Source organism: Burkholderia sp. BDU5 (assembly GCF_001522845.1).
Taxonomy (GTDB): Bacteria; Pseudomonadota; Gammaproteobacteria; order Burkholderiales; family Burkholderiaceae; genus Burkholderia; species Burkholderia mayonis.
The window spans coordinates 1-112,378 of record NZ_LOWC01000009.1; the positions used below are offsets into that span (position 1 = coordinate 1).

At 67.5% G+C, this 112,378-nt stretch carries 99 protein-coding genes, 1 tRNA gene, 1 other RNA gene, 9 pseudogenes and 1 riboswitch (1 of these 111 cut by a window edge); of the genes and pseudogenes, 61 read left to right on the forward strand and 49 right to left on the reverse strand.

Annotated features, from left to right (window positions below):
* Positions 1 to 162: 162 nt before the first annotated feature.
* A pseudogene (locus WS69_RS01920) lies at positions 163 to 357 on the forward strand (tyrosine-type recombinase/integrase); the annotation flags it as partial.
* Between the two features lie 104 nt (positions 358 to 461).
* Here WS69_RS01920 and WS69_RS01925 read toward each other — a convergent pair.
* Positions 462 to 752, reverse strand: a complete 291-nt coding sequence (locus WS69_RS01925; RefSeq protein ID WP_059469145.1) for a BrnA antitoxin family protein — start codon at positions 750 to 752, stop codon at positions 462 to 464.
* Entirely contained in the window at positions 730 to 1,005 is a 276-nt protein-coding gene (locus tag WS69_RS01930) for a BrnT family toxin (protein ID WP_059469288.1), read from the reverse strand. Before WS69_RS01930 ends, WS69_RS01925 begins: the two co-directional genes overlap by 23 nt.
* Positions 1,006 to 1,167: 162 nt before the next feature.
* Here WS69_RS01930 and WS69_RS01940 point away from each other — a divergent pair.
* The 4 genes and pseudogenes from WS69_RS01940 to rpsU all read left to right on the forward strand — a co-directional run bounded on the left by WS69_RS01940 (position 1,168) and on the right by rpsU (position 4,334).
* Positions 1,168 to 2,335, forward strand: a pseudogene (locus WS69_RS01940) (IS3 family transposase).
* 725 nt (positions 2,336 to 3,060) lie between these two features.
* Positions 3,061 to 3,231: pseudogene (locus WS69_RS01945) on the forward strand (IS110 family transposase); the annotation flags it as partial.
* 338 nt (positions 3,232 to 3,569) lie between these two features.
* Entirely contained in the window at positions 3,570 to 3,854 is a 285-nt protein-coding gene (locus tag WS69_RS01950) for a hypothetical protein (RefSeq protein WP_059469147.1), read from the forward strand.
* A 267-nt stretch (positions 3,855 to 4,121) separates the two neighbouring features.
* Positions 4,122 to 4,334 carry a 30S ribosomal protein S21 gene (rpsU, locus tag WS69_RS01955; protein ID WP_059469148.1) on the forward strand — a complete coding sequence of 71 codons (213 nt, stop codon included), beginning with the start codon at positions 4,122 to 4,124 and terminating at the stop codon, positions 4,332 to 4,334.
* 420 nt (positions 4,335 to 4,754) lie between these two features.
* On the opposite strand, the gene WS69_RS01965 is transcribed toward rpsU, so the two are convergent.
* Positions 4,755 to 5,231, reverse strand: coding sequence for an inhibitor of vertebrate lysozyme family protein (locus WS69_RS01965; protein ID WP_059469149.1), 477 nt, complete (start codon positions 5,229 to 5,231; stop codon positions 4,755 to 4,757).
* A gap of 304 nt (positions 5,232 to 5,535) precedes the next feature.
* On the opposite strand from WS69_RS01965, the gene WS69_RS32845 reads away from it, so the two are divergent.
* The 3 genes from WS69_RS32845 (at position 5,536) to WS69_RS01980 (ending at position 7,555) form a co-directional block, all read left to right on the forward strand.
* The gene (locus WS69_RS32845) at positions 5,536 to 5,856 is read left to right on the forward strand and encodes a hypothetical protein (protein ID WP_156437902.1); all 321 of its coding nucleotides are present in this window, start codon (positions 5,536 to 5,538) and stop codon (positions 5,854 to 5,856) included.
* 153 nt (positions 5,857 to 6,009) lie between these two features.
* Positions 6,010 to 6,234, forward strand: a complete 225-nt coding sequence (locus WS69_RS01975) for a hypothetical protein (RefSeq protein WP_059469151.1) — start codon at positions 6,010 to 6,012, stop codon at positions 6,232 to 6,234.
* Positions 6,235 to 6,406: 172 nt separating this feature from the next.
* Positions 6,407 to 7,555, forward strand: coding sequence for a serine hydrolase (locus WS69_RS01980; RefSeq protein ID WP_059469152.1), 1,149 nt, complete (start codon positions 6,407 to 6,409; stop codon positions 7,553 to 7,555).
* A 95-nt stretch (positions 7,556 to 7,650) separates the two neighbouring features.
* On the opposite strand, the gene eco is transcribed toward WS69_RS01980, so the two are convergent.
* On the reverse strand, positions 7,651 to 8,190 hold the full coding sequence (gene eco, locus WS69_RS01985; protein ID WP_059469153.1) for a serine protease inhibitor ecotin: 540 nt from the start codon (positions 8,188 to 8,190) through the stop codon (positions 7,651 to 7,653).
* A gap of 172 nt (positions 8,191 to 8,362) precedes the next feature.
* On the opposite strand from eco, the gene WS69_RS01990 reads away from it, so the two are divergent.
* Positions 8,363 to 8,728 (forward strand): hypothetical protein, encoded by a 366-nt coding sequence (locus WS69_RS01990; RefSeq protein WP_059469154.1) that lies wholly within the window; start codon positions 8,363 to 8,365, stop codon positions 8,726 to 8,728.
* Between the two features lie 408 nt (positions 8,729 to 9,136).
* Here WS69_RS01990 and WS69_RS33960 read toward each other — a convergent pair whose 3' ends face one another.
* A complete protein-coding gene (locus WS69_RS33960) occupies positions 9,137 to 9,505 on the reverse strand; it encodes a hypothetical protein (RefSeq protein ID WP_059469155.1) in 369 nt (122 codons plus the stop codon).
* 162 nt (positions 9,506 to 9,667) lie between these two features.
* On the opposite strand from WS69_RS33960, the gene WS69_RS02000 reads away from it, so the two are divergent.
* The 5 genes and pseudogenes from WS69_RS02000 to WS69_RS02020 all read left to right on the forward strand — a co-directional run bounded on the left by WS69_RS02000 (position 9,668) and on the right by WS69_RS02020 (position 14,122).
* On the forward strand, positions 9,668 to 10,048 hold the full coding sequence (locus WS69_RS02000; protein WP_059469289.1) for a DUF5594 family protein: 381 nt from the start codon (positions 9,668 to 9,670) through the stop codon (positions 10,046 to 10,048).
* A 417-nt stretch (positions 10,049 to 10,465) separates the two neighbouring features.
* Positions 10,466 to 10,969: a YbhB/YbcL family Raf kinase inhibitor-like protein gene (locus tag WS69_RS02005; protein ID WP_059469156.1), complete on the forward strand. Its 504-nt coding sequence runs from the start codon at positions 10,466 to 10,468 to the stop codon at positions 10,967 to 10,969.
* Positions 10,970 to 11,089: 120 nt separating this feature from the next.
* Entirely contained in the window at positions 11,090 to 12,463 is a 1,374-nt protein-coding gene (locus tag WS69_RS02010) for an MFS transporter (protein WP_059469157.1), read from the forward strand.
* Positions 12,464 to 12,995: 532 nt separating this feature from the next.
* Positions 12,996 to 13,166: pseudogene (locus WS69_RS02015) on the forward strand (IS110 family transposase); the annotation flags it as partial.
* A gap of 338 nt (positions 13,167 to 13,504) precedes the next feature.
* The gene (locus tag WS69_RS02020) at positions 13,505 to 14,122 is read left to right on the forward strand and encodes a glycine zipper domain-containing protein (protein ID WP_059469158.1); all 618 of its coding nucleotides are present in this window, start codon (positions 13,505 to 13,507) and stop codon (positions 14,120 to 14,122) included.
* Positions 14,123 to 14,242: 120 nt separating this feature from the next.
* On the opposite strand, the gene WS69_RS02025 is transcribed toward WS69_RS02020, so the two are convergent.
* The 3 genes from WS69_RS02025 to WS69_RS02035 all read right to left on the reverse strand — a co-directional run bounded on the left by WS69_RS02025 (position 14,243) and on the right by WS69_RS02035 (position 16,606).
* Complete coding sequence (locus WS69_RS02025) at positions 14,243 to 14,851, reverse strand: AAA family ATPase (RefSeq protein ID WP_059469159.1); 609 nt, start codon at positions 14,849 to 14,851, stop codon at positions 14,243 to 14,245.
* Positions 14,844 to 16,262 (reverse strand): alpha,alpha-trehalose-phosphate synthase (UDP-forming), encoded by a 1,419-nt coding sequence (otsA, locus tag WS69_RS02030; protein ID WP_059469160.1) that lies wholly within the window; start codon positions 16,260 to 16,262, stop codon positions 14,844 to 14,846. The genes WS69_RS02025 and otsA overlap by 8 nt, the downstream gene beginning before the upstream one ends.
* 131 nt (positions 16,263 to 16,393) lie before the next feature.
* The gene (locus tag WS69_RS02035; RefSeq protein WP_059469161.1) at positions 16,394 to 16,606 is read right to left on the reverse strand and encodes a hypothetical protein; all 213 of its coding nucleotides are present in this window, start codon (positions 16,604 to 16,606) and stop codon (positions 16,394 to 16,396) included.
* Between the two features lie 272 nt (positions 16,607 to 16,878).
* On the opposite strand from WS69_RS02035, the gene WS69_RS02040 reads away from it, so the two are divergent.
* Both WS69_RS02040 and WS69_RS02045 read left to right on the forward strand, forming a co-directional pair.
* Entirely contained in the window at positions 16,879 to 17,430 is a 552-nt protein-coding gene (locus WS69_RS02040; RefSeq protein ID WP_059469162.1) for a hypothetical protein, read from the forward strand.
* Positions 17,427 to 17,933 (forward strand): hypothetical protein, encoded by a 507-nt coding sequence (locus WS69_RS02045; protein WP_059469290.1) that lies wholly within the window; start codon positions 17,427 to 17,429, stop codon positions 17,931 to 17,933. The genes WS69_RS02040 and WS69_RS02045 overlap by 4 nt, the downstream gene beginning before the upstream one ends.
* A 324-nt stretch (positions 17,934 to 18,257) precedes the next feature.
* Here WS69_RS02045 and WS69_RS02050 read toward each other — a convergent pair whose 3' ends face one another.
* Positions 18,258 to 19,598: an ABC transporter ATP-binding protein gene (locus tag WS69_RS02050; protein ID WP_059469163.1), complete on the reverse strand. Its 1,341-nt coding sequence runs from the start codon at positions 19,596 to 19,598 to the stop codon at positions 18,258 to 18,260.
* Positions 19,599 to 19,639: 41 nt separating this feature from the next.
* Positions 19,640 to 21,394: an ABC transporter permease gene (locus WS69_RS02055; RefSeq protein ID WP_059469164.1), complete on the reverse strand. Its 1,755-nt coding sequence runs from the start codon at positions 21,392 to 21,394 to the stop codon at positions 19,640 to 19,642.
* A gap of 482 nt (positions 21,395 to 21,876) precedes the next feature.
* Here WS69_RS02055 and WS69_RS02060 point away from each other — a divergent pair, with 482 nt between their 5' ends.
* Positions 21,877 to 22,143 (forward strand): double-stranded DNA-specific endonuclease, encoded by a 267-nt coding sequence (locus tag WS69_RS02060; protein ID WP_059469165.1) that lies wholly within the window; start codon positions 21,877 to 21,879, stop codon positions 22,141 to 22,143.
* A gap of 73 nt (positions 22,144 to 22,216) precedes the next feature.
* Here the strand turns inward: WS69_RS02060 and WS69_RS02065 are convergent, their stop codons facing one another.
* Together WS69_RS02065 and WS69_RS02070 are read right to left on the reverse strand one after the other, a co-directional pair.
* A complete protein-coding gene (locus WS69_RS02065; RefSeq protein ID WP_059469166.1) occupies positions 22,217 to 23,527 on the reverse strand; it encodes an ATP-binding protein in 1,311 nt (436 codons plus the stop codon).
* Positions 23,511 to 24,236: a response regulator gene (locus tag WS69_RS02070; protein WP_059469167.1), complete on the reverse strand. Its 726-nt coding sequence runs from the start codon at positions 24,234 to 24,236 to the stop codon at positions 23,511 to 23,513. Before WS69_RS02070 ends, WS69_RS02065 begins: the two co-directional genes overlap by 17 nt.
* 242 nt (positions 24,237 to 24,478) lie before the next feature.
* Here WS69_RS02070 and WS69_RS02075 point away from each other — a divergent pair, with 242 nt between their 5' ends.
* Positions 24,479 to 25,024, forward strand: a complete 546-nt coding sequence (locus WS69_RS02075; protein WP_059469168.1) for a periplasmic heavy metal sensor — start codon at positions 24,479 to 24,481, stop codon at positions 25,022 to 25,024.
* A 452-nt stretch (positions 25,025 to 25,476) separates the two neighbouring features.
* Here WS69_RS02075 and WS69_RS02080 read toward each other — a convergent pair whose 3' ends face one another.
* On the reverse strand, positions 25,477 to 26,175 hold the full coding sequence (locus tag WS69_RS02080) for a pirin family protein (protein ID WP_059469169.1): 699 nt from the start codon (positions 26,173 to 26,175) through the stop codon (positions 25,477 to 25,479).
* 404 nt (positions 26,176 to 26,579) lie between these two features.
* Here WS69_RS02080 and WS69_RS02085 point away from each other — a divergent pair, with 404 nt between their 5' ends.
* The 4 genes from WS69_RS02085 (at position 26,580) to WS69_RS02105 (ending at position 29,768) form a co-directional block, all read left to right on the forward strand.
* Complete coding sequence (locus WS69_RS02085) at positions 26,580 to 27,356, forward strand: ABC transporter substrate-binding protein (protein WP_059469170.1); 777 nt, start codon at positions 26,580 to 26,582, stop codon at positions 27,354 to 27,356.
* A gap of 210 nt (positions 27,357 to 27,566) precedes the next feature.
* On the forward strand, positions 27,567 to 28,256 hold the full coding sequence (locus WS69_RS02095) for an ABC transporter permease (protein ID WP_059469172.1): 690 nt from the start codon (positions 27,567 to 27,569) through the stop codon (positions 28,254 to 28,256).
* Positions 28,253 to 28,966 carry an ABC transporter permease gene (locus WS69_RS02100; RefSeq protein WP_059469173.1) on the forward strand — a complete coding sequence of 238 codons (714 nt, stop codon included), beginning with the start codon at positions 28,253 to 28,255 and terminating at the stop codon, positions 28,964 to 28,966. Before WS69_RS02095 ends, WS69_RS02100 begins: the two co-directional genes overlap by 4 nt.
* Before the next feature lie 22 nt (positions 28,967 to 28,988).
* Positions 28,989 to 29,768, forward strand: a complete 780-nt coding sequence (locus WS69_RS02105) for an ABC transporter ATP-binding protein (RefSeq protein ID WP_059469174.1) — start codon at positions 28,989 to 28,991, stop codon at positions 29,766 to 29,768.
* A 47-nt stretch (positions 29,769 to 29,815) separates the two neighbouring features.
* Here WS69_RS02105 and WS69_RS02110 read toward each other — a convergent pair whose 3' ends face one another.
* Complete coding sequence (locus WS69_RS02110) at positions 29,816 to 30,313, reverse strand: GNAT family N-acetyltransferase (RefSeq protein ID WP_059469175.1); 498 nt, start codon at positions 30,311 to 30,313, stop codon at positions 29,816 to 29,818.
* A gap of 91 nt (positions 30,314 to 30,404) precedes the next feature.
* On the opposite strand from WS69_RS02110, the gene WS69_RS02115 reads away from it, so the two are divergent.
* Both WS69_RS02115 and WS69_RS02120 read left to right on the forward strand, forming a co-directional pair.
* Positions 30,405 to 31,382, forward strand: a complete 978-nt coding sequence (locus WS69_RS02115; RefSeq protein WP_059469176.1) for a LysR family transcriptional regulator — start codon at positions 30,405 to 30,407, stop codon at positions 31,380 to 31,382.
* A gap of 550 nt (positions 31,383 to 31,932) precedes the next feature.
* Entirely contained in the window at positions 31,933 to 33,027 is a 1,095-nt protein-coding gene (locus WS69_RS02120) for a porin (protein ID WP_197419192.1), read from the forward strand.
* Positions 33,028 to 33,330: 303 nt separating this feature from the next.
* Here WS69_RS02120 and WS69_RS02125 read toward each other — a convergent pair whose 3' ends face one another.
* Both WS69_RS02125 and WS69_RS02130 read right to left on the reverse strand, forming a co-directional pair.
* Positions 33,331 to 33,669, reverse strand: coding sequence for a P-II family nitrogen regulator (locus tag WS69_RS02125; RefSeq protein ID WP_010102269.1), 339 nt, complete (start codon positions 33,667 to 33,669; stop codon positions 33,331 to 33,333).
* Between the two features lie 60 nt (positions 33,670 to 33,729).
* Positions 33,730 to 35,430 carry an NAD+ synthase gene (locus WS69_RS02130; RefSeq protein ID WP_059469177.1) on the reverse strand — a complete coding sequence of 567 codons (1,701 nt, stop codon included), beginning with the start codon at positions 35,428 to 35,430 and terminating at the stop codon, positions 33,730 to 33,732.
* Positions 35,431 to 35,575: 145 nt separating this feature from the next.
* Here WS69_RS02130 and WS69_RS02135 point away from each other — a divergent pair, with 145 nt between their 5' ends.
* From WS69_RS02135 to WS69_RS29855, 3 genes are all read left to right on the forward strand, one after another.
* Positions 35,576 to 36,754 carry a GNAT family N-acetyltransferase gene (locus WS69_RS02135; RefSeq protein WP_059469178.1) on the forward strand — a complete coding sequence of 393 codons (1,179 nt, stop codon included), beginning with the start codon at positions 35,576 to 35,578 and terminating at the stop codon, positions 36,752 to 36,754.
* A 752-nt stretch (positions 36,755 to 37,506) separates the two neighbouring features.
* Positions 37,507 to 38,901 (forward strand): DHA2 family efflux MFS transporter permease subunit, encoded by a 1,395-nt coding sequence (locus WS69_RS02140; RefSeq protein ID WP_059469179.1) that lies wholly within the window; start codon positions 37,507 to 37,509, stop codon positions 38,899 to 38,901.
* A 103-nt stretch (positions 38,902 to 39,004) separates the two neighbouring features.
* Positions 39,005 to 39,562 (forward strand): GIY-YIG nuclease family protein, encoded by a 558-nt coding sequence (locus WS69_RS29855; RefSeq protein ID WP_082715885.1) that lies wholly within the window; start codon positions 39,005 to 39,007, stop codon positions 39,560 to 39,562.
* 55 nt (positions 39,563 to 39,617) lie between these two features.
* Here WS69_RS29855 and ppa read toward each other — a convergent pair whose 3' ends face one another.
* Positions 39,618 to 40,145: an inorganic diphosphatase gene (gene ppa / locus WS69_RS02150; RefSeq protein WP_059469180.1), complete on the reverse strand. Its 528-nt coding sequence runs from the start codon at positions 40,143 to 40,145 to the stop codon at positions 39,618 to 39,620.
* 160 nt (positions 40,146 to 40,305) lie between these two features.
* Between ppa and WS69_RS02155 the strand changes: the two genes are divergently transcribed.
* The 3 genes from WS69_RS02155 (at position 40,306) to WS69_RS02165 (ending at position 43,952) form a co-directional block, all read left to right on the forward strand.
* Positions 40,306 to 41,745: an aldehyde dehydrogenase family protein gene (locus WS69_RS02155; RefSeq protein WP_059469181.1), complete on the forward strand. Its 1,440-nt coding sequence runs from the start codon at positions 40,306 to 40,308 to the stop codon at positions 41,743 to 41,745.
* An 87-nt stretch (positions 41,746 to 41,832) separates the two neighbouring features.
* A complete protein-coding gene (locus tag WS69_RS02160; RefSeq protein ID WP_059469182.1) occupies positions 41,833 to 42,591 on the forward strand; it encodes an SDR family oxidoreductase in 759 nt (252 codons plus the stop codon).
* 53 nt (positions 42,592 to 42,644) lie between these two features.
* Positions 42,645 to 43,952 carry an MFS transporter gene (locus tag WS69_RS02165; RefSeq protein WP_059469183.1) on the forward strand — a complete coding sequence of 436 codons (1,308 nt, stop codon included), beginning with the start codon at positions 42,645 to 42,647 and terminating at the stop codon, positions 43,950 to 43,952.
* A 102-nt stretch (positions 43,953 to 44,054) separates the two neighbouring features.
* Here WS69_RS02165 and WS69_RS02170 read toward each other — a convergent pair whose 3' ends face one another.
* Genes WS69_RS02170 through hemC form a run of 3 tightly spaced genes read right to left on the reverse strand, consistent with a single transcriptional unit; the run spans position 44,055 to position 48,212 of the window.
* Complete coding sequence (locus WS69_RS02170) at positions 44,055 to 45,245, reverse strand: heme biosynthesis protein HemY (RefSeq protein ID WP_059469184.1); 1,191 nt, start codon at positions 45,243 to 45,245, stop codon at positions 44,055 to 44,057.
* A gap of 4 nt (positions 45,246 to 45,249) precedes the next feature.
* Positions 45,250 to 47,229 carry a fused uroporphyrinogen-III synthase HemD/membrane protein HemX gene (gene hemDX, locus WS69_RS02175; RefSeq protein ID WP_059469185.1) on the reverse strand — a complete coding sequence of 660 codons (1,980 nt, stop codon included), beginning with the start codon at positions 47,227 to 47,229 and terminating at the stop codon, positions 45,250 to 45,252.
* Positions 47,229 to 48,212: a hydroxymethylbilane synthase gene (hemC, locus tag WS69_RS02180; protein WP_059469186.1), complete on the reverse strand. Its 984-nt coding sequence runs from the start codon at positions 48,210 to 48,212 to the stop codon at positions 47,229 to 47,231. Before hemC ends, hemDX begins: the two co-directional genes overlap by 1 nt.
* 332 nt (positions 48,213 to 48,544) lie before the next feature.
* Between hemC and ppc the strand changes: the two genes are divergently transcribed.
* Positions 48,545 to 51,526, forward strand: a complete 2,982-nt coding sequence (gene ppc, locus WS69_RS02185; RefSeq protein WP_059469187.1) for a phosphoenolpyruvate carboxylase — start codon at positions 48,545 to 48,547, stop codon at positions 51,524 to 51,526.
* 190 nt (positions 51,527 to 51,716) lie between these two features.
* Here the strand turns inward: ppc and WS69_RS02190 are convergent, their stop codons facing one another.
* Positions 51,717 to 52,472, reverse strand: a complete 756-nt coding sequence (locus tag WS69_RS02190; protein WP_059469188.1) for a class I SAM-dependent methyltransferase — start codon at positions 52,470 to 52,472, stop codon at positions 51,717 to 51,719.
* A 195-nt stretch (positions 52,473 to 52,667) separates the two neighbouring features.
* Between WS69_RS02190 and WS69_RS02195 the strand changes: the two genes are divergently transcribed.
* The 4 genes and pseudogenes from WS69_RS02195 to WS69_RS02210 all read left to right on the forward strand — a co-directional run bounded on the left by WS69_RS02195 (position 52,668) and on the right by WS69_RS02210 (position 56,426).
* A complete protein-coding gene (locus WS69_RS02195) occupies positions 52,668 to 53,480 on the forward strand; it encodes a helix-turn-helix transcriptional regulator (protein WP_059469189.1) in 813 nt (270 codons plus the stop codon).
* Positions 53,481 to 53,578: 98 nt separating this feature from the next.
* Positions 53,579 to 53,926: pseudogene (locus WS69_RS02200) on the forward strand (fimbria/pilus outer membrane usher protein); the annotation flags it as partial.
* A 103-nt stretch (positions 53,927 to 54,029) separates the two neighbouring features.
* Positions 54,030 to 55,439, forward strand: coding sequence for an argininosuccinate lyase (argH, locus tag WS69_RS02205; protein WP_059469191.1), 1,410 nt, complete (start codon positions 54,030 to 54,032; stop codon positions 55,437 to 55,439).
* 312 nt (positions 55,440 to 55,751) lie between these two features.
* A complete protein-coding gene (locus tag WS69_RS02210; RefSeq protein ID WP_059469192.1) occupies positions 55,752 to 56,426 on the forward strand; it encodes an HAD family hydrolase in 675 nt (224 codons plus the stop codon).
* A gap of 132 nt (positions 56,427 to 56,558) precedes the next feature.
* On the opposite strand, the gene WS69_RS02215 is transcribed toward WS69_RS02210, so the two are convergent.
* The 5 genes from WS69_RS02215 to apbC all read right to left on the reverse strand — a co-directional run bounded on the left by WS69_RS02215 (position 56,559) and on the right by apbC (position 62,070).
* On the reverse strand, positions 56,559 to 57,269 hold the full coding sequence (locus WS69_RS02215) for a lysozyme inhibitor LprI family protein (RefSeq protein WP_059469193.1): 711 nt from the start codon (positions 57,267 to 57,269) through the stop codon (positions 56,559 to 56,561).
* 2 nt (positions 57,270 to 57,271) lie between these two features.
* Positions 57,272 to 59,551 carry an arginine/lysine/ornithine decarboxylase gene (locus WS69_RS02220; RefSeq protein WP_059469194.1) on the reverse strand — a complete coding sequence of 760 codons (2,280 nt, stop codon included), beginning with the start codon at positions 59,549 to 59,551 and terminating at the stop codon, positions 57,272 to 57,274.
* 85 nt (positions 59,552 to 59,636) lie between these two features.
* Positions 59,637 to 60,206, reverse strand: coding sequence for a dCTP deaminase (gene dcd / locus WS69_RS02225; RefSeq protein WP_010102234.1), 570 nt, complete (start codon positions 60,204 to 60,206; stop codon positions 59,637 to 59,639).
* Positions 60,207 to 60,310: 104 nt separating this feature from the next.
* Complete coding sequence (gene sodC / locus WS69_RS02230; protein ID WP_059469195.1) at positions 60,311 to 60,850, reverse strand: superoxide dismutase [Cu-Zn]; 540 nt, start codon at positions 60,848 to 60,850, stop codon at positions 60,311 to 60,313.
* Between the two features lie 131 nt (positions 60,851 to 60,981).
* Positions 60,982 to 62,070, reverse strand: coding sequence for an iron-sulfur cluster carrier protein ApbC (gene apbC / locus WS69_RS02235; protein WP_059469196.1), 1,089 nt, complete (start codon positions 62,068 to 62,070; stop codon positions 60,982 to 60,984).
* A gap of 371 nt (positions 62,071 to 62,441) precedes the next feature.
* Between apbC and WS69_RS02240 the strand changes: the two genes are divergently transcribed.
* Positions 62,442 to 63,089 (forward strand): OmpA family protein, encoded by a 648-nt coding sequence (locus WS69_RS02240; protein WP_059469197.1) that lies wholly within the window; start codon positions 62,442 to 62,444, stop codon positions 63,087 to 63,089.
* Between the two features lie 474 nt (positions 63,090 to 63,563).
* The gene (gene metG, locus WS69_RS02245; protein WP_059469198.1) at positions 63,564 to 65,723 is read left to right on the forward strand and encodes a methionine--tRNA ligase; all 2,160 of its coding nucleotides are present in this window, start codon (positions 63,564 to 63,566) and stop codon (positions 65,721 to 65,723) included.
* Between the two features lie 98 nt (positions 65,724 to 65,821).
* On the opposite strand, the gene WS69_RS32860 is transcribed toward metG, so the two are convergent.
* Genes WS69_RS32860 through WS69_RS02255 form a run of 3 tightly spaced genes read right to left on the reverse strand, consistent with a single transcriptional unit; the run spans position 65,822 to position 71,905 of the window.
* Entirely contained in the window at positions 65,822 to 65,983 is a 162-nt protein-coding gene (locus WS69_RS32860) for a hypothetical protein (protein WP_156437904.1), read from the reverse strand.
* Positions 65,980 to 70,074, reverse strand: a complete 4,095-nt coding sequence (locus tag WS69_RS02250) for a translocation/assembly module TamB domain-containing protein (RefSeq protein ID WP_059469199.1) — start codon at positions 70,072 to 70,074, stop codon at positions 65,980 to 65,982. Before WS69_RS02250 ends, WS69_RS32860 begins: the two co-directional genes overlap by 4 nt.
* Before the next feature lie 13 nt (positions 70,075 to 70,087).
* A complete protein-coding gene (locus tag WS69_RS02255) occupies positions 70,088 to 71,905 on the reverse strand; it encodes an autotransporter assembly complex protein TamA (RefSeq protein WP_059469200.1) in 1,818 nt (605 codons plus the stop codon).
* A 208-nt stretch (positions 71,906 to 72,113) separates the two neighbouring features.
* On the opposite strand from WS69_RS02255, the gene WS69_RS02260 reads away from it, so the two are divergent.
* The 4 genes from WS69_RS02260 to panD all read left to right on the forward strand — a co-directional run bounded on the left by WS69_RS02260 (position 72,114) and on the right by panD (position 75,175).
* Entirely contained in the window at positions 72,114 to 72,302 is a 189-nt protein-coding gene (locus tag WS69_RS02260) for a DUF3460 family protein (protein WP_059469201.1), read from the forward strand.
* A 4-nt stretch (positions 72,303 to 72,306) separates the two neighbouring features.
* Entirely contained in the window at positions 72,307 to 73,182 is an 876-nt protein-coding gene (locus tag WS69_RS02265; protein ID WP_059469202.1) for a segregation and condensation protein A, read from the forward strand.
* Between the two features lie 713 nt (positions 73,183 to 73,895).
* The gene (panC, locus tag WS69_RS02270; protein WP_059469292.1) at positions 73,896 to 74,735 is read left to right on the forward strand and encodes a pantoate--beta-alanine ligase; all 840 of its coding nucleotides are present in this window, start codon (positions 73,896 to 73,898) and stop codon (positions 74,733 to 74,735) included.
* 53 nt (positions 74,736 to 74,788) lie between these two features.
* Entirely contained in the window at positions 74,789 to 75,175 is a 387-nt protein-coding gene (gene panD / locus WS69_RS02275) for an aspartate 1-decarboxylase (RefSeq protein WP_059469203.1), read from the forward strand.
* A gap of 120 nt (positions 75,176 to 75,295) precedes the next feature.
* Here panD and WS69_RS02280 read toward each other — a convergent pair whose 3' ends face one another.
* The 3 genes and pseudogenes from WS69_RS02280 to WS69_RS02290 form a co-directional block, all read right to left on the reverse strand.
* Positions 75,296 to 75,919, reverse strand: a complete 624-nt coding sequence (locus WS69_RS02280) for a ParA family protein (protein ID WP_059469204.1) — start codon at positions 75,917 to 75,919, stop codon at positions 75,296 to 75,298.
* A gap of 195 nt (positions 75,920 to 76,114) precedes the next feature.
* Positions 76,115 to 76,531 carry a DoxX family protein gene (locus tag WS69_RS02285; protein WP_059469205.1) on the reverse strand — a complete coding sequence of 139 codons (417 nt, stop codon included), beginning with the start codon at positions 76,529 to 76,531 and terminating at the stop codon, positions 76,115 to 76,117.
* Positions 76,532 to 77,042: 511 nt separating this feature from the next.
* Positions 77,043 to 78,670 (reverse strand): annotated as a pseudogene (locus WS69_RS02290) (cobyric acid synthase).
* A gap of 27 nt (positions 78,671 to 78,697) precedes the next feature.
* Here WS69_RS02290 and cobU point away from each other — a divergent pair.
* The 4 genes from cobU (at position 78,698) to WS69_RS02310 (ending at position 82,197) form a co-directional block, all read left to right on the forward strand.
* Positions 78,698 to 79,255 carry a bifunctional adenosylcobinamide kinase/adenosylcobinamide-phosphate guanylyltransferase gene (gene cobU, locus WS69_RS02295; RefSeq protein ID WP_059469207.1) on the forward strand — a complete coding sequence of 186 codons (558 nt, stop codon included), beginning with the start codon at positions 78,698 to 78,700 and terminating at the stop codon, positions 79,253 to 79,255.
* A complete protein-coding gene (cbiB, locus tag WS69_RS02300; RefSeq protein WP_059469208.1) occupies positions 79,249 to 80,193 on the forward strand; it encodes an adenosylcobinamide-phosphate synthase CbiB in 945 nt (314 codons plus the stop codon). Before cobU ends, cbiB begins: the two co-directional genes overlap by 7 nt.
* Entirely contained in the window at positions 80,186 to 81,208 is a 1,023-nt protein-coding gene (cobD, locus tag WS69_RS02305; RefSeq protein ID WP_059469209.1) for a threonine-phosphate decarboxylase CobD, read from the forward strand. Before cbiB ends, cobD begins: the two co-directional genes overlap by 8 nt.
* An 80-nt stretch (positions 81,209 to 81,288) precedes the next feature.
* Entirely contained in the window at positions 81,289 to 82,197 is a 909-nt protein-coding gene (locus tag WS69_RS02310) for a cobalamin-binding protein (protein ID WP_059469210.1), read from the forward strand.
* Between the two features lie 358 nt (positions 82,198 to 82,555).
* On the opposite strand, the gene cobC is transcribed toward WS69_RS02310, so the two are convergent.
* The 6 genes from cobC to WS69_RS02340 all read right to left on the reverse strand — a co-directional run bounded on the left by cobC (position 82,556) and on the right by WS69_RS02340 (position 88,839).
* Positions 82,556 to 83,149, reverse strand: a complete 594-nt coding sequence (gene cobC, locus WS69_RS02315) for an alpha-ribazole phosphatase (RefSeq protein WP_059469211.1) — start codon at positions 83,147 to 83,149, stop codon at positions 82,556 to 82,558.
* Entirely contained in the window at positions 83,134 to 83,892 is a 759-nt protein-coding gene (locus WS69_RS02320) for an adenosylcobinamide-GDP ribazoletransferase (RefSeq protein WP_059469212.1), read from the reverse strand. Before WS69_RS02320 ends, cobC begins: the two co-directional genes overlap by 16 nt.
* A 6-nt stretch (positions 83,893 to 83,898) precedes the next feature.
* Entirely contained in the window at positions 83,899 to 84,954 is a 1,056-nt protein-coding gene (gene cobT / locus WS69_RS02325) for a nicotinate-nucleotide--dimethylbenzimidazole phosphoribosyltransferase (RefSeq protein ID WP_059469213.1), read from the reverse strand.
* Positions 84,955 to 84,997: 43 nt separating this feature from the next.
* Positions 84,998 to 85,831, reverse strand: coding sequence for an ABC transporter ATP-binding protein (locus WS69_RS02330; RefSeq protein WP_059469214.1), 834 nt, complete (start codon positions 85,829 to 85,831; stop codon positions 84,998 to 85,000).
* Complete coding sequence (locus WS69_RS02335) at positions 85,828 to 86,829, reverse strand: FecCD family ABC transporter permease (RefSeq protein ID WP_059469293.1); 1,002 nt, start codon at positions 86,827 to 86,829, stop codon at positions 85,828 to 85,830. Before WS69_RS02335 ends, WS69_RS02330 begins: the two co-directional genes overlap by 4 nt.
* Before the next feature lie 69 nt (positions 86,830 to 86,898).
* Entirely contained in the window at positions 86,899 to 88,839 is a 1,941-nt protein-coding gene (locus tag WS69_RS02340; RefSeq protein WP_059469215.1) for a TonB-dependent receptor domain-containing protein, read from the reverse strand.
* Between the two features lie 68 nt (positions 88,840 to 88,907).
* A riboswitch (cobalamin riboswitch) is annotated at positions 88,908 to 89,169 on the reverse strand.
* 203 nt (positions 89,170 to 89,372) lie between these two features.
* On the opposite strand from WS69_RS02340, the gene WS69_RS02345 reads away from it, so the two are divergent.
* The 5 genes from WS69_RS02345 (at position 89,373) to WS69_RS02365 (ending at position 91,770) form a co-directional block, all read left to right on the forward strand.
* Positions 89,373 to 89,723, forward strand: coding sequence for a hypothetical protein (locus tag WS69_RS02345; RefSeq protein ID WP_059469216.1), 351 nt, complete (start codon positions 89,373 to 89,375; stop codon positions 89,721 to 89,723).
* A complete protein-coding gene (locus tag WS69_RS02350) occupies positions 89,720 to 90,034 on the forward strand; it encodes a cell division protein ZapA (protein WP_059469217.1) in 315 nt (104 codons plus the stop codon). Before WS69_RS02345 ends, WS69_RS02350 begins: the two co-directional genes overlap by 4 nt.
* 82 nt (positions 90,035 to 90,116) lie before the next feature.
* A non-coding RNA gene (gene ssrS, locus WS69_RS02355) (6S RNA) lies at positions 90,117 to 90,298 on the forward strand.
* Positions 90,299 to 90,373: 75 nt separating this feature from the next.
* Complete coding sequence (locus WS69_RS02360; RefSeq protein WP_059469218.1) at positions 90,374 to 90,835, forward strand: EVE domain-containing protein; 462 nt, start codon at positions 90,374 to 90,376, stop codon at positions 90,833 to 90,835.
* A 197-nt stretch (positions 90,836 to 91,032) separates the two neighbouring features.
* On the forward strand, positions 91,033 to 91,770 hold the full coding sequence (locus tag WS69_RS02365) for an SIMPL domain-containing protein (protein WP_059469294.1): 738 nt from the start codon (positions 91,033 to 91,035) through the stop codon (positions 91,768 to 91,770).
* Positions 91,771 to 92,036: 266 nt separating this feature from the next.
* Here the strand turns inward: WS69_RS02365 and lgt are convergent, their stop codons facing one another.
* On the reverse strand, positions 92,037 to 92,927 hold the full coding sequence (gene lgt, locus WS69_RS02370) for a prolipoprotein diacylglyceryl transferase (protein WP_059469219.1): 891 nt from the start codon (positions 92,925 to 92,927) through the stop codon (positions 92,037 to 92,039).
* Between the two features lie 101 nt (positions 92,928 to 93,028).
* Entirely contained in the window at positions 93,029 to 94,000 is a 972-nt protein-coding gene (locus WS69_RS02375) for a LysR substrate-binding domain-containing protein (RefSeq protein ID WP_059469220.1), read from the reverse strand.
* 178 nt (positions 94,001 to 94,178) lie between these two features.
* On the opposite strand from WS69_RS02375, the gene ilvD reads away from it, so the two are divergent.
* Both ilvD and WS69_RS02385 read left to right on the forward strand, forming a co-directional pair.
* A complete protein-coding gene (ilvD, locus tag WS69_RS02380) occupies positions 94,179 to 95,852 on the forward strand; it encodes a dihydroxy-acid dehydratase (protein ID WP_059469221.1) in 1,674 nt (557 codons plus the stop codon).
* Positions 95,853 to 96,036: 184 nt separating this feature from the next.
* Positions 96,037 to 96,360: a c-type cytochrome gene (locus tag WS69_RS02385; protein ID WP_059469295.1), complete on the forward strand. Its 324-nt coding sequence runs from the start codon at positions 96,037 to 96,039 to the stop codon at positions 96,358 to 96,360.
* Positions 96,361 to 96,500: 140 nt separating this feature from the next.
* On the opposite strand, the gene WS69_RS02390 is transcribed toward WS69_RS02385, so the two are convergent.
* The 3 genes from WS69_RS02390 to WS69_RS02400 are packed head-to-tail and all read right to left on the reverse strand — an operon-like array spanning position 96,501 to position 99,142.
* Positions 96,501 to 97,148, reverse strand: a complete 648-nt coding sequence (locus WS69_RS02390; RefSeq protein WP_059469222.1) for a DUF2486 family protein — start codon at positions 97,146 to 97,148, stop codon at positions 96,501 to 96,503.
* A gap of 22 nt (positions 97,149 to 97,170) precedes the next feature.
* Positions 97,171 to 97,587 carry a DNA polymerase III subunit chi gene (locus WS69_RS02395; protein ID WP_059469223.1) on the reverse strand — a complete coding sequence of 139 codons (417 nt, stop codon included), beginning with the start codon at positions 97,585 to 97,587 and terminating at the stop codon, positions 97,171 to 97,173.
* A gap of 43 nt (positions 97,588 to 97,630) precedes the next feature.
* Positions 97,631 to 99,142: a leucyl aminopeptidase gene (locus WS69_RS02400; RefSeq protein ID WP_059469224.1), complete on the reverse strand. Its 1,512-nt coding sequence runs from the start codon at positions 99,140 to 99,142 to the stop codon at positions 97,631 to 97,633.
* Between the two features lie 120 nt (positions 99,143 to 99,262).
* Here WS69_RS02400 and lptF point away from each other — a divergent pair, with 120 nt between their 5' ends.
* Genes lptF through WS69_RS02415 form a run of 3 tightly spaced genes read left to right on the forward strand, consistent with a single transcriptional unit; the run spans position 99,263 to position 101,927 of the window.
* The gene (gene lptF / locus WS69_RS02405) at positions 99,263 to 100,360 is read left to right on the forward strand and encodes an LPS export ABC transporter permease LptF (RefSeq protein ID WP_059469225.1); all 1,098 of its coding nucleotides are present in this window, start codon (positions 99,263 to 99,265) and stop codon (positions 100,358 to 100,360) included.
* 3 nt (positions 100,361 to 100,363) lie between these two features.
* The gene (lptG, locus tag WS69_RS02410; protein ID WP_059469226.1) at positions 100,364 to 101,512 is read left to right on the forward strand and encodes an LPS export ABC transporter permease LptG; all 1,149 of its coding nucleotides are present in this window, start codon (positions 100,364 to 100,366) and stop codon (positions 101,510 to 101,512) included.
* Positions 101,513 to 101,540: 28 nt separating this feature from the next.
* On the forward strand, positions 101,541 to 101,927 hold the full coding sequence (locus WS69_RS02415) for a sirohydrochlorin chelatase (protein WP_059469296.1): 387 nt from the start codon (positions 101,541 to 101,543) through the stop codon (positions 101,925 to 101,927).
* A gap of 128 nt (positions 101,928 to 102,055) precedes the next feature.
* On the opposite strand, the gene cobA is transcribed toward WS69_RS02415, so the two are convergent.
* The 6 genes from cobA to WS69_RS02445 form a co-directional block, all read right to left on the reverse strand.
* Positions 102,056 to 102,820 (reverse strand): uroporphyrinogen-III C-methyltransferase, encoded by a 765-nt coding sequence (gene cobA / locus WS69_RS02420; RefSeq protein WP_059469297.1) that lies wholly within the window; start codon positions 102,818 to 102,820, stop codon positions 102,056 to 102,058.
* 59 nt (positions 102,821 to 102,879) lie between these two features.
* A complete protein-coding gene (locus WS69_RS02425; protein ID WP_059469227.1) occupies positions 102,880 to 104,196 on the reverse strand; it encodes a sulfate adenylyltransferase subunit 1 in 1,317 nt (438 codons plus the stop codon).
* Positions 104,197 to 104,218: 22 nt separating this feature from the next.
* A complete protein-coding gene (gene cysD / locus WS69_RS02430) occupies positions 104,219 to 105,184 on the reverse strand; it encodes a sulfate adenylyltransferase subunit CysD (protein ID WP_059469228.1) in 966 nt (321 codons plus the stop codon).
* A gap of 83 nt (positions 105,185 to 105,267) precedes the next feature.
* Positions 105,268 to 106,023: a phosphoadenylyl-sulfate reductase gene (locus WS69_RS02435; RefSeq protein ID WP_059469229.1), complete on the reverse strand. Its 756-nt coding sequence runs from the start codon at positions 106,021 to 106,023 to the stop codon at positions 105,268 to 105,270.
* On the reverse strand, positions 106,020 to 106,553 hold the full coding sequence (locus tag WS69_RS02440) for a DUF934 domain-containing protein (RefSeq protein ID WP_059469230.1): 534 nt from the start codon (positions 106,551 to 106,553) through the stop codon (positions 106,020 to 106,022). Before WS69_RS02440 ends, WS69_RS02435 begins: the two co-directional genes overlap by 4 nt.
* Before the next feature lie 22 nt (positions 106,554 to 106,575).
* Positions 106,576 to 108,255 carry a nitrite/sulfite reductase gene (locus WS69_RS02445; RefSeq protein WP_059469231.1) on the reverse strand — a complete coding sequence of 560 codons (1,680 nt, stop codon included), beginning with the start codon at positions 108,253 to 108,255 and terminating at the stop codon, positions 106,576 to 106,578.
* 219 nt (positions 108,256 to 108,474) lie between these two features.
* Between WS69_RS02445 and WS69_RS02450 the strand changes: the two genes are divergently transcribed.
* The 6 genes and pseudogenes from WS69_RS02450 to WS69_RS02480 form a co-directional block, all read left to right on the forward strand.
* Positions 108,475 to 109,416, forward strand: coding sequence for a CysB family HTH-type transcriptional regulator (locus WS69_RS02450; RefSeq protein ID WP_006024855.1), 942 nt, complete (start codon positions 108,475 to 108,477; stop codon positions 109,414 to 109,416).
* A 95-nt stretch (positions 109,417 to 109,511) separates the two neighbouring features.
* Positions 109,512 to 110,177, forward strand: a pseudogene (locus WS69_RS02455) (ABC transporter substrate-binding protein); the annotation flags it as partial.
* Between the two features lie 141 nt (positions 110,178 to 110,318).
* Positions 110,319 to 110,403, forward strand: a tRNA-Leu gene (locus WS69_RS02460).
* Between the two features lie 173 nt (positions 110,404 to 110,576).
* Positions 110,577 to 111,131: pseudogene (locus WS69_RS29880) on the forward strand (tyrosine-type recombinase/integrase); the annotation flags it as partial.
* A gap of 14 nt (positions 111,132 to 111,145) precedes the next feature.
* Positions 111,146 to 112,010: pseudogene (locus WS69_RS02475) on the forward strand (LysR substrate-binding domain-containing protein).
* Positions 112,011 to 112,225: 215 nt separating this feature from the next.
* Positions 112,226 to 112,378, forward strand: the beginning of a protein-coding gene (locus tag WS69_RS02480) for a LysR family transcriptional regulator (RefSeq protein ID WP_059469234.1). It continues 810 nt past the right edge of the window; the window shows 153 of its 963 coding nt (coding positions 1-153); the start codon lies at positions 112,226 to 112,228; its stop codon lies beyond the right edge, outside the window.

Below are 112,378 nucleotides of genomic sequence, written 5' to 3' on the forward strand. Positions count from 1 at the left end.
TCCTCCTGACCTCTATAGAATCAGGCGTCAGGTTACGCAATCTCCATCAAACCCTCCACGGTTTACTGCGATGAACCGTATTTTTGGGGGTATATTCAACAAGCGCACAACCCCTGACCACTTATACACAAGCCTCTCACGGCGAAATGTGAATTCTGTCGGACCTTCGTACGCACGGCAGAAATGATTCGTGCGGAATGGCAGGAGTTTAACGAAGACGCCGCCGAATGGCGCGTACCGGCGGAACGCATGAAGATGCGTGACCCGCATATCGTGCCTCTATCACGTCAGGCGCTCGACGTGCTCGCCGAGCTACGCGCGATCAACGGCCACCATCGCTTTGTGTTTTACAGCGTGCACCTACCGACGAAGTGTGGGCGCGTCCCGTCTGTCGGCTCATAGGGACGCGCTGCGAGCCCGAATCGTCCAAGCGTGCGGATGCATGGGCAACCGCCGCCCAATCACATCATGCTGTGTGACTTCGCGTAGTCCCGTAGCGCATCGTTCATGCGCGTTTGCCATCCTTCGCCCTGCGCTTTGTAGGCGCTCACAATGTCAGGATCGATCCGCAGCTTAAGCGGGGTCTTGGGATTGGCCGACTTCGGCCGACCACACGGTTTCGTCAGTTTGGCTGCAACATCCTTGCCGAGCAGTTCAGTCAACACCTCCTCGGCCGGACGCGCACGCACGAAGTCGGCGTCGGTCCATTCCGGATTCTCGTCAACTGGATTACGTACTTTTCGCTTGCTCATATCCTTTCACCTCGCGGGAGTTAGCCTTGCGCAGGCTGATAACGTGAACCATGCCGTCGCGCGGCGTGAACACCAACATACGAAGGCGATCGCCGATGTGGACGAGCGCCTGAAAGCGGCGTTCCGGGTACATCATCCGAACATCTTCCACGATCAGCGCGCCCGCCATCTCAAATTCACGCGCCAGCTCAAACGAAAGTCCACGCTCGACAATGTTCCTTTCGCTCTTATTTGGGTCGTAGGTAATGTCCATGACAATAAATGTCCCCCAAAAAATTGGAAACACAAGGAATATTTGTACCCCCATGAAATTGATGGCGTGCTCAATCGCAGGATCGGGGCCGGTGAGCTTCCCCTGAAATTTCGCCTTCCAAGAGGTCGTGTATAAACTCGACGGAAAGGAAGGAAATCAGGCATGTTCAAGGTACCGAAACAGGTGTACACGGCGGAGTTCAAGCTGGCCGCCGTACAGCGGGGCAAGGATGGCCAAGGAGTGACCGTGGTGGCCCGCGAGCTGGGCATTTCTGAACAGACGCTTCGCAACTGGGTGAAGGCTGAGGCGTCGGGCAAGCTCAGCGGTGCCGGAGCGAAGCCGGTCACGCCGGAGCAGATGGAACTGTCTTGACTGCGAGCGGAGAACAAGCGCCTGCAGATGGAGCTTGAGATCACAAAAAAAGCAGCATCCTTCGCGAAGGACCTGCTGTGAGGTATGCCTGGGTCGACCGGCAGGTCGGGCAATATCCGCTGCGGTCGCTGTGCTGCGTGCTATCGGTCAGCGTGAGCAGCTATCGCGCGTGGAAACGCGGCGGTACGCCGGGACGAACGCGACTGACGGACACGCAACTGCTGACGATGATCCGGACGGTGCACGCCGAGTTCAAGGGTGCATACGGTTCGCCGCGCATGACCGAGGAAATCCGCGAGCGCGGCTTTCCGGCCAGCAAGGAGCGTGTGGAACGGCTGATGCGTGAGAACGGTATCCGAGCCCGACACAAACGCCGCTAACGGATGACGACCGATTCGAAGCACAAACTGCCGGTAGCGCCGAATCTGTTGAATCGCGAGTTCATGTCCGCCGAGCCGAATCAGGTGTTCAGTTCGGACATCACGTACATCTGGACCGACGAGGGCTGGCTGTACGTGGCCGCGGTGCTCGATCTGTTCAACCGGGAGGTGGTGGGCTGGTCGATCAAGCCGCGCATGACGGCGGATCTCGTGACGGACGCGCTGACGATGGCTTGGTTTCGCCGCCGACCCGCGCCGGGCGCACTGTGCCACTCCGACCGCGGCAACCAGTATGCGAGTCACGAGTTCCAGCGCAAACTGGCCGCCTACGGCATGCGTTGCTCGACGAGCCGCAAGGGAAATTGTTGGGACAACGCGCCGACGGAAAGCTTCTTCAACAGCCTGAAGAACGAACGGGTTCACGCCACGCGCATCAGGACGCGAAGGCCGATCTGTTCGAATACATCGAAGTGTTTTACAACCGCAGTCGTCGTCATTCGTCGCTCGGCTTTGTTTCTCCGGAGCAGTTCCTTCGAGACTGGATCAAAGCTCAGCAGACCAAGGACGCCGCTGCATAACTCGGGACCGTTGGAAGGCGAAAAAACGAGTGAACCTCAGAATGGCACCGACAGCATTCAAGCCCCCCATCTATGAGGGCATTGTTGGCGGCACAATACTCGAGAGCCAAACCGAAATCACCCCCCCACCTTGATTCGTGAATTCTGTCGGGAAAGCTAAGATATCCGATCGGTTGCGGACGATGGCGATCACGTCATATCGACGTGTCTGCTCATGAAACACGAAGGCCGACGACCGAACGTCGTCCGTGATCGTCATAGCGAGAGGCGTAACGAGACAGTGTGCCTTCGATCCAATTCGTTTTCGAAAAGAGACAGCCGGAACAAAACGCTGCGAGCCGACGACACGCCCGCCGCCGCTCGTTTTTTCTGGACAACTCACCCAGCGCGCGTATGATGAATCAATCTGCTTGCGTTCCTTGCACAAACGCTCAGATTGTCCATCGCACCCTTCCCCTCGTGCGTCGCTGCCTCTTCACGCATTCGACGCCCTCAGCGGCGCTGCACTGGACGCTCGATGCTTCGCACGCGCGCGAAGCCGAAGCCGAAGCCGAAGCCATCCCATCATCGCGATCCGCTGCTCACGATCGCAAGGAGAATTGAAATGACCGCGTCCCACCCCGTGACCGAGTGAGCGAAGGAAGAAGGAGGATCCTCACGGGCCAAAGGCATCGAAGTGCCCAGGTGGAAAATGCACGCATTTCCCGGCAACCGGAGGATCCACGATGAACAGTATGGCCGTGGGCATAGATATCGCCAAGCAGGTTTTCCGGGTGCATTACGTCGATCAGACAAGCGGAAAGATCGTGAACAAGCCGATCAAGCGGGCGAAGTTTCTGGAGCATTTTGCGAACAGAGCGCCATGTCTGATCGGGATGGAAGCGTGCGGCGGTGCTCGCTCATGACCGGCCGTACTGCAAAGCCTACGTGAGCGTGAAGCCGATTTGACCGGCTCACACGAAGTAGAAGGTCAATCTTTAACACAGGGTGAACGTCGAAAGGTTGCGCAGCAATCGAGTGTGATGACAAGCCAGGTAGGACCGGGACTCGCTAAACCTGTATGGCGCCTAGAGCTTCCAGCTCGCCAGCAGAATGAGGTGCGAGTCAGCATATTTCATCGGGGCCCGCAGCGGCAGAACCGGCTGCAACAAGGCCGGATATAGAGCCGCTGCCCATCCTGTCAGTCAGAAACACACGAAAACTGTGGCAAACGGGACGCGTTCATATAGGCGTCATGAGCATGCATGTGTATCGCGGATTCGAAATTCATCCGCTCATCTATCCCCATGTGCCCGCTGGAGAGGGTCGCGGCCACAACTACGAAGCGGGCTTCGACGCCGCCGTGCGAATCTGCCCGCGCTCGCAGCAAACGGCCGCCTCCCAAGGCCGCATCTTCAAGCTCGCCGACCGCTCGCCGTTCTCCAACGCCGGCGACGCGCGACGGGCATCGCTGCTGTACGCGGAGGAGATCATCGACCGGAACGAAGGCGAGCACTGGGTGTTTTCCGAAGCCGGCTGACCGGCGTCGCTTCTTCGCATTCCGCAGAAAACCTCGATTCGACGAGAGCACCTTAGACGATTCCCGTCCGGTGAAATGGTCGTCGACAAAGTTCCGTGTCTCGTGCCGCGGAATGAAATCGCGCAGGTCGATCGCAAGCCACCGTCCGGGTGCTGTCGCTAGGCGTCGGACATTCGGAGCTCGAATCGGAGGCATGGCCGGCAAGATCATGTGCCGCCCCCGATGAACGCACTTCGCCCCGTCTTCCTACTTACGCCAAGGAAACTTGTGACGACCATCACGCCCAGGCTCAACGAACCCATCGACATCACGCTCAGGCGCTTTCGAAGAGAAATCGAACGCATTGGCCTGATTCGCGAATTGCGCGACCGCCGCAGCTATGAAAAACCGACTGCGCTGCGAAAACGCAAGAAGGCCAGCGCGGTCGCGCGCCAGCGAGCACGTCTCAAGCGGTCGATGCCGCCCAAGAAGCCGTACTAGCGACGCCGCGGCGTCCGGCCGGGCGCCGGATGCGTAACCCGGACACGACGCGCACCCGTCAATTCATACCCGATACGTCGACTTACTGTGCTTTCTCGTGATCAACCAGCTTGTCACCCGGACGCTGACCCGCGGGTGGTTGCGCCCCGATTATCCGGTCGAATCGATGCGTGCGTGGCCGGCGCGTGGCTGTCGTCGCTGCAGACCCAATGCGACTGGCGCGACCGGATTTGACTCGCACGCGCGTCCGGCGAAATTGCACACTCGATGTACGCCGTCGACGAACGAGTGCTCCTTTCGGCCTCTCCGCTATTTCAGCGTTGCTGCCATGACATCGACAATACGACGATCGAAGCGCCGATGCTCCGCGCGAAATGTGTGCAGTACCTGCGAACGCACGTCTGAACCGCATTGCGCACGTCACTTCCAGTTCGGATCCTGCTTCAACTGCTCCTGCAGATACGCCTTCATCCGTCCGTCCGGCTTGCCGAACCAGCGGAAACTCGCATACTTGCTCGGCGCGTCGTAGGCGCCCGGCATCTCGGGCAGCGTCACGAGCATCCCCCACATCCGGTGTGCGTCTTCGTCGATCACGCCGTAGAACTGGTTGGCCGCGCAATCGTGCGGCTTGCACATCCACCCCACCAGATACGACGCGCCGTCGATCCGCTCGCGCTTGTACGGCGAACTGACCCGGTTCTCGCTCGCGAGCCATCCCGGCACGCGCGTTTCCTTCGCGAGCATCCGCTTCCAAGCGATGCGGTTCGCGCTTTGCGCAATGGCCTCGAAGAAAGTCGGCGCGGGCTCGTCGGCGGCGACCGCCGGCCCCGCCACGCCGGCGATCAATACGGCCATCGCTGTGGCCCATGCGAACGAACGAAAGAGATGAAAGATCATGAATTCCCCCGGAACTATTCGTTCCGAATGAGACGTAAGCCCCGTCGGCAAGTTCCGATCGCGTTGCCCGGATGCGGCCGGCCATTCGCTTCCGATGCGAAAACGCGCAACAAGCACCCGCACCGTATCGCCGCCGACGCCCGTTTCCACGCCCCCTTCGACTCCCGCAGAAAGCCCGGTATTCGTATATTTTTGCGCCATGACCATCGCTGCTCCAATCGACATTACCCGGCAGTCGCACAATTAAAGCCATTACCAGGACGACATCAAGTGAACGACAAAGTCGTGAGCCAAACGGAAAGCCATGCCGCTCTATATGAACGCGTCCAGAAGCTCGAATCCAAGTGGAACAGTTGACGGAAACCACGGCGCCGATCGCCATACTCGCGACCGAACGCGCGCGATGCGCGTTCGATTCGCGTGGCGGCATGACGAGCGCACGTCGAACGCGCGTCATGCCGCGCCGTCGATTGCAGCCGACGAGACTGCATCGGCAATGCGGCCTTCGGACGATGCCGCGAGCGAGCCCGCATCGCACATCGCCCGAATCGCCATGGACATCTCCTTTCGCCTGGCACGCGCGATGCATGCCTTGCAAGGCCGCAAGCTTTACTGCGATGATTGATGTCGATCCACCGTTCCGGACACCGTCGGCGAGGCGACGAGCACAACCGCACGCCGCCGTCTGCTGCGACCCGCGCCGCGTTTGCCGCCGGTCCGCCGCCCGACCGCCGCCAGCAGCCTGCGCGCGGCTAGCCACGAAGCCTTCCGAATCGCGATGAAAGACAGCCCTCCCGATCCCGCCGCCAAGAAACGCAGCCGCCCGTCGATCCTCGCGCTCAACCTATTCGCCGTGCTGGTCGGCCTCGTGACGTTCGGCCTCGGCGCAGCGTGGGTGATCTACTCGTGGCTCGTCGATCGCGAAGCGCCGTACTTCGCGATCCCGCTCGTCTTTTCGGTGCCGGTGATCGTCGCGGTCGCCGTGCGCAGCATCTGGGAGTGACGCCGCGGCTTCGCTCGCGACGGCGTCGCCGCGCACTCGCCGTCCTTGACGCCCGCTCGCACGACGCCCCTCGCCGAAGCAACCGAAATCGCCGCCGCCGCGAATTTCCCGGCCGGTCCGCTGTCCTACCGCGCGATACGTTCGCCCGAATTCCGTTCCTTGCTCGATCGCCATGTCATCCACGCCGCATCGTCCACGCTCCCGCCGCTTTGTCGTCCGTCTGCTGTCCGCCGTTTGCCTCGTCTGGATCGCGTCCATTCTGTGCGTCGCGTTCGCGCCACCCGCGCACGCGGCGGGAAAGACCTGCGCACGCACGTCGGCTGCGCACGGCAACGCCTGCCGCGTCGCGCGCAGCGTTCATGCGAAGCACGTCAAGCGCACAGCGCGCGTGCGACATCATCGGCCGCACGTGAAGAAAAAGTCCCCGGCGATCCACAAAAAAATCAGACATCGCACGCGCTCGATCGCGCGTCCGCATCAACCGACGCGCAAGCGCCACCGCGCGTCGCGCAACGTCGTCGCCGCGACTGCGGCCGCGAAGCCGCAACTGCTCGCAAGCTGCGGCTACACCGGCGCGTCGCGCAGCCTGCTGCGCTCACGCGCGATCTACGTCGTCGACGAAAGAACGGGCACGGTATTGATCGAGAAAAATGCGAATCGCGTCGTGCCGATCGCGTCGGTCACGAAACTGATGACGTCGATGGTCGCGCTCGACACGCGCGCACCGCTGTCGCGGCAGCTGCGCGTAAGCGCACAGGACCGCGACTACGAGAAATTCACGGGATCGCGCCTGAAGGTCGGCTCGGTGCTGTCGCGCCGCGACATGCTGCACATCGCGCTGATGTCGTCGGAAAACCGGGCGGCGGCGGCGCTGTCGCGCGACTATGCGGGCGGCCGCCCGGCATTCGTCGCCGCGATGAACCGCAAGGCGCGCACGCTCGGGATGAAGCACACGCATTTCGTCAACGCGACCGGGTTGTCGCCTCGCAACGTGTCGACGGCGCACGATCTGTCGCGGCTCGTCGCCGCGGCGAGCCGCTATCCGCGCATCAAGACGTTCTCGACCGATACGTCGAAAACCGTCTTCCCCGGCCGCGGCCAGCTCCAGTATGTGAATTCGGACGCGCTCGTGCGCGCGGGCGACTCGAGCATCATGTTGCAGAAGACCGGCTTCATCAACGAAGCCGGCCATTGCGTGGTGCTCCGCTACGCGGTGCGCGGGCGCCCCGTCGACATCGTGCTGCTCGGCGCACCGGGGCCGCGCGACCATATCGCCGATGCGATGAAGATCCGTCGCTGGCTCACGTGCTCGATGCCATGACGCCCCGGCGTGCGGCCGCCGCCGGGGCACCGCACGCCGCCCGCACATTGCGCCGCGTGGCCAAGCCGGATCGCTTCGGATAGGCGCAGCGCCGCTTACTTCTCGACCGCGCGCGCCACTTCGTTCGACCCGTACCACAGCCGGTAGCGGACATCGAATCCGTTCGGCACGTACACGACGATCGGCAGGCGGCTGTTGTAGCGCAGCAGATAGCCGCTGCCGCGGACGGGCACGAACGCCTCCTGCGCGCCCTGCCCCGGGCACGCCATCAGCGTGCCGGCCGGCCCCTTCGCATCGGCGAGCACGTAATACGAATAGCCCCAGCCCTGCACCGTCTCATGCTTGAGATCACCGCCGAACCAGTGCTGGTTGCAGTCGACCTTGATCGTCTTGCCGACGATCAGCTCGACGCGAATGTCGTCCTCCAGCTTTTCGGTGGGCAGCACGATCACCGTGCGCTTCTGCCCCGCCTGCGCGGCTGGGAACATCTTGATGTCTTCCGCTGACGGCTTGGGCGCGGACGCGGCGTCGACGCCCGCGGCGGGCGTCGACACGCTCGCCGCCGCCGCGACGCCGGAGAAGCCGACGAATGCGGCGCATGCCGCCCAGGCGGCCAAGCGAGAGGCTGATTTCATACGGTGCTCCTGAAGAGTGATTGAATATGGACGGAAGCGCCACGCACAGCCAACTTCCGCATTTCGACTGCTTTCGTGATTGTAATGTGCAGACACAATTCGCTTCGAACTAAGCGGGTCTGTGCGCTTCACAATGGAAACGGCAGTGAAAACAGGGAGAAGGGAGCATGCCATGCTGAAACTTGTCGCTTCGCTCGGAGCCGCGGCGCTCCTTGCCGGCTGCGTCGCCGTGCCGGACGACGGTTACGGCTATGGCTACGCGCAGCCGTACTATCCGGGCGGTTATGTGTACGGACCGGGTTATTCGCCCGTGTACGGGACGGTGAACATCTGGGGCGGCGGCGGATGGCGGGACCGCGACCATTGGCGGGGCGGCGGCGACCGCTGGCGAGGCAGCGGGCGCGGCGGCGGCAATTGGCACGGCGATCAATCGCGTGGCGAGCGCGGCCACGGCTGGCAAGGCGGCCGCAACGACCGCGGCGGCAACGATTGGCCGGGCGGAGGCGGCAATGGCGGCGGCCACGGCGGACGGCACTGAGGTTCGCCGTCGATTTGCAACGAGTTGTATCGAAGAAACGCACGGCGGTTACGGTCGCGGACCGCCGCGACGATCGCAGCGGACGCGCTGACGATCGACCTGCCTGAAGAAGAGGGCTCGGTGCGTCGGCGACATCGTCGTCCGACGCCGCCGATCGCGGCATCCGCCCTGCTCGCTCCTCTCGAAGAACGTTCAGGCGGAACGCTTCACGCACTTCACGCGCTTCGATAGCGCGTCGCTGCTCGATCGGCATCGGCATCGGCATCGGCATCGGCATTCAAGGCGTCCCGACAGCCGCAAAATCTGCTCGATCGAACCAGTGCGATCCGACCCACACCGCATGGATGCGGCCGCCGGATCGCGCGCGCCGGGCCGCACATCGCGCCCACTCCCAGCACGTCGTTCCCGTTACCACCCGGCAGGCTGCGGCTGCGCGTAGCCGTACGCGCCGTAGCCGTCGTCGTACGCTTGCGCGCCGCAACCGACGTATGCGCGTCGATACTGGTCGTAGCAATAGCCCGCGGGCGGACCGCCGTACGCAGGCGCGGGTTGGTACTGCGCCGGCTGATAGGCAGGCACCTGATACGCGGGAGCCCGATATGCGGGCGCCGAATACGCAACGGCCGGCGCGGGGTTCAGCGCGGACGTGACGATCGCGCCCAGCACCGCACCGCCGATCAGCGCGCCGACGATATCGCCGCCGCGATCGTGTGCGCTGGCCGGGCCGGCAAGCGCGAGGCTGCCCGCCGTCACCAGAACTGCCGCGATCTTCTTCATGTTGGACTCCGCCAAACGTGGTGCATGACGAAATCCATTGTGGGCGCCGTCGACCGTAATAGATGCAGCAAGCGGTAACGCGCAATTACGCGTGTCACATCCGTGCTCGCGCGCCGCATGGGCCGTGCTACGATTTTCGGCACCACCAAGGAGACGCCCTCGATGAGCCCAGACACCGCCCGCCGATTCGATACCGAGTTCGCGCCGCGCATCGCGCGCGCAATCGCCGACTTGCTGGGTCACAGGGCGAGCGCCGAGGTCATCGGCTACGGCGGGCACGGACATCCGACACAAGTGCGGATCGTCGCGCCGCCCGCCGAGCACGCGCGCGGCTACGCGCATCCGCTCGACATCGCGCTCACGTGGGACACCGACGAGATCGAGCATCTGATGGCGGCGGACGGGCCCGCGCGCTTCGAGCGCTATCTCGCGGCGTTGGGGCGCAAGCTGCCGGCCTGGGAAAACGCGCGCGGCATCGACTTCGGCTCGCGCACGCAAGCCGATGCGCTCGTGCTGATCGGCGGGCTCGATTTCGAGGTATGACGGCGACGGCGGAGCGTGTCGCCTCCGCTCGATTGGCGAACGGATTCGCCGCGTCTCGAAGCGTCGACTGGCCTGTCGATCGGCCTGTCGAGTGGCCGTCGCGGCCGATCGACATCACATCACGCTTGATCACCTCACCGATGGTCTCCCGAGTCCCGATCACCTGATTGTCTGATCCCAAGCGCACGCACGCCCCCCGCACGAGTTCGAGAGGCCACGCCTTCGCCGATTCCGCACCGCTTCGCCGCCCCCCTGCACAACGCACGGCGCTGCCCGCAATGCGCCGTTATCCCCTCGTTCCGCCCGACTTCATGATTCAAGCGCCGGTGATACACTCGACCGGCTCACGCCGATGCTCGCGAGCATTCGTCGCCGCGACGCAGGCGTCTTTCTGTCGAACTTCACGAGGAGGCCCCCGTGGCTGATTTCCGGCTTTGGACTGACGAGTTTCCGGCCAACGGCTTCATGCCGAAGGCGCAGGAATACAAACACGAAGGCTTCGGCGTCGACGGCGGCAACCGGTCGCCCGCGCTCCACTGGGAAGGCGTGCCCGCCGATGCGAAGAGCCTCGCGCTGACGGTCTACGATCCCGACGCGCCGACGGGCAGCGGCTTCTGGCACTGGACCGTCGTCAACATCCCGGTCGACGCGGCGGCCCTGCCTCAAGACGCGGGCGCAGCAGGCAGCGCCGCGCTGCCCGCGGGCGCCGTGCAGGTGCGCAACGACTACGGCGACGAAGGCTTCGGCGGCGCCGCGCCGCCGCGCGGCGACAAGCCGCACCGCTACATCTTTCGCCTGCACGCGCTGAAGGTCGACGCCGTGCCCGTCACGAAGGACACAACCAATGCTGTCGCCCGCTTCATGATCCATCTGAACGAACTCGATTCGACGACATACACCGGCCTCTACGAACTGAAGTAAGCCGTCCGGGCCGGGCGCCCGCCCGGTCCTTCGCCGCCGGCCGGGCGCGTCAGCGCGCAAGCCGGCGGTTGCATTCGCAACGAATCGCCGCACCCTCGCCGCCTCGCCATCGCTTCCGCCATGAACGCCGACTCCGGACTGCCGCTCCCGCAACGCTACTGGGCGATCGTCTGCGTCGCGCTAGGCATCACGCTCGCCGTGCTCGACGGCGCGATCGCGAACGTCGCGCTGCCCACGATCGCCCGCGATCTGCGCGCATCCGACGCCGCGTCGATCTGGATCGTCAACGCGTATCAGCTCGCCGTCACGATTTCGCTGCTGCCGCTCGCGTCGCTCGGCGACCGGATCGGCTATCGGCGCGTCTACATCGCGGGGCTCGCGCTCTTCACAGCGGCGTCGTTCGGCTGCGCGCTGTCGAGCACGTTGCCCACGCTCGCGACACTGCGCGTGATTCAGGGCTTCGGCGCCGCCGGCATCATGAGCGTCAACACCGCGCTCGTCCGCATGATCTATCCGTCGTCGCAACTCGGGCGCGGCGTCGCGATCAACGCGATGGTCGTCGCGCTTTCGTCGGCAATCGGACCGACCGTCGCGTCCGCCGTGCTCGCCGTCGCGCCGTGGCCGTGGCTTTTCGCGATCAACGTGCCGATCGGCGTCGCCGCCGTGTACGGCGGCCTGCGCGCACTGCCCGTGAATCCGGGCCGCAACGCGCCGTACGACTTCATCGGCGCCGTGATGAACGCATGCGTGTTCGGGCTGCTGATCGTCTCCGTCGACGAACTCGGGCATGGCGAAAACCACGCGAGCGCCGCGGCCACCGCGCTCACAGCCATCGTCATCGGCTACTTTTTCGTCAAACGTCAACTGACGCAGCCTGCGCCGCTCCTGCCCGTCGATCTGCTGCGCATCCCGATCTTCGCGCTGTCGATCGGCACATCGGTCGCGTCGTTCACGTCGCAGATGCTCGCGTTCGTCGCGCTGCCATTCTGGCTGCAGAACACGCTCGACTTCTCGCAGGTGCAGACCGGGCTCTACATGACGCCATGGCCGCTCGTCATCGTGATCGCCGCGCCGCTCGCGGGCGTGCTATCGGACCGCTATTCGGCGGGCGCGCTGGGCGGCATCGGCCTCGCGCTCTTCGCATCGGGCCTGCTCGCGCTTGCGACGATCGGCGCACATCCGACGCCCGTCGACATCGTCTGGCGGATGGCGCTCTGCGGCGCAGGCTTCGGACTCTTCCAGTCGCCGAACAATCGCGCGATCCTGTCGTCCGCGCCGCGCGAGCGCACGGGCGGCGCGAGCGGGATGCTCGGCACCGCGCGGCTCACCGGACAGACGCTCGGCGCCGCGCTCGTCGCATTGATCTTCGGCGTCGCGCCACAACATGGACCGACGATCGCACTCTATGCCGCAACCGCGTTCGCCGCCGTCGCGGCGGCCGTCAGCCTGATGCGAATCAAGGCGCAGCGCGACACAGCCGCCGCTGCGGGGTGACGCGAAGCCGCTCGCCGAAGTAGCGCGCGCGGGTTGGCGAGCGATCGGTGGCGCATCGCTTCGCCGGCCGGTCGATTTCGCCGATCCTCCACCGTACGCATCCCGCCGCAGCACCCCGTCACTTTCGCAGCACGCCGCAGTTCCGTCGATTCGGCCATTCGGACAATCCAGCCGATCGAACGCATCGACGATCCAGCCGCCCCTCGCCGGCCACCGACACCCCATTTCCGCCCCGTTATTCCCCGCCGGTCACCGCGACAAACCTCCCCCAAATCCGCACACCCGCCCCATCCGCGCCAGCACTCCTTCCCGCTTCGTCTGTCCAACACATGCCCGCGCCGCAAGTCGAGCGCATCCGCCGTTCGGGTGACGGGCTTCGGATGGCCTTTACGCCATCGTCAGGAGAATGAAATGACCGCGTCCCACCCCGTGACCGAGTGAGCGAAGGGAGAAGGAGGATCCTCACGGGCCAAAGGCATCGAAGTGCCCAGGTGGAAAATGCACGCATTTCCCGGCAACCGGAGGATCCACGATGAACAGTATGGCCGTGGGCATAGATATCGCCAAGCAGGTTTTCCGGGTGCATTACGTCGATCAGACAAGCGGAAAGATCGTGAACAAGCCGATCAAGCGGGCGAAGTTTCTGGAGCATTTTGCGAACAGAGCGCCATGTCTGATCGGGATGGAAGCGTGCGGCGGTGCTCGCTCATGACCGGCCGTACTGCAAAGCCTACGTGAGCGTGAAGCCGATTTGACCGGCTCACACGAAGTAGAAGGTCAATCTTTAACACAGGGTGAACGTCGAAAGGTTGCGCAGCAATCGAGTGTGATGACAAGCCAGGTAGGACCGGGACTCGCTAAACCTGTATGGCGCCTAGAGCTTCCAGCTCGCCAGCAGAATGAGGTGCGAGTCAGCATATTTCATCGGGGCCCGCAGCGGCAGAACCGGCTGCAACAAGGCCGGATATAGAGCCGCTGCCCATCCTGTCAGTCAGAAACACACGAAAACTGTGGCAAACGGGACGCGTTCATATAGGCGTCATGTCATTGATCGTCGCAGCACGCTTCACGACGCAGCGCGCCGCCGAGGCCGCCGCCAAGCGGCTTCTCGACAGCGGCTTCGTCGCCGAGGACGTCAGTCTGTTCTTCGTCAATCCGCGCGGCCAGCACGCGCGGCAATCGTCGGAATACCCGTCCCACGCCGCCCCCCCGGCCGCGCCGCCTCCCATCGGCGCGATGCAGCATGCGAGGCACGGCGCGACGATCGGCGCCGTCGTCGGCGCCATCTTCGGCGTCGCGCTGTTTTCGCTCGCCACCCCGTCGCTCGTCGTCGCGATCTGTGCCGCGGGCGTCGGCGCGTATCTCGGCGGATGGCTCGGCAGAATGATGCACAAGGAAGACTTCTCTCGCGCGCATGTGCGCGAAATCACGCACGAAGCGATCCATCACGAAATGCGCGCGTCGGGAATGCTCGTCGCCGTGCACGTGACGACCGATTCGCAAGGCGAAGCCGCACGCGTGCTCGCCGAGGCAGGCGGCGGCGACATCGAACGCGCGACGGGACGCTGGCAGTCGGGCCGCTGGGCGGACTTCGATCCGACCCGCACGCCCGAGCCTTTCACCGGCGCGCAGCAGCAGCCGACGCATCGCCACGCTTGAGCGACGCGACCGCGTGCATCGAACGAAAAATCGAAACGACGACGGCAAAGGCGCCGGGCCGGTGCGATGCCGATCGGCGCCCTCACCGCGCAGAGGAAGAGACGGAACGCGCGGCGGCGGTCACGCCGCCGCCGCGACGACGTCGAGCACGAAGCGGCAGCGCTCGTCGACGCTCGCGCGCGGCAATTCGATCAGCCGATAGCCGCATGCCGCGTACGTATCGACCATCGCATCGTAGGTACGCACGGCCTCCGCGTAATCCTGCTTTCGTTCGACGTCCTTCGCATAGATCTCCGGCCACGGCGGCGCGATGAACACGTCGCGGCGATAGCGGAATCGATCGGCGGCCGCGGCGAGATGCGCGGGAACGGGCAGCGCGGACAGGTGCAGATAGCCGATCACGTCCGGCACGCCGCGATCGAAGAAGACGGGCCCGCGCGCACCGCGCGCGAGACGGTGCGAGCGCATCTCCCAACTGAGCATCAATTCGGCGAACGCGGCGGGATCGCGCCACGGCAGCGCGTGGCCGCCGATCGCCATCTGATCCTGGATCACGCCGCGCCCGGCTTCGTGCGAGCGTGCATAGCCGCGCGCTTCGAGCGCATCGATCAGCGTGCTTTTGCCCGAGCCGGGCCCGCCCGTGATCACGAAGAAACGCGCGACTGCCGCGTCCGCATCGGCATCGGCGCCGGGCTCGCCGGCGCGCGCTTCGACGCCCGTATCAAGCATTCGCGACGCGCCGCCCCGCGCGCTGCGTGACGGACACCGCCGTCGCGACGCTACGCAGATCGGTCAGGAACGAATCGCGCCACACCGACAGATCGTTCCGGCGCAGCCGCGCGATGTTGTCCGCGTGACGCGCCTGCCGTTCCTCGAGCGGCATCGCGAGCGCACGCTCGAGCGATTCCGCCATCTGCGACAAGTCGAACGGATTGACGAGCAGCGCACCCGGCAGCTCGGCCGCCGCGCCCGCGAATTCCGACAGCACGAGCACGCCCGGATCGTTCGGATCCTGCGATGCGACGTACTCCTTCGCGACGAGATTCATCCCGTCGCGCAGCGGCGTCACGTAGCCGACCTGCGACAGCCTGAACAGCGCCATCAGCAGGTTGCGCTCGTACTTGCGGTTCAGGTACTGGATCGGCGTCCAGTCGAGCTGCGCGAAGCGGCCGTTGATGCGCCCCGCCTCGCCTTCGAGCGTCTGGCGGATGCGCTGGTAGGTCTGCACGTCGGAGCGGGTCGGCGGCGCGATCTGCACGAGCGACACGCGCCCTTGCCAGCCGGGCGCGTTCGCGAGCATCCGCTCGAACGCCTGGAAGCGCTCGACGAGCCCCTTCGAGTAATCGAGACGATCGACGCTGATCACGAGCTTGCGGTCGCCCGTCGTGTCGCGCAGCGCCTTCACCGCCTTGCGCGAGCCGTATTCGACGGCCGCCTTGCCGATCGCGTCCGGATAGATGCCGATCGGATACGCGGCGACCTTCACGACGCGGCCGTGCGCATGGAGCATCCCGTCGTCGCTCGACGTGCCGTGCCCGCGCCGCTCGATGTAGTCGACGAACCCCTGCTTGTCGCTTTCCGTCTGGAAGCCGACGACGTCGTACGCGCACATGAACTTCACGAGCTCCTCGTGCGGCGGCACCATGCGCAGGATCTCAGGCGTCGGAAACGGGATGTGCAGGAAGAAGCCGATCGGATTCTTCACGCCGAGCTCGCGCAGGCAATGCGCGAACGGCAGCAGGTGGTAGTCGTGCACCCAGATGATGTCGTCGGGTTGAACGAGCGCGCGCAACTGCTTCGCGAGCGAGCAGTTCACGCGCAGATAGCCCGCGTATTCCTGGCGATCGAAGCGCGCGAGGTCGCCGCGATAGTGGAATACCGGCCAGAGCGTCGCGTTCGAGAAGCCGCGGTAGTACTGGTCGTAGTCGCGGCGCGTGAGGCCGACGGTTGCGTAGGTGACCTTGCCGTCCCGCTCGATCACGGGCTCGCCCGGCGCGCCGGCGATCTCGCCGTTCCAGCCGAACCAGACGCCGCCCGTTTCCTTCAGTGCGTCGAGCACGCCGACCGCCAGTCCGCCCGCGGTCGGACGCGCATCCTGACCGGCCGCCACCCGATTCGATACCACGATCAATCTGCTCATTACGGCTTACCCTCCTGTATTCAGATTGCCCGGCGGACAGGAAACGGCGCTCCCGTCGAATCAGGCAAGTCGCATGCCACCTCGCGACGGTTCAAATGTTAAAAATGCAAGTACATGTAACAAGGGCGTCCTCATGCATCCTGCTCCGAGCCGAGGTCGCGTTGATAGTCGAGCCCTTCCGGGCGGGTGCCGCCCTGGTTGTGATCGCCGTCCGTCGGCGTATCGGGCGCGGAGCCGGCAGGCGCGGGAGCGTTCTGAACGTTGGCCGGCCGCGACGGGCCGGTGCCGGCGTCGCGCCCGCGATGCTCGGGGCGCTTGGAGCGGCGCTTGGCAGGGTGTCTCATGATCGGAGCGGCGCGAGGCCGTCGGTGAAACAGTCCATAGCTCTTTAGTCTAGGTGCCCTGGGCTTGGTTCACGGTAACAATTACATTCAATTTGTAACGATTCGACCCCTCAGCGTGGCTTTGCACCACAATATTGCCGCTCGCGCGCGCTCGATGTGCGCGGCAAACGTTTGTCAATTGTTTGCATTTCTCGTCGGACAATTGCGAAACAATGGCGCTCTACGCTCGCGGCGCACACGCGCAACGCACGAAGACAGGACCGCATTCAGGGATGAACCATCGCATCGCACGGCCCACGCGCCGTTGGGCCGCGTGGGCTACGCTCGGCGCCGCCGCACTCTCCACGCTGCTGTCCGGCTGCAATTCGCTCTATAGCGAAGGCGCGACGGCAGGCGCCGGTATCGCCGGCGCAGCCATCGCATCGAAAGTCACCAACAACGCCGCCGTCGCGACCGGCATCGGCCTCGGCGCCGTCGCGGGCGCGCGGGCAGGCGTCCAGTACACGCAGCGCGTCGCGCACCGCTACTCGCAGGCGCAGATCGCGACGGCGGCCGGGCCGCTCGACATCGGCGGCGTCGCGCCTTGGTCGACGCATCACTCGTTCCCGATCGAGGACGACGAGCACGGCCGCGTGACCGTGAGCCGGCTCATCAGCGTCGGACCGCTCGACTGCAAGGAAATCGTGTTCTCGGTCGATACCGACGCGAAGCAGAACGCGCCCGCGCAATCGGGCTTCTACGTCGCGACGATCTGCCGGGACGGCCCGGCGTGGCAGTGGGCGTCCGCGGAGCCCGCGACCGCGCGCTGGGGCGCGCTGCAATGAGCGTGAGCGCGCGCGCGGCGCTGCCGCTCGCGACCTCGCTCGTGCTCGCCGCGGCGACGATCGGCCTCTCCGGCTGCGGCTCGGTCGGCGCGGCGAGCGGCGCGCTCGCGGGCGCGGCGACGGGCCTCGTCACCGCGAATCCGGCTGTCGGCGTCGGCGTCGGCATCGCGGTGCAGGCGGCCACCGACGAAGTCGTCAACCGGACGATGAAGCAGCTGCATAAGAATCAGCAGGATGCGATCGCGCAGGCGGCGGGCGGTCTCGCGGTCGGCGAGGCCCGCGCGTGGCAGGTGAAGAACAGGGTGCCGCTCGAAAACGGCGAAGGCGAGGTGCGCGTGACGCGTGCGTTCCAGACGCCGCTCGCGCTCTGCAAGGAATTCGCGTTTTCGATGAAGGACGGCACGCGCGCGGAATGGTACTTGGCGAGCGCGTGCCAGGATACGCACGGCTGGCAATGGGCGTCGGCGGAGCCGGCCGTCGAGCGCTGGGGCAATCTGCAATAACGCCGGCGTTTCGGGTGGCCGCCACGTTCAGTGTGGTGTTTTACGCTATTTGAAACGTACGAAGCCCAATGCGCACAAGATTTTCATGGCGATTTTAAGTTCCATCGAGAGCGAAACCCTACACTAGGCAGCGGCATGCGGCGCGGCCTCGAACACCGCCGCCCCGCGGCCATGGTCCTCGCCTCGCCCTCTCCCGCTCGACGCGCAAACGAATCCGAACGCGCTTGCGGCCGCGCGCCGCAGCGACGGCGCACGAGGCGACCACAAGCCTCTTTCCTTCCTCGCCGATCGACAGCCCGCGGGCCGCGAACGGACCGCCTTCGCTCAGGACTCGACGTCCTCGAGACTGAAGATCTCGGTCTGGTCGTTGTACGAGAAGATCTCGCCGTACCGGCCCCAGTCGATCACCGCGTCGAGCGTCTCCTCGGCCGCGCCGTCCGACAGGAAGTCCTCGAGCTCCTGCTCGAAGCGCACGCGCGGCGCGCGATGGCCCGGACGCTCGTTCAGCACCTTCTTGATCCGCGCGGCGAGCGGCACGTGGCGCAGCAGATGCTCGGCGAACATCATCTTGCGCTCCTGCGTGCCGAACTCGGCGAACACGCGGCCAGGCGGCGTCAGGAACACGTCGCCCTCCCGCACATCGGCGAAGCCGAGGTACTGCAGCACTTCGGCGATCGGAAACAGGTCGTCGACCTCGAGATGCAGCGTGCGCGCGATTTCCGGCATGTCCGCACGGCCGTGGTACGGCGGCGCGGCAAGCGTTTCGATGAGACCCGCCATCAGGTTCGTCGACACCTGCGGCAGCCAGCTGCCGAGCTCGAGCCCCTTCTTCGTCGCCTCGCCGACCTGGCGCGCGGTCATCTTCGCGTAGATGTCGTCGACGAGCCGGCGGAACGCCGGGTCGAGACGGTTGCGCGGATGCTTGAACGGCACCTTGATCTCGGCGATCACGCGCCCCGGATTCGACGACAGCACGAGGATCCGGTCGCACATGAACACCGCTTCCTCGATGTTGTGCGTGACGATCAGCACCGACTTGATCGGCATCCGGCCCTGCGTCCACAGATCGAGCAGATCGGTACGCAGCGTCTCGGCCGTCAGCACGTCGAGCGCGGAGAACGGTTCGTCCATCAGCAGCAGCGTCGGATCGACGACGAGCGCGCGCGCGAAGCCGACGCGCTGGCGCATGCCGCCCGACAGCTCGCGCGGATATGCATTCTCGAAGCCGTCGAGGCCGATCAGGTCGATCGCGGCGAGCGCGCGCTCGCGCCGCTCGCGCGCGCCGACGCCGAGCGCCTCGAGGCCTGCTTCGACGTTCTGCAGCACGGTGAGCCACGGAAACAGCGCGAAGGTCTGGAACACCATCGCGACGCCTTCGGCGGGACCGCGCAACGGCTTGCCGAGATATCCAATCTCGCCGCCCGTCGGCTCGATGAGGCCGGCGATGATGCGCAAGAGCGTCGACTTGCCGGAGCCCGAGCGGCCGAGCAAGCCGACGATCTCTCCTTCGCGCAGCGACAGGTTCACGCCGTCGAGCACGAGCAGCTCGCCTTGTGTCTTGTTGAAGCCGCGGCTCACGTTCTCGACGTGCAGGATTTCTTCGCCGGCGCGCGGCGGCGCGGCCGGCGTCTGGACGGGTGCGTTTACATCATTCGGGTTTTGCATCGCGTTTTGCTCTCGGTCGGTCTCAATCGGCTGACATGGTCTCAATCGAGCCGCAGCTTGGCTTCGGCGTACGCGTACAGCGGACGCCACAACAGGCGGTTGAACAAGGTGACGAACAGGGACATCACGGCGATGCCCAGGATGATCTTCGGGTAGTCGCCCGCAGCCGTCGTCTGCGCGATGTACGCGCCGAGGCCGTGCGCCTGGATCTTCGTGTCGCCCCACTGGACGAGCTCCGACACGATGCTCGCGTTCCACGCGCCGCCCGACGCGGTAATCGCGCCCGTCACGTAGTACGGGAAGATGCCGGGGAGGATCGCCTGCCGCCACCACTGCCAGCCGCGGATGCGGAAATTGGTGGCCGCTTCGCGATAGTCGTTCGGATAGGCGGTCGCGCCCGCGATCACGTTGAACAGGATATACCACTGGGTGCCGAGCACGATGAGGGGTGACAGCCAGATGTCGGCGTTCAGCCGGTAGTGCGCGATCACGATCACGAACACCGGGAACAGCAGGTTCGCCGGAAACGCCGCGAGAAACTGCGCGATCGGCTGCACCTTTTCGGCAATCGCGGGCCGCAGGCCGATCCACACGCCGATCGGCACCCAGATCACCGACGCGATCGCGATCAACAGCATGACGCGCAGGAGCGTGATGAGCCCGAGCACGAACACGTGACCAACCTCGGCGAGCGTCACGCCCGTCTTCACGTAGACGAATACGCGCCAGACGACGTAGATCGTGCCGACGATCACGAGAATCGCCCAGGCGATGTCGGCAACGCGCGACGCCTTCTTTTCGACGCGCGGCATCGTGAAGCGCACGGTGTCGAACGACGGCACGCGCAGCGGAATCCGCGCCGTCTTCGCCAACAACCAGCCGGCCGGCACGAGCAATTGATGAATCAAGCGCGTGCGGCGCACGAGGTCGAGGAGCCACGATTCGGGCGCGTTGCCCGAACTCGTCGTTTCCATCCGGAACTTGTCCGCCCACGCGACGAGCGGACGGAACAGCAGTTGGTCGTATGCGAGGATCACGATCGTCATCGCAAGAATCACCCAGCCGACCGCGTGCAGATTCTTGTCGGAAATCGCCTGCGCGAGATACGCGCCGACGCCCGGCAGCGTGATCGTATTGTTGCCGACCGTGATCGCCTCGGACGCGACGACGAAGAACCAGCCGCCCGACATCGACATCATCATGTTCCAGATGAGGCCCGGCATCGAGAACGGCACTTCCAGCTTCCAGAAGCGCTGCCACGACGTCAGGTGGAAGCCGCGCGACACCTCGTCGAGATCGCGCGGCACCGTGCGCAGCGACTGGTAGAAGCTGAACGTCATGTTCCACGCCTGGCTCGTGAAGATCGCGAAGATCGCCGCGAGCTCGGCACCCAGCACGCGGCTAGGGAAAAGCGCGAGGAAGAACGTGACCGTAAACGAGATGTAGCCGAGGACGGGCACCGACTGCAGGATGTCGAGGATCGGCACGAGCACCATCCCCGCGCGGCGGCTTTTCGCTGCGAGCGTGCCGTACACGAGCGTGAAGACGAGCGACGCGACCATCGCGGCCAGCATCCGCAGCGTCGTGCGCAGCGCGTACTCGGGCAAGTTCGCCGGATCGAGCGAGATCTTCTGCGTGTTGAGCGTCGCGATGGGCGCCATCGTCTCGTGAAAGCCGACCACTGCCATCGCAATCACGCAAATGATGAGCGGGAACGCGATGAAGTCCCAACGGTTAGGCAGGACGCGCCACGCGGATGCGTTGGCGATCCGGTTCGGATTGAATCCGAGATCCATCAGGCGCCCTCCCCGGCAAGGCCGTGCGAATCGAAAAATGAGGCCAGAAAGCGAATGTGACTCATGGCAAGGCGCGCTTATGCGGTAATTCGTTTTGACTGCGGGTGCCGCGGAAGCCGCCCCCAGGGTACCGGCTTCCACACGCGACGCGGGGATCGCCCGATCCTCGCGACGGCACGACACTACTACATCCTATATTTCAGGCACAACCTTCTGAGTGACGAACGGTGGAATTTCGACTCCGCCGCGAACGCATCCGACCCGGAACGGGCGAGCGGCGGGCGAATCTGCGAGAGATGACGGCGCGCCGGCTGGCCGCTGCTGCGCCGCAACGTCGGATTATGCCGCGATCCTGCCCTGCCGTGAACCCGCCCTGCGGGCGAACGCGCACAACCGAGACGCTCGTCGGCAAACGAATGCCGCGAAGCAGGTATGATCGGTGTTTGCCCCATCAAGGGCCGATGGTCAATCAGGAGGAGTGAATGGCAGGAAATCTGGTTATCGTGTGCCGGGACCAGGACGCCGAAGCGTTCGATCAACTGATGCAGGAATACGGCTCGTTCCAGACGCGGCTGTCGTCGACGGCCTGGTATCTGAACATGAACATCGTGCCGGAGACGCTTCAGGAGGACATCCTCGACCGTCTCGGCAAATACACCACGCTCTACATCTTCGAGGCGACGAGCGTCACCTACAACACGATCGACAGCAACGCCGCCGAGACGCTCAGCACGCTCTTCGGCGAGTGACCCGCCGCCCTCGGGCGCCCGGCGGGGTCGCGCCGGACGCACGAGGATCCCGCGCCGCCCGGGCGGCGGCGCGTCAGGACGCAGCCTGCGGTTCCGCCTTCGGCATGACGTCGAACGGAAACGACATCGCGACCCGCAGCCCCCCTTCTTCCCGGTTGCCAATCTCGCACGCGCCGCCCGTGCGCTGCACGAGCCGTTCGACGATCGCGAGCCCGAGGCCGCTATGCCCGTTGCCGCCGCGCGCCGGATCGAGCCGCACGAACGGGCGCGTCGCATCGGCCAGATCGCGCGGCGCAATGCCTTTGCCGTGGTCGCTGACCGTCAGCGTGTAGCCCGTCGCGGTGCGCACGGTCGCGATCACGACGGGCGGCGCGCCGTACGCGTGCGCGTTGTCGAGCAGGTTCGACAGCACCCGGTCGAGCGTCGCCGTCGGCAGGCGGAAGCCCGGCCCCGCCGTGAGATCGGTCTGCACGGTGGGCGCGTTCGGCGACACCGCGCGATAGGTGCGCGCGATCCGCTCGCACGCCTGATCGACGGGCACGGCCTCGCTGCGATCGGCGTCGCCGTGCGCGAACACGAGGAACTGGTCGACGATGTGCGTCATCGAGTCGACGTCGCGCACGACGCCGTCGCGCAGCCGCGCGTCCTCCATCATCTCGGCGCGCAGCCGCATCCGTGCGAGCGGCGTGCGCAGGTCGTGCGCGACGCCCGCGAGCATCACCGCTCGATCGTTCTCTGCGCGCGACACCTGCTGAACCATCTGATTGAAGCCATGCGTGAGCTGGCGCAGCTCGCGCGGCCCGCGCTCGGGCAGCGGCGGCACCGCCATTCCGCGGCCGAAACGCGCGACCGCGCGCGCGAGCGAGCTGAGCGGCTGCTGCAACTGCCACGCGGCGAAGAGCGCCGCCATCACCGCAGCAGAAAAGATCATCACGAGCCAGAGCACCATCCGGTCGAGCGGGCGCGGCGGCCGCAGCGGCTGCGCCGGCACGACGATCCAGTCGCGGTCGGTCGGCTGCTTCACCCACAGCACGGGCGGCCGGCCCGGCTTGCCGATGCGTACCAGCGTGCCGGACGGCAGGCGGTCGCGCAGGTCGTCGGTGAAGCGCCTGAGCGAGGGCGGCAGATCCTGGTTCGCCTCCGGCACGTCGCTGCTGCTCGGCGCGACGAGCCGCACGCGCGACGGCAGCGGCTGGTCGGGCGAGCGCTCGACGTGTTGACGCACAGCGTCGACGAGGAACGCGGCCTCCTCGACCGCATAGCGCGCCTGGAACTGATTGCGCTCGAGCCGGATCGCGAAGTACCACGCAAAGTGCGACAGCAGCAGCACGCAGACGACGAGGAGCGCGAGCCGCCCGAACAGCGAATCAATGGGCTTGCGCATGAGCCTCGCCGTTCGGCACGAACACGTAGCCGCGTCCGCGCACCGTCTGGATGAAGCGCGGCGTCGACGGATCGGTTTCGAGGATCCGGCGCAGGCGCCAGACCTGCACGTCGATCCCGCGGTCGGTGCCGTCGTACTCGGGGCCGTGCAGCAGTTCGAGCAGGCGCTCGCGGGTCAGCGTGCGCAACGCATGGTTGACGAAGATCTTCAGGAGCGCGAATTCGCTGCTCGACAGCGTCGCCGGCTTGCCGTCGACCGACAGCGTGCGCGCCTGGAAATCGAGCACGAAACGGCCGAACGCGTACGGCTCGCGCTGCTCGGGCGCGGCCGCCGACGGCGTCGCGCGACGGCGGCGCAGCACCGCCTGCGCGCGCGCGAGCAGCTCGCGCGGGTTGAACGGCTTGCCGAGGTAATCATCCGCGCCGAGCTCGAGGCCGACGATGCGGTCGACATCGTCCGCGCGCGCCGTCAGCATGATCACCGGAATGTCGTCGCCCGCCGCGCGCAGCTGGCGCAGCGCGGTCAGGCCGTCGACGCCCGGCATCATCAGGTCGAGCACGATGAGATCGGGGCGCTCGCGTTCGAGGCGCTTTTCGAGCGAAGCGGCGTCGTGCAGCACCGAGACCTCGATGCCTTGCCGCACGAGGTAGTCGCGCAGCAGGTCGCGCAGTTCTTGGTCGTCGTCGACGATGAGGATCTGAGTAGTCATGGCGTGAAGTTTACCGTGCAGGTTGGCGGGGCTGAGCGAAACAAATACCCGAAAGGGTTACTGCGGATTACCGCGCAAGCAAAGTGTAATGCGCGGTAAACGCGGCCGCAGTGCGCGTAACACGGCGGCGGCGCCGCTTGGCTACGCTGCGCCTTACCGGATATGCCGGCAGGCGGCGGGGCGCGAACGCCCGAACGCCGAGCCGGCCGCAGCACCGGACTTTTCAATACAGGAGTTGCTCAATGTATAAGAAGACTTCCCGTCTGGCCATCGCCGCCGCCGTGCTTGCCCTTTCGTTCAGCGCCGTCTCGCACGCCGCGCCGCCCGACATGCCGCCGCCGGGCGGCCACGGCGAACATCACCACATGGACGGCGGCCCGTTCATGATGATGCAGCGCGTGCACGACAAGCTGAACCTGAGCGCCGCGCAGGAGCAGCAATGGCAGGCCGCCGTCGGCACGATGAAGCAGAACCGCGAGGCGATGCGCAAGAGCCATGAGGCGCTGCGCCAGCAGTTCCAGGCGCAGCAGAACCAGCCGATCCTCGACCTGAACGCGATGCACGCGGCGCGCCAGCAGGCCGAGCAGCAGAACGCGCAGTTGCGCGAGCAGACGGCGTCCGCATGGCTCGCGTTCTACAACGGCCTGAACGACCAGCAGAAGGCGACGGTCAGCACGGCGCTCAAGCAGCAGTTCACGAAGATGGCGGAACGTCACGCGAAGATGAAGGAGCGCTGGGAGCAGCGCCGCGCGGCGAAGGGCGCGTCGGCGCCCGCGCCGCAGCAGTGACGCCGGGCGGCTCGGCTTCGCCCGGTGGGTTCGGGCGGGTCGCGCCGTCCATGGATTACGTCGCGGCTGCATGATGCGGCCTTTGGCGACCGGCCGGACGGCGTTCGGCGGGTATGGGCGCGCTCGGCTGCCGGGCCGGGCGATCGCGCGGGATCGATCCGCTTGATCGGTTCCGCGTGATCGGCCCCCGCTCGCTCGGCTTGGCATGACCATCCGCCGCCCGATTGGCTTCATCGGGCCGACGACGCGCTCCGACCGATCGCATCTCGTCGGCCGTATCTCGTCCGTGGCTATCGGCCGGGCAACCGGTCGCCGTTGAAGCAAACACCGCGAACGGGCGCACGCCCGCTCGCGGTGTTTTCGCATCGGCACACGGCTTGCCGCGTCCTCTCCTTGCGCCGTCTCTCCGTGCCGGTGCCAAGCGCCCGACCTCCCGCCCGCCGCGAATCGCGTCACGCGAGATCGAACAACAGCACCTCCGCGCGCTCGCCGCGCTCGAACGCAACGGTCTCGACGTCGGCGATGCGCGCGCCGTCGCCCGCCGCCAGCGCCTCGCCATTCACCGTCACGCTGCCGCGCGCGACGTGCACGTACACGCGCCGCCCGGCCGGCCCCGCGAACTCGGCGCGCTCGACGCCATCGACGAGGCCCACGTAGATCGACGCGTCCGCCCGCATCGATACCGACCCATCGCGCCCGTCCGGCGACGCGATGAGCCGCAACCGGCCGCGCTTGTCGGCGTCGGTGAAGCGCACTTCCTGATAGCCGGGCTTGCCGCCCCGCTCGATCGGCAACAGCCAGATCTGCAGCAGATGCAGCGGCGCGTCCCGCGACGCGTTGTATTCGCTGTGCACGATTCCCGTGCCCGCGCTCATCCGCTGCACGTCGCCCGCGCGGATGATCGAGCCGTTGCCCATGCTGTCGCGGTGCGCGAGCGCGCCGTCGAGCACGTACGTGATGATCTCCATGTCGCGGTGCGGGTGCATGCCGAAGCCCCGCGTCGGCGCGATGCGGTCGTCGTTCAGCACGCGCAGCGCACCGAAATGCACGTGATCGGGATCGCGATAGTCGGCGAACGAAAAGCTGTGACGGGTATCGAGCCAGCCATGATTGGCATGACCGCGGTCACCTGCGCGGCGGATCTGGAACATGGCGCCTCCCACTGAAAAATCGACATCCTCGAATGTAGGGGCGGCACGCATCCGCAACAATCCTGCGCGCGCGCACCGGATCGTTGCGCCGATCCGCGCAATCGTCTGCACAAGCGGCGCGCCGCGCATAGGCATGCGGCAACGCCAAAGAGCCGACCGATGTGTCGTGCGGCTTCGTGCGCCGGGCGGCCGAGCGGCCGGCGAGACGCACTCGCCGTTTCTTCGAAGCCGCGGCCGGCGTTCGGGTAAAATACCGCGCTTTTGGCCGCCGTCGACGGCGCTCCGCCCCAAAGCGGGCCGCACCGGCATCGACGAACGCGAATTTTGGCCGCCTAGAATACGCCCGGCGCGCGCATGCCCGGTGCATCCGACCGCGCGGCGGGGAAGTCAGGATGAGGAACGACATGAAGAAGCTCGCCTTGTGCGCGGCCCTCGCCATCGCGGCGGGCGGCGCCTTCGCGAAGGAGTGGAAGACCGTGCGGATCGGCGTCGACGCCAGCTATCCGCCGTTCGAATCGACCGCGCCGAGCGGCGAGATCGTCGGATTCGACGTCGATCTCGCGAAGGAAGTCTGCAAGCGGATCAACGTGAAGTGCGTCTGGACGCCGCAGGATCTCGACGGCATCATCCCCGCGCTGAAGGCGAAGAAGTTCGACGTGATCGTGTCGTCGCTGACCGTCACCGACAAGCGCCGCGAGCAAATCGATTTCTCCGACAAGCTGTACGACGCGCCCGCGCGGATGATCGCGAAGGCGGGGTCGCCGCTCGCGCCGACCGTCGAGTCGCTGAAGGGCAAGCGCGTCGGCGTCGAGCAGGGCTCGACCCAGGAGACGTTCGCGAAAGCGCACTGGGAGCCGAAGGGCGTGACGATCGTGTCGTACCAGAACCAGGATCAGGTGTACGCCGATCTCGGCTCGGGCCGCCTCGATGCGACGCTGCAAGACGAGTTGCAGGCCGATTACGGCTTCCTGCGCACGCCGCGCGGCAAGGGCTTCGCGTGGGCGGGCCCGGCCGTCAAGGAGCCGAAGACGCTTGGCGACGGCACCGCGATGGGGCTGCGCAAGGAAGACGCGGACCTGAAGGACGCGATCGACCGCGCGCTCGCGGCGATGCACAAGGACGGCACGTACGACAAGCTGTCGCACAAGTACTTCCCGTACCGCATCTATTCGGCGAAGTAGCCGCCGAGCGGGCCGCGCGTCGCGACCGGCGCGCGGCCCGTGCAGCACCAGCGGTCGACACCACGCGCTGCGAAGCGCCGCCGCCCTGCCCGAACGCAGGCGACGGCGCGATCCGCGAAGGCGGAGCGGCAATGATACGCACGGGGCGTCTCGCGCAACACGCGGGACGCGTCTTTCGCGGCGCGCACGACGCGCCGTCAAGGACTACATATGTTTCTTCAAGGCTACGGCCCGCTGATACTCTCCGGCACCTGGCAGACCGTCAAGCTCGCGGTGCTGTCGCTCGCGCTGTCGTTTCTGCTCGGCCTCGTCGGCGCGGCGGCGAAACTGTCGAAGAACCGCTTGTCGAGCGGGATCGGCACGCTCTACACGACGCTCATCCGCGGCGTGCCGGACCTCGTGCTGATGCTGCTCCTCTTCTACAGCCTGCAGATCTGGCTGAACCAGTTCACCGATCTGATGAGCTGGGATCAGATCGACATCGATCCGTTCGCGGCCGGCGTGCTCGTGCTCGGCTTCATCTACGGCGCGTACTTCACCGAGACATTTCGCGGCGCGTTCCTGTCGGTGCCGCGCGGCCAGCTCGAAGCGGGCAGCGCGTACGGGATGACGCACTGGCAGGTGTTCACGCGGATCATGTTCCCGCAGATGATGCGCTTCGCGCTGCCCGGCATCGGCAACAACTGGCAAGTGCTCGTGAAGTCGACGGCGCTCGTGTCGATCATCGGCCTCGCCGACGTCGTGAAGGCGTCGCAGGACGCGGGCAAGGGCACGCTGCGGTTCTTCTTCTTCACGCTGCTCGCCGGCGCGATCTATCTCGCGATCACGACGATCTCGAACTTCGTGCTGATGTGGCTCGAAAAGCGTTATTCGACGGGCGTACGCAAGGCTGACCTATGATCGAGCTGATCCAAGAATACTGGCGCAACTACCTGTATACCGACGGGTATCGCTTCACGGGACTCGCGATCACGCTGTGGCTGCTCGTCGTGTCGATTGGGATCGGCTTCTGCCTGTCCGTGCCGCTCGCGGTGGCGCGCGTGTCGAAGAAGAAGTGGCTCGCGGGCGCCGTCTGGCTCTACACGTACGTGTTCCGCGGCACGCCGCTCTACGTGCAACTGCTTCTCTGCTATACCGGGCTCTACAGCCTGCAGGTCGTGCGCGGCGCGCCGATGCTCGACGCGTTCTTCCGCGACGGGATGAACTGCACGCTGCTCGCGTTTACGCTGAACACCTGCGCGTACACGACCGAGATCTTCGCGGGCGCGATCAAGGCGACCACGTACGGCGAGATCGAGGCCGCGCGCGCGTACGGGATGTCGACGTTCACGCTGTATCGGCGGATCGTGCTGCCGTCGGCGCTGCGCCGCGCGCTGCCGCTCTACAGCAACGAAGTGATCCTGATGCTGCACGCGACGACGGTCGCATTCACGGCGACCGTGCCCGACATCCTGAAGATCGCGCGCGACGTCAATTCAGCGACCTACATGTCGTTCCACGCATTCGGCATCGCCGCCCTTCTCTACCTCGCGATCTCGTTTACGCTCGTGTGGCTGTTCCGCCGCGCCGAGCGTCGCTGGCTCGCGTATCTGCGCCCGCAAGGCAAATGAGTTTCGCCCGGACATGCCTCAGATGAACACCCAGATGCACAAGCTCTTCGTCGACGATCTCCACAAGCGTTACGGCAACAACGAAGTTTTGAAAGGCGTCTCGCTGCGCGCGAACGCGGGCGACGTGATCAGCGTGATCGGCTCGTCCGGTTCGGGCAAGAGCACGATGCTCCGCTGCATCAACTTCCTCGAGCAACCCAACGCGGGTCGCATCTTCGTCGACGGCGAAGAAGTGCGCACCGCGCAGGACAAGACGGGCGCGCTCAAGGCGGCCGATTCGAAGCAGTTGCAGCGCGTGCGCACGAAGCTCGCGATGGTGTTTCAGCACTTCAATCTGTGGGCGCACATGAACGTGCTCGAGAACGTGATGGAAGCGCCCGTGCACGTGCTCGGCATTCCAAAACGCGAGGCCGAGGAGCGCGCGCGCGAATACCTCGAGAAAGTGGGGCTGGCGCCGCGCGTCGAGAAGCAATATCCATCGCACCTGTCGGGCGGCCAGCAACAGCGGGTCGCGATCGCGCGGGCGCTGGCGATGCATCCGGACGTGATGCTGTTCGACGAACCGACGTCGGCGCTCGATCCGGAACTCGTCGGCGAAGTGCTGAAGGTGATGCAGAAGCTCGCGGAGGAAGGTCGGACGATGATCGTCGTCACGCACGAGATGGGCTTCGCGCGCAATGTGTCGAACCACGTGATGTTCCTGCACCAGGGACGGGTCGAGGAAGAAGGCGCGCCCGCAGATGTGTTCGGCCGCACGAAGAGCGAGCGCCTGAAGCAGTTCCTGTCCGGCAGCCTCAAGTAAACCGCCAAGCAGGCGCGGCGCACGTCCCCGCCCGCACAACCGTCTCGTCACGCCGCATCCGAAGGCGCTTCGCTCGCGAACGCGCACAGCGCGTCGCCCGCGAGCCGGTAACGCACCCATTCGCTCTGCGCGCTCGCGCCGATTCTCTCGTAGAAACGGATCGCGGGCGCGTTCCAGTCGAGCACGCTCCATTCGAAGCGCCCGCAGCCGTTCTCGAGCGCGATTCGCGCCAGCGCGTGCAGCAGGCGCTTGCCTGCCCCCACGCCGCGAAAGCGCGGCGATACGTACAGATCCTCGAGATACAGCCCCTGCCGGCCGAGCCACGTCGAATACGAGAAGAAGTAGACCGCGAAGCCCGCCGGCTCGCCGTCCGCCTCGCAGATCAGCGCGCGCGCGGGCGACGCCCCGCGAAAGAGGCTCGCTTCGATCGATTCGACTGTCGCGACCACCTGCTCCTCGGCTTTTTCATAGATCGCGAGCTCGTTGATGAAGCGCAGGATCAGCGCGGCGTCGTCCGCCGCGGCTGCTCGAATCCGGATATCCATGTAGCGGCCCTCCCGGCCCGATCGTGACGAGTATGTGCGCCGCGTGGCCGCTGGCGCTGTCGAGGTCGACATGCTACGTTCAGGTCATTCCATGAATGAAGTGCATTTTCTTCATCTCCGATTGAACGTCATGCATCCCGCATTGCGCCGCCTCGATCTGAATCTGCTGCTCGTCTTCGACGCGCTCTTTCGCCATCGCTCGGTCACGGCTGCGGCGAACGAGATCGCGCTCAGTCCGTCCGCGCTGAGCCACGCGCTCGCGCGGCTGCGCGACGCGCTCGGCGACGAGCTGTTCGTGCGCTTCGGCAACGAGATGCAGCCGACCGTGCGAGCCGAGGACATGGCGGGCTGGGTCGGCGAGGCGCTCGACGTGCTGTCCAAGGGCATGCAGCGCACGCGCCGCTTCGAGCCGGAACGCAGCACGCGCACGTTCGTATTCGCCGCGACCGACTACACGGCGTTCGCGGTGCTGCCCGCGTTCATTTCCAGGATGCAGCGCGTCGCGCCGCAATTGCGTTTTCACGTCGTCTATTCGGGCCGCAAGATCGCGACCGAGGATCTGGCCTCCGGCCGGATCGACTTCGCGCTCGGCTATCACGAGGAAACGGGCGCGGTCGCGCCCGGCATCGAAAGCTTCGACTGGCTCACTGACGACTACGTCGTGATCGCGAGCGAGCGCCATCCGTCGATCCGGCGACGCCCGAGTCTCGCGCAATATCTCGCGGCGCGGCACGTCGTCGTCACGCCGTGGCACGAGACGCGCGGCGTGATCGACTACGTGCTCGACAAGCTCGGTCTCGAACGGCAGGTCGCCGTGCAATTGCCGACGGTGCTCGCGGCGCCCTTCATCGTCGCCGATTCCGACCTGCTGATGACGGTTCCGCGCCATCCGGCCGAGGTGCTGCGGCACGCGGCGCCGATCCGGATCTTCGCCGCGCCGTTCGAGATCCCCCGCTACACGGTGAAGGTGTATTCGCACGCGAAGCACGCGCGGACCGACGCACACCGCTGGATTCGCGCGCAACTGATGGATACGGCTCCGGTCGCGTCGACCGCTCGCGCGCGCTGACGTCGGCCCCGCCCTGCGCCGCGTCGCAGGCGGCGAAACGGCGGCCGCGCGCCCGGTCCGCCACCCGCGTTTTCATTACGGATTCCTGACGCAATCAGCGCCGGCGCGTTTAACCTCACGAATTTCCAGCGTCAATAGTGGCAATCCTTGACCTATGCCGCCGGATTCCGTGCGTGCCTTGACGGGCAAGGGATTCGGCCGCGTTGACGAAAGTCGTCCGGCGAGGCCGCGCACACATATATGGCAATTTGGCGACACGTGCTAGTCAAACAACGATTTTCGTCGCCACAAAAGTGTATTTTTGCTAAATTAGTAACCAAAGTAGCAAAACGAAAGTCATGAAATGTAGTTTGACTTCATGACGACAGGAGACCCCGGCAGGCCATCCCGGCCGCACGGGCCCGCAAAACGGCACTCCCGTCCGCTCGCTCACGTGCGTCGCCCACCCGGCCTGCACGCGGTCTCTCTGGTTACCCATTTTGTCCAGCATGCAAAGCCGGACATGTTGCGCAGTTCTGGGTTGACTTTTTGACAGGGTATGGAGGAGATGATGAAGAAAGTTATGCTCGCGGCAGTACTGGCGACTGCCGGAGTGGCGGCTCACGCTCAAAGCAGCGTGACACTGTACGGCCGTCTCGACGCCGGCATCGAATACATGAGCGGCCTGCCGAGCGCGAACGGCGGCAGCTCGAGCCGCTGGCGCGCGGAAAGCGGCGACTGGGGCACGAGCCTCTGGGGCTTGAAGGGCTCCGAAGACATCGGCGGCGGCAACAAGATCGTGTTCCAGTTGGAAGGCAGCTTCGACACGATGAGCGGCAACGGCCCGGGCGGCGGCAGTCTCTGGAATCGCTGGGCGACGATCGGCATCTCCAACGACGCATACGGTACCCTGCTGCTCGGCCGCGAACTCGCGATCGCGAACGGCGTGTGGGACTTCGACCCGTTCGGCCAGTCGTCGTGGTCGACCGCTTCGCTCGTGCGCGGCCGCAACTGGAACAAGACCAGCAACAACGTGTCGTACCAGTCGCCTAAGTACTACGGTCTCGATTTCTACGGCCAGTTCTCGTTCTCGAACTCGACGAGCTTCAACGGCAACACCACGGCCGGCCAGCCGGGCCGCGCGGCCGGTGCGCAGCTCACCTACACGACGTCGCTGTTCCAGTTGCGCGGCATCTACGATGAAACGCGCGACAGCAACGGCAAGTTCTCCGACGTGTTCAACTACTCGCGCGAATACTTCGCCGGCGCGAACGTGTTCCTCGGCCAGTTCAAACTGCAGGCGGCCTACCAGTCGTCGCACGCCGACGGCAGCGGCGGCCCGGTCGTCAATAACGGCATCACGGGCACTCAGCAGGTGTGGGGCGGCGTGACGTGGCAAGCCACGCCGGCAGCCGCGCTGATCGCAGCCGTGTATCACGTCAACGCGAACCACGGCGGCGGCAACGCGAACATCTACACGGTCGGCGGCTCGTACAACATCTCGAAGCGCACGCTGTTCGACGTTCAGGTCGCGACGGTGCGCAACAGCAAGACCGCAAACTTCGGCCTGAACGCCAACGGCGCGGGCACCGACATCTCGACCGGCAATCCGAAGTTCGGCGGCAGCCAGACGGGCGTGTACGCCGGCATCCAGCACCTGTTCTAAGCACAAACGCTGGATCGTCTGAACCGATAGAGAGTCTTTTCACGCTGCTGCGAGAGGCGCGTACCGGTGCGATGCCCATAGGTGTCGCACCGTTTTTTTATGCGCGGGCCGAAACCGTGAAACGACGGAATGGCGGAATGACGCAACGCTCGACGAAGCAAGACTGAGCGGCACGTCGCGCGACCTCGCGCGCGACACGATACGTCCAACGCAATGCGCGAACGCGAGCACCCATACGACGCCGCGCAGCCGCAGCCGTCCGGCCCCGCCGCGCCGACGGCCCCTCTTCCGAGCAATCCGGCCTCAGACGGCCGCTTCGTTCTCCTCGCCCGTCCGAATCCGGATCACGCGCTCGACGTCCGACACGAAGATCTTGCCGTCGCCGATCTTGCCGGTACGCGCGGCGCCGATCACCGCATCGATCACCTGATCGACGAGATCGTTCGCGACCACCACCTCGATCTTCATCTTCGGCAAGAAGTCGACCACGTACTCAGCGCCGCGGTAGAGCTCCGTGTGGCCCTTCTGGCGGCCGAAGCCCTTCACTTCCGTCACGGTGAGCCCCGTCAGACCGACTTCGGCGAGCGCTTCGCGCACTTCGTCCAGCTTGAACGGCTTGATGATGGCGGTGATGCGTTTCATGATGTGCCCCTTGCTTCGAATGAATGAAAATCGTCAGCCGATTCTACGCCGCGCGCCGCGTCAGTCGATGCTCTCGGAGAAGCGCGACGTGATCGGATAGCGCCAGTCGCGCCCGAACGCGCGATGCGTGACGCGAATGCCGACGGGCGCCTGGCGGCGCTTGTACTCGTTGATCTTGATGAGCCGCGTGACGCGCTTGACGTCCGCCTCCGAGTAGCCCGCCGCGACGATCGCCGCGAGCGGCCGATCTTCTTCCATGTACATCCGCATGATCGCGTCGAGCACGTCGTACGGCGGCAGGCTGTCCTGGTCGGTCTGGTTCTCGCGCAGCTCGGCGGACGGCGCGCGCGTCAGAATCCGCTCCGGAATGATGCCGAGCTTGCCGTATTCGACCGCGGCGTTGCGGTAGTGACAGAGCCGGTAGACGAGCGTCTTCGCGATGTCCTTGATCACCGCGAAGCCGCCCGCCATGTCGCCGTACAGCGTGCAGTAGCCGACCGCCATCTCGCTCTTGTTGCCCGTCGTCAGCACGATCGAGCCGAATTTGTTCGACAGCGCCATCAAGAGCGTGCCGCGGATCCGCGCCTGGATGTTCTCCTCGGTCGCGTCTTCGGCGCGGCCCGCGAATTCGCCCGCGAGCGACGCGCGGAACGCATCGAACATCGGCGCGATCGCGATCTGGTCGTAGCGCACGCCGACGCGCTTCGCCATCTCGGCCGCGTCGGTCGTCGAGATGTCGGCCGTATAGCGCGACGGCATCATCACCGCGCGCACGCGATCGGCGCCGAGCGCGTCGACCGCGACCGCGAGCACGAGCGCCGAATCGACGCCGCCCGACAGCCCGATGATCGCGCCCGGAAAGCCGTTCTTGCCGATGTAGTCGTGCACGCCGAGCACGAGCGCGCGATACACCTGCGCCTCGACGGGCAGCTCCGGCGCGATCCGCGCAGGCAGCGGTCGCGCGCCGTCGAATTCGACGATCGCATTGCCTTCCTCGAACTGCGGCATCTTCGCGACGAGCTCGCCCGCGCCGTCGAGCACGAACGAGCCGCCGTCGAACACGAGCTCGTCCTGGCCGCCGACGAGATTCACGTAGATCATCGGCAGGCCGGTCTCGCGAATCCGCGCGCGCAGGATGTCGATCCGCACCGCTTCCTTGTTCATGTGATACGGCGAGCCGTTCGGCACGATCAGCGCCTGCGCGCCCGCCGCCTTCGCGAGCTGCGCGGCCGACGCGTGCCACACGTCCTCGCAGATCACGACGCCGAACTTCACGCCGTTCAGCTCGAACACGTACGGCGCGGCGTCGGTCGCGAAATAGCGCTTCTCGTCGAACACCTCGGTATTCGGCAGGTCCTGCTTCCGGTACGTTCCGACGACCTCGCCGTCGACGATGAGCGATGCCGCGTTGTAGGTATCGGTCGGCGAGACGCCGCGCTCGATCGGACGGTTTGCATTACCATCGGCGCTTGACGCGCCCGAGCCGGCCGCGCGCTGCGGATGGCCGACCAGCACCGCGAGCCCCGCGAGCGGCTTCAGCAGCGCGGCGAGCTCGGCGAGCGCCGCGTCCGACGCCGCGTAGAACGCGGGGCGCAGCAGCAGGTCCTCGGGCGGATAGCCGGACAGCGCGAGTTCCGGCGCGATCAGGAGCTGCGCGCCGGCGTCGTGCGCGGCGCGCGCGGCGGCGACGATCTTGGCGACGTTGCCGGCGAAATCGCCGACGGTGACGTTGAGTTGGGCAAGTGCGATACGGGTTTTCATCACGGGATCAGCGCGGCCTCCTCGGGCCGCAGCGCGTACGGCTTTGATCAAACGCACGGACGGACGGCGCGGCAGCGCGCCTGACCGACGGTGCAAACGGGTACGAACGGGTACAACCGGGTACGAACGAAACGGATTCAGATCGTTGAAACACGAACGCTTTGATTATCGCATGGGCATCCTGTCGTCTCCGCTCGACGCAAACGCCGTCGAGTGGGACGCGCTCGTCGCGCGCGCCGAGCGCCCGACGCCCTTTCTGAAGCACGCCTTCCTGAGCGCGCTGCACCGCGCGGGCTGCGCGGTCGACGGCACCGGTTGGACGCCCCGCTTCGTCACGCTGACGGACGGCGCAACGGGCGCGCTCGTCGCGGCTGCGCCCGTTTACGCGAAGCGCCATTCGTATGGCGAATACGTGTTCGACTGGGCGTGGGCCGACGCGTATCAGCGCAACGCGCTGCCGTATTACCCGAAGCTGCTGTGCGCGGTGCCATTCACGCCCGTGCAAGGCAGCCGGCTTCTCGCCGTCGGCGACGACGCGCGCCGCCGGCTCGCCGCGACGCTCGTCGCGCTCGCCGAGCAGAGCGACGTGTCGTCGCTGCACGTGCTGTTTCCGACCGACGAAGAGACGCGCGTGCTCGCCGACATCGGGATGATGCTGCGCGAAGGCGTGCAGTTCCATTGGCTGAATGACGGCTATCGCGACTTCGACGAATTTCTCGCCACGCTCGAACAGAAGAAGCGCAAAAACATCCGTGCGGAGCGCCGCAAGGTCGCGGAAGCCGGCGTCACGTTCCGCCGCGTGCGCGGCGAGGACGCGACCGACGCTGAATGGCGCTTCTTCACGCGCTGCTACCGGCAGACGTACCGCGAGCACTTTTCGAGCCCGTACCTGAATCTCGACTTCTTCCGCGAAATCGGCGCGACGATGCCGGAGAACCTGCTGCTCGTGATCGCCGAGCGCGACGGCCAGCCGATCGCGAGCGCGCTCGCCGTCTACCAGCGCGACGCGTCGGGCGGCGGCACGCTGTACGGCCGCTACTGGGGCGCGCTCGAACAGGTGCCGTGCCTGCACTTCGAGGCCGCGTACTACCAGTTGCTCGAATTCTGCATCGACGAGCGGCTCGACACGTTCGAAGGCGGCGCGCAAGGCGAGCACAAGCTCGCGCGCGGCTTCATGCCGACCGTCACGCGCTCCGCGCACTGGCTCGCGCATCCGGCGTTCGCCGATGCGGTCGGCCGCTTCCTCGCGCAGGAGACGAACCAGATCCACGCGTACGTCGACGAGTTGCGCGAGCACAATCCGTTCAGGAACGGCGAACGCTGACCACGACGCGACGCCCCCCGCGCCTCGTCCCGCGGCCGGCTAGTCGCGCGAGCGAGGCGCGCCGGCTTCCAAAACGGCATCGCCATTCATTTCCCTCAACAGGATATACGGGATATTTGATTATCATTCGCTCCAAATCGGAAATTGAAAGATTATTCGGTTGCAATATTCGCACAAAACCCCCTACACTTTCGTTGTGCTTAATGCGCACCAAAATAGGGAGAAACGGATTTCATTCGCCTTCGCCCCTGTTTCTGATTTTCAGAAACGATATTCTGAAAATCGATAAAAACTTTCATATTCCAGGGCCACCCGCTAGTTTCACCCTTCGGCGCACCGCCTGACGCGATCGGAGAGGATGGGGAGACATTTTGATCTTTTGGTTGAGAATCTTCATGCGGATTATCAATTAGGAGTATTAAATTATGTCATCCCATCTGCCGATTCTAAACGGCATGCGCCGACCATTCTTATCGCCCGACATCAGTCCCGAAACGCCGTTTGAAATGGCGTCTGCGAAACCAGCGTGGCGGCGCAAGCCATCGGGCTTCCCGCCCCCCGGCGCTCGCCGAGCGGCCCGCGCGGCGGGAGCCGCCCCGGCCACTGGCCTGCCGCTCGCCACGCGCCTCGACACACGCGCCCACTAACCAACGCCCCCGACGATCTCGGGCAAGCGCTGCGCGCCGCCCGAGACGGCGGGGCTTGCGTCGCGCGCGCCAGGCGCGACGCACCCAACTCATCGGTCCGCGCTCATGCCCAACACCTCTTCCCGAACGACGCTGCTATGGATCGTAGCCACCGCGTTCTTCATGCAGTCCGTCGACACGACCATCGTCAACACGGCGCTGCCGTCGATCGCCCACGCGCTCGGCCAGGACGCGCTCTCGATGCACGGCGTCGTCACCGCCTACACACTGACGATGGCCACACTCACGCCCGCGTCCGGCTGGCTCGCGGATCGCTTTGGCACGCGTCGCGTGTTCTTCGTCGCGATTGTCGTGTTCGCGCTCGGCTCGCAGTGCTGCGCGGCCGCGACGAGCGCGACGCAGCTCATCGTCGCTCGGGTGCTGCAAGGCATCGGCGGCTCGATGCTGCTGCCGATCGGCCGGCTCGCGGTACTGCGGGGCGTGCCCGGCGACGAATACGTGGCCGCGCTCGCGTTCGTGTCGATCTTCGGCCAGATCGGGCCGATCCTCGGCCCAACGCTCGGCGGCTGGCTCACGCAGTCGATGTCGTGGTACTGGGTGTTCCTCGTCAACCTGCCGATCTGCGCGGTCGGCCTCGTCGCCGTCCACCGCTACATGCCGCGCGACGAGCCGATCGATCCTCCGCCGTTCGACTACACGGGCTACACGCTGCTGTCGATCGCGATGATCGCCGGCTCGCTCGCGATCGACGCGTTGTCCGACGGCGGCTACACGGACTGGACCGTCGGCGTGACCGCGATCGCCGCGGCCGCGGCGATCGTGTACGTCGCCCATGCGCGCAGGCGCGCGAATCCGCTCTTCCGGCTCGAACTCTTTCGCGAACCGAACTTCGCAGTCGGCCTTGCCGGCAATCTGATCTCGCGGATCGGCATCGGCGCGACGCCCTTCCTGCTGCCGCTGATGATGCAGATCGAATTCGGCTATTCTCCGTTGCGCTCGGGGCTCATGCTCGTGCCGGCCGCCATCGCGGGTGTGATCGCGAAGCCGTGGATCGCGCCGCTCGTTCGCCGCTACGGCTATCGCACGTTTCTGTTCGCCAACACGCTGATCGTCGGCGCCGTGATCGCGCTGTTCGCGGCCATCGGCCCCGACACGCCGCTCGTCGTCGAAATGGCGCTGATTGCGATCTTCGGCGCGATCAACTCGATTCAGATCGCGGCAATGAACAGCGTGACGCTGAAAGGCCTGCCGCACCGCGACGCGGCGAGCGGCAACAGCCTGTATTCGATGGTGCAGATGCTGTCGATGGGGCTCGGCGCATCGGTGGGAAGCGGGCTCACGAGCCTGTTCGGCGAGCAGACCGGCTCATCGCTGCTCGGCTTCAAGCTGAGCTTCGTCTGCGTCGGCGCGGTGACGCTCGTGTCCGCGGCGATCTTCCGGCGAATCCGGGAAGCGCCCGTGACGCGCACGCGGCCCGGCCACGCGGTCGCGCACCGCTAGCCGCGCGACCGGGGGGCGGCCGCCAGATGAGCCGACGGGCGAATCGCGCGCTCGCGCCGCGCAATTTCTGCGACACTGGCGGCTTCGCATCACGCCGCCCTTCATGTCCTGGTACCTGTATCTGATCGAATGCGCGGACGGCAGCGTCTACACTGGCATTACGACCGACGTCGCCGCACGCTTCGCGCAGCACGCGCAAGGCAAGGGCGCGCGCTACACGCGCGCGCGCAAGCCGAAGGCCGTACTCGCGTCGTTCGAGCTCGCCGATCGCTCGAGCGCGTCGCGCGCCGAATATTGGGTCAAACGGCTGACGCCGACGCAAAAGCGCGCGCTCGCGGGGGGCTCGCTCTCGCTCGCGTCGGTGCTGCCGGCCGCTGACGCCGCCGCGGCACGCCGCGCGGACGGCGATTGCGCGACACCCGCGCCGGCAGCCGGCATCGCCGAAACGGCGACGGCCGAAGCCGCAACCGCAATCGGCGCGGTAATGACGACGGGCGGTACGGCCGCCGCGCATCCCGCCGCCAAGCCGGCGAAGCCGAAGAAGGCCGCAAACGCAGCGAAAATATCGAAGCAGACGGCGGCCGGGTCTTCCGGGACACCAACGACTTCGAGAAGGAGAGCGGAACCCGCGCGCACAAAACAAAACCGCGCGGCCTCGTGACGAGACACGCGCGGTTTCGCGCAACCGGCCGGCGCCGCGTGCGCCGGCCCGCCGCTTACTTCTTGAAGTTCGCGACGCCTTCGTCGATTTCCTTGTGTGCCGCGTCGATGCCGTCCCAGCCTTCGACCTTCACCCACTTGCCCTTCTCGAGCGCCTTGTATTGCTCGAAGAAGTGCTTGATCTGGTCCTTCAGGTACCCGGGCACGTCGTCGATCGACTTGAGGTTGGCCGTCATCGGGCAGACCTTGTCGTGCGGCACCGCGACGAGCTTCGCGTCGACGCCCGATTCGTCGGTCATCTTCAGCATGCCGAGCGCGCGCGCGCGGACGACCGAGCCCGCGAGCAGCGGGAACGGCGTGATGACGAGCACGTCGACGGGGTCGCCGTCGCCCGACAGCGTCTGCGGAATGAAGCCGTAGTTCACCGGATAGCGCATGCCCGTGCCGATGAAGCGATCGACGACGAGGAGGCCGAGTTCCTTGTCGGCTTCGTACTTGACCGGCTCGCTTTGCGCCGGGATCTCGATGATCACGTTGAAGTCTTGCGGCAGATCCTTGCCGGCCGGGACGTTGCTGAAGCTCATGAGCGTTCTCTGAAGTTCGGATGGGAATCGGGACGGATGGCGGCCTCGCGGGCGCCTCCGATGGAATGCGCATTATAGCCAATCGCCCGATGGCGCTCCGGTCCCGTTCGGCCGATAATCGGGCAACGATCAGACACGGCGCGACGAGCCGGGAGCGAGCATGGAAGAGGCGAAGCACTTCATCTCGGGGGCGTGGGCTGCGCCCACGGGCGGCGAGACGATCGCCGTGATCGATCCGTCCGACGGCGAGCCGTTCGCGCGGCTCGCGCGCGGCACCGCGCCCGACATCGACGCGGCCGTGCGCGCGGCCCGCGCTGCGTTCGATGGCCCGTGGGGCACGGCGAGCGCGGCCGAGCGGGGGCGCATGCTGTACCGGCTGTCGATGCTCGTCGCCGCGTGCCGCGAGGAGCTCGCGCTCATCGAATCGCGCGACACCGGCAAGCCGCTCACGCAGGCGCGCGCGGACGCCGACGCGCTCACCCGCTACTTCGAGTTCTACGCGGGCGCGGCGGACAAGCTGCACGGCGAGACACTGCCCTACCGCGACGGCTACACGGTGCTCACGCTGCGCGAGCCGCACGGCGTCACCGGGCACATCGTGCCGTGGAACTACCCGATGCAGATCCTCGGGCGCAGCGTCGGCGCGGCGCTCGCCGCGGGCAACGCGTGCGTCGTCAAGCCGTCGGAGGACGCGTGCCTGTCAATCCTGCGCGTCGCGACGCTCGCGGCCGAAGCCGGGCTCCCCGCGGGCACGTTCAATGTCGTGACGGGCTACGGCCACGAAGCCGGCGCGGCGCTCGCGCGCCATCCGGGCATCGACCATATTTCGTTCACCGGCTCGCCGGACACGGGCCGCCTTGTCGCGCAAGCGGCGGCCGAACACCACGCGCCCGTCACGCTCGAGCTCGGCGGCAAGTCGCCGCAGATCGTGTTCGCCGACGCGGACCTCGACGCCGCGCTGCCCGTCCTCGTGTCCGCGATCGTGCAGAACAGCGGCCAGACCTGTTCGGCCGGCAGCCGCGTGCTGATCGACAAGGCGGTCTACGAACCGCTCGTCGAGCGGCTCGCCGCCGCGTTCAACGCGCTGAAGGTCGGCCCCGGCCACGCCGATCTCGACTGCGGGCCGCTCATCAGCGCGAAGCAGCAGCAGCGCGTGTGGGACTTTCTGTCCGACGCGCAGCACGACGGCATCGTGATGGCCGCGCACGGCGAAGTCGTGCCGGACGCCCCCGAAACGGGCTTCTACCAGGCGCCCGCGCTGCTGCGCGACGTGCCGCACACGCACCGGCTCGCGCAGGAAGAAGTGTTCGGCCCGGTGCTCGCCGCTATGAAGTTCGCCGACGAGGACGAAGCGCTCGCGCTCGCGAACGGCACGCCGTACGGGCTCGTCGCAGGCGTGTGGACGCGCGACGGCGCGCGCCAGATGCGGCTCGCGCGACGGCTGCGCGCGGGACAGGTGTTCGTCAACAACTACGGCGCGGGCGGCGGCGTCGAGCTGCCGTTCGGCGGCAGCGGACGCTCGGGCTACGGCCGCGAAAAAGGCTTCGAGGCTTTGTACGGTTTCACCGTGCTAAAGACGATCGCGCTCAAGCACGACTGACCGAAGGCGCGGCACGGCGCGCGAGGTCGAGCGCCGCCACCCGTTCAAGTCACGGCAAGACCCACAACAAAATCCAGGAGACAACGGATGCGGCTCAGCGGCAAGACCGCCGTCGTCACGGGCGCAGGCTCGGGCTTCGGCGAAGGCATCGCGAAAACGTTCGCGCGCGAAGGCGCGTGCATCGTCGTCAACGATCTGAACGCGCCGGCGGCCGAGCGCGTCGCGAGCGAAATCGCGCTCGCGGGCGGGCGCGCGCTCGCCGTCGCGGGCGACGTATCGCGCGGCGACGATTGGCGCGCGCTCCTCGACGCGGCGCTCGACGCATTCGGCGGCGTGCAGATCGTCGTCAACAACGCCGGCACGACGCATCGCAACAAGCCGGTGCTCGACGTGACCGAAGCCGAATACGACCGCGTATACGCAGTCAACATGAAGAGCCTCTTCTGGAGCGTGCAGACGTTCGTTCCGCATTTTCGCCAGGCGGGCGGCGGCGCGTTCGTCAACGTCGCATCGACGGCGGGCGTGCGGCCGCGCCCCGGCCTCGTCTGGTACAACAGCACGAAGGGCGCGATGATCACCGCGAGCAAGACGCTCGCCGTCGAGCTCGGCCCCGACCGGATCCGCGTGAACTGCGTGAACCCGGTGCTCGGCGAAACCGGGCTCACGAGCGCGTTCATGGGCGTGCCGGACACGCCTGAGAACCGCGCGCGCTTCATTGCGACGATCCCGCTCGGCCGCCTGTCGACCCCGCAGGACATCGCGAACGCGGCGCTCTATCTCGCATCCGACGACGCCGCGTTCATCACCGGCGCATGCCTCGAAGTCGACGGCGGCCGCTGCGTCTGAACGCCGCGGCGCGCACCGCCCGTCACAATCAAAACGTGCCAGAGGAGACAATCATGGCCAGCACCGTGCCGGCGTTCACGCCGACCCCGCCATCCGCCTTCGAGGCGGCGACCTATCGCAAGGTTTCGTGGCGGCTCGCGCCGCTACTGCTGCTCTGCTATGTCGTCGCGTATCTCGACCGCGTAAACGTCGGCTTCGCGAAACTGCAGATGGCGTCCGACCTGCACCTGTCCGATGCGGTCTACGGTCTCGGCGCCGGGATCTTCTTCGTCGGCTACTTCCTGTTCGAAGTCCCGAGCAACGTGATCCTGCACCGCGTCGGCGCGCGGGTGTGGATCGCGCGGATCATGGTCACGTGGGGCATCATCTCGGCGCTGACGATGTTCGTGTCGACGCCCGCGATGTTCTACACGATGCGCTTCCTGCTCGGCGCCGCCGAGGCGGGCTTCTTCCCCGGCGTGATCCTCTATCTGACTTACTGGTATCCGGCGCACCGCCGCGGCAGGATGACGACGCTCTTCATGACGGCCGTCGCGCTGTCGGGCGTCGTCGGCGGCCCGATCTCCGGCTACATCCTGAAGACCTTCGACGGGGCGAACGGCTGGCACGGATGGCAATGGCTGTTCCTGCTCGAAGGGGTGCCGTCAGTGCTCGTCGGCATCCTGCTGCTGTTCGCGCTCGACGACCGGATCGTCAAGGCAAAGTGGCTCGACGACGACGAAAAGGCGCTCCTCGCGCGCAACATCGCGCTCGAGGATGCACGCAAGGAAGACCCGCCGCTCTCCGTCGTGTTCAGGAGTCCGCGCGTGTGGCTGATGGGCCTCATCTACTTCTCGTTCGTGATGGGGCTCTACGGCGTCGGCTTCTGGCTGCCGACGCTCATCAAGTCGACGGGCGTGACCGATACGTTCACGATCGGCCTGCTGTCCGCCGTGCCGTACGCGGCGGCCGTCGTCGCGATGCTCGCGATCGCGCACAGCGCGGACCGCCGCCGCGAGCGGCGCTGGCACCTCGCGATCCCCGCAGCGGCGGGCGCGGTCGGGCTCGTGCTGTCCGTCGTATGGGCGCACGACACGCTGCTTGCGATGCTCGGCCTCACGATCGGGACGATGGGCATCCTGACGACGCTCCCCCTCTTCTGGAGCCTGCCGACCGCGTTCCTCGGCGGCACGGCCGCCGCGGCGGGCCTCGCGATCATCAATTCGATCGGCAACCTCGCCGGCTTCCTGAGCCCGTATCTCGTCGGCTGGCTCAAGCAGGCGACGGCGTCGAACGACGCGGGGATGTACATGCTCGCCGGGTTCCTCGTGCTGGGCGGGCTGCTCGCGCTGTCGGTGCCGAAGACGCTCGTCGACATCTGAGTCGATTCGCGACGCATCGATTCAAACGGAAACGGCGGCCATCGAGGCCGCCGCTTTCTTTCCACCCTTACTGCCCGCCGAGCGAGAACCCGGCGCGAACGCTCAGACGATCGTCATCGCAAGCGCGCTTTCGCGATAGTGCTGCGCGGCCTTGTCGGATTCGCCGAGCCGCTCGAACAGACGCGCAAGCGCGCGATGCGTGCGGATCTTGAGCGGCTCGTCGTCGGCAAGCTTGAGCGCCGATTCGAGGAACGACTGCGCCTTGCCCCACAGTTGCTGCTGCTGGCACAGGCGGCCGAGCGCGAACAGTAGATCCGCGTCTTCCGGCCGGTCCCGGCGCCACCCCTCCGCCTTCTGGATCAACGGAAGCGCGTCGGGACCCGCCGTGTCCGGATAGCGGCGCAACAGCCGCGCGTTCCAGTTGTGCGCGAGCGCGTCCTCGACGATCCGCCGCGCTTCCGGCCGGCGCTCGAGCGCGATCAGCAGTTCGGCCGCGAGATCCGCGAGACGCGGCGACTGCCGTTCGGCCGCCGACAGCGATTGCCACACCTCGAGGAACGCGTCAGCGTCATGCCGGCGATCGCGCAGCAGATGCTCTGCGGCCTGCTGGCGCAGACGCACGGCGGCGGCCGGATGCAGCGCCTCGCGCTTTTCGAGCGCCTTCGCGATCTTCAGCACCTCGACCCAGTTCTTCAGTTGCTGCTGCGCGCGCAGCGCGATCTGCTGCGCGTGGATCCGCTTGCCACCCGACGCCTGCATCTCGGCGAGCGCGGCGAGCGCGCCTTCGGCGTCGCGGCCGTCCGCACGCATGTCGGCCGTCGCGAGCAGGCGCGCGTCCTGCCATTCCTGGCCGCTCACCTTCGCGAGCCACTCATCGCGGCGCGCATACTCGTGCATCCGGTGCGTCGCCGCCGCGGCGATGAGGCTCGCCGCGCCCTGGTTCGCGTCGACGGTGAGCGCGTCGCGCGCGGCCTTCTCCGCACGCGAGAAGCGGCCCGCGTACAGGTTCGCGAGCGCGTCGCGCAGCGACGCCTGCGCGCGCTCGTTGCGCATCCGCGTGCGGTACGCGGCGACGCGCTGCGGCATCCGCCACACGTTGCGCACGATCCGCATCAGTGCGTACAGCACGATGAAGGCGACGACGATCGCGAGCACGAAGAAGTTCAGCGACACGTCGACGCGATACGGCGGATAGACGATCAGCACCTGGCCGGTATCGAAGCGGCCGACCGTCGCGAGCCCCGCGGCGATCGCGAACAGCACGGCGAGCCAAATGATTCCACGCAGCGTCATGTCGTCAACCCCGGCTCTTGAACTGTTGAACCGCGTTCAGGCTCGCGTTGAGGTTCGGCACCGCGACCGTCAGCGACGCGGCGTCCACCTGCTTGAGCAGATCCTGAACGATCTGGGTGTCCTTCGACGCACCGTCGAAGTAGTGCGCGACCGCCGCCTGCGCGGCATGCAGATCGGACTTCATCGCGCTGTCGTTGCGCGAGAGAAGCGACAGCCGCGCGCTCAACAGACGCAGCTTCACGTTCTCGCGCACGAAGTAGCCTTGCTCGGGCGACGCGAGCATCGCATCCGCGTGATCGATGCGGCGCACTTCGACGAGCGACTTCAACTGCGCGCCGATGCCCGCCGAAAAGCCGCGCCACCACGCCTTCCAGCGCGGCTCGCCTGCCGCCGCGGCCGCCTGCTCGGCGCTCGCGGCGACGTCGGGATTCGTCTGCGCGTGCGGCGTGAGCGTTTCGCCCGAGAGCGGCAGCGCGTCGACCTTCGCGATCGCGTCGTCGAGCTTGATCGCGAGCCCCGTGAGGTCCGCCGACGGCGCGGCCTTCAACCGTTCGATGTCCTGCGCGACCGCCTTGCGCACGACGACCGCCTGCGCGCTCTGCGAAGCCGCGAGCCGCGAATCGGCGTTCTGCAGCGCAATCAGCGCGAGCTGCGTGTTGCCCGTCAGCAGAAGCTGCTGGCTCGCGCTCGACAGCATCTGGCCGACTTCCTCGATCATCCACGCGTCGCGGTTGCGCGACAGGTCCTGATATTGCTGCTGCAGCGCGGCCTGTGCGGTCTGCGCGTCGGCGAGCTTGCCTTCGAGCTGCGACAGCTGCGCGTCGGCCTGATGCACGCTCGAAAGCGCCTGCTCGGTCTTCGTGCGGATTTCGGCCGTCTGCGCGTCGAGCGCCTTCTGCCGCTCGAGCGCGTGCTGGTCGAGACGATCGACCTTGCGGTTCAGCGCATAGCCGCCGACGCCCGCCGCGGCCGCGATCACGACGATCACGAACCAGAGCGCCGCGTTCGAGCCGCTGCGCCGCGCTTTCGTTTCAAACGGCGTAAACGGTTGATTCGGCGGCGGAACGGGGGCCGCGGCCGGTTTGGAAGAGACGTCTTTGGTATCGTTGGTGTCTGTCATGCGAGAAGGCATCGGTGCGGCAATCGCCGGTTGATCGGCCTGATCGGCCAACGTACGAAACGCGCGAGCGATACGCTCATCGCCCGCGCCGGACAGCGTAATCCTATCAAAACCGAGTGCGCGCGCGGTCTCGACGATGCGCGGATGCGGCGCGACGAACTGCGCGTGCTTCAGCGCGTCGATCTCGGCCTCGTTCAAATGCTCGTGCGCGAGCTCCTGCAGATTGCGCACGCCTTCCGAACTCGTCACGAGCCACGCATGCGGCGCGCCCGACAGCAGCGCGTGCACGCGCTCCCACGCGCCGATCGACGGCTCGGGCGTCACGCGCCTGTACGCGGCGACGAGCTCGACTTCGGCGCCCGCGTCGCGCAGCCGCTCGGCGAGCCATTCGCGGCCGCCGTCGCCGCGCACGATCAGCACGCGCTTGCCGGCAAGATCGGCCGCGCCGCCGAACGCGCGCTCGATTTCGGCGAAGAGATTCTCGGAATCGTAATGCGGCTCGCTGCCGTCGCCAGGCTCGCGCGGCGCGATCACGCGATGCGCGGGCGCCGCGATCCCGTGCCGCGCGAGCGCGGCGACGCTGCCCGGCCCGACGACGCCGATCGGCAGCGGATGCGGCCAGATCGCGCCGAGCCGCGCGAGCGCGTGATCGATCGCGTTCGGCGACACGAACACGACGAGCGCGTACGCATCGAGTCGCGCGAATGCGTCGGCGAGCGGCGCATCGTCGGCAAGCGGCGCGATGTCGATGAGCGGAAAGTCGAGCACGTCGATGCCCGCCGCCGCGAGCTGCGCCGCGAGCGTCGCCGACTGTCCGTCGGGGCGCGTGAGCACCGCGGTGAACGTGCGCGGCGCGCCCGTCATCACGCGCCGCCCTTTTGCGCGCTCGCCGCGACGAGCGCATCGACGATCGCGCGCGCACCCTGGCGCTCGAGATCGTCGGACACGGCGCGGCCGAGCGCGAGCGCGTCGGCGGGCGTCGCGGCACGGGCCTGCGCGCGCGCGCTCAGCACGCGGCGGCCGTCCGTCGTCGACACGCTGCCCGTCAGATGCAGCTCGTCGCCGCGCCACACCGCGTGCGCGGCGAGCGGCACCTCGCAACTGCCGCCGAGCGCGCGCGCCACCGCGCGCTCGGCCTCGACCGCGAGCGCGGTGGCGACATCGTGCAGCGGCGCGAGCCATGCGGCGACGTCCGCGCGGCGCGCGGCGATCTCGATGCCGAGCGCGCCCTGGCCCGCGGCGGGCAGACTGTCGTCGACGTCGAGCAGCGCGCGGATCCGCGCGGCGAGGCCGAGCCGCTTCAGGCCGGCCGCGGCGAGAATGATCGCCGCGTAGTCGCCGCGGTCGAGCTTCGCGAGCCGCGTATCGAGATTGCCGCGCAGCGGCCGCACGTCGAGCTGCGGATAGCGCGCGCGCAGCATCGCTTCGCGGCGCAGGCTCGACGTGCCGACGACGGCGCCCGCCGGCAATTCGGCGAGCGACGCGTACGCGTTCGACACGAATGCGTCGCGCGGATCCTCGCGGCTCATCACGGCCGCGAGCGCGAAGCCTTCGGGCAGTTCCATCGGCACGTCCTTCAGCGAATGCACCGCGAGATCCGCGCGGCCGTCGGCGAGCGCGTTCTCGAGTTCCTTCACGAAGAGCCCCTTGCCGCCGACCTTCGACAGCGTGCGATCGAGAATTTGATCGCCGCGCGTCGTCATCCCGAGGATTTTCACGTCGCAAGCTGGATATAATTTGCGCAGCGCATCACGCACATGCTCGGCTTGCCACATGGCGAGGCGGCTCTCGCGCGACGCGATCGTCAGCGTCGCGGGCAGCTCGGCCGAAAGAGTCTCGGTGTTCATTGCAAGGACATCGCAGGACGGGATTGGGAACAGACTATGGTAGCACGCGCGCCTCGCGCTTCCGCCCGCCGGGCGGCCAGCGCGAGCCGCCCGCACGGTCTGCGTCAAGGTCCCGAACGGTCGTTCGGTTCGAGGTGGAATCCGGCATCCGCGTCAGGGTCCGGTCCGCAGTCGTCGCGTCGCTCTCCGCGTCGCCCGGTTTCGTCGTCCGACGGGATCGCGCACGACGCGTCTCGCGCACCGTGCAGCGCACGCCGCCGCGCCGCTTGATCGCGCTCGCTGTTGCTGGACCGCAGTTCCCGTTCACTCGTGCTTTCCCAAGGAAATCAATCGTGAAGTCTTCCGGATCGGCGCGCGCGACGCGCCGCAATGCTGTCTCGTCCTCCTCCGCGCCGGCGAACGCCGATGCCCAACCCCGCCGCACACAGACGGCCCGCAAGCCGAAGGAGGCCGCCGTGCGCGCGGCCGAACCGGCGAGCGCCGCACCGGCCAGGCCGCACGGCCGCACGCGCGAGGACAAGGACCGCCCGCTCTTCGAAGACATCCGCTATCTCGGCCGCCTGCTCGGCGATGTCGTCCGCGAACAGGAAGGCGACGCCGTGTTCCACGTCGTCGAAACAATCCGCCAGACCGCCGTCAAGTTCCGCCGCGAGGACGACAGCGCCGCCGCGCAGACGCTCGAGAAGATGCTGCGCAAGCTCACGCCCGAGCAGACGGTGAGCGTCGTGCGCGCGTTCAGCTATTTCTCGCATCTCGCGAACATCGCCGAGGACCGCCATCACAACCGCCGCCGCCGGATCCACGCGCTCGCGGGCTCCACGCCGCAGGCGGGCACCGTCGCGTACGCGCTCGACAAGCTGAAGGAAGCGGGCGACGCGTCGTCGAAGGTGATCAAGCAGTTCTTCGAAGGCGCGCTCATCGTGCCCGTGCTGACCGCGCACCCGACCGAGGTGCAGCGCAAGAGCATTCTCGACGCGCAGCACGACATCGCGCGCCTGCTGGCCGAGCGCGACCAGCCGCTGACCGCGCGCGAGCTCGCGCACAACGAGGCGCTGTTGCGCGCGCGCGTGACGACGCTCTGGCAGACCCGGATGCTGCGCGACGCGCGCTTGACGGTCGCCGACGAGATCGAGAACGCGCTGTCGTACTACCGCGCGACGTTCCTCGACGAGCTGCCCGCGCTCTACGCGGACATCGAGGAAGCGCTCGCCGAGCACGGCCTGCCCGCGCGCGTGCCCGCGTTCTTCCAGATGGGAAGCTGGATCGGCGGCGACCGCGACGGCAACCCGAACGTCACCGCAGCGACGCTCGACGAAGCGATCAACCGCCAGGCCGCGGTGATCTTCGAGCATTACCTCGAGCAGGTGCACAAGCTCGGCGCCGAGCTCTCCGTGTCGAACCTGCTCGTCGGGGCGAGCGACGCGCTGAAGGCGCTCGCGGCCGCGTCGCCGGACCAGTCGCCGCACCGCGTCGACGAGCCGTATCGCCGCGCGCTGATCGGCGTCTACACGCGGCTTGCGGCGAGCGCGCGCGTGCGGCTCGGCGAAGGCGCGGTGCCGGTGCGCAGCGCGGGCCGCGGCGCCGCGCCCGTGCGCGCGACGCCGTATGCGGACGCCGAGGAATTCGCCGCCGACCTGCGCGTGCTGACGGATTCGCTCGCGCTGCATCACGGCGAATCGCTCGCGACGCCGCGCCTCGCGCCGCTCATGCGCGCGGCCGAGGTGTTCGGCTTCCATCTCGCGAGCATCGACTTGCGGCAAAGCTCGGACATTCACGAAGCGGTGATCGCCGAGCTGCTCGCGCGCGGCGGCGTCGAACCCGACTACGCGGCGCTGGCCGAAGCGGACAAGCTGCGCGTGCTGCTCGCGGCGCTCGCCGATCCGCGGCCGCTGCGCTCGCCGTATCTCGACTACTCGGATCTCGCGAAGAGCGAGCTCGGCGTGCTCGAGCGCGCGCACGCGATCCGCGCGCAGTTCGGTCCGCGCGCGGTGCGCAACTACATCATTTCGCACACCGAGACGGTGAGCGACCTCGTCGAAGTGCTGCTGCTGCAAAAGGAAACGGGCCTCTTCGAAGGCACGCTCGGCACGCCGCACGCGAATGCGCGCAACGGCCTGATGGCGATCCCGCTCTTCGAAACGATCGCCGACTTGCGCAACGCGCCCGACATCATGCGCGAGTTCTTCGCGCTGCCGGGCGTCGGCGAGCTGGTCGCACACCAGGGGCACGAGCAGGAAGTGATGCTCGGCTATTCGGACAGCAACAAGGACGGCGGCTTCCTCACGTCGAACTGGGAGCTCTACCGTGCGGAACTGGCGCTCGTCGATCTGTTCAGCGAGCGCGGGATCAAGCTGCGCCTCTTCCACGGCCGCGGCGGCACGGTCGGCCGCGGCGGCGGCCCGACCTACCAGGCGATCCTGTCGCAGCCGCCCGGCACGGTGAACGGTCAGATCCGCCTGACCGAGCAGGGCGAAGTGATCGCGAGCAAGTTCGCGAATCCGGAAATCGGCCGGCGCAACCTCGAGACGGTGGTCGCCGCGACGCTCGAGGCGACGCTCCTGCCGCATCGCAACGCGCCGAAGCAGTTGCCCGCGTTCGAGGCTGCGATGCACGCGCTGTCCGACGCCGCGATGGCCTCGTACCGCGCGCTCGTCTACGAGACGCCCGGCTTCACCGACTACTTCTTCTCGTCGACGCCGATCGCCGAGATCGCCGAGCTGAACATCGGCAGCCGGCCCGCGTCGCGCAAGCTGCAGGATCCGAAGCACCGCAAGATCGAGGACCTGCGCGCGATTCCGTGGGGCTTCTCGTGGGGCCAGTGCCGGCTGCTGCTGACAGGCTGGTATGGCTTTGGCAGTGCGGTCGCCGCATTTCTCGACGGCGCGAAGGACGCCGCCGAGCGCGCGAAGCGGGTCGCGCTGCTGAAGAAGATGAACAAGACCTGGCCGTTCTTCGCTCATCTGCTGTCGAACATGGACATGGTGCTCGCGAAGACGGATCTCGCGGTCGCGTCGCGCTACGCGCAGCTCGTTTCCGACAAGAAGCTGCGCAAGCACGTGTTCGAGCGGATCGTCGCCGAATGGCACCGCACGTCGGACGCGCTCGCCGAAATCACCGGCAACGACGCGCGGCTCGCCGCGAATCCGCTCCTCGCGCGCTCGATCAAGAACCGTTTCCCGTATCTCGATCCGCTCAACCACTTGCAGGTCGAGCTGATCAAGCGGCACCGCTCGGGCGACACGAACGCGCGCCTGCGGCGCGGGATCCATTTGACGATCAACGGGATCGCGGCCGGCCTGCGCAATACGGGCTGAGCGATGGGGCGTCGCGTGCGGCGCTGCCGCGTCGCGCGCGACGCGCTTGCGCTTGCGTCGAAGCAATGACGGCCGTGCGTGTTGCACGGCCGTTTTCTTTTTTCCGAAGCGATCGCGAAGGCGCTTCGATTTGAACCGAGAGCCGCGCGGCTTGGCGTCCCGGCGTCCGCCCCAGTATCGCCCCGCCGCGTCAACGCGCGTCGATCATCATCGCATCGAGCTCGAACGAGCCGTCCGGCTGCACATCGAAGTACGCGCGCACCTCGTCGGGCGCGCCCGCCCACAGCGCGCGGATCGCGTTCGCGCGCACGTCCGGCGTCCTCATCCGCGCGACCCAGCCCTCGAACGCGATCGGCAGGCGCCAGCGCTCGCGCACCTGCGCGGCAAAGCCCGCCGCGGCGAAGAATGCGAGCCACTCGTCTGCGCGATAGTCGCGCACGTGCGACGCGTCGCGCAACACCTCGACCGCCTGCAAATGCGTGTCGACGAGCGGATGATCGGCGCCCGCGATGTCGACGAACAGCACGCGGCCGCCCGGCTTCAGCACGCGGCGCGCCTCGGCGAGCGCGCGCGGCACGTCGTGCCAGTGGTGCGCGCTCATCCGGCTGACGATCCAGTCGAACGACGCGTCGGCGAACGGCAGCCGCTCGGCCGCACCCTGCTCGACCCGCACGCCCGCGAGGCCGCGCTCGCGCGCCGCGGCTTCGACCGTCGCGAGCATCCGCGGCGCGAGATCGTACGCAACCACCTCCTTCGCACCGCCGCGCGCGGCGGCGAAGCTCGCGTGGCCCGCGCCGCAGCCGAGATCCAGCACGCGCGCGTCGGGCGTCGCGCCGATCCCGGTGGCGAGCGTGTCGAGATCGGCGCCCGTCGCATGGACGGCGCTCGTCAAATAGGCGGACGCGGCCGTGCCGAACGCGTCGGCGACCTGATCGTGATGCTTCATGGGCTGACTCCTTGTCGCGTGGGGATCGGAGACGGCCGGCCGACTGCATCGGCCGCCTTGAGCCGCTACAATAGAGTCCGATTGGTACCGGTACAAGCCAAGCAATTATCCTGGTATCCGCTCCACCAGCCAGCCGGCCGGCCGGAGCCCATTTTCCGTTCTTCGTCCCCACGCGCATCGCCAGACCAGACCCACATGAGCCGCCCGCCCGCCCCTCCGTCTCTCGACTCCACGCCGGCCCGCGCGCTCGGCGAGTTCATCCGCGCGCACCGCGAACGGCTGTCGCCGGAGGCGGTCGGCCTGCCGCCCGGCCCGCGGCGCAGGACGCCCGGACTGCGGCGGGAGGAGGTCGCGCAGCTGTGCGGCGTGAGTCCGACCTGGTACACGTGGATCGAGCAAGGCCGCGAAGTGTCGGCGTCGGCCGACGCGCTCGCGCGAATCGCGGTCGCGCTGCGGCTGTCGCGCGCCGAGCGCGCGTATCTGTTCGAGCTCGCCGCGCAGCGCGACCCGGCCGAGCCCGAGTTCGCGGCGACCGATGTGCCGGCGACGCTCGTCGCGGCTGTGAAGCTCATCGCGACGCCCGCGTACGTGCTCGACCGCCAGTGGAACGCGCTCGCGTGGAACGACGCGGCGGCCGCGCTCTTCGCCGGCTGGCTCGACGGCGAGCGCGACGATCGCAACCTGCTGCGCTTCACGTTCACGTCGCCCGCCGCCCGCACGCTGATCGTCGATTGGGAGACGCGCGCGCGGCGGCTCGTCGCCGAATTCCGCGCCGACACGATCCGTCATCTGAACGACGCGCCCACTCGCACGCTGATCGATTCGCTGCTCGCCGAAAGCGACGCGTTCGCGCATTACTGGGCGTCGCAGGACGTCGGCGAGCGCGAAGGCGGCGAGCGCGCGTTCGACCATCCCCGCGAAGGCCGCGTCGTCTATCAGCAGATGACGCTCAAGCCCGCGCACCGCGAAGACCTGAAGTTCGTCGTGCTGGTTCGCGAAGGCGCATGACCGCGGGAGCGCGCGTCTGCGTTCGCATGTGCATACGCGTGCGAAACGCGGCGATGCCGCGTCAGAACGTGATCGTCGCGGTGATCGTGTCGTTGTAGGTGCCGGCGCTCGCGGGCACGGCCGTCGTGCCGTCAACGGTCGATCTGTACGTAAACGGCGTGCGCCAGTTCAGCGGCGACGTGCCGAGCGACCCGTTCGTCATCAACAGCGGGGCGGGCATCACGGGCGCGAGCAATGCGACCGTCGTCACGCGCGACGCGCTCGGGCGCACGATCGCGACGTCGCTGCCGCTTTACATCGGCACGGGAATGCTCGCTCCCGGCCCCGCGAGCTACTCGGTCGAGGCGGGCTTCCTGCGGCGCGCGTGGGGCCCGCGCTCGTTCGACTACACGCGCCGCCCGGCCGTCAGCGCAACCGCGCGCTACGGCGCGAGCGACCGCCTGACCGCCCCCCGCACCAGCCGCCCGCCGCGCGAATGCTAAAATCCGCGATATCCATTCGCGGCGCGCGCCCGCGGCGCGCGCCGCTCCACTCCCTCTAAGAATCGCCATGACGTCCCAATTGCACAAAAAGGGCGAGGCCTGGTCGGCCCGCTTTTCGGAACCGATGTCCGAGCTCGTCAAGCGCTACACGTCGTCGGTCTTCTTCGACAAGCGGCTCGCGCTCGTCGACATTGCCGGCTCGCTCGCGCACGCGACCATGCTCGCCGCGCAGAAGATCATCAGCGCCGACGACCTCGCCGCGATCGAGCGCGGAATGGCGCAGATCCACGGCGAGATCGAGCGCGGCGAATTCGAATGGCAGCTCGATCTCGAAGACGTCCACCTGAACGTCGAGGCGCGCCTGACCGCGCTGATCGGCGATGCCGGCAAGCGCCTGCACACGGGCCGCTCGCGCAACGACCAGGTCGCGACCGACATCCGCCTGTGGCTGCGCGGCGAGATCGACCGGATCGGCGGCCTCCTGAACGACCTGCGCGGCGCGCTGATCGACCTTGCGGAACAGAACGCGGACACGATCCTGCCGGGCTTCACGCATCTGCAGGTCGCGCAGCCCGTCACGTTCGGCCATCATCTGCTCGCGTACGTCGAGATGTTCTCGCGCGACGCCGAGCGCATGCGCGACTGCCGCACCCGCGTGAATCGCCTGCCGCTCGGCGCGGCGGCGCTCGCGGGCACGAGCTATCCGATCGACCGCCACGCGGTCGCGAAGACGCTCGGCTTCGACGGCATCTGCGCGAACTCGCTCGACGCCGTGTCCGATCGCGATTTCGCGATCGAATTCACGGCGGCGTCCGCGCTGATCATGACGCACGTGTCGCGCTTCTCGGAAGAGCTCGTGCTGTGGATGAGCCCGCGCGTCGGCTTCATCGACATCGCCGACCGCTTCTGCACCGGTTCGTCGATCATGCCGCAGAAGAAGAACCCGGACGTGCCCGAGCTCGCGCGCGGCAAGACGGGCCGCGTAAACGGCCACTTGATGGCGCTCCTCACGCTGATGAAGGGCCAGCCGCTCGCGTACAACAAGGACAACCAGGAAGACAAGGAGCCCCTCTTCGACACGGTCGACACGGTCGCCGACACGCTGCGGATCTTCGCGGAGATGGTCGCCGGCATCACGGTGAAGCCGCAGGCGATGCGCGCCGCGGCGCTGCAGGGCTTCTCGACCGCGACCGATCTCGCCGACTATCTGGTGAAGCGCGGGCTGCCGTTCCGCGACGCGCACGAGGCGGTCGCGCACGCGGTGAAGGTTTGCGACGTGCGCGGCTGCGATCTCGCGGACCTGACGCTCGACGAGATGAAGCAGGAGCTGCCGAACGTCGCGCACCTGATCGGCGACGACGTATTCGACTACCTGACGCTCGAAGGCTCCGTCGCGAGCCGCAACCATCCGGGCGGCACGGCGCCGGACCAGGTGCGCGCGGCGGTGAAGGCGGCGCGCGCGGCGCTCGCCAAGTAAGCGGGCATGCACGTGGCGGACACCGCGCGGTGTCCGCTTTTGCATCCGCGGCGCAATCCGCGGTGCGATCTGCAGTACGACTCGCGGCGCGATACGCGCCCGGCTGCGGTGCCCGCAAGCGGCTCATCGCCGCCGTGCACGGATTCCACGAAGCCGGGCACGTGATGCGCGACGCGACGCGCGGCGATCACCGAAACGGCGCGCATCGCTTCCGGGCTCGCGCAAGCGCGGCGCGCGCCGGCACCGCCGCTCGAACGCGCGATAGCTCCGCGCCGGCGGCCCACGCATCGATTCACGGACGGAACGGAACCCATGTTCTCAGCGGCAATCTTCGATATGGACGGCCTGCTCGTCGACTCCGAGCGGACCATCATGAACACGTGGATCGACGTTGCGCGCGCTCACGGCGTCGCGCTGTCCTCCGCCGATTACCTGCAGATCGTCGGCCGCTCGTTTCGGGAAGGCCAGACGGTTCTCGCCGGACTGCTCGGCGACGACGCGTTCCGCTCGGTGTCCGCGCAGGTGCGCGAGCAGCTCGCCGCGCCGCTGCCCCATCCGAAATTTCCGCTGAAGACAGGCGCGCATGCGCTGCTGAGCACGCTCGCCCGTGCCGGCATTCCGTGCGCGGTCGCGTCGTCGTCCGCGCGCGACGTGATTCGCACGCGGCTTCACGCGGTCGGCGTACTGGAATTTTTCGCCGCGATCGCGGGCGGCGACGAAGTGGAACGCGGCAAGCCCGATCCGGCCGTCTACCGGCTCGCGGCCGAGCGGCTGAACTTGCCGGCGCCCGCGTGCGTCGCGTTCGAGGACAGCGATTTCGGCGCACTCGCCGCGACGCGCGCGGGCGCATCCGTCGTCACCGTGCCTGACCTGAAGGCGCCGACGCCCGAGATCGTCGCGCTGAGCCTGCGTGTGCTCGCTTCGCTCGACGACGCGGTCGCACTCGTGCCGGCGTGGTTCGGGCCGCGCGCCGCACAGCTCACGTGAGTCGGCGCGGCGCCCGCCGCACGAGTACGGGCGTTCGAAGACAATCGCAAGAACGCGCGGGCGGCATCCGAGGAAAATCGATGCCGCCCGCGCAAGACATGAGCACCGGCGCGCAAAGCGCCCGCACGGCGCTCAACGATTGTTGACCGTCTCCGAGAACCGCTTGAGCATCGCGACGCGCGCACCGATCAGATCGACCCGTTCATCCTCGCTGATGAGCGGCGTCATCGCGTCGCGAAACGCCGCCCACTCGCGCTGCGCCTGCACGAGCGCCGGCAGCGAAGCCGCGGGCATCCGCGACTGCAATTTCGCGTAATAGCGGTTCATGTCGAAGAGCGCGTGCTCGCACGCCGCATCGCGCATGCAAGGCCGCACGCGATGCACCGCGCCCTTGCCGCCGCCCGGCTGCGCATAGCGGTCGGCCGCGCCGCGCAGTGCGCGCGCGCGATCGCGCACCGGCTGCAGCCGCATGTCGGCGCTCGCCATCGCGTACATCGTCCCCTGCGTCGTCTCGTAGACCGCGCGCACCAGATGCGCTTCGTCCTTGCGCCACGCGAGCCAGCGGCGCTGGCTCTCCTGCCAGCCGCGCCGCGCATCGGCGGGCGCCGCCTTCTGCAACCGCTGGTACGCGGCGTCGACTTCAGCGAGCCACTGCTGCCGCGCCTCGTCCATGCACTGGATCTGGCCGACGGTCGACGAGCGGTCGCGCCGCGCGAGACACTGGCGCATCGCGACGTCGATCGGATCGGCCGCCGCGACCTCGGCATGCGCCGCGCCCGCCGCCAGCCAGGCGGCCAGCGCGACGGCGGCGAAGCGCACGAGCGTCTTCCGGACTTCGATCATCGTCAGCCGCGCACGCAGTCGACGTAGTACTCGGTGCGGCCGTTCATCTCTTCCGCGACGAGACCGTGGATGTCCGTATGGAAGCCCGGGAAGCGCTCGTTGAAATCGCGCGCGAACCGCAGGTAGTTGACGATCGTCTTGTTGAAGCGCTCGCCCGGGATCAGCAGCGGAATGCCCGGCGGATACGGCGTCAGCAGGATGCTCGTCACACGGCCTTCGAGCTCGTCGAGCGGCACGCGGTCGATCTCGCGGTGCGCGAGCTTCGCGAACGCGTCGGACGGCTTCATCGCCGGCTCCATGTTCGACAGGTACATCTCGGTCGTGAGACGCGCGATGTCGTTCGCGCGATACACGTCGTGGATCTGCGTGCACAGGTCGCGCAAGCCGACGCGCTCGTAGATCGGGAACTGCGCGACGAACTCCGGCAGCACGCGCCAGAGCGGCTGGTTGTTGTCGTAGTCGTCCTTGAACTGCTGCAGCTCGGTGACCATCGAGTTCCAGCGGCCCTTCGTGATGCCGATCGTGAACATGATGAAGAACGAATACAGGCCCGTCTTCTCGACGATGATCCCGTGCTCGGCCAGGTACTTCGTGACGATCGCGGCCGGAATGCCGGTCTCGCCGAACTCGCCGTCGACGTCGAGCCCCGGCGTGATGATCGTCGCCTTGATCGGATCGAGCATGTTGAAGCCTTCCGCGAGCGGGCCGAAGCCGTGCCAGCGGTCGTTCGGCTTCAGCAGCCAGTCCGCGCGCGAGCCGATGCCTTCGTCCGACAGGTTGTCCGGGCCCCATACGCTGAAGAACCAGTCGTCGCCGTACTCGGCGTCGACCTTGCGCATCGCGCGGCGGAAGTCGATCGCCTCGGCGATCGATTCCTCGACGAGCGCGGTGCCGCCCGGCGGCTCCATCATCGCGGCCGCGACGTCGCACGACGCGATGATCGCGTACTGCGGGCTCGTCGACGTGTGCATCAGGTACGCCTCGTTGAAGCGATGGCGGTCGAACGTGCGGTTCTCCGAATCCTGCACGACGATCTGCGAAGCCTGCGAGATGCCCGCGAGCAGCTTGTGCGTCGAGTGCGTTGCGAACACGAGCGCGCCGGTGCGCGGCCGGCCCGCGCCGATCGCGTGCATGTCCTGGTAGAACGGATGGAACTCCGCGTGCGGCAGCCACGCCTCGTCGAAGTGCAGCGTGTCGAGCAAATCGCCGAGCAAGTCCTTGATCTGCTCGACGTTGTAGACGACGCCGTCGTACGTGCTCTGCGTGATCGTCAGGATCCGCGGCTTCAGGTTCGGGTTCTTCTTCAGCGCCTCGCGCGCGAACGGATTCGCCTCGATCTTCTTGCGGATGTTCTCCGGCTTGAACTCGTCGCGCGGGATCGGCCCGATGATGCCGAAGTGATTGCGCGTCGGCGTGAGGAACACGGGGATCGCGTGCGTCATCGTGATCGCGTGCAGGATCGACTTGTGGCAGTTGCGGTCGACGAGCACGATGTCGCCCGGCGCGACGGTCGCGTGCCAGACGATCTTGTTAGACGTCGACGTGCCGTTCGTCACGAAGAACAGGTGATCGGCGCTGAAGATCCGCGCGGCGTTGCGCTCGGATGCGGCCACGGGGCCCGTATGGTCGAGCAGCTGGCCGAGCTCGTCGACCGCGTTGCAGACGTCCGCACGCAGCATGTTCTCGCCGAAGAACTGGTGAAACATCTGGCCGAGCGGGTTCTTCAGGAACGCGACGCCGCCCGAGTGGCCCGGGCAGTGCCACGAATACGAGCCTTCGTCCGCGTACTTGACGAGCTCCTTGAAGAACGGCGGCGCGAGCGAATCGAGGTAGACCTTCGCTTCGCGGATGATGTGGCGCGCGACGAACTCCGGCGTGTCCTCGAACATGTGGATGAAGCCGTGCAGCTCGCGCAGGATGTCGTTCGGCAGGTGGCGCGACGTGCGCGTCTCGCCGTACAGGAAGATCGGGATGTCCGCGTTGCGGCGGCGCACTTCGGTGACGAACGCGCGCAGTTCGATGATCGCGGTCGCGAGTTCGGGCAGTTCGCCGTCCGGGCCGGTTTCGCCGAGCATGAGTTCGTCGTCGTCGATCGACAGGATGAAGCACGACGCGCGGCTCGACTGCTGCGCGAACGACGTCAGATCGCCGTAGCTCGTCAAGCCGAGGACTTCGACGCCCTCCTTCTCGATCGCTTCGGCAAGCGCCCGGATGCCGGAGCCCGAGATGTTCTCGGAGCGGAAATCTTCGTCGATGATGACGACGGGAAAACGAAACTTCATGGGCGATTCTCCAAAAAGAACGACCGCGGCGCGAGACGCGCAGCGGTCACCCGGAAACTGGCCGGTGTTCCGATATGCAACCAGATCAGGTTTTCGGCAGCGTGACACCGCGCTGTCCCTGGTACTTGCCGCCGCGATCCGCGTACGACACGTCGCACACCTCGTCGCTCTCGAAGAAGAGGACCTGGGCGACGCCTTCGTTCGCGTAGATCTTCGCGGGCAGCGGCGTGGTGTTCGAGAATTCGAGCGTCACGTAGCCTTCCCATTCGGGCTCGAACGGCGTCACGTTGACGATGATCCCGCAGCGCGCGTACGTCGACTTGCCGAGGCACACGGTCAGCACGGTGCGCGGAATGCGGAAGTACTCGACGGTGCGCGCGAGCGCGAACGAGTTCGGCGGGATGATGCACACATCGCCCTTGAAATCGACGAACGAGCCTTCGTCGAAGTTCTTCGGATCGACGATCGTCGAATTGATGTTCGTGAAGATCTTGAATTCGTCCGCGCAGCGAATGTCGTAGCCGTAGCTCGACGTGCCGTAGCTGACGATCTTGCGGCCGTCTTCGGCGGTGCGAACCTGATCGGGCACGAACGGCTCGATCATCTTGTGCTCTTCGGCCATGCGCCGGATCCACTTGTCGGACTTGATGCTCATAAAAAGGCGCCGGAAAACGCTGCGTGTCTGGATGGATGCCGCCGAACGGTCCGGCGGCCATGAAAGGCGCACATTTTACGCGATCGGGAACGGACCGGCCCGCGTCATTGCCGCACGACGCCGCACGCGAGCGCAGGCCCCGCGCCGTGCTGCGGGAACGCCGGATCGCTCGGGTCGCGGTGGACGAGCACCGAGCGGCCGAGCACCGAGCGCACGCCGTCGAGCGCGACGTCGGGCGCGACGATGAAGCCCGCCGCGACGCCGTTCGCATCCGCGTGGATGTTGCCGAGATCGCCGCCGACGCGCGCGCCCGCGCGCAGGCGGTCCGCCGCGGGCGCGAACACGGCGCCCGCGCTCGAGCCGTCGGCGGCGTTGCAGTCGCCGCGCTCGTGGACCTGCAGCGCGTGATCGCTGTTGGGCGGCAGGCCCGCGAAGTTGTACGTGACCTGCACGCCGTCCGGACGTTCGGCAAGCGTCACCGTACCGCGCGCCTGGCTGCCGACCGTCGGCTGGAGCAGCGCGTCAGCGCGCTTTTCGTGTTGCGATGCAAACGTGGTGCAGCCGGCCAGGAGGCCGATGGCGGCCAGGACAAGCGGCGCATGGCGCGCGAACCAGCCCGGCACGCCGTCGAGTCGTCGTTTCATGCGATCCTCATGCCGGGCGGAACGCTCGGACGAGCGCCCGCCGGGCCGGTAAAGGGACCTTCGGGAAAGTCGTCATGATACCGTGACTCGCCGCGCCGCAAACACCGTCCGACGCGGCCCTGACGGGGATTTTACGTATTTTGAACAACGATCGTCGGAAACTTCGACGACATGTCCCTCGCACGCTCGGCGATCGCGATCGCGACGCCCCGCGCGATCGCGCGGTAGCGCTCGGCGAGCTTGCCGCCCGGGTCCGCGGCGACGGTCGGCGCGCCGCTGTCCGCCTGCTCGCGAATCCGGATGTCGAGCGGCAGGCTGCCGAGCACGGTCACGCCGTACTCCTTCGCCATCCGCTCGGCGCCGCCCGCGCCGAAGATGTGCTCCTCGTGCCCGCAGTTCGAGCACACGTGGATGCTCATGTTCTCGACGATGCCGAGAATCGGGATGTTCACCTTCTCGAACATCTTGAGCCCCTTCTTCGCGTCGAGGAGCGCGATGTCCTGCGGTGTCGTGACGATCACGGCGCCCGTCACCGGCACGCGCTGCGCGAGCGTCAGTTGGATGTCGCCCGTGCCGGGCGGCATGTCGACGATCAGATAGTCGAGCGCGTGCCAGTTGGTCTGACGCAGCAGCTGCTCGAGCGCCGACGTCGCCATCGGGCCGCGCCACACCATCGGATTGTCCTCGCCGACCAAAAAGCCGATCGAGTTCGCCTGCAAACCGTGGCCGACGAGCGGATTCATCGACTTGTTGTCGGGCGACTCCGGCCGGTCGTGGATGCCGAGCATCGTCGGCAGCGACGGGCCGTAGATGTCGGCGTCGAGGATGCCGACCGACGCGCCTTCGGCCGCGAGCGCGAGCGCGAGATTCACGGCCGTCGTGCTCTTGCCGACGCCGCCCTTGCCCGATGCGACCGCGACGATGTTCTTCACGTTCGGCAGCAGCTGCACGCCGCGCTGCACCGCATGCGCGGCGATCTCCTGCGACACCTCGACGCGCGCCTCGCGCACGCCCGGCACCGCGGCGAGCGCCGCGTCGACGCGCGCGCGCGCGTCGACGAACTGGCTCCTCGCCGGATAGCCGAGCACGACGTCGGCCGAAACGGCGTCGCCGTCGATCGTCACGTTGCGAATGCCGCGGTGCGCCGCGTACGGGCGGCCGGTGTTCGGGTCGACGACTGCCGCGAGTGCGGCGTCGACGAGCGCCCTGTCGATACTCATCGAAACTCCGTGGGAACGTCGCTCAAAATCGCCCATAAGGTCAATAATCTTCAAATATCCGGGCGAAAAGCGAGAAAAGTGAAAGAATTTATTGCACGCCATTGCGTAAAGCCGACTTGCGGCGCAATCTTCGCGGGCGGCGCGCTTCGGGGCCACATCGGGGCCATACCGCCTATATTGTAGAGGCTGGGGCGCGCTTGGTCCGAACAGCCATCCTGGCAAACGGGGCTTGTCGCATCGGCGGCAGGCTCCGCGGCCGGGTGCCGGACGGATCGAGGCGCTCGCGCGTCCGCACGCCGGCGCGCGGGTCCCCCCGCCGAAAGAGCAGTTCTTTTTTGTTCTTGTCGAGTCACTCAAGAGAGGAAACCAAGATGAATACCAAAATCGCGACGCGCTTGTCCGTTTTCGCTCTCGCCGGCGCCCTGCTGGCGGGTTGCGCGACCCCGCAAGGAACCAACACGGCAGTCGGCACGGGCACGGGCGCCGCGCTCGGCGCAGGCATCGGCGCGCTGGCTGGCGGCGGCAAGGGCGCGGCGATCGGCGCCGGCGTCGGCGCACTCGTCGGCGGCGTGACGGGCTACAACTGGCAAGCGATCAAGAACAAGCTCGCGCCGTCCGCGCAGCAGACGGGCACGCAGGTCACCGAGCAGCCGGACGGCTCGCTCAAGCTGAACGTGCCGAGTTCGGTCACGTTCGCGACCAACCAGTACGCGGTCACGCCGGCGTTCACGCCGCTCTTGAACGACCTCGCGTCGACGCTGAACCAGAACCCGCAGATCACCGCATCCGTCGTCGGCTACACCGACAGCACGGGCTCGGCGGCGCACAACCAGACGCTGTCGCAAAATCGCGCGCAGAGCGTCGTGAACGCGCTGTCGCAACGCGGCGTCACGGGTGGCCGTCTGTCGGCGCAAGGCATGGGCGCATCGAACCCGATCGCCGACAACGCAACGGAAGCCGGCCGCGCGCAGAACCGCCGCGTCGAGATCTACCTGCGCGCTCCGCAAGCGGCGCAGTAAATCCGACTGCTGGAGAATGGCGTGCCGAGCCCCGCCGGACAAGGCTTTCGAGGCCGCTTGTAACAACTCGAAAAAAATTTCGAACTTCTTGCGAGCGGCGGAGTCTGTCTTTACGGTACGTGACGGTGCTGCCGGCGCGTCACCATTCTCCTCTTGTCGTTGTTGCTCCGGGGCCACATCCGCCCCGGTTTTTTTTGCCCGCGCGACGCCGTTCTGCGTCGCAACATCCGACCTGCCGGCTCCGCCGTCGCCGCACATCGCTCAGCCGACGCAAACATAGCCGCTTTACCAAGAGCTTTCAATTCAAAAATATTACGGCGCGTGACGCTCCGCGCGCGCGCCGGCGAGCGCCGCATCGCAACCCCGCTCGACAGGCGCAACCGCGCGCCGTCCGCCCGTACTTCGGCTGGCGGCCGCCCTGCTAGAATCGCAGCTTCCCTACGATTTTCCGCAAGCAGTCCCTTCAGAGACCCTATGTCCGCATCCGACCTCACCTCCGTGCAGGCCGGCGCGCCGCAAGGCCGCCGCCAGATCCTCGTCACGTCCGCGCTGCCCTATGCGAACGGGCAGATTCACATCGGCCACCTGGTCGAGTACATCCAGACCGACGTCTGGGTGCGGACGATGCGAATGCACGGCCACGAGATCTACTACATCGGCGCGGACGACACGCACGGCACGCCCGTCATGCTGCGCGCCGAGCAGGAAAGCGTGACGCCGAAGCAGTTGATCGAGCGCGTGTGGCGAGAACACAAGCGCGACTTCGACAGCTTCGGGGTCTCGTTCGACAACTTCTATACGACGGACTCCGATGAAAACCGCGTGCTGAGCGAGAAGATCTACCTCGCGCTGAAGAACGCCGGCTTCATCGCCGAGCGCGAGATCGAGCAGGCTTACGATCCCGTCAAGGAAATGTTCCTGCCGGACCGCTTCATCAAGGGCGAGTGCCCGAAATGCCACGCGAAAGACCAGTACGGCGACAGTTGCGAAGTGTGCGGCACGACGTACCAGCCGACGGATCTCGTCAATCCGTACTCGGTCGTGTCGGGCGCGACGCCCGTGCGCAAGACGTCGACGCACTACTTCTTCCGGCTGTCCGACCCGCGCTGCGAGGCATTCCTGCGCGAATGGGTGAGCGGCCTCGCGCAGCCCGAAGCGACCAACAAGATGCGCGAATGGCTCGGCGACGCGGGCGAGGCGAAGCTCGCCGATTGGGACATCTCGCGCGACGCGCCCTACTTCGGCTTCGAGATCCCCGGCGCGCCCGGCAAGTATTTCTACGTGTGGCTCGATGCGCCCGTCGGCTACTACGCGAGCTTCAAGAACCTGTGCGAGCAGCGCGGCATCGATTTCGACGCGTGGATCAAGAAGGACTCGACGACCGAGCAGTATCACTTCATCGGCAAGGACATCCTGTACTTCCACACGCTGTTCTGGCCCGCGATGCTCGAGTTCTCGGACCATCGCACGCCGACCAACGTATTCGCGCACGGCTTTCTGACGGTCGACGGCGCGAAGATGTCGAAGTCGCGCGGCACCTTCATCACCGCGCAGAGCTACATCGACACGGGCCTCAACCCTGAATGGCTGCGCTACTACTTCGCCGCGAAGCTCAACGCGACGATGGAAGACATCGACCTGAACCTCGAGGACTTCCAGGCGCGCGTGAACAGCGACCTCGTCGGCAAGTACGTGAACATCGCGAGCCGCGCGGCGGGTTTCCTGATCAAGCGCTTCGACGGCCGCGTGCAGGACAGCGCAATGAACCATCCGCTCCTCGCGGCGCTGCGCGATGCGATCCCGCAGATCGCCGCGCACTACGAAGCGCGCGAGTACGGCCGCGCGCTGCGCCAGACGATGGAGCTCGCCGACGAGGTCAACGGCTACGTCGACACGGCGAAGCCGTGGGAGCTCGCGAAGGACCCGGCGAACGCGGCCGCGCTGCACGAAACCTGCAGCGTGAGCCTCGAGGCATTCCGCCTGCTGTCGCTCGCGCTGAAGCCCGTGCTGCCGCGCGTCTCGGAGGGCGTCGAAGCGTTCTTCGGCGTCGCGCCGCTCGCGTGGGCCGACGCGAACAAGCCGCTGTCGTCCGAGCAGCCGATCCGCGCGTATCAGCACCTGATGACCCGCGTCGATCCGAAGCAGCTCGACGCGCTCCTCGCCGCGAACCGCGGCTCGCTTCAGGGCGCCGCCGCGGCGGCAGCCGATGCGGGCGCGGCGGGCGGCAACGGCGCGAAGAATGCGAAGCGCGTGAAGGATGCGAAAGCCGCGCCCGCCACCGACGACGCAGTGCCGATCATCGCGATCGACGACTTCGCGAAGATCGATCTGCGCATCGCGAAGATCGTCGCGTGCGAAGCCGTCGATGGCTCCGACAAGCTGCTGCGGCTCACGCTCGACGTCGGCGAGAAGAAGACCCGCAACGTGTTCTCCGGGATCAAGTCGGCGTACCAGCCGGAGGATCTCGTCGGCAAGCTGACGGTGATGATCGCGAACCTAGCGCCGCGCAAGATGAAGTTCGGCGTGTCCGAAGGGATGGTGCTCGCCGCGTCGGCAGCCGACGAAAAGGCCGAGCCGGGCCTCTACATCCTCGAGCCGCATAGCGGCGCGAAGCCCGGCATGCGCGTGAAGTAAGCGGCGACGCACGTCGCCGCGATGCATCCGGAGGGCCGCGACAGCGGCCCTCCGCGTTTTTGCGCAGGCGCGCGGCAATGCGCGATCACGCGCTCGCGTCACCGCGGCTTCACGCCCGTCACGAGGCTGAAGTCTCCGACGCTCGGAATCGTCTCGATCGACGTGAAGCCGGCGTCGGCGAGCATCGCCGACAGCGCGCCGATCACATGCGCGCCCGAGCCGCCGCCGACGTCGAGCATCACGCGACGCCCCCGCGTCACCACCAGCGATCGAAGCGCCGCGTGTAGTTGAGGTCAACGCCCTGGAACGTGCCGCCATACGCGGATATCGCCCAGAATCGCGTCAGGTTGATCGTCGCCTTGAACGCGTTGCTCGCCGACTGCAGCCCCTGCTCGTAGCCGAGCACGAAGCGCTCGTTGATCGCCTTCGACACGAGCACGACCTGCGGATCGGTCAGGCCGACGTCGCTGCGGCCGACCGACACTTCGTCGAGCCCGACCGTCTGCGCGACGCGCTTGCCGGTCGCGCTGCCGAGGAGCGCGAGCGCCGTCGTCATCGCATTCTGCTGGCCGAGGTTGTTGCCCTGGTCGGTGCCGTGGCCGAACAGCAGCCACGACAGCTTTTCGTTATCGTTGACGTTCGGTTCGGACACGAGCCTGACGGCGGGCGACTGCACCGTGCCCGTCACTTGCACGCCCGCCTCGACTTCCTGATTGCGGCGCATCGCGAGAATGTTGATGCCCGGATTCGACACCGGCCCGTTGAACGTGAAGAAGCCGTTCTCGATCGAGAGCTTGCGGCCGAACGAGGTATAGGTCGAGCCTTCCGCCACGCGCACGTTGCCGACCGCGCGCAGCGGCACGCCGGGCGCGCTCATCACCGTCACCGTGCCGGCGAGCCGCAGATCCGCGCCGTGACCCTTGAAGCGGAAGTCGCGGCCGAGGCCGATGTCGATGTTCGCGCGCGGCGCGAGCGGCGGCGCGGGCTTCTCGGTCGCGGGCGCCGGCTTCGCGATCGCGGTGCCCGTCTTCGTCTCGCCGCGCTCGAGGCTGCCCGGACGCACGATCACGACATCGTCCGACAAATGCGGCGCCGCCTCCTCGGGCAGATCGAACAACGCGTGATCGACGGTGAACTTGCCGTTGATCGCGATGCCGCCGCGCGGCGTGTCGTTCTCGACAACCGCCTTGCCCGACAGCGACAGCTTGCGGTCCGGCGCCGCGAAAAGCTCGAGCTTGTCGGCGACGATGCTCGCCGTCAGGTCCGGCTCGCTGCCGTCGAGCCGCACGCGGCCGATCGCGCGCAGCGTGCCGTCGCCGCCGTGAAACTCGACTTGCTCGAACTCGACGAGGTTCTCGGTCAGCTTCACGCGGACGATCCCGTCCTTGAGCTGCACGCCCTGGTCGACGAGCGTCGCCGACAGGTTGTCGCCCGATAGCGTGCCCGACAGCTTCGGCTTCGCGGGCGTGCCCGCGACCGTCAGCTTCAGCGCGGCGCGCCCGTCGAGCAGGTAGCCTGGGCCGAACAGGCCGCCCGTCGACTTCAGCGCCGGCACGTCCGCGTCGATGCGGCCCGTGAGCGGACCGTCCTCGGCGACGCCGAACACACCGTCGCGCAGCGCGAACGGCACGGCGACGCTCGCGTCGAGCGTGCCGATGCGGGTCGCCTGCGCGTGCGCGGTCGCGTTCAGCCGGTTGCCCGGCATGAACGTCGCGCGCGCCGACAGATCGCCGATGCCGAGCGACGCGACGCCGCGTCCGGTTGCGATCGTCACGTCGCCGCTCCTGCGCTTGATCTGCGCATGGCCGGCGGCGGTGTCGCCGAGCGTGACGTCCCAGTCGCCGTCGAGAATCAGATCGGTGCGCAGCGGCGAGCGGTTGCCCGTGAGTTCCGCGCGGATCTCGAGCGCGCGCGCCACCGACAGGTTCGTGATCGAGCCCGCCGTGCGCAGCTTGCCGCGCTCGAGCGCGAACGATTTCAGGTCGAGCGTCGCGCCTTCGACGGACAGCTTCGCCGCGCTCAGCGTCACGTGCCGCGCGCCCGCCGAGATCGCAAGCGGCGTGTCGAGCGAGATCGACGGCGTGCCGCGGTTCGACAGGCGCGTGACGGTGCCGTCCCAGCGCATCCCGTCGCGCGCTTCGACCACTCCGCCATTTGCTGCGACGGCGAGGTTGATCACGCGGCCTTCTGCGATGCCGACCGCGCTCGCATCGAACGTGTGCTTCGCGCGCGTGCCGTTCAGATGCGCGGACAGCGTCTTCAGGTTGATCGAGCCGAGCGCGATGTCGTTCGCGTCGGCGGTGAACACGAGCGCGCCTTTCGCGCCGTCGCGAATGTCCGCGCGGCCTTGCGCCGCGCCGATCCGGTTCGAGCCGAACACGACGCCGCTCGCCGTGTATTCGGCGACGACGTTCGGATGCGCGAACGAGCCCGTCAGCTCGCCGTTCGCGCGCACGAGGCCCGCGAGGCCGAAGCCGAGACGCTCGAGCTGCGGCGCGTCGACGGAAAAGCGCAGCCGGTCGCCGGGCGCGCCGAAGCTGCCGCGCAGGTCGACCTGGTTGCCCGCGATCGACAGGTTCGCGCTGCTCGGCAGGACCCGCGAGCCCGCCATCTGCACCGTGCCTTCGCCCGTCATCGGCAGGCCGTCGTAGACGCTGTCGCCGAGCTTGAACTGCGCTTTCGTCGAGAAGCCGGGCGCGAGCGCGCCCGTCGCCGCGAGCGTGCCGTTCACGCGCGCCGCGCCCGCGCGCGGGCCGGCCGATGTCTGCGCGATCTTCGCGTTGCCGCCGCGCTTGCCGCCCTTCGCTGGCTTCGCGCCCTTCGCGCCTTTGCCGCCGTCCGGCTTCGCGGCCGACGACGCGCCGGCCGCCGCCAGCGCGAGCGGATCGAAATCGACGAGCTTCGCCTTCAGGTCGTAGGTCGAGCGCGCGTCGTGCTCGAGCACGCCCGCGAGCTCGACGCGCCCCTTGCCCGCCGTCACGCGCGCGTCGGCGATCGTCGTCTGCTTCGCGTCGAGCTTGATCTTCGCCTTCGCGCCGAGCGCGAGCTTCGCGTCGGCGAGATCGAAGTCGATCGTCTGCGCGCCGGGCTCGAGCGCGACGCCGACGGGCCCCGCGAGCCGCATCGGCCGCAGCACGGCGACGAACGCGTTCGGATCGAGATTCGCGACCTTCAGATCGAACTTGCCGCGGCCGCTCGCGAGCGCGCCGCTGCCCGTCACGCTGCCGTCGCGGATCGTGCGCACCTCGAGCGCGCCGATGCGCTGCGCGTGCGCGTCGAGCCGCACGTTCGCGTGCGCGTCGACGAGCGGCAGCAGTTCGTCGCCGAGCGTGCCGGGCTTCGCGTTGACGATCGACACCGAGCCCGTGACGACGAACGCCTTCGGTGTCTTCGGATCGGGCGTCGCGGGCTCGAGCTGCGCGCGCACGGCGAGATCGGCGACGGGCGCGCTCGGCGACAGCGCACGCGGATTCACGTGATCGAACACGATCGATGCGCGCGTGAGCGGCACGTCGCCGAACGGCGCGGCCTCGACGTGCGCGCGGCCCGCGAGCTTCATCCCCGAAGCGTCGAGGTCCGCGGCGAGCGCTTCGAGCGAGCCCGACACGCGTGCGCGCGCATCGACCGGCTCGCCCGACAGCTTGCCCGCATAGGTCGCGCCGCCATCGATCGCGAACGGCCGCACGCCGTCGAGCCGCGCGTTCGCGGTCAGCGCGCCGAACGGCGTGTCGAGGCGCTCGATTGTCGCGTCATGGCGACGGCCGTCGCTCGCGCCGCGGAAGATCAGGTTGTCGAGCTCGGTCGTCGAGCCGGCTTCGTGGATCAGCAGCTTGCCGAAGCGCAGATCCTCGATGGCGAGTTGCAGCGGCAGTTGCAGGTCCTGTGGCATGACCGTCGGCGAAGGCGGCGAAGGCGCGATGCGCACGTCGATCGAACCCGCGCGCAGCGACGCGATCGTGAAGCGCCACGGCGCACGCGTGAGCGCCCAGCGTCCGGCGACGCGATCGATCCTCACTTCGGTGCCCGAACCATCGGGGCTCGTCCACGCGAGCTGCGTTAGCCGCACGCCGGTCGCGAGCGTGCCGCCTTCGAGCGTGCCCGAAAGCCGCCCGCCGAGCAGCTTGACGGCCGCCCGCCACGCGAGCTGCGTGCCGCGCTCGGTCGTCGCGGCGGCGAAGAGCGCGCCCGCCGTCGCGACGACGAGCACGACGACGACGAGCGCCGTCCACGCGAGCACGGCGAACGCGCGCCGGCCGCGCGAGCGTCTGTTCGGCGCGGTATCGCGCGGGCCGTGGGGCGCGCCGCCGTCCGGCGCGTCGGGTGGAGTCGGGTCGGATACGTCCTTCGTCATGCCAAATGAAAAATCAGAATGCGATGCCGAGCGTCAAATACGGACGCACGCTCTTGTTCTTCAAGCCGTAAGCCAGATCGAAATTGACCGGGCCGACCGGGCTGCGCCAGCGCATGCCGACACCCGCGCCCGGATAGAACACCTTCTCGCCCCACGCGTCGGTCGCCGTGCCGATGTCGAAGAAGGTCGCTGCGCCCCAGTCGCGATTGAACCAGTGCTGGTATTCGGCCGTGCCCGTCACGAGATACTTGGTCGGCAGCACCGAGCCGTCGACCGAATTGCCGATGCTCTGATAGCCGTAGCCGCGCACCGAGTTCGAGCCGCCCGCGCGGAAGAGGAGCGACGCCGGCACGCCCGACGAGCTACCGCTCGTAAACACGCCGCCCAGCTCCGCGCGAAACACGAAGAGATCGCGCTTGCCGATCGGCATGTATTGCTGGCCGCGCGCGTAGCCGCGAATGAACGTCTGGTCGGTCAGCACGCCCTTCACCGCGAAGCCGGCTTCCGCATGGATCAGGTTGCCCGAGCGCGGGAACAGCGGATCGTCGACGTCGCGGCGCGTCCACGCCCATTGCGGGACGAGCGCGCGGCTCGTCGTCGGGCCGGCGCCGTTCTGGTCGAGCCGGTCCTGATAGAACATCAGCGAGTACGTATAGTCGATGAACTGGCCGGCGCGCGTGCGCTGCGCACCGACGCGCGCGCTGTAGATCCGCGTGCCCGACACGTTCGTGTTCGTGTACGACGCGAGGATGCTGTTGGTCCACGCGCGCGGGCCGGGCGGCATCGAAAGCTGGACCTGCCCGTACTGCTGGATCTTGTCGATCCGCCCCGACACCGACAGCGGCCACGCGGCGCCGAACGTGTCGAGATACGTGTACGAGCCCTGGATGTGCGGCCCCGTGTCGGTCGCGTAGCCGATCCCGCCGCGCACGCTGTTGTACTGATACTCGCTGACCTTCACGTGCACGGACGTGTCGAGCGGCCGCGCGACGTCGTCCGATACGTCGATCGCGACGCTCGCGTAGTACGGCGTGTTCTGCAATTGGCGCTGCAATTCGGCGATGCGCTTCGCATCGTAGATCTCGCCGGCGGACAGCGGATTCACGTTGCGCACGATCTTCTCCGGATAGCGGCGCACGCCGGACACGTCGAGCTCGCCGAGCGTAAACGTCGGCCCGCTGTCGAACGTCACGGCGAGCCTCGCCTCGCGCGTGCGCGGATCGACGCGCGCCTCCGACGCGGTGATCTTCGCGCCGAGATAGCGGCGCGCCTGCAATTGCTTGAGCGCCGCGTTCTTCGCGTCGTCCCAGCCGGACTGCGTGAACGCGTCGCCCGGCTTGAGCGAGAACGCGAGGCGCGTCGCCGTCTCCTGCTTCGGGTCCTCGCTCGCGACCGGGCCGTCGAACGTCAGATCGACGGCCGACACGACCGTCTGCGCGCCCGGCTCGACCGACACCGTCACGCGGCGCTCGCCGCCGCGCGTGCGCACGTCGGTGCGCACGACGGGCGAGAAGTAGCCAGCCGTCGCGGCAAGCTCGCGCACCTGTTGCGGCGTCGCGGTCACGAGGAATTCGAACTGATCAACACTCAAGTCCTCGCGCTTCGCGAAGCGGGCGATGTCGAGGTGCTGCTTGAGCAGGCTCTTGACCGAGCGCGGCGCGTCGATCTCGACCGCGTACTTCGCGAACGCGGGCGCCGCGAGCGCGGCCACGCAGCCGGCGAGCAGCACGCGCAAACCACGCCGCGCAAATGCGCGCCATCCGGGCGCCCGGCTCGACGCGCCGCGCGCGGCGCGCGAAAAAGCACGCTGTCGTGGTGCCCGCCCTGCCAAACAAGACCTCCGCTGTAAGAATATCGTCGGACCAACGCCGTCATTTGAACACAGTGCCGTGGGCGCAGAACGCGCTTTCGGCCACATTGCCGCACGACGATCGCGCTTTCGACGCCTTTTGCCGCCGGCTGTTCCCCGCGTTGCGGTAAAATCCCATCGATCGCATTCGCGGGCGCGCCGCGCCCGGCCCAGAACGGAAAGCCAAGCCATGCCGTACCAGTCCGACATCACGCAATTCCTGAATCAGCTGAAGCAGCAGAAGCCGACGCTCGAAGAAGAACAGCGCAAGGGCCGCTCGCTGCTGTGGGACAAGCAGCCGATCGACCTCGACGAGCGCGACACGCAGCAGCAATCGAGCGTTCGCCAGACCTCGTACGTCTACTACCAGAACTTCTGACGCCGTGAGCGCCGCCGACGAGGCCAGCGCCAGCGCGCAGCCCGAAGACGCGATCGCCGCGCCCGCAGGCGCGGATTCGACGCCCGACACGGTCGACGGCGTCGCGGCGTTCGCTCGCCTGTATGGCGAGCCGCTCTTCAAGTTGCCGCAGGACCTGTACATCCCGCCGGACGCGCTCGAAATCTTTCTCGAAACGTTCGAAGGTCCGCTCGATCTGCTGCTGTACCTGATCCGCAAGCAGAACTTCAACGTGCTCGACATCCCGATGGCGGACGTCACCGCGCAGTATCTCGGCTACGTCGATCAGATCCGTGAATCGAACCTGGAGCTCGCGGCCGAGTACCTGCTAATGGCGGCGATGCTGATCGAGATCAAGTCGCGGATGCTGCTGCCCGTGAAGAAGGCGGACACGGGCGAGGAAGCGGAGGATCCGCGCGCCGAGCTCGTGCGGCGCCTGCTCGAGTACGAGCAGATGAAACTCGCCGCGCAGCGCCTCGATCAGCTCCCGCAGCTCGGCCGCGACTTCCTGCGCGCCGAGGTGTACATCGAGCAGAGCATCACGCCGCGCTTCCCGGACGTGAACGCCGACGACCTGCGCGCCGCGTGGGCCGACGTGCTGAAGCGCGCGAAGCTCGTCCAGCATCACAGGATCTCGCGCGAGGAGCTGTCGGTGCGCGAGCACATGAGCCTCATCCTGCGCAAGCTGCAGAACGCGCGCTTCATGGAGTTCGCCGATCTATTCGACACGTCGCGCGGCATGCCCGTCGTCGTCGTCAACTTCATCGCGATGCTCGAGCTCGCGCGCGAATCGCTCGTCGAGATCACGCAGGCCGAGCCGTTCGCGCCGATCTACGTGCGGCTCGCTTATCTGCCGGCTTGAGCGGCTGCGCGCGCGAGTCCGTCGTTCGGCCGAGCGCCGGCTCTTTTTTCGAATATGGCGGCTGGTTCGGCGAGCCTTGCTCGGGCGTTTGAGCCTGGACCGGGTCGTTTCCTCTGTAGATTGCCGCTTCGGCGCATGCGCGCCGCGCGCTCGCCGGCGTCGATTGCCGCCACCGTCAACGGCGTCGGCCGTCGATACGAATCCGCGTCTCTTTGTATTGATTCGCCGATTCGCACGCGCGCCGTGTTTGCGGGCGATCCGCCATCCCCGGCTCCGGTCGCGTGCTCGCCGTTGCACGCGCTCGTCCGGCCGCGTGTTGCCGGTCCGCGCCTGACACGCCCGCTCCGTTGAAACGCGCCTGGCCGATGCGGCTCGCCCTCCCGCTTGCCGTGTCCCGACCGTTCCGCCGCAGCGCGTGGTTGCGCCGCCACCGCACGCTGCGGGTTGTCGAAGTCGCCACCGCACGCTGCGCGTCGGCGGCTTCGACAACGCGCTCGCGTCGTCGACATGTCAGCCCTACCCTATTTGATTGCCGCTCCCGCGCCTCGCCTTCGCCGATTAAAGTGAACGATCGTGCTTTTATCGATGCGCTAAAACGGCAAATCCTCTACAATCGCCGACGCTCGACGCCCTGCGCGGCGCCCGGCCACGACGATCCAGACCACGCCGCCTCGCGCGGCCAACGCGCGCACCGCGCGAGGAACCGCCAACTCATGAAAGTCATCAGCTCGATCCAGGAACTGCGCGACCAGCTGCGCGGCCAGAACCGCATCGCGTTCGTGCCGACGATGGGCAACCTGCACGAGGGACACCTGTCGCTGATGCGGCTCGCGCGCCAGCACGGCGATCCCGTCGTCGCGAGCATCTTCGTGAACCGGCTGCAGTTCGGACCGAACGAGGACTTCGACAAATATCCGCGCACGCTGCAGGACGACATCGAGAAGCTGCAGAAGGAAAACGTCTACGTGCTGTTCGCGCCGACCGAGCGCGACATGTACCCTGAGCCGCAGGAATATCGCGTGCAGCCGCCGCACGATCTCGGCGACATCCTCGAAGGCGAGTTCCGCCCGGGCTTCTTCACCGGCGTGTGCACGGTCGTCACGAAGCTGATGTCGTGCGTGCAGCCGCGCGTCGCCGTGTTCGGCAAGAAGGACTACCAGCAGCTGATGATCGTGCGCCGGATGTGCCAGCAGCTCGCGATACCCGTCGACATCATCGCGGCCGAAACCGTGCGCGACGCCGACGGCCTCGCGCTGTCGTCGCGCAACCGCTATCTGAGCCCGGCCGAGCGCGCGGAAGCGCCCGAGCTCGCGAAGACGCTCGCGCGGGTGCGCGACGCAGTGCAGGGCGGCGAGCGCGACCTCGCGGCGATCGAGCAGCGCGCGGTCGACAGCCTCGCCGCGCGCGGCTGGAAGCCCGACTACGTGTCGGTCCGCAGGCGCGCGAACCTCGTCGCGCCGAGCGCGGCCCAAACCGAGGCGGGCGAGCCGCTCGTCGTGCTCGCGGCCGCGAAGCTTGGCGCAACGCGCCTCATCGACAATCTGGAAATCTGACGGCCGGCCGCGCAGCCGACCACTCATCGTCTGGTAGCACCAAGGGAGCCATCATGCAGCGCCACATGCTGAAATCGAAGATCCACCGCGCGGCGGTCACGCACTGCGAGCTGCACTACGAAGGCTCGTGCGCGATCGACGAAGACTTGCTCGAAGCCGCGAACATCGTCGAGAACGAGCGGATCGACATCTGGAACATCAACAACGGCGAGCGCTTCTCGACGTACGCGATCAAGGGCGAACGCGGCAGCGGGATGATCTCGCTGAACGGCTCGGCCGCGCGCCGCGCGCAATTGGGCGACCTCGTGATCATCGCCGCGTTCGCGATGATCGACGAGGAAGAGCTGAAGGCGGGCTGGAAGCCGGATCTCGTGTTCGTCGGCGACGACAACAAGATCAAGGGCAGCCGCGACCACGTGCCGACGCAGAACTGGACCTGAACGGCGTTCGGCCGGCCGCTCGAGTCAATGCCTCGCCGCGAACGCGCGAGGCCCCGAAACCGCCGACGCGCCCAAACCGCCGGCTCCCGCGAGCCGCGCGGCCGACAGCGCACCGGCGTGCTACTTCTGCGCCCATTCGACGATTGGCAGCCACTGCTCGAGATCCTTCTCCACGCGGCTTTTCGCAACGTCCCACAGCGTGAGGCCGTGCGCGGCGAGCTGCACGTAGTTCTGCGTGTCGCGCAGATAGCCGAGCACCGGCAGATCGAGCCCCTCGACGAAGCGGTGCAGTTGCTCGGCCGAGCGCGTGCGCGCGTCGACCCGCATCCCGACGATTCCCACTTCGATCAAGCCCTTCTTCACTGCCTTCTCGCTCGCGAGGCGCTGGAGGAATTGCTGGGTCGCAAGGATATCGAACATCGACGGCTGCAGCGGCACGATCACCTTGTCGGCGAACTCGAGCGCGACGTTCATCCGATTGCCATGCAGGCCAGCCGGCGTGTCGACGATCGCGTATTCAAGGCCGCGCGGCGGCTTCGCCGGCGAATCGGGATCGAGCGCCCAGGTCTCGATCGCGGGCAGCGCGGCCGGCCGCAGATCGAGCCACGCGTGCGCGGACTGCTGCCGGTCGAGATCGGCGAGCGCGACCCATGCGCCCTGCGCCGAAAAATACCCAGCCAGATTGGTGGACAGCGTGCTCTTGCCTACGCCGCCCTTCGGATTCGCCACCACGATCACCGTCATGAATTCCCCCGAAGAAGCCGCGCGGCGCGACGCCCGGCACAGGCGACGCGCCGCGAAAGATGCGGATACAGGGAGCGATGATATCGGCAAATGCGCTTGCGCCGAAACAGGGGCGACCGCGCATCGGTCGAACGGACGACGGCCCGGCCGCGGTCGAACGCCGCAGCCGGGCCGTCGCGGCGGCCGCGACGCCGCTTATGCGGCCTTGCCGACGAGGCCGCGCGCGCCGCCCAGCGCGAACGCGCCGGCGCCGAGCAACGCCTGGACGACGAGCGTGACCGCCCAGAACGCCGGATATTCCCAGCCGCCGTGCGGCGCGGCAAAGCTCCAGCCGTTCGGGACGTGCGTCATCGTCGCGCCGAGCATGAACGGCAGCAGCACGAGCGACGCGAGCCGCACCTGCACGCCCGTCAGGAGGGCGAGGCCGCCGACGATCTCGACGACCGTCGTCACGTACGCGAGCCAGCCCGGCAGGCCGATCGACGCGAAGAACTGCGCGGTGCCAGGCAGCGTGAACACAAACACCTTCTGCGCGACGTGCGCGAGGTACAGCACGCCGAGCGCGACGCGCAGCAACGCAGCGCCGATGTCGTTCAAACGGTTCGAATCCATGTTGGGTTCCCTTTTTGTCGAAGTTTGGATGGAACGAACTTTATTCGAACCGTTTTCGCGGAAAAACAGCTGATCCAACTTAAATTATTTCTCAAAAAGAATTAATTGACGATAAAACGGGGCGATTCGGATGGGGCGACCGAGGCCGTCGTGCCTTGTGCCTTGTGCCTTGTGCCTTGTGCCTTGTGCCTTGTGCCTTGTGCCTTGTGCCTTGTGCCTTGTGCCTTGTGCCGTCCGTTGCCCATCGCTCGCAGAACGCCAAGCACCGAGCGCGCGCGCGGCCTCGCCGTCGGCCGACAAAAGCAAGGGAATGCGTTCGAAGCCCCGAAACGAGTGAACAGGTGTGGCATCGAGCCGGCCGGATCCTTTCGCGTCCTTCCTCGGCGCCGGCCGGCCAGCCGGCGCCGAGCCAGCGTGACCCAATCACCCAACCGCCGCCCACCCACGACATCCCGTGCAAGCGCTCGACGTACGCAGGCCAGCCCCGAACTTCGCGCGACGACGACGCCCGTCAGGCGAATGCCGCAAACACGCGGTCGAGATCGAGATGCTCGGCGAGCGTATCGGCGAGCCGTTCGAGCGACGCCTCGCGCAGCGCCGGATAGTCGACCGGCTCCGCGCCGCCGAGCCCCGCCCATTCGAGGAGCGCCGCGCAGGCATCAGGCGTGTCGAAGAGGCCGTGCAGATAGGTCGCGAGCATCTGCCCGTCCGCCGACACCGCGCCGTCCGGCCGCTCGCCGCCCGGCCCCGAAAGCCGCAGCGCGGGCGACGCGAGCGCCGGCCCGCGCGTCTGCCCCATGTGGATCTCGTAGCCCGATACGCGCGCGCCGCCCGCGAACGCGAGCCGCCCGGTCACGTTGACGAGCGTCTTCTCCGGCATCAGCGTCGTCGCGTAGTCGAACAGATCGAGGCCCGCGCTCGTCGCGCCCGCCGCGCCTTCGACGCCATGCGGATCGTCGAGCGCGCGGCCGAGCATCTGCATGCCGCCGCAGACGCCGATCACTTTGCCGCCGTAGCGCAGATGGCGCTTGATCAGCGCGTCCCAGCCCGCGCCGCGCAGCCACGCGAGATCGGCGAGCACGTTCTTCGAGCCGGGTAGGATCAGCAAATCGGCGTCGGGCACAGGCCCGCTCTTCCAGTATGTGAAATCGACGCGCGGATGGACGCGCAGCGCGTCGAAATCGGTGTGGTTGCTGATCCGCGGCAGCGCGGGCACGACGACCCGCAGCACGCCCGCGTCGCGCCGCGAAGCCGACGTGCGCGCGCTCGCGGGCAGCATGTCCTCCGCGTCGAGCGTGAGCCCGTGCAGATACGGCAGCACGCCGAGCACGGGCTTGCCCGTCTGCTGCTCGAGCCAGCGCAGCCCCGGCTCGAGCAGCGCCGGATCGCCGCGAAAGCGGTTGATCACGAAGCCGCGAATGCGCGCGCGCTCGTTGTCCGACAGGCACGCGAGCGTGCCGACGAGATGCGCGAACACGCCGCCGCGATCGATGTCCGCGACGAGCACGACCGGGCAGTCGACCGCTTCCGCGAACCCCATGTTCGCGATGTCGCCTTCGCGCAGGTTGATCTCGGCCGGACTGCCCGCGCCCTCGACGATCACCGCGTCGTACGCGCCGCGCAGCCGGCCGTACGATTCGAGCACCGCCCGCATCGCGGTCGGCTTGTAGTCGTGATAGGCGCGCGCGTTCAGGTTCGCGCGCGTCTTGCCATGGATGATCACCTGCGCGCCGCGGTCGCCCGTCGGCTTCAGCAGCACGGGATTCAGATCGGTGTGCGCGTCGATGCCGGCCGCGAGCGCCTGCAGCGCCTGCGCGCGGCCGATCTCGCCGCCGTCCGCCGTCACCGCGCTGTTGAGCGCCATGTTCTGCGGCTTGAAAGGCGCGACGCGCACGCCCGCGCGGCGCGCGAGCCGGCACAGGCCCGCGACGAGCGTGCTCTTGCCCGCGTCGGACGTCGTGCCCTGGATCATCAGCGTGCCGCGCGGACGCGCGGCGTTGGCGTTGGCGTTGGCGTTGGCGTTGGCGTTGGCGTTGGCGTTGGCGTTGGCGTTGGCGTTGGCGTTGGCGTTGGCAGTCATTGTGGATTCGAAATGCGCGACGCGCGGCGCGCGACAAAGACAAATGGTGAAGGCCGCATTATCGCGCGGCCCGTTACAATCATGCGATGACTCCGCGCGACCTCACCTTCGTTCTCGGCGGCGCGCGCTCGGGCAAGAGCGCGCACGCCGAACGGCTCGCCGCCGCCGGCGGCCGGCCCGTCACCTACATCGCCACTGCCCGCGTCGCCGACGACGAATTCGCCGAGCGCATCGCGCACCATCGCGCGCGCCGGCCCGCCGACTGGGCGCTCGTCGAAGCGCCCGTCGAGCTCGCGCACGCGATCGCGCAGCTCGACGATCCGAACGCGTGCATGCTCATCGACTGCCTGACGCTCTGGCTCACGAACCTGCTCTGCCCAGCCGGCGGCCAAGGCGTCGACGATGCGCTGTGCGACGCGCGCGTCGCCGAGCTCGAGGCGGCGCTGCGCGCGACGCGCGCGCAGGTGATCGTCGTCAGCAACGAGATCGGCTTCGGCGTCGTGCCGCTTGGCGCGGATACGCGCCGCTTCGTCGATACGCTCGGCCGCGTCAACCAGCGCATCGCGGCGCTCGCGACGCGTGTCACGCTGTGCGTGGCCGGGCTGCCCGTCACGGTGAAGCACGAAGGCGATCCGCGATGCTGATGCCGTCCCTGCCCGCCGTCGCCTTCCTCGCGGTCGCCGGCTGCGTCGTCGACAAGCTCGTCGGCGAGCCACGCGCCGCGCATCCGCTCGTCGGCTTCGGCCGGCTCGCCGCGCACGTCGAACGCCTCTTCAACACCGGCCGACGCGGGCGGCTCGCCGGCCTCGCCGCATGGCTCGCCGTCGTCGCGCCGCCCGTCGCGCTCGCCGCGTGGCTCGTCGCGACGCTGCCGTGGCCGCTCGCCGCCGCGCTGCACGTCGCGCTGCTATGGTTCGCACTCGGCGCGAGAAGCCTCGCCGAACACATCGCGCCGATCGCCGCCGCACTGCTGCGGCGCGATCTCGCGGCCGCGCGCGCGTTGACGTCGCGCATCGTGTCGCGCGATACGAGCGACGCCGACGAGGCGGCGCTCGCGCGCGCGGCGGTCGAATCGGCGCTCGAGAACGGCAACGACGCGATCTTCGGCGCGCTCTTCTGGTTCGCGATCGCGGGCGGCCCGGGCGCGCTGCTGTTCCGGCTCGCGAACACGCTCGACGCGATGTGGGGCTATCGGACGCCGCGCTTCGCTCGCTTCGGCTGGGCGGCCGCGCGCATCGACGACGCACTCAACTGGGCGCCCGCACGCCTCACCGCGGCGAGCTACGCGCTCCTTGGCGACACCGCGAACGCGTGGCGCTGCTGGCGCACGCAGGCGCGCCACTGGGACAGCCCGAACGCAGGCCCCGTGATGGCCGCGGGCGCGGGCAGCCTGAACGTCGTGATCGGCGGCCCCGCCATCTATCACGGCGCGATCGAGGCGCGCCCGGTGCTCGGCGCGGGCGAGCCCGCGGCGCCCGCGCACGTCGCGGCGGCGCTGTCGCTCGTCGCACGCACGATGATTCTCTGGCTCGCGCTGCTGATCGCGGGCGCGGCACTGTCGATCGCGACGCATCATGGCTGACGCGCCGATCACGCACGGCGGCAATCTGCACGAAGCCGCGCGCCGCTACGGCATCCCGCGCGACGCATGGCTCGACCTGTCGACGGGCATCAATCCGCAAGGCTATCCGGTGCCGCCCGTGCCCGCCGACGCATGGCGCCGGCTGCCCGAGGACGACGGCGTGCTCGCCGAGCACGCGGCGCGCTACTACGGCGCGCCGAGCGCCGCGCACGTGCTGCCCGTCGCGGGCAGCCAGGCGGCGATCCGCGCGCTGCCCGCGCTGTTCGAGCGCGGCACGGTCGGCGTCGCGCCGCTCGCGTACAGCGAGTACGCGCCCGCGTTCGCGCGCCACGGCCATGCGATTGCGTCGCTCGACTACGGCAGCGACGCGCTGCCCGCATCGCTCACGTACGCGATCGTCGCGAATCCGAACAATCCGACCGCCGAGCGCGTCGACCGTGCGCGACTGCTGCGATGGCACGCGCAGCTCGCCGCGCGCGGCGGCGCACTCGTCGTCGACGAGGCGTTCGCGGACGCCGACGCCGACGCGCCCGCGAGCACGTCGCTCGCCGCCGAAACGAACCGCGACGGCCTCGTCGTGCTGCGCTCGGTCGGCAAGTTCTTCGGGCTCGCGGGCGTGCGCGCGGGCTTCGCGCTCGCCGCGCCCGCGCTGCTGAAGCGGCTGCGCGACACGCTCGGGGCGTGGACCGTCAGCGGCCCAGCGCGTCATGCGGTGCTCGCCGCGTTCGCCGACGAAGCGTGGCAGCAAGCGACGCGCGAGCGGCTCGCGCACGACGGCGCGCGCGTGGCCGCGTTGCTGCGCGCGAACGGCTTCGTCACGCACGCGACGCCGCTCTTCGGCTGGACCGCCGATCCGCGCGCGCACGCGCTGCACGAAGCGCTCGCCGCACGCGGCATCTGGACCCGCTACTTCGCGCACGCGCCGAGCGTGCGGATCGGGCTGCCCGCTCACGAAGAAGAATGGCGGCGGCTCGAACATGCGCTCGCCGAGTGCGTATCGATGCTTTCCGCTTGACGAGCGACATGACGAGACCGCCGGGATCGATGAAATTGACAAGATCGACAACATCGACAACATCGACGAGATCGAGGCCGATGCGCGCGGCCCTCTTTCGGCTTGCCGCCGCCTGCGCCTGCGTGTTTCCGTTCGCCGCCGCGCACGCGAGCATCGTCGTCACCGACGACGCGGGCCACACGATCACGCTCGCCGCGCCGGCACAGCGTGTCGTGAGCCTCGCGCCGCACGTGACCGAGCTGATCTATGCGGCGGGCGGCGGCGCGAGGCTCGTCGGCGCGGTGTCGTACAGCGATTACCCGCCCGCCGCGAAGGCGATTCCGCGCGTCGGCTCGAACCAGGCGCTCGACCTCGAACGGATCGCGGCGCTCAAGCCCGACCTGATCGTCGTCTGGCGCCACGGCAACGCCGAGCGCGAGACCGAGCGGCTGCGCGCGCTCGGCATCCCGCTCTACTTCAGCGAGCCGCGGCATCTCGACGACGTCGCGACGTCGCTCGACAAGCTGGGCATGCTGTTCGGCACGCGCGACATCGCGTCGGCGGCGGCCGACGCGTACCGGCAGCGGATCGCGCAGCTTCGCGCGCGCTACGCGGACAAGCCGCCCGTCACCGTGTTCTTCCAGGCATGGGACAAGCCGCTCATCACGCTGAACGGCGATCACATCATCAGCGACGTGATCGCGCTGTGCGGCGGGCGCAATGTGTTTGCGCAATTGCAGCCGATCGCGCCGTCCGTCACTGACGAGGCGGTGCTCGCCGCCAATCCGGAAGCGATCGTGACGACGGCCGCCGGCGCAACCGCGACGCGCGATGCACTGCCCGACTTCGCGCGCTGGCGCGCATGGCCGAAGATGACGGCGGTCGCGCGCGGCAATCTCTTCGCGATCGACGGCGATCTGCTGACGCGGCCCGCGCCGCGCATCGCGCAAGGGGCCGAAGCGCTGTGCCGGGATCTCGACGTCGCGCGGTCTCGGCGGCCGAAGCCGTGACGCGGCGTCTTGCCTCCATCGCATCGACAATGCCGCGAAATGCGTGGGCGCATGGCTCGTCGCTGACGGGAGCGTTCGGGGTCTGTCCGCGCACGCCGGCGTTCGATCGACTTCGGCCAGGAACCGATCGGACGCCCGCGCGCCGCAGCGTGCCATGCACATCGCTCGATCCCGCCTGAAGGCGATTCGGTACTTCGCCGTAACGCCTCGATTCGAACAGGCCTGGATTCGAAGCATCCACGCTTCGTGCGCACACGGCATCTCGCGATCTTCGTCGTTCGAACGCGCGTCATCCAGCGACGCGCGCCAGCGCGCCTTCACGCGAGCGTCGCCTCGAACGCGCCGAATCGGCGTCGAATCAACCGTCCCAATGCACGAGCCGCCAGCCGCCCGCATCCCCGCCGCGCCGCAGCCACACGATGCCACCCATCGCGATCGGCCGCGCGAGCATCGTTTCGAGCGATGCGTCGAGCGCGTGCGACGCCAGCGCGCGCATCACGCCCGCATGCGTGACGACCCAGCCAGCCAGCCCCGAAGCAGCGAGCGCCGCAAGCGCCGGCCGCACGCGCGCGGCGAACTGCGCGACGCTCTCCCCGCCGTGCTCGCGCGCATGCATCAGATCGGCGCTCCATCGATCGAGCGCGTCACGGCCGATCGCGTCCCAGCGCTTCAACTCCCACGCGCCGAAATCGATCTCGCGCAGCCGCGCGTCGCATTCGAGCGGCACGCCGGCCTCTCGCGCGAGCACTCGCGCGACGTCCGCGCAGCGCGCGAGCGGGCTCGACCACACGCGCGACGCGCGCGCGGCGCCCGCGATGCCGAGCGCGCTCAAGCGCCGCAGGATGCCGGCCGCGCCCATCGCCGCGTCGGCCGCGAGCGGCACGTCGCTGCCGCCGTAGCAGACGCCCGCTTCGACGGCGACGGCCGGATGGCGAATCAGGACGAGATCCATCCGAGCATCACCAGATAGATCGCGAGCTCGAACACCTGCTGCGCGAAGCCGAGACAATCGCCGGTGTAGCCGCCGATGCGCGTGTCGAGATAACGCGCGATGCACGCGCGCAGCGCGAGCGTCACCGCGAGCGCGAGCGCGCCCGCGCGCCAGTCCGGCCAGAACAGCCACGGCAGGCCGAACGCCGCCGCGAACATCAACGCGCTCGCGCTCATCCGACGGGCGACCGGCTGCGCCTTGCCTTCGGCGCGCGCGTAGTCGAACGTGACGAGCAGGCTCGCGGCGAGCGTGCGGCTCGCCGCATGTGCGGCGATCATCGTCCAGGCGGCCCGCATCGGCGGCATCGCGGCGAGCGTCTGCCACTTCAGCGCAAGCGCGACGACGAGCGCCGCCGCGCCGAACGTGCCGATCCGCGAATCGCGCATGATCCGCAGCACGTCGTCGCGCGTGTAGCCGCCGCCGAATGCGTCGCAACTGTCGGCGAGGCCGTCCTCGTGCAGCGCGCCCGTCGCGACGAGCGTCGCCGCGATCGACAGCAGCGCCGCGACGCCCGTCGGCCACACGCGCGACGCGGCGAGATGCACGGCCGCCGCGAGCGCGCCAACGCACACGCCGACGAGCGGAAAATAACGCGCCGCGTGCGCGAGATCGACGGCGGTGCCGCTGATCGCGCGCGGCACCGGCACGCGCGTGAAGTACCCGAGCGCGACGACGAAGTAGCGCAGTTCGGCGAGCGGATTCATCGCGCGTCACGCATCCCGGTTCGCGACGCCCGCCGACTCGAAGCTCGCCATTTCGTTGACGAACGCGGCCGCCGCACGCACGAGCGGCAGCGCGAGCGCGGCGCCCGTGCCTTCGCCGAGACGCAGGTCGAGCGCGAGGAGCGGCTCGCCGCCGAAATGATCGAGCATGCGCCGATGCCCCGCTTCGTTCGACACGTGCGAGAACACGCAGTAGTCGCGTACCGCAGGCGCAAGCGCATCGGCGACGAGGAGCGCCGACGTCGCGATGAAGCCGTCGACGAGAATCGTCATCCGCGCGCGCGCCGCTTCGATGAACGCGCCCGCCATCATCGCGATCTCGAAGCCGCCGAACGTCGCGAGCACGTCGAGCGGCTCGAGCGCGTCGGCGTGGCGCGCGAGCGCGCGTTCGAGCACCGCGCGCTTGTGCGCGAGCCCCGCGTCGTCGAGGCCCGTGCCGCGCCCGACGCATGCGTCGAGCGGCACGTTCAGCAGGCGGCTCATCACGCACGCGGCGGCCGACGTGTTCGCGATCCCCATCTCGCCGAAGCCGATCACGTTGGTGCCGAGCGCCGCGTGATGCCGCACGCGTGCGGCGCCCGCGGCGAGCGCGGCGAGCGCTTCGTCGCGCGACATCGCGCGCTCGTGCGCGAAGTTGCGCGTGCCGCGCGCGATCGCCACGCCGACGAGCAGCGGCGACTCGGGCAACGGCGACGCGACGCCCGCATCGACGATCTCGAGCGTCAGGCCCGCGACGCCCGAAAACGCGTTGATCGCCGCGCCGCCCGCGATGAAGTTCGCGACCATCTGCGCGGTCACCGCCTGCGGATACGGGCTCACGCCTTCGGCGGCGATCCCGTGGTCGCCCGCGAACACGATCATCGCGGGACGCACGATGCTCGGCGCGGTCGTGCGCTGAATCAGGCCGAGCTGCAGCGCGAGCGCTTCGAGACGGCCGAGACTGCCCGGCGGCTTCGTCTTGTGATCGATGATGCGTGCGAGCGTCGCGCGCAGTTCGGCGTCATCGAGCGGGTCGACGTGCGGCAGGGAGAAGGTGGAGGTCATCGGTTCGTCTCGTGAATGGAAAAGGTCGCGTGATACGCGTCGATCAGGTGATGCGGTTGCGGCCGCCGCGCGCGTCGCGCCACGCAGGCACGAGCGCCTCGTGGCCGTCGCGCTCGATCAGCACGAGCGGATAGCCGAACGCGCGGCTCGCGAGTTCGGGCGTCAGCACGTCGCGCACCGGGCCCGCGTGCACGGCGCCGTTGCCGTCGAGCAGCAGTGCGTGCGTCGCGAAGCGGCGCGCGAGATTCAGGTCGTGGCACGAGAAGATCGCCGTGCGCTCGCCCGCGCGCAGCCAGTCGGCAAGCGCGACGAGACAGTCGATCTGATGATGCAGGTCCAGGTGCGCGAGCGGCTCGTCGAGCAGCAGCAGCGGCGCGTCCTGGCACAGCGCGGCAGCAAGCGCGACGCGCTGCCGCTCGCCGCCCGACAGCGACAGCACATCGCGCGCGGCGAACGATTCGAGTCCGAGCCGCTCGAGCGCCGCGCGCGCGGCGGCGCGATCGTCGGGACGCTCCCAGCCCCAGCCGGTCAGATGCGGGAAGCGGCCGAGCAGCACGGTATCGAACACGCTCGCGCTGAACGCATCGTGCAGCGTCTGCGCCATCAGCGCGCGCCGCCGCGCGAGCGCTTCGGGCCGCCAATCGGCGAGCGGCACGCCGTCTGCCTCGACGTGTCCAGCCGCGGGCTTCGCGAGCCCCGCGAGCGTCGTGATCAGCGTCGTCTTGCCCGCGCCGTTCGGCCCGGCGATGCACCACAGCTCGTCCGGATAGAACGTGTGCGTGAAATCGTCGAGCAGCGTACGCGCGCCCGCCTTCAGCACGAGACGCCACGTGCCGTAGCGGGCGGAGCGCGACGTCGGCGCGCCGTGCGTCGTCATCGCGAAGTCCTCCGCAGCAGCATCCACAGGAAGAGCGGCACGCCGATCAGCACGGTCATCACGCCGACCGGCAACTGCGCGGGCGCGATCGCCGTGCGCGCAAGCAAGTCCGCGGCCATCACGCCCGCGCCGCCCGCGAGCATCGTCGCGGGCAATAGCATCCGCTGATCGTTGCCGAACGCGAGCCGCAACGCATGCGGCACGACGAGGCCGACGAAGCCGATCGTGCCCGCCGTCGTGACGGCCGCGGCCGCCGCGAGCGACGCGATCAGATAGATGCGCAGCCGCAGCCGCGCGACTGGCACGCCGAGCGCGGCCGCCGCCGCGTCGCCGCGCAGCAGCACGTTCAATTGCGGCGCGACCGGCAATGCGGCGAGCGCGGCGACGACGAGCGCCGCCAGCGCGAACCACGGCGACGCCGCGCCGCTCAAGTCGCCCGACAGCCAGAACAGAATGCCGCGCAGCCGCTCCTCGGGCGCGATCGACAGCATCAGCGTGATGAGCGCGAACCACCCTGCCGATATCACGACGCCCGTGAGCAGCAGCCGCGGCGACGCGTCGCGCGGCTCGCCGCGCCACAGCTCGCGGCGCGCGAGCCCGAGCACGAACGCGATTGACACGAGCGCACCGGCGAACGATGCCGCATCGACGAGCCACCACGCGCCGCCCGCGATCATCGCGACGAGCGCGAACGCGGCCGCGCCGCCCGACACGCCGAGCACGTACGGCTCGGCGAGCGGATTGCGCAGCAGCACCTGCAGCAGCGCGCCCGCAAGCGCGAGCAGCGCGCCGCAGCCGAAGCCGGCGAGCGCGCGCGGCAGCCTCAGCGTGCGGACGATGTCGGCCGCGAGCGGATCGGCGCTCGCGCAATGAACGAGCGCGGCGAGCGCATCGAGCGGCGTCATCGGCACGCTGCCGAGCGTGAGCGACGCGACGAACGCCGCGCACGCGCCGAGCGCGAGCGCGACCCAGATCGCGGCTGCGCGCGCCGCGTGCATGCCGGCGCCGCGCGCGTCGGCCCTCATGCTGCCACTCGCGCGCGAAGGCACGAACGCCGCGACCGGCCGTCAGCGCTGCTGCCAGCCGAGCGTGACGTAGGCGCCGCGGCGCGGCGTGTTGTACGCATATGCAAGCTCGTAGTCCTTGTCGAACAGGTTGTCGATGCGCGCGCTCACGTACCACGACTTCGTGATGTCGTAGCGCGCTGACAGATTGACGATCCCGTATCCGCCGAGGCGGTTGCCGTAATCGTCGCGCGGTCCGCTCACGAACCATTCGCCGCCGACGCGCCAGCCGCCGAACGAGCGATTCGCCGAGACCGACGCGAAGCGCCGCGCGCGCCGGGTCAGATCCTCGCCGGCGGTTTCGTCGATCGGGTTCTGCAGCGTCGCCGCGACCCGCACGGCCGTCTTGCCGACATGCCCCTGCCAAGAACCCTCGACGCCCTGCACTTTCGCGCGGCCGACGTTCTGCGCGACATAGTAGGGCCCGCTCGCGGCGGGACGATAGTCGATCAGGTTCGTGTAGCGCGTCTGAAACGCAGTAACGCGCACGACGCCCACCGCATCCGACGCATACTGCACGGCCGCCTCGATCGAATGGCTGCGCTCGGGCCGGATCGACGGATTGCCTGCGTTCGGATAGTACAGATCGTTGAAGCTCGGCGCGCGAAACGCGCTCGAATAGCTCGCGGACACCTTCCAACGCTCGGTGACGTCGAGCCCGTAGCCGAGATAGTAGCTGTTCGCGCCGCCGAAATCGGAGTAGTGGTCGCGGCGCACGTTCGCCTGGAACTGGCTGTCGCCGATGCGTCCGGTGTAGCCGAGCCAGCCGGAATTCACGTGGCGCTCGGGTGCGGCGAACACGTTCGATTCGAACGACTGGTCGAGCCGCTCGTAGCCCGCCTGGATCTTGTGGCCGCGCGCAATCGTGAAATCGTTCTGCCACGAGTACTGGCGGTTGTCGGTGTCGAAGTGGTCGGTGTACGCGCCGTTCAGCGCCGACTGGCTGCGGTCCTTGCCGCTCGACACGTTCACGCGCGTCGTCCACCAGCCGGTGAGCTGGCCGTTCGCGAACGCGGACATCTGCTGGACCCGGCTGTACAGATCGTTCAGATCGGTCGGCGCGCCAAATGCGTCGTCGAAGCTGTTCTTGCCGTTCGCCTGGAAGTACGTGACGCCCGCATCCCACTTGTCGCTGAACGCGTGCCTGAGCGAAGCGGACGCGCTCTCGTTCAGATAGCCGTTCGCGTTCGGATTCGCTTGCGGTTTGAGCGCGGGATCGAGCGACGAGAATCCGTCGGTCTTGAAGCGCGCGAGCGACACGCTGAACGTCGTCTTTCCGTCCTGGTCGAGCCGGCCCGACACACCTGCGCTCTGCGTCTGCGTGTGATAGCTGCCGTAGCTCGCCGAGAAATCGAAGCGCGGCGGATGATTGCCGCCGCGCTTCGTGAACACCTGCACGACGCCGCCGATGGCGCCGGACCCATACAGCGACGACACATTGCCGTTCACCACTTCGACGCGCTCGATCTGGTCGAGCGGAAACTGACTGATCTGCGCCTGCCCGAGGCTCGCCGAATCGACACGCACGCCGTCGATAAGCACGAGCGATTGCGTCGGCTGTGCGCCGCGCAGAAAGAGGCTTGCGCTTGCGCCCGGCCCGCCGTTGCGCACGATCTGTGCGCCGGGCGCGAGCGCGAGCAGGCCGGGCAGATCGGTCGCGCCGCTGTCGGCGATGTCCCGCGCATCGAAGAGCGTCGTTTGCGGGATCGCGTCGGCGAGCGTCTGCGGCCCGCGCTGCGCGGTGACGACGATCGGCGCGAGCTGCGCGGCCAAAGCAGATGCCGAAGAAGCAGAAGACGCGGAAGCTGCGGACGGCGCAGGCAAGACTGAAGAAGCGGGCGAAAACGATGACGATGACGAAACGGACGCGTCGCCTTGCGCAAGCGCGACGCACGGCAACCCGGACAGAGCGGCGAGCGCTGCGCGGGCGAGAGGGGTTCGCATGAAGGCATCCTGTTGAGCCACTGCGGCGCCCGCTTCCCCGCAGGCCCCGGCATCACGGAGACGGGCGCGCCCGTCTCCCCGCCTTGGCCGGTATCCGGGCTGACGACGTCACCGCCTCGCCTTCCCGCGCGCGAAGCGCAGTGGCACAGGGTCGGCGGCCGGCCGAAGAGGCCGGGCCGACGCATCGAGAGTGCGGCTTGCATCGGAACCGATGCGATCGCTTACCGTTGCGGGGGCAGCGCAGGTTGGCTCGGTCCTGGCGGACGTCGCGTCCTGCTTCCCGTTTAACCGCGCGCGAAGCGCGCGAGCACCGAGGCGGCGCCAGTTTAGGAGCGCGCGCGCGGCAGCGTCAAGGAAACGCGGCGACGCAGCGCAAGAAACCTCGCCGCGCATGCCGATAAACAGATCGGCATCAACGAACGACGAAGACGATTTCGCGGCGAGAAGCGGGGGTGTTACGTCTAGAAACGTTACAGATATCGGAATGTCGTTTATTCCGCGCTAAAATGCTCGGTCTTTAGAGGACGCAGCAGATGCTCAACGAACTCGAAACCCTATCTCAAAACATCGGCCGCCTGATCGCGCTGAATCAACGCCATCAAGCGGAACGGCTCGCGCTCGAGGAGCAGGTCGCGCAATTGCGCACGGAAGCGGAAACGCTGCGCGCGGAACTCGAGCAACTACGCGACGAGCGCAACGCGCTCGCGGCGGAACGCGACACGCTGTCGGCGAAGATCGACGACGCGCAGGTGAAGCTCAACGCGATCCTCGAAAAATTGCCGCGCACGAAAAGCGTGCCGGATGCGGAAAACCAGCTCGACCTGCTCGCGCCGCAGGCGAGCGATGAAGGCGAAGGCACGACCGGCCACGGAGAACATGCATGAGCGCCAAGCAGATCGAAGTATCGATTCTCGGCCAGGCGTATCGTCTCGCCTGCTCGCCCGAAACCGAAGCGGCGCTCCTCGAAGCGGTCGCGCGCGTCGACGCGGAAATGTCGAAGATCCGAGCGAACAGCTCGGTGCGCGGCACCGATCGCATCGCCGTGATGGCGGCGCTGTCGCTCGCGTCGGAATTGCTGAGGCTGCAACAGAGCGTGCGTCACGGAGAAGCGTTCCCTGCGGAAGAAATCCGGCGTACAATGCGCCAAATGAATGAACAGCTCGGTGCAGTGCTCGCACAGCACGAGGTGCAGTAAGCAAGTTTCACCAGGTTCGGCCAATGCTTGATCTATCGTGGTCAAGCTGCTGAATTCAAAGGTGATTCGAACAGTTAAGTCAGCTTCCCTGCCTGGTTCGCCAAGGTCATATATTCCTTGAACCAATGCCATGTGCACGGTTGCGGAAATTTGTAGCACGGGCGCGCGCGTCACTCTGTCTGATGTACCCGAAGTGCTGCTAACTGCGACCAATTCTGAACCTCAGGTTCAGGATGCCGGCCTAGCGGCTAAGGCGGGGGCCTATTCAACGGCATCGGGCAAGTCCCGATGCCGCTTTCTTTTGTGCAGCCTTTTCATTGCGTCGAGTCGTTCCGATCCATGCGCTACTGGCTGATGAAATCCGAACCGGACGAGGCGAGCATCGACGACCTCGCCGCCGCCTCCGGCCAGACCCTGCCATGGACCGGCGTGCGCAACTATCAGGCGCGCAACTTCATGCGCGACACGATGCAGATCGGCGACGGCGTGCTGTTCTACCATTCGAGCTGTCCCGAGCCCGGCATCGCTGGGCTCGCGGAGGTGTGCTCGACGCCCTACCCCGATCCGACGCAGTTCGATCAGCAAAGTCCGTACCACGATCCGAAGTCGACGCAGGAAACGCCGCGCTGGGTGCTCGTCGACGTGCGCTTCGTCAAGAAGGCGCCGCTCATTCCGCTCGCCGCATTGCGCGAGCACGACGCGCTCGCCGACATGCGCGTGCTCGCGAAAGGCAACCGCCTGTCGATCACGCCCGTCACGCCGGACGAATGGCGCTTCATCACGAAGCGCCTGATGAAGTGACGCGGCGGCCGCGTCAAACATTGCCAGACACGGCGCGCGAAGCCGCGCCGGCCGGAACCTCGGCCCGCTTTCGACGGCCTAACGGGCGCTCAACGGATGCAGTGCCGCGTCCGCCGGGCGTTTCGAACGAAGCGCGGCGTCCGTCCGCGCCCTGCACGCCGCATGTTGCGTGCGCGCTTACGCTCAAGGAGTCAACAATGACGAAAAAATCCGCTCTAGCCATTGCCGTCACGCTCGCGGCGGCGCTGCCGATCGCACTGGCGCTCGCGCCGTCCGCCGCACGCGCGCAAAGCATGGGCCAGATGCAGCCGCCCGCGGGCGTGCTGTCGCTGTCCGCGCAGGCAAGCACCGACGTCCCGCAGGACGTCGTCGACATCACGCTGTTCTACGAACAGCAGGCAAAAGACCCGGGCACGCTGACCGCCGAGCTGAACAAGCGCGCGGACGCGGCGCTCGCGCAGGCGCGCGGCGTCACGGGCGTCACGGCTCGCACGGGCGAATTCTCGGTGTCGCCGAGCGTCGACCGCGACGGCAAAATCTCCGCATGGCGCGGCCGCACCGAGGTCGTGCTCGAATCGCACGACTTCGCGGCCGCATCGAAGCTCGCCGGCCAGTTGAACCCGATGATGCAGGTGGGCAACGTCGCGTTCTCGCTGTCGCCCGAAGCGCAGCGCGCGGCCGAGCAGAAGCTCACGACGGAAGCGATCAAGGCGTTCCGAGCACGCGCCGAGGAAGCGACGCGCGCGTTCGGCTACAACAGCTATTCGATCCGCGACGTGAACGTCGGCAGCGGCCGCAACGTGCAGCCGTATCCGCGGATGTTCGCGATGGCCGCGCCCGCGATGGACAGCGCGAAGGTCAGCGCGCCGATCGCCGTCGAGGGCGGCAAGACGACCGTGACCGTCAACGTGAACGGCTCGGTGCAGATGAAATGACGGCGGCGCGGCTTCGCTCCGCATGCGGTCGAAAAAACGCCGGCTCGTCGCCGGCGTTTTTTTGCGTATCGCACATGTCGCGGTTTGCGGCGCCATGTCGCAGGCCGCGCGCGGTGCCTTGCGCTTGCGATCATGTGCCGCACATTGCGTACATGTGCGATCGCGCACCACGTGTGCCTGCGTCATGCGTCGCAATCGGCATACGCACAACCCGCCTGCCCACGCGCGCCCGGCGATCGCGCAACCACGGCCGCCGGACGCGGCGCTCAGGCCGGCTTGGCTGCGCCGCCGCGCCGATACGCCCAGATCATCATCAGCACGCCCGCGATGATCATCGGCAGCGACAGCCACTGCCCCATCGACAGACCGAACGTCAGCAGGCCGAGAAAATCGTCCGGCTCGCGTGCGAATTCGACCGTGAAGCGCGCGAGACCGTAGCCGATCAGGAAGAGCGCCGAGATCGCGCCCATCGGCCGCGGCTTGCGCGAGAAGAACCACAGCACGAAGAAGAGCGCGATGCCTTCGAGCGCGATTTCGTAAAGCTGCGACGGATGGCGCGGCAGCATCTGGTGCGACAGGAACACCTCGTTCAGATTCCACTTCGCCGCGAGATCCTGGTGCGCGGCGAGCCACGCGGCATCGTCGCGCGACGCGCCCGGGAACAGCATCGCCCACGGCGCGTCGGGACTCGTCACGCGGCCCCACAGCTCGCCGTTGATGAAGTTGCCGAGACGCCCGGCCGCGAGCCCCGTCGGCACCATCGGCGCGACGAAGTCCGTCACTTCGAGCCAGTGCCGCTTGCGATGCCACGCGAACAGCACCATCGCCAACGTGACGCCGAGGAAGCCGCCGTGGAACGACATCCCGCCTTCCCACACTCTGAAGATGTCGAGCGGATGCGTGAAGTAATACCCGGCCTTGTAGAACAGCACGTAGCCGAGCCGGCCGCCGAGCACGACGCCGAGCACGCCGTAAAACATCATGTCGTCGACGTCCTTCGCGGTCCAGCCCTGCGCGGCGACGTGCGGCAGCCTGAGACGCAGCCGGCCGACGACGATCGCGAGGATGAAGCCGATGAGATACATGAGCCCGTACCAGCGCACGGCGAGCGGGCCGAGGTGAATCGCGACGGGATCGAAATTCGGATGAATGATCATGAGTTAGCGTTGAAGGTTCTGAATCGATGCGGCTCGCACGGCGACGACAACGAAGACGCGCATGCCGCGACCGCGGTTCGACGGGCGCGCCGCGCGAACGTTCACGGCCGCGTCGCGCCCGAGCCGGAGCCCGGCCGGTCGACCGCGTCGGGCGGCGTGCCGAGCGGCGAAGCACCCCGCGCGTCGCCGCGCACGACGTCGATGAAGCCCGCGAGCACGGGGCTCACGTCGTCCGTGCGCCACACGAGGCCTGTCTCGACGACGGGCGCCGCGCCGGCGAGCGCGCGGTAGACGACACCCGTGCGCCGCAGGTTACGCAGCGATTGCGGCACAAGTGCGACGCCCATGCCCGCGGACACGAGGCTGACGATCGTCTGCATCTGGATCGCCTCCTGGCCGATGCGCGGTGCGACGCCCGCCGCGCCGTAGCAGCCCGTAATGATGTCATAAAAGCCGGGCGCCAAACGACGCGGGAAGACGACGAGCGGCAGCGACGCGATATCGGCGATCCGCACGGGCGTGTCGTCCGCCGCCTCGGCGGCGTCGGCCGGCATCGCGACGACGAGCGGCTCGCGCAGCACGGACAGATACGACAGCGACGCCGCGTGCCGCGGCGGCACGGGCGGAATCACGAGCCCGGCGTCGATGCGGCCCGCGACGAGCTCCTCGAGCTGCACGTCGCTTGTCGCCTCGGTCAGTTGCAGCCGCACGTGCGGATAGCGCGCGCCGAACTCGCGCAGCAACTGCGGCAAGAGCCCGTAGTCAGCCGTCGACACGAACGCGAGCGCGAGCGATCCCGCCTCGCCGCGCGCGAGGCTCTGCGCAAGCGGCGGCAGCGCGTCGGCAGCGGCGATCAGCCGCCGCACGTCGGGCAGCAGCGCCGCGCCCACGGCCGTCAACTCGACCGAGCGCTTCGTGCGCGCGAACAGCGCGACGCCGAGCGCGTCCTCGAGCGCGCGGATCGCCTGCGACAGCGGCGGCTGCGTCATCGACAGGCGCTCGGCGGCGCGGCCGAAGTGCCGCTCGTCGGCGACGGCCACGAAATAGCGCCATTGACGTAGATCGGGGGTCAAATCACGCTCCTCACTCGCTTCGACACGCGGATTAATATGTATTACGACCTAATGGATGATGAATAATATATTGGACATTCTCTAAGAGAAACTGCATTCTTGCCCACCTGAGCCGGACTGCGCCGATGCAGCGCGCCGCGCCGCCCCACAGTCAACCAGTCGATAGATGGAGTCCCCCATGTCGTACAACCGCCGCTCGAAGAACATCACGCAAGGCGTGGCCCGTTCGCCGAACCGCTCGATGTATTACGCGCTCGGCTATCAAAAGGACGATTTCGACAAGCCGATGATCGGCATCGCGAATGGCCACTCGACGATCACGCCGTGCAACGCGGGCCTGCAGCGCCTGTCGGACGCCGCGGTCGCGGCCGTGAAGGCGGCCGACGCGAACCCGCAGATCTTCGGCACGCCGACGATCTCGGACGGCATGTCGATGGGCACCGAAGGGATGAAATATTCGCTCGTGTCGCGCGAAGTGATCGCCGACTGCATCGAGACCTGCGTGCAAGGCCAGTGGATGGACGGCGTCGTCGTCGTGGGCGGCTGCGACAAGAACATGCCGGGCGGCATGATCGCGCTCGCGCGGATCAACGTGCCGGGCATCTACGTGTACGGCGGCACGATCCGCCCGGGCCGCTGGAAAGGCCGCGACCTGACGATCGTGTCGTCGTTCGAGGCGGTCGGCGAGTTCACCGCGGGGCGCATGTCGCAGGAAGATTTCGAAGGGGTCGAAAAGAACGCGTGCCCGACGACGGGCTCGTGCGGCGGGATGTACACCGCAAACACGATGAGCTCGTCGTTCGAGGCGCTCGGCATGTCGCTGCTGTATTCGTCGACGATGGCGAATCCCGATCAGGAAAAGGTCGACTCGGCCGCCGAATCGGCGCGTGTGCTCGTCGAAGCGGTGAAGAAGGACCTGAAGCCGCGCGACATCATCACGAAGAAGTCGATCGAGAACGCGGTGTCGGTGATCATGGCGACGGGCGGCTCGACGAACGCGGTGCTGCACTATCTCGCGATCGCGCACGCGGCCGAGATCGACTGGTCGATCGAAGACTTCGAACGCATCCGCAAGCGCGTGCCGGTGATCTGCGACCTGAAGCCGTCGGGCCAGTATGTCGCGACGGATCTGCACGCGGCGGGCGGCATTCCGCAAGTAATGAAGATCCTGCTCGACGCAGGCCTGCTGCACGGCGATTGCGTGACGATCACGGGCCGCACGATGGCCGAAGAGCTGAAGGACGTGCCGAGCGTGCCGCGCGCCGACCAGAAGGTGATTTACCCGATCGCCGACGCGCTGTACAAGGAAGGCCACCTCGCGATCCTCAAGGGCAATCTCGCCGAAGACGGCGCGGTCGCGAAGATCACCGGCCTGAAGAATCCGGTCATCACCGGCCCGGCCCGCGTGTTCGACGACGAGCAGAGCGCGCTGCAGGCGATCCTCGACGACAAGATCAGCGCGGGCGACGTCGTCGTGCTGCGCTACCTCGGCCCGCAGGGCGGCCCGGGGATGCCGGAAATGCTCGCGCCGACGTCGGCGATCATCGGCAAGGGCCTCGGCGAATCGGTCGGCCTCATCACCGACGGCCGCTTCTCGGGCGGCACGTGGGGGATGGTGGTCGGCCACGTCGCGCCGGAAGCGTTCGTCGGCGGCACGATCGCGCTCGTTCAGGAAGGCGACTCGATCACGATCGACGCGCACAAGCTGCTGCTGCAATTGAACGTCGACGACGCCGAGCTGGCGCGCCGCCGCGCCGCGTGGAAGCAGCCGACGCCGCGTTACACGCGCGGCGTGCTCGCGAAGTATGCGGCGCTCGCCCGCCCGGCGAACAAGGGCGCGGTGACGGGCTGACGCGCGTACGCGCGCCGGACCGGGGTCCGGCGCGCGATGCACCTCGCATCGCGAAGCCATGGCGACGCGACGGCAACGCGACAAAAAGCAACAAGACGACGAAGGGGGCGCGACGTACTCGCGCCCCCTTTCCTCTTATAATGCGCGCACCGCCAAGCCGGACGCTGCTCCGGCGGAGACCAGCATGAACAGAACGACCTTGTGCCTGATGGCAATCGTGTTCGTTGCTGCGGCCGCACATGCGGATGCGCAGCAGGCCGATGGGCTCACGCTCGCGCAACGCAAGAACTGCATGGCATGCCATGCAATCGACAAGACTTTGATGGGACCGTCGTTCCACGCGATCGCCGACAAATATGCGGCGCGCGGCGACGCCGCCGGCTATCTCGCGCAGACGATCGTCAAGGGCAGCGTCGGCGTGTGGGGCAACGTGCCGATGCCCGCGAACACGCAACTGACGAGCGCCGAAGCCGGCACGCTCGCGCATTGGGTACTGACGCTCAAGTAAGCCGCATGGAAAGACGAGACGCCGACGACGGCGTCTCGCGCATGATTGCGCGCAGGTGGCGCACGCAACGCGCCACCTGCGCGCCGCGTCTCACGCCCCCGTGCGGCGCAGCGCGGCTGACGAGCCGCCCCGGCCCTCCGTCATGCAGCGGCGTTGCCGTTGTTACCGTGCTCGTTGCGACGGGCGAGCGCCGCGCCGACTTCCTCCGTTACCCAGCCCGCCACCTCGGTTTCCAGCGCAAGCGCGACCTCGCGCGCGATCTGGCCGACGAGCCAGCCCGCATGGTCCTGCAGCGCGTCGCGGCATCGCGCCTCGATGAGGCCGCGCCCCTCGCCCGTCAGATAGTTGGTCATCCGGCTCTTCAGCCGCTCGGCGATCTGCCGCGCCTCGAGGTCCGCGCCAAGCGACGGCGCGGCGTGCGCCGCATCGGGTGCCGACGACGGTAGTGCAGCGGGCGGCGCAAGATCCGCCGCAGGATGCGCGGCGGGCAATTCGTCCCCGTACGTCGCGGGCGCCGCATACGCTGTCGGCAGCTCGGCCGCGAGCGCATCGGGCGTCGGCACGAACGGCGGCTCGACGTGCGTCGGCGCGCGCAACGCGTCGACGAGCCTCGGCGACGCGTCGCGCGCCGCGGGCTCGGCCGCGCGCGCCTCGTCGACGGTACCCGCCGCACCCGCCGCCGCGCCCGCCTGCGCGCGCCCGGCGACGGGCTGCCGCGCGAGCGCCGGATTGCCGGGCACGAGCACGTCGGTCAGCACGGGAATCGACGATTCGTTGGCTTCGACCACGGTTGTCCTCCGTCCGCTCGGGCTAGCCGCCCTGCTTGTGGTTGTTGAGCGCGTAGCCGCGGTCGCGGTAGAACCGGTACCGCTCGCGTCCGGCCGCGAGCTCGTCGGGCGCGTTGCCGACCACTTCGAGCAGCCGCTCGAAGCGCGCGAACTGCGCCGGCACGTCCGCGCCTAGGTTCAGCAGGATTCCATGATGCGGCGCGCGCTCGAGATCCGCGGTCAACACGATCGGCGTATTCGCCGCGTGTGCGTTGTCGATCGCGCAATGCGGAATGAAATCGAGCGGCGAGAACGTCCACAGACGCTCGTCGAGCGCGCGCAGCCGCGCGGGCTCCGCGCACACGACAACGGGCTGCCCCGCCTGATACGCCTTGCGCAGCAGCCGGCACGCGTACGCGAGCGAATCGCCGACGTTCGTATGGAAGTCGATGCGCGTCATCGCTCGCCGCGCCCCGCCATGCCGGTCGTCGAACCCCGCGCCATCACGCGCCGGCGCGATCGATCAGGAACTGCGCGAGGAGCGGCACGGGGCGGCCCGTCGCCCCCTTCGCCGCACCGCTCTTCCACGCGGTGCCCGCGATGTCGAGGTGCGCCCACGGATAGTTCTCCGCGAAGCGCGACAGGAAGCACGCAGCCGTCACGCTGCCGGCCGGACGGCCGCCGATGTTCGCGAGATCCGCGAAGTTCGACTTCAACTGATCCTGATACTCGTCGTCGAGCGGCAGGCGCCACGCCGGATCGCCCGCCTCGCGCGACGCGTCGAGCAGTTCGCCCGCGAGCGCGTCGTCCTTCGAGAAGAGGCCGGTGTTGTGGTGGCCGAGCGCGATGATGCACGCGCCCGTCAGCGTCGCGACGTCGATCACCGCGGCGGGCTTGAAGCGCTCCGCGTACGTGAGCGCGTCGCACAGGATGAGGCGCCCTTCCGCGTCGGTATTGAGCACCTCGATCGTCAGGCCCTTCATGCTCGTGACGATGTCGCCCGGCTTGTTCGCGTTGCCGGCCGGCATGTTCTCGCAGGTCGGCACGATCGCGACGACGTTGATCTTCAGGCCCATTTCGGCGACCGCGCGGATCGTGCCGAGCACCGAGCCCGCGCCGCACATGTCGTACTTCATCTCGTCCATGCCTTCGCCCGGCTTCAGCGAAATGCCGCCCGAGTCGAACGTGATGCCCTTGCCGACGAGCACGACGGGCGCCGCCTTCGCGGCCGCGCCCTGATACTGCAGCACGATGAATTGCGGCGGCTCGATCGAGCCCTTCGCGACCGACAGGAACGAGCCCATCTTGAGCGCCTGGACCTGCTTCATGCCCAGCACGTCGACCTTCAGGCCCCAGTCCTTCGCGAGCTTCTTCGCGGTGGTCGCGAGGTAGGCCGGCGTGCAGACGTTGCCCGGCAGGTTGCCGAGGTCGCGCGTCAGGTCCATCCCGTTCGCGAGCGCGACGGCCCGCTTCGCGGCGACCTTCGCCGCCTTGTCGTCGGCCGGATCGACGCTGAACACGATGCGCTTGAGCGCCTGCGCGCTCGCGTCCGGCTTGCTCTTCATCTGCGAGAACTTGTACGTCTCATTGCGCAGCGCGAGAATCGCCGCGCGCACGCCCCAGTCGGACGCGCGCTCGGGCACGGACAGCTGCGCGAGCGTGAACGTGACCTGGACCGCCTTCGTGCCGAGCAGCGCGCGCCACGCGGCCTTGACGGCGTCGTTGTAGGCTTTCTGGCTGAAAGCATCCTGCTTGCCCAGGCCGACGAGCAGCACGCGCGACGCGCCGATGCCCGAAACCTCGTGCAAGAACAAGGTTTTGCCGAGCTTGCCGTCCATGTCGCCTGCCTTGATGACGCGCGAGACGAGGCCCTTCGTCGCTTCGTCGATGTCGAGCGCCGCGCCGGACAAGGTTTGCGCCTCGAACACGCCGAGTACGATGCAGTCGGATTTCCCCGTCAGGAAGCCGTTCGCCGTGCCTTTGCTCCAATCACAGCCTTTTATGCTAAAGTCCATCGCGCTTGTCCTCGGATAAAATCTGGGCTAAGGATGAAAGCCGCAATTATCCGCTATTTTTCCCGTGCGGCGTGAGCGCCCCCCACTCGTGCGCTGTTTCCCGCCCTCTTCGCATCAATAATGATCTTCGAACGCTCCCTCCAGCGCGAGCTTGCGTACACCGCCGGCGCCGTTTTCATGGTGCTGCTCACGATCATGCTGACGTCGATGATGATTCGCATCGTCGGCTACGCCGCGTCCGGCGAGGTGAACCCGAAGGACGTGCTCGTCCTGATCGGCCTCACCGTGATCGGCTATCTCGCGATGATCCTCGTCGGCACGCTGTTCGTGTCGATCCTGTTCGTGCTCACGCGCTGGTACAAGGATTCCGAAATGGTCGTCTGGCTCGCGTCCGGCGTGAGCCTCACGCGGCTCATCAAGCCGATCGGCGTGTTCGCGACGCCGATCGTGCTCCTGATCGCCTTCTTCGCCTTCGTCGGCTGGCCGTGGTCGAACCAGCAGAGCAAGCTCATCAAGGCGCGCTTCCAGCAGCGCGACGAGGTGTCCTTGCTCGCGCCCGGCCAGTTCCGCGAGTCCGCCGCGAACCACCGCGTGTTCTTCATCGAGAAGATGTCGCCCGACCAGGCCAAGGTGCAGAATGTGTTCGTCACGACGACCGAGCACGGCAAGGTGAACGTCGTCGTGTCGCAGACAGGCCACACCGAGACGATGAAGAACGGCGACCGCTTCATCGTGCTCGAGGACGGCCGCCGCTACGACGGCGTGCCGGGCCAGCCGAACTTCAAGATCATGGAGTTCGAGCGCTACGGCGTGAAGATCCAGAGCAAGCAGATCGTCAGCCAGCCGACGACGACGGGCACGTCGACGATCGACCTGCTGCGCAATCCGACCAACCAGAATCTCGCCGAATTCGCATGGCGCGCCGGGCTGCCGCTCATCGCGATCAACCTGATGATCCTCGCGATCCCGCTCGCGTATCAGAACCCGCGCCGCGGCCGGACCGTGAACCTCGTGATGGCCGTGCTGATCTACCTCACCTATTCGAACCTGCTGAACGTCGTCCAATCGCAAATGGAACGGGGCAAGATCCCGTTCGGCATCGGACTGATCGGGCTGCACGTCGTCGTCGCCGGAGTCGTCGCGTTCCTGTTCTGGCTGCGCGTGCGCAACAGGCCGTTGTTCTCGCGCGCCGCGTTCGGCCGATCGCAGGGGGTCTGACCGATGCGCCTCTACGAGAAATACTTCGCGCGGCAGATCTACATCACGTTCGTCTTCGTGCTGTTCGCGTTCTCCGGCCTCTTCTTCTTCTTCGACCTGATCAGCGAGCTGAACTCGGTCGGCCACGGCAACTACAAGTTCGGCTACGCGGTGCTGCGCGTCGCGCTGCAGGCGCCGTCGCGCTTCTACGAAATCATCCCGGTCGCGGCGCTGATCAGCTCGATCTACGTGTTCGCGCAGATGGCCGCGAACTCCGAATTCACGATCTTCCGCGTGTCCGGCCTCGCGACGAACCAGGCGCTGCGCTCGCTCATCAAGATCGGCGTGCCGATCGTCATCGCGACCTACCTGATCGGCGAATTCATCGGCCCGTACTCGGACCAGTTGTCCGAGCGCGTGCGGCTCGAGGCGCTCGGCTCGTCGGTATCGACGAACTTCGCATCGGGCGTCTGGGTGAAGGACACGCTGACCGCGCGCGACAACGGCGAGCCCGTCACGCGCTTCGTCAACGTCGGCCAGCTGTCGCCCGATTCGACGATCAGCGACGTGCGGATCTACGAGTTCGATTCGAAGTTCAATCTGCAGAACGTGCGGATCGCGAAGCGCGGCCGCTATCAGCCACCCGGCCACTGGCTGCTGACGGACGTCACCGACACGCGGCTCACGAACCTGCCTGGCGCGGGCAGCCAGCCGGCCGACGCGCTGAATCCCGTCTACCGCGCGCAGCAGGTCACGCTGCCGCAGTATTCGCTGCGCTCGGACCTGACGCCGCAGATCCTGTCGGTGCTGCTCGTGTCGCCCGAGCGGATGTCGCTCTTCAACCTGTTCCGCTACATCCAGCACCTGAAGGAAAATCAGCAGGACACGCAGCGCTACGACATCGCGCTGTGGCGCAAGCTGCTGTATCCGTTCGCGGTATTCGTGATGCTCGTGCTGTCGCTGCCGTTCGCGTATCTGCATACGCGCGCGGGCGTCGTCGGCGTGAAGGTGTTCGGCGGGATCATGCTCGGGATGAGCTTCCAACTCTTCAACACGCTGTTCTCGCATATCGGCACGCTGAACACGTGGCCCGCGCCGCTGACGGCCGCGCTGCCCGGCTGCATCTATCTGGCGCTCGGCCTCTTCGCGCTGAAGTGGGTCGACCGGCACTGAGCGCGTGCGCGCGTCATCGGAGGGCGCGATGAACAAACACGGAATCGTCCTTTTCGGCCATGGCGCGCGCGACGCGCGCTGGGCCGAGCCGTTCGAACGCCTCGCGGCGAAGCTGCGCGCGGCGCGCGGCGCCGATGCGCCCGTCATGCTCGCGTTCCTCGAATTGATGGAGCCGTCGCTGATCGGCGCGACGGCCGGGCTCGCCGCGCAGGGCTGCGGCACGATCACCGTGGTACCCGTGTTCTTCGGCCAGGGCGGCCACATTCGCCGCGATCTGCCGCAGTTGATCGACGCGTGCCGCGCCGCGCATCCGGCCATCGACATCCGCTGCGTGACGGCCGTCGGCGAAAACGACGCGGTGCTCGACGCGATCGTCGCATACTGCCTGCAGCAAAGCGCCGGTCCCGCGCGTTGACCGCGCCCCCGCTTCCGATTGCGGCCGCCGACGCCGCACAGTGACGTAAAAAAAACGCCGGCTCGTTGCCGGCGTTTCGTTTGGGCCTGCTGTTTCTCGTCGATTCAGCGTGGCGGCGCAAGCCGCTTTCAGGCCGCGTTGCGCATCCCGTCCTTGCTCTCGCCCGATTCGTCGCCCGCAAGCCGCACACGCTCCGCGAACGCCTCGCCAATCATCAGAAGACTCGGCTGCGCCGGATCGAGCCACGCTTGCGCCGCGCCCGCCGCCATATCGGCGAGCGTGAGCGTCAGCGTGCGCTCGCGCGGCGTGCTGCATGCCTCGACGATCGCGACGGGCGTCGCGCCCGCGCGGCCCGCGTCGATCAGTTGCTGCGCGATCCCGGCCGCGCTGTCGCGGCCCATGTAGTAGACGAGCGAATCCGCGTTCACCTGCTCGCGGATTTCATCGCTGCCGGGCGCGCGGCTCTTTGTCGCAAACGCGACGCTGCGCGCGACGCCGCGCAGCGTCAACGAGCGCTTGAGCGTCGCGGCGCTCGCGAGCGCCGCGGTGATGCCCGGCACGACTTCGTAGTCGATGCCGGCCGCTTCGAGCGCGCGCATCTCCTCGTCCGCGCGGCCGAACAGCATCGGATCGCCGCCCTTCAGCCGCACGACGACCGCGTGCTCGCGTGCCGCGTCGACGATCTGCTTGTTGATGAAGTGCTGCGCGCTCGAGCGCTGCCCGCAGCGCTTGCCGACCGCGATCTTCCGCGCGCGCGGCGCGTAATCGAGCATCGCCGGCTCGACGAGCGCGTCGTGCAGCACGACATCGGCTTCGCCGAGCAGACGCGCGCCGCGCACCGTGATGAGGTCCGCCGCGCCCGGCCCCGCGCCGATCAGATACACCTTACCCATTTGCATCGATCCCTTTCGTGCACGTGTGCCGGCCGGCGCCGCCGATGCGGCGCGCGACGTCACGCGGAAAACGCACGAATCATACCCGCTGCGACCGTATGATGGGTCGCCTCGTCGATCAGCACGAACGCGCCCGTGCCCGGGTGCGCGTCATACGTGTCGCAGACGATCGGCTTTTGCAGCGTCAGCGCGACGCGGCCGATGTCGTTCATCTTCAGATCGTGGCGGTCGGTCGCGTGCGACAGCGTGTGCACGTCGAGCACCTGCTTGACCGCGCCGATCTTCGTGAACACCGTGCTCGTCGTCTGCTTCAGCAAATACTTGCGTTGCGGCGACAGCGGCGTCTCGTCGAACCAGCAGAGATCCGCCTCGAGCTTCTTCGCCGGCTCGACGGGCGCCGCGCGCGGCACGAACGTATCGCCGCGCGACACGTCGACGTCTTCCGCGAGTCGGATCGTCACCGTCTGGCCCGCGAACGCGTGCCCGACCGACGCCGTGCCGCCCGGCACCGGCGCGACGATCTCGGCGACCGTCGCGTCGCGATTCGACGGCAGCACGACGATCTCGTCGCCGACCTTCACCTCGCCCGCTTCGATGCGGCCCATGTAGCCGCGGAAATCGTCGGCCGAGCTGCCGTCCTGGCGCGCGACCCATTGCACCGGGAAGCGCAGCGCGTCGCCCGCCTGCGTCTCGACGGGCAGCGCCTCGAGCACGTTCAGGAGCGGCTCGTCCGCGTACCACGGCATCCGCTCGCTCGCCGCGACGATGTTGTCGCCCTTCAGCGCCGACACCGGCACGAAGCGCACGTCGGTCAAGCCGAGCTGCTGCGCGAGCTTCACGTACGCATCGCGGATCTCGTTGAAGCGCGTCTCGCTGTAATCGACGAGATCCATCTTGTTGATCGCGACGATCACGTGCTGCAGGTCGAGCAGCTTGACGATCGCGCTGTGGCGCTTCGTCTGCGGCAGCAGTTGCGCGGCGCCGTCTTCGAACGTCACGCGCGTCGCGTCGATCAGGATGATCGCCGCATGCGCGGTCGACGCGCCCGTCACCATGTTGCGCGTGTACTGCTCGTGGCCCGGCGTGTCGGCGATGATGAACTTGCGCTTCGCGGTCGCGAAGTAGCGGTACGCGACGTCGATCGTGATGCCCTGCTCGCGCTCGGCCTCGAGACCGTCCGTCAACAGCGCGAGATCGAGCTCGTCGCCGACCGTGCGCTTGTTCTTCGCGCGCGACAGCGCCGACAGCTGGTCGGACAGCACCGCCTTGCTGTCATAGAGCAGGCGGCCGATCAGCGTGCTCTTGCCGTCGTCGACGCTGCCCGCCGTGATGAAGCGCAGCACGCCGAGGTCTTCGTTGTTGTCGATGATGCTCATGATGTGGATGTCCTCGCGTGCTTCAGAAATAGCCCTGCTTCTTGCGCTGCTCCATCGCGGCTTCGGACGTCTGGTCGTCCATCCGCGTCGCGCCGCGCTCGGTGATCTCGGTCACCGCCGTCTCGGCGATGATCTTCTCGACGTCGTCCGCGTCGCTCTCGACCGGGCACGTGCACGAGATGTCGCCGACCGTGCGAAAGCGCACGAGCGCCGCTTCGCTCGTCTCGCCCTCGCGCATCGGCGTGAGCGGCGTGACCGGCACGAGCAGGCCGTTGCGGCGCACGATCTCGCGGCGGTGCGCGTAGTAGATCGACGGCAGTTCGAGCTTCTCGCGAGCGATGTACTGCCACACGTCGAGCTCGGTCCAGTTCGAGATCGGGAACACGCGCAGGTGCTCGCCGCGGTGCAGGCGCGCGTTGAAGAGGCTCCACAGTTCCGGGCGCTGCGCCTTCGGGTCCCATTGGCCGAATTCGTCGCGGAACGAGAAGATCCGCTCCTTCGCGCGCGCCTTCTCCTCGTCGCGGCGCGCGCCGCCGATCATCGCGGTATAGCCGTGCTGCTCGATCGTCTCGAGCAGCGTGACGGCCTGCGCGGCGTTGCGCGAATCGGTTTCGCGGCGCAGCACCACAGTGCCGCGCCTGATCGAATCCTCGACGTGGCCGACAACGAGTTCCGCGCCGATTTCCGCCGCGCGGCGGTCGCGGAAGTCGATCACCTCGTCGTAGTTGTGGCCCGTATCGATGTGCACGAGCGGGAACGGCAGCGACGTCTTGCGGTTCGCGCCGAGCCCGAACGCCTTCAGCGCGAGATGCAGCACGACGACCGAATCCTTGCCGCCCGAGAACAGCAGCGCGGGCTTGCTGCACTCGGCGACGAGCTCGCGCAGAATGTGGATCGACTCGGCCTCGAGCCAGTCGAGGTGGCCCATCCGGCTGGACGACGCGCCGGCGGGCGGGGCAAAAGCGGATTGTTCGAGCGTCGTGCTCATGATTACGGTCCTTGTCTGGGTTTGTGCCGCCGGGCTGACCGGCGGCGCAGCAATCTGGCTATCTTATTATGTGCCGGCTCCGCTCAGGCGGAGGCGGGGGTGGATTCGGCACCGGCGGACGGCACGGGCGTGATCGTGATGTGCAGCCCGCATTCCTTCGTGTCGCGCGACTCCCACCACCAGCGGCCCGCGCGGCTGTCCTCGCCGGGACGGATCGCGCGCGTGCACGGCTCGCAGCCGATGCTCGGGTAGCCGCGCGCGTGCAGCGGATTGACAGGCACATCGAACGCCTTCAGGTATGCCCACACGTCGCTTTCCGCCCAGTCGGCGAGCGGATTGTATTTCGCGATCCCGCGCGCGGCGTCGTGTTCTTCCTCGTGAAGCTCGGCGCGCGTGACCGACTGCTCGCGCCGCTGGCCCGTCACCCAGGCTTCGACGCCCGCGAGCGCACGGTTGAGCGGCTCGACCTTGCGGATCTCGCAGCAGCGCTTGCGCAGCTCGACGCTGTCGTAGAACGCGTTCAGGCCGTGCTCGGCGACGTATTGGTCGACCGCGTCCTGCTGCGGACGGAATTGCTCGATCTCGTAGCCGTAGCGCTCGCGCACGCGGTCGATCATGCCGACCGTCTCCGCATGCAGGCGGCCCGTGTTCAGCGAGAAGATGCCGATCGCCACGCCCTTCGACAGGATCGCGTGCGTGACGAGCATGTCTTCCGCCGCAAGGCTGCTCGCGAACTTGACATTCGGATGACGCTCGGCGATCTGCGCGAGCAGCGCATCGAGCCGTTCGATCTTCGCGCTCAACTCGGGCGTGAGCGCGGATGCCGTCGCGCCGCTCATGCGCTCACCCCGCTCGCCGCGCGGCGGCGAAAGAGCGGCGCCGGGTTGTCGACCGCGCCCTGATAGCGCTGTGAGAACTCGCCGAACGCGTTCAGCGCATCGTGGATGTTCTTGTCCGCGCGCACCGCGAACGCATCGAAGCCGCAGCGCGACATGTAGAGAAGCTGGTCGCGCAGCACGTCGCCGATCGCGCGCAGTTCGCCCTTCCAGCCGTAGCGCTCGCGCAAGAGGCGCGCGATGCTGTAGCCGCGGCCATCCGCGAAGCGCGGGAAATCGACGCCGATCACCGCAATGCGGTCGAAGTCGGCGACGAGATCGGCGGGCTCGCTGTCGGGCGCAAGCCACACGCCGAGCGCGTCCTTCGTCTTCGCGGCGACGAGCGCCTCGCGCTCCGCCTGCCACAGCGCGAACGGCACGAGCACGTTGCCGGCCGGCAGCGCGCCGACCGCGGGCAGCGCACCGTCTTCGGCCACGCGCACGACCAGCCATGCGTCGTCGACCACTTCGCGATTCTTGATAATCAAAGCCATCTGCAGATTCCTCTACGCTGGGTTACGCGTGCGCGGTCTGGCGCGCCGCGTAGACGCGCTCCTTGAACGGCGCGATGCCGATGCGGTCGTACGTGTCGATGAAGCGCTCGCCGTCGACACGCGCTTCGACGAACGTGTCGATCAGCTTCGAGATCACGTCCGGCACCTCTTCCGCGGAGAACGACGGGCCGATCACGCGGGCGAGACGCGCGCCGCCCGCGCCCGTCCCCTGCTCGCCGCCGAGCGACACTTGGTACCACTCGGCGCCGTCCTTGTCGACGCCGAGAATGCCGATGTTGCCGACGTGGTGATGCCCGCACGAATTGATGCAGCCCGAGATGTTGAGCGACAAGTCGCCCAGGTCGTACACGTAGTCGAGATCGTCGAAGCGCTGCTGGATCGCGAGCGCGATCGGGATCGACTTCGCGTTCGCGAGCGAGCAGAAATCGCCGCCCGGGCACGCGATGATGTCGGTCAGGAGGCCGACGTTCGGCGTCGCGAAGCCGGCCGCCTTCGCCTTCTCCCACACCGCGAACAGGTCGCGCTTCTTCACGTTCGCGAGGATCAGGTTCTGCTCGTGCGACACGCGCAGCTCGCCGAACGAGTATGCGTCGGCCCAGTCGGCGACCTGCTCCATCTGCTCCGCGCTCGCGTCGCCCGGCGCGACGCGGTGGTTCTTCAGCGACAGCGTGACGGCCGCGTAGCCCGGCACCTTGTGCGGCGCGACGTTGCGCTCGACCCAGCGCGCGAACGCCTTGCTCTCGAGCAGATGCTGCTCGAACGACGCATCGGTGTCGGCGAGCTTTTCATAGACGGGCGGCTGGAAATACTGCGACACGCGATCGAGCTCATCGTGCGTGAGCGTCGACGGGCCGTCCTTCAGATGCTGCCATTCCTCTTCGACCTGTTGCGAGAACTTCGCGGGCGACAGCGCCTTCACGAGGATCTTGATCCGCGCCTTGTACAGGTTGTCGCGTCGGCCGTAGCGGTTGTACACGCGCAGCACCGCTTCGCAATAAGTGAGGAGGTGCTGCCACGGCAGGTTCTCGCGGATAATCGCCCCGACGATCGGCGTGCGGCCGAGGCCGCCGCCTGCGAGGATGCTCGCGACCACTTCGCCCGCTTCGCTCTTCTTCAGGTAGACGCCGAGATCGTGGATCTGCACGGCCGCGCGATCGAGCTTCGAGCCCGACACGGCGATCTTGAACTTGCGCGGCAGCCATGCGAATTCGGGATGGAACGTCGACCACTGGCGCAGGATCTCGGCCCACGGACGCGGATCGATTTCCTCGTCGTACGCGACGCCCGCGAACTGGTCGGCGGTGATGTTGCGGATGCAGTTGCCCGACGTCTGGATCGCGTGCATCTGCACCGAAGCCAGCTTCGCGAGGATCTCGGGCGTTTCCTCGAGCTGCACCCAGTTGAACTGGATGTTCGAGCGCGTCGAGAAGTGGCCGTAGCCGCGGTCGTGCTCGCGCGCGATGCGGGCGAGCATGCGCAACTGATCGCTACGAAGATTGCCGTACGGAATCGCGATGCGGTGCATGTAGGCGTGGCGCTGCATGTACAGGCCGTTCTGCAGCCGCAGCGGACGGAACTCGTCCTCGCTCAATTCGCCGGACAAGCGGCGGCGGACCTGGTCGCGGTACTGCGCGACACGCTCGTCGACGATCGTTTGATCGTACTGATCGTACTGGTACATTCGGGGACCCCAGGGTTTGCTCGATATGACCGCGCGGCGTCCTAGCCACGCCGCGCCCGAATCCTGCACCGCCTGCACCGAGCCGACCATCCGCCCGGCCGCTCATTTGCTAATGACGATTACAGATATCCATATTTGAAAAACACCGGGGAATCGTAATAAACTCTCTTTATATTTCAAACGACTAAAAAATTCTGTTGATATGCGGAAGGGTTATAAATGAACCTGCACCAATTTCGCTTCGTGCGCGAGGCCGTCCGCCAGAATTTCAACCTCACGGAAGCCGCGAAGGCGCTGTACACGTCGCAGCCGGGAGTTTCGAAAGCCATCATCGAGCTCGAGGACGAGCTCGGCGTCGAGATCTTCACGCGCCACGGCAAACGCGTGCGCTCGCTGACCGAGCCTGGACGGATCATCCTCGCGTCGGTCGAGCGGATCCTCCAGGAGGTTGAGAGTCTTAAAAGGGTCGGAAAAGATTACGCGGCGCAGGACCAGGGCAATCTGACGATCGCGGCGACACACACGCAGGCCCGCTATTCGCTGCCCGCCGCGATCGCCGAGTTCAAGAAGCGCTTCCCGAAGGTCCATCTGTCGATCCTGCAAGGCAGCCCGACCCAGGTCGCCGAAATGGTGATCCACGACCAGGCGGACCTCGCGATCGCGACCGAGGCGATCGCCGACTACAAGGAGCTCGTGTCGCTGCCGTGCTTCCAGTGGCACCACGCGGCCGTCGTGCCGGCCGACCACCCGCTCCTCGAGCGCAAGCCGCTGTCGCTCGACGATCTGGCGCAGTTCCCGCTCATCACGTACGACGACGCGTTCGCGGGCCGCAAGAAGATCAACCAGGCGTTTGCGCTGCATCGCCTCACGCCCGACATCGTGCTCGAGGCAATCGACGCGGACGTGATCAAGACCTACGTCGAGCTCGGGCTCGGCGTCGGCATCATGGCCGACATCGCGTTCAATCCGGAGCGCGACCGCAACCTGCGCGCGATCCCGGTCGGGCATCTGTTCGGCAGCAACGTGACGCGGGTCGCGCTCAAGCAGGGCGCGTATCTGCGCGGCTATATCTATACGCTCGTCGAGCTGCTGTCGCCGACGCTCAACCGCAAGCTCGTCGAGACCGCGCTCAAGGGCGAGGCCGAGACCTACGAGCTGTGACGCGCGGCGCGCGGGGCGGCGCTGCTTTGCGGCGCCCCTTCGCGCGGCGTTGCGTTCCCGAACCGGCATGGAGCCGCCTCGCATGAAGCCATCCCGCCTGCTGCGCCGCGCTCGCGCTCGTCTGCGCTGCGGCGCGCGCCGACCTGACGGTCGGCGTCGATCTGTCGACGACGGGCCCCGCCGTGACGATCGGCCAGACCAGCAAGAACGCGATCCTGATGTGGCCGAAGACGATCGCGGGACAGAAGCTGCAGGGTGATCTGCTCGACGACGCATCCGACCCGGACGTCGCCGTGCGCAACATCCGCAAGCTCGCGACGGAGGACAAGGTCGACATGGTCGTCGGGCCGAACATCACGCCCGCGGCGCGCGCCACGCTCGATCCGATCGCCGCCGCCGCGCAGACGCCGATGATCACGCTGATCGGCTCCGGCTCGATCGTCGAGCCGCAGCAGGACAAGCGCGTGTGGGCGTTCAAGATGGCGCAGGGCGACCGCGCGATGGCCGACGTGCCGACCCGCTACACGGCGAACCACGGCGTGAAGACGGTCGGCTTCGCGGACAGCTACGGCGACAGCTGGCTCGACGAATTCACGCGCTTCGCCGGGCTGCGCAAGCTGAGGATCGTCGCGACCGAGCGCTACAACCGCACCGACACGAGCGTGACGGGCCAAGCGCTGAAGCTGATCGCGGCGAAACTGGGCGCGATTCTGATCTCTGGCGCGGGTACGCCGACAGTGCGGCCGCAGCGCACGCTGATCGTCGTCTATCTGAGCCAGTGAGCCGCCGCCCCGCCGCGCAACGAAGCAAAATGCGAAGGAAGCAGAATGCTTGCCGGCGTGGGGGATTTCGGTAATAATTCGCGTCTTCGCCGCGCGCAATCGCATGTGCGGCGCAGGTTTGCCCAGGTGGTGAAATTGGTAGACGCAGGGGACTCAAAATCCCCCGCCGCAAGGCGTGCCGGTTCGATTCCGGCCCTGGGCACCATCAAACATTCCTCGAAATTCCCGACCGGTCGCAAAAACCTTGATAAATAAAGGCGCAGAGGGAAATTTCGTTCCGAAAGAGTCCGGCTCGGTTCGTTGAAAGCCGGGGGTACGCAGGGGTACTTTTAGGGGTATGTCCTCGCTTCGAGGCTCCAACTAACGGAGATACCCCTGATGCCCTTGACCGATACGGCATCCGGACTGCCAAGCCCAGGCCAAAGATTCAAAAATTCTACGACGGCAACGGCCTGTTCTTGCAAGTCATGCCGAGCAGCCAAAAATACTGGCGGCTCAAGTATTACTTCGCAGGGAAGGAAAAGCTGCCTGCGCTCGGCGTATACCCCGACGTTTCGCTGGCCGTCGCTCGCAGAAAGCGCGACGAGGCGCGCGCTAAACTTGCCGAAGGCAATTGATCCAAGCGAAGCGAAGAAGATCGAGAAACGCACGGCCAAGCTGAACGCCGTCAACACATTCGAGGCAATTGCGCGCGCTTGGCTGGAAGATCGCAAGTCAAGCGTTGAGATGGGTCAGCATGAAAAGACGCTTGCCCGCATGGAAAACGATGTATTTCCGTGGCTTGGCAAGCGTCCAATCAAGGGAATCGACGCGCCAGAGATTCGGGAAGTGCTCAAGCGCATCGACAGTCGAGGCGCGCGGTACACGGCGCACAGCGTCCGCAGCGAAATCAGCCGCGTTTTCCGTTATGCGATCCAGAATGGCAAGACGAAACGGATTCGGCATCGATGCCGCTCGACATCATGCTGCTGCGCACCTTCCTCGAAGTCGTCGAGCATCACGGCTTCGCGCTCGCCGCCGAGCGCGTCGCGCTCACGCCGTCCGCGGTCAGCGGGCACATCAAGCGGCTCAAGCAGGCGGCGGGCGGCGGGCTGCTCGCCCGCGCGACGCGGCGCGTCGCGCTCACGCAAGCAGGCGAGACACTGTAGGCGTATGCGCGCAACATCGTCGAGATGGAGCGCGAAGCGCGCGCGGCTGCGCGGCTCGCCGCTGCACGGCCGGCTGCGCGTCGGCGCGTCCGAGGATTGCGCGGGCGCGTGGCTGCCCCAGGTGCTGCACGCGTTTCGCCGCCGGCATCCGCGGGCAACGATCGAACTGAAAGCCGGCATCACCGCGGATCTGCTGCGCCAACGGGCATCGGGCCGCGTCGACGTCGTGTTCGGCAAGCAATGCAGCCGAGTCGACGAAGCCGGCGAACTGTTGTGGGAAGAGCCGCTCGTGTGGGCATACGCGTCGGACGCCGCGCTCGACGCGGCCGGCGCGCTGCCGCTCGCGCTCTTTCCGGAGCCGTGCGTCTACCGCGAAGCGGCGACCGCCGCGCTGAGCGGCGCGCAGCGTCCTTTTCGCATCGCGTTCGAAAGCGGCAGCATGGCGGGCTGCGTGTCGGCGGCGCTTGCGGGATTCGCCGTCACCGTCGTCGCACGCAGCCAGCTACGCGACGGCTCGCGCGAATGCGGACCGGAAGACGGGCTGCCCGCGCTGCCCGCCGCGCACTTCTACGCGTTCTCGCGCCAGTCGACGCCCGCGAGCGCCGCGTTGATCGACGCGGTGCGGGAAACCGGGCGCCACAACCGGTTCGCGCCGACGAATTGACGCGCCTATGCGGACGAAAGCGCGTCGACTGCGACGTTCGTCTCGGCAATGAATCGCCAATACAAGGCGCGCCGAGGGAGATGCGCGATCGGCGATGAATCGATGAGAATCCGCGAATATGAAAAATAAGAAGACCGCACAAATTAAAAAAACAAGTCCCGGATATACTAGGATTTATCCATTAACAAGACATTTAAAGTCTCGTCAATTCATCTATGCGCGAGGTCAATCGTTTCTCCGAGATGGCGGTGTTCGTTCAGGTGATCGAGTCGTGTGGATTCTCTGCGGCGGGACGACGGCTCGACATGACGCCGTCGGCGATCAGCAAGTTCATTCAACGGCTCGAGACGCGGCTCGGCGTGCGCCTG

What these genes read in the sequence shown, in the direction of transcription:
- WS69_RS01925 (WP_059469145.1), bottom strand. Translation starts at nt 752, where the DNA reads ATGAGCAAGCGAAAAGTACGTAATCCAGTTGACGAGAATCCGGAATGG.
- WS69_RS01930 (WP_059469288.1), bottom strand. Translation starts at nt 1,005, where the DNA reads ATGGACATTACCTACGACCCAAATAAGAGCGAAAGGAACATTGTCGAG.
- WS69_RS01950 (WP_059469147.1), top strand. Translation starts at nt 3,570, where the DNA reads ATGAGCATGCATGTGTATCGCGGATTCGAAATTCATCCGCTCATCTAT.
- WS69_RS01965 (WP_059469149.1), bottom strand. Translation starts at nt 5,231, where the DNA reads ATGATCTTTCATCTCTTTCGTTCGTTCGCATGGGCCACAGCGATGGCC.
- WS69_RS32845 (WP_156437902.1), top strand. Translation starts at nt 5,536, where the DNA reads ATGCCGCTCTATATGAACGCGTCCAGAAGCTCGAATCCAAGTGGAACA.
- WS69_RS01975 (WP_059469151.1), top strand. Translation starts at nt 6,010, where the DNA reads ATGAAAGACAGCCCTCCCGATCCCGCCGCCAAGAAACGCAGCCGCCCG.
- WS69_RS01980 (WP_059469152.1), top strand. Translation starts at nt 6,407, where the DNA reads ATGTCATCCACGCCGCATCGTCCACGCTCCCGCCGCTTTGTCGTCCGT.
- eco (WP_059469153.1), bottom strand. Translation starts at nt 8,190, where the DNA reads ATGAAATCAGCCTCTCGCTTGGCCGCCTGGGCGGCATGCGCCGCATTC.
- WS69_RS01990 (WP_059469154.1), top strand. Translation starts at nt 8,363, where the DNA reads ATGCTGAAACTTGTCGCTTCGCTCGGAGCCGCGGCGCTCCTTGCCGGC.
- WS69_RS33960 (WP_059469155.1), bottom strand. Translation starts at nt 9,505, where the DNA reads ATGAAGAAGATCGCGGCAGTTCTGGTGACGGCGGGCAGCCTCGCGCTT.
- WS69_RS02000 (WP_059469289.1), top strand. Translation starts at nt 9,668, where the DNA reads ATGAGCCCAGACACCGCCCGCCGATTCGATACCGAGTTCGCGCCGCGC.
- WS69_RS02010 (WP_059469157.1), top strand. Translation starts at nt 11,090, where the DNA reads ATGAACGCCGACTCCGGACTGCCGCTCCCGCAACGCTACTGGGCGATC.
- WS69_RS02020 (WP_059469158.1), top strand. Translation starts at nt 13,505, where the DNA reads ATGTCATTGATCGTCGCAGCACGCTTCACGACGCAGCGCGCCGCCGAG.
- WS69_RS02025 (WP_059469159.1), bottom strand. Translation starts at nt 14,851, where the DNA reads ATGCTTGATACGGGCGTCGAAGCGCGCGCCGGCGAGCCCGGCGCCGAT.
- otsA (WP_059469160.1), bottom strand. Translation starts at nt 16,262, where the DNA reads ATGAGCAGATTGATCGTGGTATCGAATCGGGTGGCGGCCGGTCAGGAT.
- WS69_RS02035 (WP_059469161.1), bottom strand. Translation starts at nt 16,606, where the DNA reads ATGAGACACCCTGCCAAGCGCCGCTCCAAGCGCCCCGAGCATCGCGGG.
- WS69_RS02040 (WP_059469162.1), top strand. Translation starts at nt 16,879, where the DNA reads ATGAACCATCGCATCGCACGGCCCACGCGCCGTTGGGCCGCGTGGGCT.
- WS69_RS02045 (WP_059469290.1), top strand. Translation starts at nt 17,427, where the DNA reads ATGAGCGTGAGCGCGCGCGCGGCGCTGCCGCTCGCGACCTCGCTCGTG.
- WS69_RS02050 (WP_059469163.1), bottom strand. Translation starts at nt 19,598, where the DNA reads ATGCAAAACCCGAATGATGTAAACGCACCCGTCCAGACGCCGGCCGCG.
- WS69_RS02055 (WP_059469164.1), bottom strand. Translation starts at nt 21,394, where the DNA reads ATGGATCTCGGATTCAATCCGAACCGGATCGCCAACGCATCCGCGTGG.
- WS69_RS02060 (WP_059469165.1), top strand. Translation starts at nt 21,877, where the DNA reads ATGGCAGGAAATCTGGTTATCGTGTGCCGGGACCAGGACGCCGAAGCG.
- WS69_RS02065 (WP_059469166.1), bottom strand. Translation starts at nt 23,527, where the DNA reads ATGCGCAAGCCCATTGATTCGCTGTTCGGGCGGCTCGCGCTCCTCGTC.
- WS69_RS02070 (WP_059469167.1), bottom strand. Translation starts at nt 24,236, where the DNA reads ATGACTACTCAGATCCTCATCGTCGACGACGACCAAGAACTGCGCGAC.
- WS69_RS02075 (WP_059469168.1), top strand. Translation starts at nt 24,479, where the DNA reads ATGTATAAGAAGACTTCCCGTCTGGCCATCGCCGCCGCCGTGCTTGCC.
- WS69_RS02080 (WP_059469169.1), bottom strand. Translation starts at nt 26,175, where the DNA reads ATGTTCCAGATCCGCCGCGCAGGTGACCGCGGTCATGCCAATCATGGC.
- WS69_RS02085 (WP_059469170.1), top strand. Translation starts at nt 26,580, where the DNA reads ATGAAGAAGCTCGCCTTGTGCGCGGCCCTCGCCATCGCGGCGGGCGGC.
- WS69_RS02095 (WP_059469172.1), top strand. Translation starts at nt 27,567, where the DNA reads ATGTTTCTTCAAGGCTACGGCCCGCTGATACTCTCCGGCACCTGGCAG.
- WS69_RS02100 (WP_059469173.1), top strand. Translation starts at nt 28,253, where the DNA reads ATGATCGAGCTGATCCAAGAATACTGGCGCAACTACCTGTATACCGAC.
- WS69_RS02105 (WP_059469174.1), top strand. Translation starts at nt 28,989, where the DNA reads ATGAACACCCAGATGCACAAGCTCTTCGTCGACGATCTCCACAAGCGT.
- WS69_RS02110 (WP_059469175.1), bottom strand. Translation starts at nt 30,313, where the DNA reads ATGGATATCCGGATTCGAGCAGCCGCGGCGGACGACGCCGCGCTGATC.
- WS69_RS02115 (WP_059469176.1), top strand. Translation starts at nt 30,405, where the DNA reads ATGAATGAAGTGCATTTTCTTCATCTCCGATTGAACGTCATGCATCCC.
- WS69_RS02120 (WP_197419192.1), top strand. Translation starts at nt 31,933, where the DNA reads ATGAAGAAAGTTATGCTCGCGGCAGTACTGGCGACTGCCGGAGTGGCG.
- WS69_RS02125 (WP_010102269.1), bottom strand. Translation starts at nt 33,669, where the DNA reads ATGAAACGCATCACCGCCATCATCAAGCCGTTCAAGCTGGACGAAGTG.
- WS69_RS02130 (WP_059469177.1), bottom strand. Translation starts at nt 35,430, where the DNA reads ATGAAAACCCGTATCGCACTTGCCCAACTCAACGTCACCGTCGGCGAT.
- WS69_RS02140 (WP_059469179.1), top strand. Translation starts at nt 37,507, where the DNA reads ATGCCCAACACCTCTTCCCGAACGACGCTGCTATGGATCGTAGCCACC.
- WS69_RS29855 (WP_082715885.1), top strand. Translation starts at nt 39,005, where the DNA reads ATGTCCTGGTACCTGTATCTGATCGAATGCGCGGACGGCAGCGTCTAC.
- ppa (WP_059469180.1), bottom strand. Translation starts at nt 40,145, where the DNA reads ATGAGCTTCAGCAACGTCCCGGCCGGCAAGGATCTGCCGCAAGACTTC.
- WS69_RS02155 (WP_059469181.1), top strand. Translation starts at nt 40,306, where the DNA reads ATGGAAGAGGCGAAGCACTTCATCTCGGGGGCGTGGGCTGCGCCCACG.
- WS69_RS02160 (WP_059469182.1), top strand. Translation starts at nt 41,833, where the DNA reads ATGCGGCTCAGCGGCAAGACCGCCGTCGTCACGGGCGCAGGCTCGGGC.
- WS69_RS02165 (WP_059469183.1), top strand. Translation starts at nt 42,645, where the DNA reads ATGGCCAGCACCGTGCCGGCGTTCACGCCGACCCCGCCATCCGCCTTC.
- WS69_RS02170 (WP_059469184.1), bottom strand. Translation starts at nt 45,245, where the DNA reads ATGACGCTGCGTGGAATCATTTGGCTCGCCGTGCTGTTCGCGATCGCC.
- hemDX (WP_059469185.1), bottom strand. Translation starts at nt 47,229, where the DNA reads ATGACGGGCGCGCCGCGCACGTTCACCGCGGTGCTCACGCGCCCCGAC.
- hemC (WP_059469186.1), bottom strand. Translation starts at nt 48,212, where the DNA reads ATGAACACCGAGACTCTTTCGGCCGAGCTGCCCGCGACGCTGACGATC.
- WS69_RS02190 (WP_059469188.1), bottom strand. Translation starts at nt 52,472, where the DNA reads ATGAAGCATCACGATCAGGTCGCCGACGCGTTCGGCACGGCCGCGTCC.
- WS69_RS02195 (WP_059469189.1), top strand. Translation starts at nt 52,668, where the DNA reads ATGAGCCGCCCGCCCGCCCCTCCGTCTCTCGACTCCACGCCGGCCCGC.
- argH (WP_059469191.1), top strand. Translation starts at nt 54,030, where the DNA reads ATGACGTCCCAATTGCACAAAAAGGGCGAGGCCTGGTCGGCCCGCTTT.
- WS69_RS02210 (WP_059469192.1), top strand. Translation starts at nt 55,752, where the DNA reads ATGTTCTCAGCGGCAATCTTCGATATGGACGGCCTGCTCGTCGACTCC.
- WS69_RS02215 (WP_059469193.1), bottom strand. Translation starts at nt 57,269, where the DNA reads ATGATCGAAGTCCGGAAGACGCTCGTGCGCTTCGCCGCCGTCGCGCTG.
- WS69_RS02220 (WP_059469194.1), bottom strand. Translation starts at nt 59,551, where the DNA reads ATGAAGTTTCGTTTTCCCGTCGTCATCATCGACGAAGATTTCCGCTCC.
- dcd (WP_010102234.1), bottom strand. Translation starts at nt 60,206, where the DNA reads ATGAGCATCAAGTCCGACAAGTGGATCCGGCGCATGGCCGAAGAGCAC.
- sodC (WP_059469195.1), bottom strand. Translation starts at nt 60,850, where the DNA reads ATGAAACGACGACTCGACGGCGTGCCGGGCTGGTTCGCGCGCCATGCG.
- apbC (WP_059469196.1), bottom strand. Translation starts at nt 62,070, where the DNA reads ATGAGTATCGACAGGGCGCTCGTCGACGCCGCACTCGCGGCAGTCGTC.
- WS69_RS02240 (WP_059469197.1), top strand. Translation starts at nt 62,442, where the DNA reads ATGAATACCAAAATCGCGACGCGCTTGTCCGTTTTCGCTCTCGCCGGC.
- metG (WP_059469198.1), top strand. Translation starts at nt 63,564, where the DNA reads ATGTCCGCATCCGACCTCACCTCCGTGCAGGCCGGCGCGCCGCAAGGC.
- WS69_RS02250 (WP_059469199.1), bottom strand. Translation starts at nt 70,074, where the DNA reads ATGACGAAGGACGTATCCGACCCGACTCCACCCGACGCGCCGGACGGC.
- WS69_RS02260 (WP_059469201.1), top strand. Translation starts at nt 72,114, where the DNA reads ATGCCGTACCAGTCCGACATCACGCAATTCCTGAATCAGCTGAAGCAG.
- panC (WP_059469292.1), top strand. Translation starts at nt 73,896, where the DNA reads ATGAAAGTCATCAGCTCGATCCAGGAACTGCGCGACCAGCTGCGCGGC.
- panD (WP_059469203.1), top strand. Translation starts at nt 74,789, where the DNA reads ATGCAGCGCCACATGCTGAAATCGAAGATCCACCGCGCGGCGGTCACG.
- WS69_RS02280 (WP_059469204.1), bottom strand. Translation starts at nt 75,919, where the DNA reads ATGACGGTGATCGTGGTGGCGAATCCGAAGGGCGGCGTAGGCAAGAGC.
- WS69_RS02285 (WP_059469205.1), bottom strand. Translation starts at nt 76,531, where the DNA reads ATGGATTCGAACCGTTTGAACGACATCGGCGCTGCGTTGCTGCGCGTC.
- cobU (WP_059469207.1), top strand. Translation starts at nt 78,698, where the DNA reads ATGACTCCGCGCGACCTCACCTTCGTTCTCGGCGGCGCGCGCTCGGGC.
- cbiB (WP_059469208.1), top strand. Translation starts at nt 79,249, where the DNA reads ATGCTGATGCCGTCCCTGCCCGCCGTCGCCTTCCTCGCGGTCGCCGGC.
- cobD (WP_059469209.1), top strand. Translation starts at nt 80,186, where the DNA reads ATGGCTGACGCGCCGATCACGCACGGCGGCAATCTGCACGAAGCCGCG.
- WS69_RS02310 (WP_059469210.1), top strand. Translation starts at nt 81,289, where the DNA reads ATGCGCGCGGCCCTCTTTCGGCTTGCCGCCGCCTGCGCCTGCGTGTTT.
- cobC (WP_059469211.1), bottom strand. Translation starts at nt 83,149, where the DNA reads ATGGATCTCGTCCTGATTCGCCATCCGGCCGTCGCCGTCGAAGCGGGC.
- WS69_RS02320 (WP_059469212.1), bottom strand. Translation starts at nt 83,892, where the DNA reads ATGAATCCGCTCGCCGAACTGCGCTACTTCGTCGTCGCGCTCGGGTAC.
- cobT (WP_059469213.1), bottom strand. Translation starts at nt 84,954, where the DNA reads ATGACCTCCACCTTCTCCCTGCCGCACGTCGACCCGCTCGATGACGCC.
- WS69_RS02330 (WP_059469214.1), bottom strand. Translation starts at nt 85,831, where the DNA reads ATGACGACGCACGGCGCGCCGACGTCGCGCTCCGCCCGCTACGGCACG.
- WS69_RS02335 (WP_059469293.1), bottom strand. Translation starts at nt 86,829, where the DNA reads ATGCACGCGGCGCGCGCAGCCGCGATCTGGGTCGCGCTCGCGCTCGGC.
- WS69_RS02340 (WP_059469215.1), bottom strand. Translation starts at nt 88,839, where the DNA reads ATGCGAACCCCTCTCGCCCGCGCAGCGCTCGCCGCTCTGTCCGGGTTG.
- WS69_RS02345 (WP_059469216.1), top strand. Translation starts at nt 89,373, where the DNA reads ATGCTCAACGAACTCGAAACCCTATCTCAAAACATCGGCCGCCTGATC.
- WS69_RS02350 (WP_059469217.1), top strand. Translation starts at nt 89,720, where the DNA reads ATGAGCGCCAAGCAGATCGAAGTATCGATTCTCGGCCAGGCGTATCGT.
- WS69_RS02360 (WP_059469218.1), top strand. Translation starts at nt 90,374, where the DNA reads ATGCGCTACTGGCTGATGAAATCCGAACCGGACGAGGCGAGCATCGAC.
- WS69_RS02365 (WP_059469294.1), top strand. Translation starts at nt 91,033, where the DNA reads ATGACGAAAAAATCCGCTCTAGCCATTGCCGTCACGCTCGCGGCGGCG.
- lgt (WP_059469219.1), bottom strand. Translation starts at nt 92,927, where the DNA reads ATGATCATTCATCCGAATTTCGATCCCGTCGCGATTCACCTCGGCCCG.
- ilvD (WP_059469221.1), top strand. Translation starts at nt 94,179, where the DNA reads ATGTCGTACAACCGCCGCTCGAAGAACATCACGCAAGGCGTGGCCCGT.
- WS69_RS02385 (WP_059469295.1), top strand. Translation starts at nt 96,037, where the DNA reads ATGAACAGAACGACCTTGTGCCTGATGGCAATCGTGTTCGTTGCTGCG.
- WS69_RS02395 (WP_059469223.1), bottom strand. Translation starts at nt 97,587, where the DNA reads ATGACGCGCATCGACTTCCATACGAACGTCGGCGATTCGCTCGCGTAC.
- WS69_RS02400 (WP_059469224.1), bottom strand. Translation starts at nt 99,142, where the DNA reads ATGGACTTTAGCATAAAAGGCTGTGATTGGAGCAAAGGCACGGCGAAC.
- lptF (WP_059469225.1), top strand. Translation starts at nt 99,263, where the DNA reads ATGATCTTCGAACGCTCCCTCCAGCGCGAGCTTGCGTACACCGCCGGC.
- lptG (WP_059469226.1), top strand. Translation starts at nt 100,364, where the DNA reads ATGCGCCTCTACGAGAAATACTTCGCGCGGCAGATCTACATCACGTTC.
- WS69_RS02415 (WP_059469296.1), top strand. Translation starts at nt 101,541, where the DNA reads ATGAACAAACACGGAATCGTCCTTTTCGGCCATGGCGCGCGCGACGCG.
- cobA (WP_059469297.1), bottom strand. Translation starts at nt 102,820, where the DNA reads ATGGGTAAGGTGTATCTGATCGGCGCGGGGCCGGGCGCGGCGGACCTC.
- WS69_RS02425 (WP_059469227.1), bottom strand. Translation starts at nt 104,196, where the DNA reads ATGAGCATCATCGACAACAACGAAGACCTCGGCGTGCTGCGCTTCATC.
- cysD (WP_059469228.1), bottom strand. Translation starts at nt 105,184, where the DNA reads ATGAGCACGACGCTCGAACAATCCGCTTTTGCCCCGCCCGCCGGCGCG.
- WS69_RS02435 (WP_059469229.1), bottom strand. Translation starts at nt 106,023, where the DNA reads ATGAGCGGCGCGACGGCATCCGCGCTCACGCCCGAGTTGAGCGCGAAG.
- WS69_RS02440 (WP_059469230.1), bottom strand. Translation starts at nt 106,553, where the DNA reads ATGGCTTTGATTATCAAGAATCGCGAAGTGGTCGACGACGCATGGCTG.
- WS69_RS02445 (WP_059469231.1), bottom strand. Translation starts at nt 108,255, where the DNA reads ATGTACCAGTACGATCAGTACGATCAAACGATCGTCGACGAGCGTGTC.
- WS69_RS02450 (WP_006024855.1), top strand. Translation starts at nt 108,475, where the DNA reads ATGAACCTGCACCAATTTCGCTTCGTGCGCGAGGCCGTCCGCCAGAAT.